Origin of the sequence: Kitasatospora sp. NPDC028055 (assembly GCF_040637885.1) — a bacterium.
Lineage (GTDB): Bacteria > Actinomycetota > Actinomycetes > Streptomycetales > Streptomycetaceae > Kitasatospora.
Map to the genome: position 1 here is coordinate 1 of NZ_JBEZXE010000008.1, position 113417 is coordinate 113417.

Annotated in this window: 97 protein-coding genes and 1 pseudogene (1 of these 98 running past the window's edge); 50 read left to right on the forward strand and 48 right to left on the reverse strand. The window is 74.5% G+C overall.

What is annotated here, in order from left to right; translation table 11 throughout:
- The first annotated feature begins 295 nt into the window (after positions 1-295).
- From AB0F71_RS11875 to AB0F71_RS11905, 7 genes and pseudogenes are all read left to right on the forward strand, one after another.
- The gene (locus tag AB0F71_RS11875; protein WP_360231323.1) at positions 296-1174 is read left to right on the forward strand and encodes a universal stress protein; all 879 of its coding nucleotides are present in this window, start codon (positions 296-298) and stop codon (positions 1172-1174) included.
- A 156-nt stretch (positions 1175-1330) separates the two neighbouring features.
- Complete coding sequence (locus tag AB0F71_RS11880; RefSeq protein WP_360231326.1) at positions 1331-1864, forward strand: flavodoxin domain-containing protein; 534 nt, start codon at positions 1331-1333, stop codon at positions 1862-1864.
- Between the two features lie 6 nt (positions 1865-1870).
- Complete coding sequence (locus tag AB0F71_RS11885; RefSeq protein WP_360231329.1) at positions 1871-4825, forward strand: cation-transporting P-type ATPase; 2955 nt, start codon at positions 1871-1873, stop codon at positions 4823-4825.
- 192 nt (positions 4826-5017) lie between these two features.
- Positions 5018-7381 (forward strand): phosphoenolpyruvate synthase, encoded by a 2364-nt coding sequence (gene ppsA, locus AB0F71_RS11890; protein WP_360231332.1) that lies wholly within the window; start codon positions 5018-5020, stop codon positions 7379-7381.
- A gap of 143 nt (positions 7382-7524) precedes the next feature.
- The gene (locus AB0F71_RS11895) at positions 7525-7986 is read left to right on the forward strand and encodes a universal stress protein (protein WP_360231335.1); all 462 of its coding nucleotides are present in this window, start codon (positions 7525-7527) and stop codon (positions 7984-7986) included.
- Between the two features lie 441 nt (positions 7987-8427).
- Positions 8428-8706: a dsRBD fold-containing protein gene (locus tag AB0F71_RS11900; protein ID WP_360231338.1), complete on the forward strand. Its 279-nt coding sequence runs from the start codon at positions 8428-8430 to the stop codon at positions 8704-8706.
- 333 nt (positions 8707-9039) lie between these two features.
- A pseudogene (locus tag AB0F71_RS11905) lies at positions 9040-9366 on the forward strand (transposase); the annotation flags it as partial.
- A 138-nt stretch (positions 9367-9504) separates the two neighbouring features.
- Here the strand turns inward: AB0F71_RS11905 and AB0F71_RS11910 are convergent.
- Complete coding sequence (locus tag AB0F71_RS11910) at positions 9505-10665, reverse strand: MFS transporter (RefSeq protein WP_360231802.1); 1161 nt, start codon at positions 10663-10665, stop codon at positions 9505-9507.
- A gap of 105 nt (positions 10666-10770) precedes the next feature.
- On the opposite strand from AB0F71_RS11910, the gene AB0F71_RS11915 reads away from it, so the two are divergent.
- From AB0F71_RS11915 to AB0F71_RS11935, 5 genes are all read left to right on the forward strand, one after another.
- The gene (locus tag AB0F71_RS11915; RefSeq protein ID WP_360231341.1) at positions 10771-11526 is read left to right on the forward strand and encodes a helix-turn-helix transcriptional regulator; all 756 of its coding nucleotides are present in this window, start codon (positions 10771-10773) and stop codon (positions 11524-11526) included.
- A 71-nt stretch (positions 11527-11597) separates the two neighbouring features.
- A complete protein-coding gene (locus AB0F71_RS11920; protein ID WP_360231344.1) occupies positions 11598-12341 on the forward strand; it encodes an SOS response-associated peptidase in 744 nt (247 codons plus the stop codon).
- A 155-nt stretch (positions 12342-12496) separates the two neighbouring features.
- Positions 12497-18694 carry an FxSxx-COOH system tetratricopeptide repeat protein gene (gene fxsT / locus AB0F71_RS11925; RefSeq protein WP_360231347.1) on the forward strand — a complete coding sequence of 2066 codons (6198 nt, stop codon included), beginning with the start codon at positions 12497-12499 and terminating at the stop codon, positions 18692-18694.
- 6 nt (positions 18695-18700) lie between these two features.
- The gene (locus AB0F71_RS11930; protein WP_360231350.1) at positions 18701-19960 is read left to right on the forward strand and encodes a CHAT domain-containing protein; all 1260 of its coding nucleotides are present in this window, start codon (positions 18701-18703) and stop codon (positions 19958-19960) included.
- Positions 19957-21009: a hypothetical protein gene (locus AB0F71_RS11935; protein WP_360231353.1), complete on the forward strand. Its 1053-nt coding sequence runs from the start codon at positions 19957-19959 to the stop codon at positions 21007-21009. Before AB0F71_RS11930 ends, AB0F71_RS11935 begins: the two co-directional genes overlap by 4 nt.
- Before the next feature lie 29 nt (positions 21010-21038).
- Here AB0F71_RS11935 and AB0F71_RS11940 read toward each other — a convergent pair whose 3' ends face one another.
- Both AB0F71_RS11940 and AB0F71_RS11945 read right to left on the reverse strand, forming a co-directional pair.
- Positions 21039-21584, reverse strand: a complete 546-nt coding sequence (locus AB0F71_RS11940) for a hypothetical protein (RefSeq protein WP_360231356.1) — start codon at positions 21582-21584, stop codon at positions 21039-21041.
- A gap of 225 nt (positions 21585-21809) precedes the next feature.
- On the reverse strand, positions 21810-23051 hold the full coding sequence (locus tag AB0F71_RS11945; protein ID WP_360231359.1) for a styrene monooxygenase/indole monooxygenase family protein: 1242 nt from the start codon (positions 23049-23051) through the stop codon (positions 21810-21812).
- Between the two features lie 232 nt (positions 23052-23283).
- Between AB0F71_RS11945 and AB0F71_RS11950 the strand changes: the two genes are divergently transcribed.
- The 3 genes from AB0F71_RS11950 to AB0F71_RS11960 all read left to right on the forward strand — a co-directional run bounded on the left by AB0F71_RS11950 (position 23284) and on the right by AB0F71_RS11960 (position 26807).
- A complete protein-coding gene (locus AB0F71_RS11950; protein ID WP_360231362.1) occupies positions 23284-23637 on the forward strand; it encodes a zinc ribbon domain-containing protein YjdM in 354 nt (117 codons plus the stop codon).
- Positions 23638-23810: 173 nt separating this feature from the next.
- A complete protein-coding gene (locus AB0F71_RS11955; protein WP_360231365.1) occupies positions 23811-24875 on the forward strand; it encodes an alcohol dehydrogenase catalytic domain-containing protein in 1065 nt (354 codons plus the stop codon).
- Positions 24876-25058: 183 nt separating this feature from the next.
- Positions 25059-26807 (forward strand): penicillin-binding transpeptidase domain-containing protein, encoded by a 1749-nt coding sequence (locus AB0F71_RS11960; RefSeq protein ID WP_360231368.1) that lies wholly within the window; start codon positions 25059-25061, stop codon positions 26805-26807.
- A 203-nt stretch (positions 26808-27010) separates the two neighbouring features.
- Here AB0F71_RS11960 and AB0F71_RS11965 read toward each other — a convergent pair whose 3' ends face one another.
- Positions 27011-28288 carry an MFS transporter gene (locus tag AB0F71_RS11965; protein ID WP_360231371.1) on the reverse strand — a complete coding sequence of 426 codons (1278 nt, stop codon included), beginning with the start codon at positions 28286-28288 and terminating at the stop codon, positions 27011-27013.
- 138 nt (positions 28289-28426) lie between these two features.
- Here AB0F71_RS11965 and AB0F71_RS11970 point away from each other — a divergent pair, with 138 nt between their 5' ends.
- Both AB0F71_RS11970 and AB0F71_RS11975 read left to right on the forward strand, forming a co-directional pair.
- Positions 28427-29590, forward strand: coding sequence for a hypothetical protein (locus AB0F71_RS11970; protein WP_360231374.1), 1164 nt, complete (start codon positions 28427-28429; stop codon positions 29588-29590).
- 32 nt (positions 29591-29622) lie between these two features.
- Entirely contained in the window at positions 29623-30147 is a 525-nt protein-coding gene (locus AB0F71_RS11975; RefSeq protein ID WP_360231377.1) for a GNAT family N-acetyltransferase, read from the forward strand.
- A gap of 24 nt (positions 30148-30171) precedes the next feature.
- Here AB0F71_RS11975 and AB0F71_RS11980 read toward each other — a convergent pair whose 3' ends face one another.
- A complete protein-coding gene (locus tag AB0F71_RS11980; protein WP_360231380.1) occupies positions 30172-30666 on the reverse strand; it encodes a nitroreductase family deazaflavin-dependent oxidoreductase in 495 nt (164 codons plus the stop codon).
- 148 nt (positions 30667-30814) lie between these two features.
- Between AB0F71_RS11980 and AB0F71_RS11985 the strand changes: the two genes are divergently transcribed.
- Positions 30815-31498 (forward strand): TetR/AcrR family transcriptional regulator, encoded by a 684-nt coding sequence (locus AB0F71_RS11985; protein WP_360231384.1) that lies wholly within the window; start codon positions 30815-30817, stop codon positions 31496-31498.
- A gap of 117 nt (positions 31499-31615) precedes the next feature.
- Here the strand turns inward: AB0F71_RS11985 and AB0F71_RS11990 are convergent, their stop codons facing one another.
- Complete coding sequence (locus AB0F71_RS11990; protein WP_360231387.1) at positions 31616-32659, reverse strand: helix-turn-helix domain-containing protein; 1044 nt, start codon at positions 32657-32659, stop codon at positions 31616-31618.
- Positions 32660-32776: 117 nt separating this feature from the next.
- On the opposite strand from AB0F71_RS11990, the gene AB0F71_RS11995 reads away from it, so the two are divergent.
- Together AB0F71_RS11995 and rox are read left to right on the forward strand one after the other, a co-directional pair.
- Complete coding sequence (locus tag AB0F71_RS11995) at positions 32777-33673, forward strand: alpha/beta hydrolase (protein WP_360231390.1); 897 nt, start codon at positions 32777-32779, stop codon at positions 33671-33673.
- 261 nt (positions 33674-33934) lie between these two features.
- A complete protein-coding gene (gene rox / locus AB0F71_RS12000) occupies positions 33935-35365 on the forward strand; it encodes a rifampin monooxygenase (protein ID WP_360231393.1) in 1431 nt (476 codons plus the stop codon).
- Positions 35366-35478: 113 nt separating this feature from the next.
- On the opposite strand, the gene AB0F71_RS12005 is transcribed toward rox, so the two are convergent.
- Positions 35479-36258, reverse strand: coding sequence for a VOC family protein (locus tag AB0F71_RS12005; protein WP_360231396.1), 780 nt, complete (start codon positions 36256-36258; stop codon positions 35479-35481).
- 240 nt (positions 36259-36498) lie between these two features.
- Between AB0F71_RS12005 and AB0F71_RS12010 the strand changes: the two genes are divergently transcribed.
- Both AB0F71_RS12010 and AB0F71_RS12015 read left to right on the forward strand, forming a co-directional pair.
- On the forward strand, positions 36499-36933 hold the full coding sequence (locus AB0F71_RS12010; RefSeq protein ID WP_360231399.1) for a hypothetical protein: 435 nt from the start codon (positions 36499-36501) through the stop codon (positions 36931-36933).
- A gap of 7 nt (positions 36934-36940) precedes the next feature.
- Positions 36941-41416, forward strand: coding sequence for a caspase family protein (locus AB0F71_RS12015; RefSeq protein ID WP_360231402.1), 4476 nt, complete (start codon positions 36941-36943; stop codon positions 41414-41416).
- Between the two features lie 109 nt (positions 41417-41525).
- Here AB0F71_RS12015 and AB0F71_RS12020 read toward each other — a convergent pair whose 3' ends face one another.
- The 5 genes from AB0F71_RS12020 to AB0F71_RS12040 all read right to left on the reverse strand — a co-directional run bounded on the left by AB0F71_RS12020 (position 41526) and on the right by AB0F71_RS12040 (position 44584).
- Positions 41526-42218: a hypothetical protein gene (locus tag AB0F71_RS12020; protein ID WP_360231405.1), complete on the reverse strand. Its 693-nt coding sequence runs from the start codon at positions 42216-42218 to the stop codon at positions 41526-41528.
- Positions 42219-42460: 242 nt separating this feature from the next.
- Positions 42461-42832 carry a fic family toxin-antitoxin system, toxin component gene (locus tag AB0F71_RS12025; protein ID WP_360231408.1) on the reverse strand — a complete coding sequence of 124 codons (372 nt, stop codon included), beginning with the start codon at positions 42830-42832 and terminating at the stop codon, positions 42461-42463.
- Positions 42829-43071 (reverse strand): hypothetical protein, encoded by a 243-nt coding sequence (locus tag AB0F71_RS12030; RefSeq protein ID WP_350508867.1) that lies wholly within the window; start codon positions 43069-43071, stop codon positions 42829-42831. Before AB0F71_RS12030 ends, AB0F71_RS12025 begins: the two co-directional genes overlap by 4 nt.
- A 30-nt stretch (positions 43072-43101) precedes the next feature.
- On the reverse strand, positions 43102-43812 hold the full coding sequence (locus tag AB0F71_RS12035; protein WP_360231411.1) for an ATP-binding protein: 711 nt from the start codon (positions 43810-43812) through the stop codon (positions 43102-43104).
- A gap of 115 nt (positions 43813-43927) precedes the next feature.
- Entirely contained in the window at positions 43928-44584 is a 657-nt protein-coding gene (locus AB0F71_RS12040) for a pyridoxamine 5'-phosphate oxidase family protein (protein ID WP_360231414.1), read from the reverse strand.
- A gap of 508 nt (positions 44585-45092) precedes the next feature.
- Between AB0F71_RS12040 and AB0F71_RS12045 the strand changes: the two genes are divergently transcribed.
- Complete coding sequence (locus AB0F71_RS12045) at positions 45093-45929, forward strand: slipin family protein (RefSeq protein ID WP_360231417.1); 837 nt, start codon at positions 45093-45095, stop codon at positions 45927-45929.
- Between the two features lie 161 nt (positions 45930-46090).
- Positions 46091-47455 carry an FAD-dependent oxidoreductase gene (locus AB0F71_RS12050; protein ID WP_360231420.1) on the forward strand — a complete coding sequence of 455 codons (1365 nt, stop codon included), beginning with the start codon at positions 46091-46093 and terminating at the stop codon, positions 47453-47455.
- Positions 47456-47501: 46 nt separating this feature from the next.
- On the opposite strand, the gene AB0F71_RS12055 is transcribed toward AB0F71_RS12050, so the two are convergent.
- Positions 47502-48209, reverse strand: a complete 708-nt coding sequence (locus AB0F71_RS12055) for a TetR-like C-terminal domain-containing protein (RefSeq protein ID WP_360231423.1) — start codon at positions 48207-48209, stop codon at positions 47502-47504.
- A 295-nt stretch (positions 48210-48504) separates the two neighbouring features.
- On the opposite strand from AB0F71_RS12055, the gene AB0F71_RS12060 reads away from it, so the two are divergent.
- Positions 48505-49221 (forward strand): YukJ family protein, encoded by a 717-nt coding sequence (locus tag AB0F71_RS12060; RefSeq protein ID WP_360231426.1) that lies wholly within the window; start codon positions 48505-48507, stop codon positions 49219-49221.
- A 63-nt stretch (positions 49222-49284) separates the two neighbouring features.
- Here the strand turns inward: AB0F71_RS12060 and AB0F71_RS12065 are convergent, their stop codons facing one another.
- From AB0F71_RS12065 to AB0F71_RS12080, 4 genes are all read right to left on the reverse strand, one after another.
- Positions 49285-49968: a response regulator transcription factor gene (locus AB0F71_RS12065; RefSeq protein ID WP_360231429.1), complete on the reverse strand. Its 684-nt coding sequence runs from the start codon at positions 49966-49968 to the stop codon at positions 49285-49287.
- Positions 49965-51296: a sensor histidine kinase gene (locus AB0F71_RS12070; protein WP_360231432.1), complete on the reverse strand. Its 1332-nt coding sequence runs from the start codon at positions 51294-51296 to the stop codon at positions 49965-49967. Before AB0F71_RS12070 ends, AB0F71_RS12065 begins: the two co-directional genes overlap by 4 nt.
- Before the next feature lie 112 nt (positions 51297-51408).
- A complete protein-coding gene (locus tag AB0F71_RS12075) occupies positions 51409-52260 on the reverse strand; it encodes an ABC transporter permease (protein ID WP_360231435.1) in 852 nt (283 codons plus the stop codon).
- Entirely contained in the window at positions 52257-53204 is a 948-nt protein-coding gene (locus AB0F71_RS12080; RefSeq protein WP_360231438.1) for an ATP-binding cassette domain-containing protein, read from the reverse strand. The genes AB0F71_RS12075 and AB0F71_RS12080 overlap by 4 nt, the downstream gene beginning before the upstream one ends.
- A gap of 289 nt (positions 53205-53493) precedes the next feature.
- On the opposite strand from AB0F71_RS12080, the gene AB0F71_RS12085 reads away from it, so the two are divergent.
- A complete protein-coding gene (locus AB0F71_RS12085) occupies positions 53494-53745 on the forward strand; it encodes a hypothetical protein (protein WP_360231441.1) in 252 nt (83 codons plus the stop codon).
- Between the two features lie 27 nt (positions 53746-53772).
- Here the strand turns inward: AB0F71_RS12085 and AB0F71_RS12090 are convergent, their stop codons facing one another.
- Positions 53773-55851, reverse strand: a complete 2079-nt coding sequence (locus AB0F71_RS12090; RefSeq protein WP_360231444.1) for a histidine kinase — start codon at positions 55849-55851, stop codon at positions 53773-53775.
- 261 nt (positions 55852-56112) lie between these two features.
- A complete protein-coding gene (locus tag AB0F71_RS12095) occupies positions 56113-57342 on the reverse strand; it encodes a serine hydrolase domain-containing protein (protein ID WP_360231447.1) in 1230 nt (409 codons plus the stop codon).
- Positions 57343-57455: 113 nt separating this feature from the next.
- On the opposite strand from AB0F71_RS12095, the gene AB0F71_RS12100 reads away from it, so the two are divergent.
- The 6 genes from AB0F71_RS12100 to AB0F71_RS12125 all read left to right on the forward strand — a co-directional run bounded on the left by AB0F71_RS12100 (position 57456) and on the right by AB0F71_RS12125 (position 63479).
- The gene (locus AB0F71_RS12100; protein WP_360231450.1) at positions 57456-58610 is read left to right on the forward strand and encodes a sensor histidine kinase; all 1155 of its coding nucleotides are present in this window, start codon (positions 57456-57458) and stop codon (positions 58608-58610) included.
- A complete protein-coding gene (locus AB0F71_RS12105) occupies positions 58598-59257 on the forward strand; it encodes a response regulator transcription factor (protein WP_360231453.1) in 660 nt (219 codons plus the stop codon). Before AB0F71_RS12100 ends, AB0F71_RS12105 begins: the two co-directional genes overlap by 13 nt.
- A 331-nt stretch (positions 59258-59588) precedes the next feature.
- Positions 59589-60725 carry an AI-2E family transporter gene (locus AB0F71_RS12110; RefSeq protein WP_360231456.1) on the forward strand — a complete coding sequence of 379 codons (1137 nt, stop codon included), beginning with the start codon at positions 59589-59591 and terminating at the stop codon, positions 60723-60725.
- 108 nt (positions 60726-60833) lie between these two features.
- Positions 60834-62438: an AMP-binding protein gene (locus tag AB0F71_RS12115; protein WP_360231459.1), complete on the forward strand. Its 1605-nt coding sequence runs from the start codon at positions 60834-60836 to the stop codon at positions 62436-62438.
- A gap of 145 nt (positions 62439-62583) precedes the next feature.
- The gene (locus AB0F71_RS12120) at positions 62584-63069 is read left to right on the forward strand and encodes a nucleoside deaminase (protein WP_360231461.1); all 486 of its coding nucleotides are present in this window, start codon (positions 62584-62586) and stop codon (positions 63067-63069) included.
- 38 nt (positions 63070-63107) lie between these two features.
- Positions 63108-63479, forward strand: coding sequence for a DUF488 family protein (locus tag AB0F71_RS12125; protein ID WP_360231464.1), 372 nt, complete (start codon positions 63108-63110; stop codon positions 63477-63479).
- 88 nt (positions 63480-63567) lie between these two features.
- On the opposite strand, the gene AB0F71_RS12130 is transcribed toward AB0F71_RS12125, so the two are convergent.
- The 3 genes from AB0F71_RS12130 to AB0F71_RS12140 all read right to left on the reverse strand — a co-directional run bounded on the left by AB0F71_RS12130 (position 63568) and on the right by AB0F71_RS12140 (position 66915).
- Positions 63568-64383, reverse strand: a complete 816-nt coding sequence (locus AB0F71_RS12130) for an alpha/beta hydrolase (RefSeq protein WP_360231467.1) — start codon at positions 64381-64383, stop codon at positions 63568-63570.
- Positions 64384-64495: 112 nt separating this feature from the next.
- On the reverse strand, positions 64496-65770 hold the full coding sequence (locus tag AB0F71_RS12135; RefSeq protein ID WP_360231470.1) for an MFS transporter: 1275 nt from the start codon (positions 65768-65770) through the stop codon (positions 64496-64498).
- A gap of 47 nt (positions 65771-65817) precedes the next feature.
- Entirely contained in the window at positions 65818-66915 is a 1098-nt protein-coding gene (locus tag AB0F71_RS12140) for a homoserine dehydrogenase (RefSeq protein ID WP_360231473.1), read from the reverse strand.
- A 223-nt stretch (positions 66916-67138) separates the two neighbouring features.
- Here AB0F71_RS12140 and AB0F71_RS12145 point away from each other — a divergent pair, with 223 nt between their 5' ends.
- From AB0F71_RS12145 to AB0F71_RS12155, 3 genes are all read left to right on the forward strand, one after another.
- Positions 67139-67369: a hypothetical protein gene (locus tag AB0F71_RS12145; protein ID WP_360231476.1), complete on the forward strand. Its 231-nt coding sequence runs from the start codon at positions 67139-67141 to the stop codon at positions 67367-67369.
- Between the two features lie 329 nt (positions 67370-67698).
- Entirely contained in the window at positions 67699-69324 is a 1626-nt protein-coding gene (locus AB0F71_RS12150; RefSeq protein ID WP_360231479.1) for a M48 family metalloprotease, read from the forward strand.
- Positions 69325-69469: 145 nt separating this feature from the next.
- Positions 69470-70606, forward strand: coding sequence for a hypothetical protein (locus AB0F71_RS12155; RefSeq protein ID WP_360231482.1), 1137 nt, complete (start codon positions 69470-69472; stop codon positions 70604-70606).
- 58 nt (positions 70607-70664) lie between these two features.
- On the opposite strand, the gene AB0F71_RS12160 is transcribed toward AB0F71_RS12155, so the two are convergent.
- Positions 70665-71159 carry an FxLYD domain-containing protein gene (locus tag AB0F71_RS12160; RefSeq protein ID WP_360231485.1) on the reverse strand — a complete coding sequence of 165 codons (495 nt, stop codon included), beginning with the start codon at positions 71157-71159 and terminating at the stop codon, positions 70665-70667.
- A gap of 224 nt (positions 71160-71383) precedes the next feature.
- Between AB0F71_RS12160 and AB0F71_RS12165 the strand changes: the two genes are divergently transcribed.
- From AB0F71_RS12165 to AB0F71_RS12180, 4 genes are all read left to right on the forward strand, one after another.
- Positions 71384-71977: a thioredoxin family protein gene (locus tag AB0F71_RS12165; protein ID WP_360231488.1), complete on the forward strand. Its 594-nt coding sequence runs from the start codon at positions 71384-71386 to the stop codon at positions 71975-71977.
- Positions 71974-72486, forward strand: a complete 513-nt coding sequence (locus AB0F71_RS12170; RefSeq protein WP_360231491.1) for a hypothetical protein — start codon at positions 71974-71976, stop codon at positions 72484-72486. Before AB0F71_RS12165 ends, AB0F71_RS12170 begins: the two co-directional genes overlap by 4 nt.
- Positions 72487-72580: 94 nt before the next feature.
- Positions 72581-73174 carry a hypothetical protein gene (locus AB0F71_RS12175; RefSeq protein ID WP_360231494.1) on the forward strand — a complete coding sequence of 198 codons (594 nt, stop codon included), beginning with the start codon at positions 72581-72583 and terminating at the stop codon, positions 73172-73174.
- Between the two features lie 194 nt (positions 73175-73368).
- On the forward strand, positions 73369-74502 hold the full coding sequence (locus AB0F71_RS12180) for an NAD(P)/FAD-dependent oxidoreductase (protein ID WP_360231497.1): 1134 nt from the start codon (positions 73369-73371) through the stop codon (positions 74500-74502).
- Between the two features lie 28 nt (positions 74503-74530).
- On the opposite strand, the gene AB0F71_RS12185 is transcribed toward AB0F71_RS12180, so the two are convergent.
- On the reverse strand, positions 74531-75868 hold the full coding sequence (locus AB0F71_RS12185; protein ID WP_360231500.1) for an MFS transporter: 1338 nt from the start codon (positions 75866-75868) through the stop codon (positions 74531-74533).
- Positions 75865-76530: a helix-turn-helix domain-containing protein gene (locus AB0F71_RS12190; RefSeq protein WP_360231503.1), complete on the reverse strand. Its 666-nt coding sequence runs from the start codon at positions 76528-76530 to the stop codon at positions 75865-75867. The genes AB0F71_RS12185 and AB0F71_RS12190 overlap by 4 nt, the downstream gene beginning before the upstream one ends.
- 253 nt (positions 76531-76783) lie before the next feature.
- On the opposite strand from AB0F71_RS12190, the gene AB0F71_RS12195 reads away from it, so the two are divergent.
- The 3 genes from AB0F71_RS12195 to AB0F71_RS12205 all read left to right on the forward strand — a co-directional run bounded on the left by AB0F71_RS12195 (position 76784) and on the right by AB0F71_RS12205 (position 79136).
- Complete coding sequence (locus AB0F71_RS12195) at positions 76784-77347, forward strand: papain-like cysteine protease family protein (protein WP_360231506.1); 564 nt, start codon at positions 76784-76786, stop codon at positions 77345-77347.
- Positions 77348-77358: 11 nt separating this feature from the next.
- Positions 77359-78228, forward strand: coding sequence for a hypothetical protein (locus AB0F71_RS12200; RefSeq protein WP_360231509.1), 870 nt, complete (start codon positions 77359-77361; stop codon positions 78226-78228).
- Between the two features lie 239 nt (positions 78229-78467).
- A complete protein-coding gene (locus AB0F71_RS12205) occupies positions 78468-79136 on the forward strand; it encodes a biliverdin-producing heme oxygenase (RefSeq protein ID WP_360231512.1) in 669 nt (222 codons plus the stop codon).
- A 107-nt stretch (positions 79137-79243) separates the two neighbouring features.
- Here AB0F71_RS12205 and AB0F71_RS12210 read toward each other — a convergent pair whose 3' ends face one another.
- The 4 genes from AB0F71_RS12210 to AB0F71_RS12225 form a co-directional block, all read right to left on the reverse strand.
- Positions 79244-80545, reverse strand: a complete 1302-nt coding sequence (locus AB0F71_RS12210; protein WP_360231515.1) for a cytochrome P450 — start codon at positions 80543-80545, stop codon at positions 79244-79246.
- An 83-nt stretch (positions 80546-80628) separates the two neighbouring features.
- Complete coding sequence (locus AB0F71_RS12215; protein ID WP_360231518.1) at positions 80629-81885, reverse strand: cytochrome P450; 1257 nt, start codon at positions 81883-81885, stop codon at positions 80629-80631.
- Positions 81882-85046, reverse strand: a complete 3165-nt coding sequence (locus AB0F71_RS12220; protein WP_360231805.1) for an amino acid adenylation domain-containing protein — start codon at positions 85044-85046, stop codon at positions 81882-81884. Before AB0F71_RS12220 ends, AB0F71_RS12215 begins: the two co-directional genes overlap by 4 nt.
- 104 nt (positions 85047-85150) lie before the next feature.
- Positions 85151-85714: a pyridoxamine 5'-phosphate oxidase family protein gene (locus AB0F71_RS12225; protein WP_360231521.1), complete on the reverse strand. Its 564-nt coding sequence runs from the start codon at positions 85712-85714 to the stop codon at positions 85151-85153.
- A 240-nt stretch (positions 85715-85954) separates the two neighbouring features.
- Between AB0F71_RS12225 and AB0F71_RS12230 the strand changes: the two genes are divergently transcribed.
- Positions 85955-86098, forward strand: a complete 144-nt coding sequence (locus tag AB0F71_RS12230; protein ID WP_360231524.1) for a hypothetical protein — start codon at positions 85955-85957, stop codon at positions 86096-86098.
- Positions 86099-86143: 45 nt separating this feature from the next.
- On the opposite strand, the gene AB0F71_RS12235 is transcribed toward AB0F71_RS12230, so the two are convergent.
- A complete protein-coding gene (locus AB0F71_RS12235) occupies positions 86144-87988 on the reverse strand; it encodes a glycoside hydrolase family 15 protein (protein WP_360231527.1) in 1845 nt (614 codons plus the stop codon).
- A 224-nt stretch (positions 87989-88212) separates the two neighbouring features.
- The gene (locus AB0F71_RS12240; protein WP_360231530.1) at positions 88213-88425 is read right to left on the reverse strand and encodes a hypothetical protein; all 213 of its coding nucleotides are present in this window, start codon (positions 88423-88425) and stop codon (positions 88213-88215) included.
- Positions 88426-88674: 249 nt separating this feature from the next.
- Between AB0F71_RS12240 and AB0F71_RS12245 the strand changes: the two genes are divergently transcribed.
- Both AB0F71_RS12245 and AB0F71_RS12250 read left to right on the forward strand, forming a co-directional pair.
- Complete coding sequence (locus AB0F71_RS12245; protein ID WP_360231533.1) at positions 88675-89112, forward strand: PPOX class F420-dependent oxidoreductase; 438 nt, start codon at positions 88675-88677, stop codon at positions 89110-89112.
- Positions 89113-89324: 212 nt separating this feature from the next.
- Complete coding sequence (locus AB0F71_RS12250; protein ID WP_360231536.1) at positions 89325-89891, forward strand: hypothetical protein; 567 nt, start codon at positions 89325-89327, stop codon at positions 89889-89891.
- Between the two features lie 98 nt (positions 89892-89989).
- Here AB0F71_RS12250 and AB0F71_RS12255 read toward each other — a convergent pair whose 3' ends face one another.
- The 7 genes from AB0F71_RS12255 to AB0F71_RS12285 all read right to left on the reverse strand — a co-directional run bounded on the left by AB0F71_RS12255 (position 89990) and on the right by AB0F71_RS12285 (position 97982).
- Entirely contained in the window at positions 89990-90484 is a 495-nt protein-coding gene (locus AB0F71_RS12255) for a ricin-type beta-trefoil lectin domain protein (protein ID WP_360231539.1), read from the reverse strand.
- Positions 90485-90606: 122 nt separating this feature from the next.
- Positions 90607-91737 (reverse strand): hypothetical protein, encoded by a 1131-nt coding sequence (locus tag AB0F71_RS12260; RefSeq protein WP_360231542.1) that lies wholly within the window; start codon positions 91735-91737, stop codon positions 90607-90609.
- Between the two features lie 282 nt (positions 91738-92019).
- Positions 92020-94857 (reverse strand): hypothetical protein, encoded by a 2838-nt coding sequence (locus AB0F71_RS12265; RefSeq protein ID WP_360231545.1) that lies wholly within the window; start codon positions 94855-94857, stop codon positions 92020-92022.
- Positions 94858-94866: 9 nt separating this feature from the next.
- Entirely contained in the window at positions 94867-95088 is a 222-nt protein-coding gene (locus AB0F71_RS12270) for a hypothetical protein (RefSeq protein ID WP_360231548.1), read from the reverse strand.
- Between the two features lie 636 nt (positions 95089-95724).
- Positions 95725-96609 carry a DUF4184 family protein gene (locus tag AB0F71_RS12275; protein ID WP_360231551.1) on the reverse strand — a complete coding sequence of 295 codons (885 nt, stop codon included), beginning with the start codon at positions 96607-96609 and terminating at the stop codon, positions 95725-95727.
- Positions 96610-96765: 156 nt separating this feature from the next.
- Entirely contained in the window at positions 96766-97659 is an 894-nt protein-coding gene (locus AB0F71_RS12280; protein ID WP_360231554.1) for a hypothetical protein, read from the reverse strand.
- Positions 97656-97982, reverse strand: a complete 327-nt coding sequence (locus AB0F71_RS12285; protein WP_360231557.1) for a PadR family transcriptional regulator — start codon at positions 97980-97982, stop codon at positions 97656-97658. The genes AB0F71_RS12280 and AB0F71_RS12285 overlap by 4 nt, the downstream gene beginning before the upstream one ends.
- Positions 97983-98250: 268 nt before the next feature.
- Here AB0F71_RS12285 and AB0F71_RS12290 point away from each other — a divergent pair, with 268 nt between their 5' ends.
- Positions 98251-99450, forward strand: coding sequence for a M20 family metallopeptidase (locus AB0F71_RS12290; RefSeq protein WP_360231807.1), 1200 nt, complete (start codon positions 98251-98253; stop codon positions 99448-99450).
- A gap of 266 nt (positions 99451-99716) precedes the next feature.
- Entirely contained in the window at positions 99717-101453 is a 1737-nt protein-coding gene (locus AB0F71_RS12295) for a putative Ig domain-containing protein (protein ID WP_360231560.1), read from the forward strand.
- 258 nt (positions 101454-101711) lie between these two features.
- Here AB0F71_RS12295 and AB0F71_RS12300 read toward each other — a convergent pair whose 3' ends face one another.
- The 3 genes from AB0F71_RS12300 to AB0F71_RS12310 all read right to left on the reverse strand — a co-directional run bounded on the left by AB0F71_RS12300 (position 101712) and on the right by AB0F71_RS12310 (position 105018).
- Entirely contained in the window at positions 101712-102395 is a 684-nt protein-coding gene (locus tag AB0F71_RS12300) for a hypothetical protein (protein ID WP_360231563.1), read from the reverse strand.
- A 31-nt stretch (positions 102396-102426) separates the two neighbouring features.
- Positions 102427-103227, reverse strand: coding sequence for an NAD(P)-dependent oxidoreductase (locus AB0F71_RS12305; RefSeq protein WP_360231566.1), 801 nt, complete (start codon positions 103225-103227; stop codon positions 102427-102429).
- A gap of 150 nt (positions 103228-103377) precedes the next feature.
- Positions 103378-105018, reverse strand: coding sequence for an alkaline phosphatase family protein (locus AB0F71_RS12310; RefSeq protein ID WP_360231569.1), 1641 nt, complete (start codon positions 105016-105018; stop codon positions 103378-103380).
- A 364-nt stretch (positions 105019-105382) separates the two neighbouring features.
- Here AB0F71_RS12310 and gndA point away from each other — a divergent pair, with 364 nt between their 5' ends.
- Positions 105383-106846: an NADP-dependent phosphogluconate dehydrogenase gene (gndA, locus tag AB0F71_RS12315; RefSeq protein WP_360231572.1), complete on the forward strand. Its 1464-nt coding sequence runs from the start codon at positions 105383-105385 to the stop codon at positions 106844-106846.
- Positions 106847-106934: 88 nt separating this feature from the next.
- On the opposite strand, the gene AB0F71_RS12320 is transcribed toward gndA, so the two are convergent.
- Together AB0F71_RS12320 and AB0F71_RS12325 are read right to left on the reverse strand one after the other, a co-directional pair.
- Positions 106935-107486, reverse strand: a complete 552-nt coding sequence (locus tag AB0F71_RS12320; protein WP_360231575.1) for a YciI family protein — start codon at positions 107484-107486, stop codon at positions 106935-106937.
- Positions 107487-107605: 119 nt separating this feature from the next.
- A complete protein-coding gene (locus AB0F71_RS12325; RefSeq protein ID WP_360231578.1) occupies positions 107606-108571 on the reverse strand; it encodes an alpha/beta hydrolase fold domain-containing protein in 966 nt (321 codons plus the stop codon).
- A 217-nt stretch (positions 108572-108788) separates the two neighbouring features.
- On the opposite strand from AB0F71_RS12325, the gene AB0F71_RS12330 reads away from it, so the two are divergent.
- Positions 108789-109172 carry a hypothetical protein gene (locus AB0F71_RS12330; protein WP_360231581.1) on the forward strand — a complete coding sequence of 128 codons (384 nt, stop codon included), beginning with the start codon at positions 108789-108791 and terminating at the stop codon, positions 109170-109172.
- 35 nt (positions 109173-109207) lie between these two features.
- On the opposite strand, the gene AB0F71_RS12335 is transcribed toward AB0F71_RS12330, so the two are convergent.
- The 4 genes from AB0F71_RS12335 to AB0F71_RS12350 form a co-directional block, all read right to left on the reverse strand.
- Positions 109208-109633 (reverse strand): NUDIX domain-containing protein, encoded by a 426-nt coding sequence (locus tag AB0F71_RS12335; RefSeq protein WP_360231584.1) that lies wholly within the window; start codon positions 109631-109633, stop codon positions 109208-109210.
- A 7-nt stretch (positions 109634-109640) separates the two neighbouring features.
- Positions 109641-110186: a nucleoside deaminase gene (locus tag AB0F71_RS12340; RefSeq protein ID WP_360231587.1), complete on the reverse strand. Its 546-nt coding sequence runs from the start codon at positions 110184-110186 to the stop codon at positions 109641-109643.
- Positions 110187-110261: 75 nt separating this feature from the next.
- Positions 110262-110732, reverse strand: a complete 471-nt coding sequence (cynS, locus tag AB0F71_RS12345; RefSeq protein WP_360231590.1) for a cyanase — start codon at positions 110730-110732, stop codon at positions 110262-110264.
- A gap of 78 nt (positions 110733-110810) precedes the next feature.
- Positions 110811-111401, reverse strand: a complete 591-nt coding sequence (locus tag AB0F71_RS12350; RefSeq protein WP_360231593.1) for a carbonic anhydrase — start codon at positions 111399-111401, stop codon at positions 110811-110813.
- Between the two features lie 126 nt (positions 111402-111527).
- On the opposite strand from AB0F71_RS12350, the gene cynR reads away from it, so the two are divergent.
- Positions 111528-112463: a transcriptional regulator CynR gene (gene cynR, locus AB0F71_RS12355; RefSeq protein ID WP_360231596.1), complete on the forward strand. Its 936-nt coding sequence runs from the start codon at positions 111528-111530 to the stop codon at positions 112461-112463.
- A gap of 56 nt (positions 112464-112519) precedes the next feature.
- On the opposite strand, the gene AB0F71_RS12360 is transcribed toward cynR, so the two are convergent.
- On the reverse strand, positions 112520-113417 hold the 3' portion of the coding sequence (locus AB0F71_RS12360; protein ID WP_360231599.1) for an FAD-dependent monooxygenase. It continues 593 nt past the right edge of the window; 898 of the gene's 1491 nt are visible here — the last part of the coding sequence; the start codon falls outside the window, past its right edge — the gene reads right to left on this strand; it ends in the stop codon at positions 112520-112522.

A 113417-nucleotide genomic window follows, 5' to 3' on the forward strand; every position in this document is an offset into this window, starting at 1 on the left:
GCGCTGCATTGGGCTCCCTCCTCCGCCTTGCGATGCACGCACCCCAACGCCGCCCCGCCCGCCCTCCGGGCGAACGACGGGGGTTTGAAGACGGGCCCTAGGAACCCGGAATCGCCATCGCTTCGACGGTCCGGCGTCTGCCGGGCGCGGGTGCGTGGCCGACCACTCCGACGGCCGACTGGCTGTGCTGGGCCCGACGGTCTGCTGCGGCTGGGCCGGTCGGCCCTCGCGGCGGGCTCGGACCGGTGCCTAGCGTGGAGGCAGGTCCGCGAACGCCGAACCGAGGAGGACCGCCATGACACCCGCGAGCTCCGACAGCCCCGGCCGTTCCGTCGTCCTCGGTGTCGACGCGGACGACACCGGCCGGATGACCGCCGCCTGGGCCGCCGACGAAGCCGATCGCCGAGGCCTGTCGCTGCGACTGGTGCACGCCGTCCCGCCGCTGTACCGGGGGTTCCGGCACGTCGACGAGGACCGCTACCACAAGGCCCTGCTCGAACGGGCCGAGCGAGCCCTCGACCGGGCCGGGTCCGTGGCCTGGGAGCGCCACCCGGGGCTGGAGCTGACGACCGATGTCCCCGAGGACTTCCCAGCCCCGGCGCTGTGCCACGAATCCCGGGATGCCGCGCTCGTCGTGCTCGGCTCCCGTCGGCTGGGCCGGGCCGAAGAGGCACTGAGCGCCTACTCGGTCGCCGTCCCGGTGAGCGCCCAGGCCCACTGCCCGGTGGTCGTGGTCCGCGACCCGGAGCACACCACCCAGGACCCGCCGTACGTCGTCCTGGGCGTGGACGGCAGCCCGTCCTCGGAGCACGCCGTCGACTTCGCCTTCGACTTCGCCGCCGAACGCCGGGCGGCCCTGCGGGTCCTCTGGGTCTGGCGGCGGCCGCCGGTCGGCAACCTCGACGAGGCCGCCACCGAGCAGATCCTGCGCCGGCTGCTCTTCGAGTCCACCGCGGGGCGCCACGAGCGTGCCCCCGATGTCACCGTGACCCACGAGCTGGTCCGCGGCCACCCGGTCGAGGAACTCGCCAAGGCCTCCGAGCACGCCCTCGCCGTGGTCGTCGGCCGCCGGGGAAGCGGCGGGTTCACCGGCATGAGGCTCGGCTCGGTACCCCACGGCCTGCTGCACCGCGCGCACTGCCCGATCATCACCGTGCCCGCTTCCCCGCGCTGAACCAGCCCGCTCGTTGCCAGCTGGACGGGGTCGGCTCGAACTGGTCGAGATCGCCCCGCACGGCTGCGGGACCGTCCGGCTGCCCGATCCGGCCCGAACGGCCCATCTCCGCCCCGGATCAGGGCGCGAGGCTGGAGCCGACGAAAGGTGGAGACCATGCACACCGTGATCGTGTACGAGAGCATGTACGGCAACACCCGGGAGATCGCCGAGGCGATCGCCGAAGGCGTCCACCGAGCCGACCCCGGGGCAGCCGTGGACTGCCTCCCGGTGGCCGAGGCCGATGCCGAGCTCACCCGCTCCGCGGACCTGCTGGTGGTCGGCGGCCCGACGCACATGCACGGCATGTCCTCCGGGATCAGCCGCCGGATGGCCGCCGCAGCCGAGGCACACGAGGAAGGACACGAGGAGGCCGCCGCCGAGGCGCGGGAGGCCGTGGAGGGCCCGGGTCTTCGGACCTGGTTCCACGACTTGCCGAAGACCGGAGACGGCGTCCACGCCGCCGCCTTCGACACCCGGGTCGACATGCCCCGGGCCGGCGGCGCCGCCAACGGTATCGCCCACCGGCTCGCCCACCGCCACTACGACGTCGTCGCCGAACCCGAGGGCTTCATCGTGGAACGCAACGACGGGCCGCTGCGGGCCGGCGAACTCGACCGCGCCCGTGCCTGGGGCGCCAAGCTGGTCTGACCGCAGGTGGAACCGGACCCGCAGGACGGTCTGATCACGGCCGGCGACAGCCGGGCCGCGCTCGGGGCCGCCCCACTTGGAACAGCTGAGGCGACCCCCGAGCCCCGTGAGCCCCTCGCCCTGCTCTTTCGCGACCTGCGCACCTCGCCCGACGGCCTGAGCGAGCGCGAGGCTGCCCGCCGGCTGACCGTCTACGGGCCCAACACGCTCGTACGACGCGAGGGCCGCCGCTGGCCGCGCGAGCTCGCGCACCAGTTCACCCATCCGCTCGCGCTGCTGCTCCTCTGCGCCGCCGCACTGGCGGGCGTCAGTGGTGCCCCGAACCTGACAGGCGCGATCCTCGCGGTGGTCGGGTTGAACGCCCTGCTCGCCTTCGCGCAGGAGCGGCAGGCCGAACGCGCCGTGGAGGCCCTCGCCGGGTTCCTGCCCGACGACGCGACGGTGGTCCGCGAGAGCCGGCGACGGTCCGTGCCGGCCACCGAGCTGGTGCCGGGCGACGTCCTGGTGGTCGAGGAGGGCGACCGGGTCTCGGCGGACTCACGCCTGCTCTCGGGCGGGGTGGAGGTCGACCTCTCGGCGCTGACCGGCGAGTCCGTACCCGTGTTCCGCTCCGCCGAGTTCACGGACGGATCCGGGCCGCTGCTGAACGCCCGTGACCTGCTCTTCTCCGGCGCCGCGTGCACCGGCGGAGCGGCCGTGGCGGTGGTGACGGCAACGGGCATGCACACCGAGCTCGGCCGGATCGCCGCCCTCAGCCAGCGCACCCGGCGCGAGGAGAGCCCGCTGGAACAGCAGGTCAAGCGGGTCGCCCGGCTGATCGCGGTGATCGCGGTCGGAGTCGGACTCGCGTTCCTGCCGATGGGCTTGGCGGCCGGCCTCTCCCTGACGGCGTCCGTGGCGTTCGCCGTCGGACTGCTCGTCGCCAACGTGCCCGAGGGCCTGCTGCCGACGATCACCCTGGCGCTCGCTTCAGGCGTTCGCGACCTCGCCCGGCGCGGTGCGGTGGTCAAGCGGCTGTCCGCCGTGGAGACCCTCGGCTCGACCACGGTGATCTGTACCGACAAGACCGGAACGCTGACCGAGAACCGCATGCGGGTCACGGAGGTGTGGACCCCCGGAGCCGCCACGAACGGCACCCCCGTACCGGACAGCGAAGCCCTGCCACTCGCCGAAGCGGCCGCCACCTGCACCACCGCCGACCCGGCGGCGGGTCACGGAGACCCGACCGAACTCGCCCTCCTCGACCTGTCCGCCCGTCTGGGAAGCGACCGCACACCGTCTCGACGGGACGAGGAACGACGGGCCCTGTTCCGATTCGACCCGCGCATCAAGCTCATGACCACCGCGGACGCCCGTGACGGCTCGGTCGTCCTGCACACGAAGGGCGCCCCGGAGGAGGTGCTCACCCACACCACCCGGCTGCTCGACCACGGCGTCGAGCGCCCGATCAACGCGGCCGACCGTACGGAGGTGGTCCACGAAGTCGGCGAGCTCGCGGCGCGCGGCCTGCGCGTCCTGGCCGTCGCGCGCCGTGCCATCGCTCCCGGGCAGCCGCTACCGAACCGCCGCGAGGACGCCGAGCACGACCTCTGCCTGATCGGCCTGGTCGCCATGTCCGACCCGCCGAGGCCCGAGGTGGCCGACGCCATCCGGAGGGCCCACCGGGCGGGGATCGCCGTCCACGTGGTCACCGGCGACAACGGCCTGACCGCCGCCGCCGTCGCCGAGCAGGTCGGCATCGGCCACCGCGGCATGCGCATCGTCACCGGCACCGAACTCGACGCGATGGCCGACGACCGTCTGGACGCCTTGCTGGCCCGCGGCGAGGAGGTGATCTTCGCCCGGACCTCACCCGAGGCCAAACTGCGCATCGCCGACGCACTGCGGGCCGAAGGCCACACCGTCGCCATGACCGGCGACGGCGTCAACGACGCGCCCGCCCTGCGCCGCGCCGACATCGGCGTCGCCATGGGCCGCTCCGGCACCGAAGTCGCCCGGGAGGCCGCCACCATGGTGCTCACCGACGACGACTTCGCCACCATCATCGCGGCCGTCGAGGAGGGGCGACGCACCTACGACAACATCCGCAAGTTCATCGTCTACATCTTCACCCACGCCGTTCCCGAGGTCGTCCCGTTCCTGGTCTTCGCCCTCGCCGGCGGGGCCGTACCCCTGCCCCTCACGGTGATGCAGATCCTCGCCATCGACCTCGGCACCGACACACTCCCAGCCCTGGCCCTCGGCCGTGAGCGCGCCGAACCGGGTCTGATGGACCGGCCGCCCCGGCCCCGCACGGAGAAGGTGATCCAACCGGCCATGCTCGCCAGGGCGTGGGGCTTCCTCGGTCTGATCTCCGCCGCACTGGTCATGGGTGGCTTCTTCCTCACCCTCGCCCTCGCCGGCTGGCACCCCGGCGACCCGACCGGCCGGGGCACCGCGCTGCACCTGCCGTACCAGCAGGCCACCACCGTGGCCTGGTTGGGTATCGTCGCCTGCCAGATCGGCACCGCCTTCGCCGCCCGGACCGACCGGGCGGCGCTGCGAGCCGTCGGCGTCCTCGGCAACCGCCAACTTCTCGGCGGCATCGGCTTCTCCCTCGCGTTCGCCGCCGCCGTCGTCTACCTCCCCGCGCTGCAGCGCGTGTTCGGCACCGCCGCCCTCTCTCCCGCCCAAGTCCTCGTTGTGGCACCCTTCCCGTTCCTTGTCTGGGGAGCGGACGAACTGCGCCGTGCGATCGTCCGCCGCCGTGCGACCGAGCCCCCACCCGAAACCCCGCCCGCGCCGGTGACACCGCTGCCAGGTCCGCCGAGCCCGCACCACCCGCTTCCGATCCTGCTCGCGCGGCACGGTTGGAGCGCCCACCGGCTCACCCACGCCCTCGGCGTCGGAGAGCACGCGGCCGCCGAGATCGTCGCGCACGCCCACCGGATCTCCACGGAGCACGGTCACCGGACGAGGTGAGCCGCTGTCCTGCGCCGCCCCACTGCCTCTCTCCCGTGGCGGCCCCGCGCCCAGTCCGTGCTGCGTTGGGCCGAACGGCCCTGATTCGGCGGCCGGTCGGGCCGGTAACCGAGGGCGCACGCCTCTCGAAGCTCCCTCCACCGCCGACGGACAGTGGCAGGGACAGAGCCCTCGACTTGCCTGGAGGCTGCCATGCGCCGTGTCATCCGCTTCCGTGAACTCGGCCGCGAGGACGTCGGCCTGGTGGGCGGCAAGAACGCCTCGCTCGGCGAGTTGATCACCGGTCTCGGCCCGACGGGAGTCCGGGTGCCGGACGGCTTCGCCACAACTGCGGACGCCTATCGCGAGCTGCTCGACGCAGGTGGTCTGCGTGAGCGGATCGCCGAGCAGGTCGGCCTGCTCCACAAGGGCGTTCCGCTGCCCGAGGTCGGCGCCGCGATCCGCTCCGCCGTCCTGGCCGCTCCGCTTCCGACCGCCCTCGCGCGCGAGGTCGTCGCGGCGTACGGGGACCTCGCCCGCGAGGCCGGGCGCACCGACCCCGATGTCGCGGTGCGCAGCAGCGCCACCGCGGAGGACCTGCCGGAGGCGAGCTTCGCCGGCCAGCAGGAGACCTTCCTCAACGTCCGCGGTGCCGACGCCCTGCTGGACGCCTGCCGCCGCTGCTACGCCTCGCTGTTCACCGACCGGGCGATCGACTACCGCGAGCGGATGGGCTTCGACCACCTCTCCCTGGCCCTGTCGGTCGGGGTGCAGCTGATGGTGCGCTCCGACCTCGCGGGCGCGGGCGTGGTGTTCACCCTGGACACCGAGACCGGCTTCCCGGGCGTGGTGGTCATCAGCGCCGCGTGGGGGCTGGGCGAGACGGTGGTCAGCGGCCAGGTGGACCCGGACGAGTACACGGTGTTCAAGCCGGTTCTCAAGGACCACCACCTCGACCCCGTGCTCCAGGTGCAGCTGGGCGCGAAGCGCCTCAAGGCGGTGTACGGCGAGGGCGGCTCGACCACGACCGTCGACACCGACGAGGACGAGCGGGCCCGCCCGGTACTCGGCCAGGGCGACGTCCGCACCCTCGCCGAGTGGGCGGTGGCAGTCGAGGAACACTACGGCTGCCCGATGGACCTGGAGTGGGCCAAGGACGGCATCACCGGGCAGCTGTTCCTCGTCCAGGCGCGGCCGGAGACCGTACAGTCCCGCCGACACGGCGAGGTGCTGCGCCGTTTCCGCCTGACCGGAACGGGCGAGCGGCTGGTGGACGGCATCGCGGTGGGCGAGGCGGTCGGTGCCGGACCGGTGTGCGCGCTCGCCGAGCCGGTCGGGCTGGAGCGCTTCCCGCAGGGCGCCGTCCTGGTCACGGAGATCACCGACCCGGACTGGGAGCCGCTGATGAAGCGCGCGGCCGCAATCGTCACCGACCACGGCGGGCGCACTTCGCACGCCGCGATCGTCAGCCGGGAGCTGGGCGTGCCGGCGGTGGTCGGCACCGGGTCGGCAACGGCCGTACTGGCCGACGGGCGGGAGGTCACGGTCTCCTGCGCCGAAGGCGCGGAAGGTCACATCTACGCGGGCCGGGTCGCCTTCGAGGCGACCGAGATCGATCTCGGCTCGCTTCCGGCCACCCGGACCAAGGTGATGCTCAACCTCGCCGACCCGGGTGCCGCCTTCCGCTGGTGGCGGCTGCCGGCGGACGGCGTGGGCCTGGCCCGTACCGAGTTCGTGGTCGCCCACCAGGTGCGCGTCCACCCGATGGCCCTGGTCCATCCCGAGCGGCTGTCCGCCGAGGACCGGCGGCTGGTGGACGAGCTGGCGTACGGCTACCCGGACCGTACCGACTACTTCGTCGACCGGTTCGCCCGAGGCGTCGCCCGGATCGCCGCCTCCCGCTGGCCGGACCCGGTGGTGGTGCGCACCAGTGACTTCAAGACCAACGAGTACGCCAGGCTGATCGGCGGCGCCCCCTTCGAACCGACCGAGGCCAACCCGATGATCGGCTGGCGCGGCGCGAGCCGCTACTACGACCCCGGCTACCGCGAGGGCTTCGCCCTGGAGTGCCGGGCGCTGCGCCGGGCCCGGGACGAACTCGGGCTGACCAACGTCGTGGTGATGATCCCGTTCTGCCGCACCCCTCAGGAGGCCGACCGGGTCCTGTCCGTGATGGCCGACAACGGGCTCACCCGAGGCGCGAACGGCCTGCGGGTGTACGTCATGGCCGAGATCCCGGCCAACGTGCTGCTCGCCGAGCAGTTCGCCGAACGCTTCGACGGCTTCTCCATCGGCAGCAACGACCTCACCCAGCTCACCCTGGGCGTCGACCGCGACTCCGCTCTGCTGGCCCACCTCTTCGACGAGCGCGACCCGGCCGTGACCCGCAGCATCGAGTCCCTGATCGCGACCGCCCACGCGGCCGGTCGCCACGTCGGCCTCTGCGGCCAACGCCCCAGCAACGACCCGGACTTCACCCGGTTCCTGGTCCAGGCCGGGATCGACTCGATCTCCGTCACCCCGGACAGCTTCGCCGCGGTGAAGCGCGCCGTGGCCACGGCCGAAGAGCGCTGCTGACATGGCGCCCACCCGGCGAGCCGGCCGTGCCCGTACCGAGAACCGCCGAGGAGAGCGCCAGGAGCACCGCCACCACCCAGCGGCCGGCCCGGACGACAGAGGCGCCGAACGACCGCCGAACGACACGAACGTGGAGATGTGCGATGAACGAGAAGGACGAACGACCGGCCAGGATCGTCGTGGGAGTGGACGGATCTCCGCCTTCCAGGGCCGCGCTGGCCTGGGCAACCCGCTATGCCGAGGCCACCGGGGCCACCGTGGATGCGGTGATCGCCTGGCAGTATCCCGTCGGATACGGCTGGCCCGCACCTGGTCTCCAGGCGTTCGATTTCGAGGACAACGCCCGTCAGGCTCTGGCCGACGCCGTGAGCGAGACGGGGGCCGGCGCCCCTCGGGTCCAGATCCGACAGCACGTCGTCCAGGGCCACCCCGCCACCGCCCTCCTCGAATCCGCCGACGGCGCGCACCTGCTCGTCGTGGGAAACCGCGGACACGGCGGCTTCACCGGAGCACTACTCGGCTCGGTCAGCCTGCACTGCGTCCACCACGCGCACTGCCCGGTCGTCGTCGTCCGTGGCGAGACCGGATCCCGACCCGAGTCGTGACCGGCCCGGGGAGTCGATGGGGACGCCGAATGCATGTCGGGACACCCCCGTGCCCAGCTCGTCGCTCCTGCATCTTCGTCCGGCCCTCGACCGGCGAGCGGGCCGGGTGAGGCCGGAGAGTCGAAGGGCCGCAGGTCGTCCACCTCGCCGGGCCTCCTCCACCCTCGCGGATCCGGAACGCTGCCCCCAGCGGCTTGGGGCCTCGGTGTGCGGGGCTCCTCCGCCCTCGTCCCGCGGCACGTCCGGCTTTGCCGACGCGCCGGTGACGGCCCCCGACAGGTCCTGGCCGATGGGGTCCACCGGCGGGTCGAACGGCCCTGCCCTCCGGAGCCCGGCGGCGGTCTCCTGGACGCAAGGGCCTGGTTCTCGCACCGCCCCCGCCAGATGAACCCTGTCGAGCCCGGACCGACCATCCCAGCCCGAGAAACCCAGGAGCCGATGATGACCACGACAACCCCGAACTCGATGCGCACCAAACGGTGGTCCCTGCGCCTCGACCTCTTCGAGGAGGGTGACACCACCAAGGTCCACGCCACCCTCGACACGGGCGACAACACCCTGGAGGCCCGCACCGCCGCCCACCGTAACCCCCTCGACCCTCCCGTCCCGGAGATCGGCGACGAGTACGCCGCCGGCCGCGCCCTGATCGACCTCGGCCACCGGCTCCTGCGTGCGGGCCTCGCCGATGCGGCCGCCAACGACCGCTCCGCGGGTGCCTGAGACGACCCGCGCTCTCCGTCACCGCCCTGGCGTACTACTACATCCAGAACCAGTGGCAGCGGATCAAACAGGCCGGGCCGGTTCACATCCCCGATGACATGACGATGTACGGCAATCGCCACTTCTTCGCCTCGAACTGCCTCACCCACAACATCCCGCATCACCGACGTCGCCGATCGGATGGGCCACAAGAGCATCGACGTCACCTTCAAGATCTACCGCCACCTGATGCCCGGCTCCATCGGCCGCGCCGCACAGCTCCTCGAGCTCGGACTCGCTGCCTGACTAGTCGGGGTGGCAGTGGCGTCAAGCGGCCGACATGCGCTGCTGCTCACCCGGCCGAACGCCGTCGCCGCCGACAAGGCGTACTCGTCGAAGGCCAACCGTGCCTACCTGCGCAGACGCGGGATCACCGCGGTGGTCCCGGAGAAGGCGGACCAGGCGGCCAACCGCAGACGCAAGGGCTCCGCGGGCGGCCGGCCGGTCACCTTCGATCCAGACCGCTACAAGCGGCGCAACCACGTCGAACGGTGCTTCCAGAAGATCAAGACATGGCGCGGCCTGGCCACCCGGTACGACAAGAGCCCGGAAAGCTACACGGCAGGCCTGCACCTCCGCGGATCGATCATGTGGCTGAAGTCCCTGACCTCAACCACATGATCCGAACTTCAAACGGCTCCTAGGGCACTGAGCTTCAACCCCGAGCGGCGCAGCGCACGAACACCCGGACGCGACCGCCCGCCCCGCCCGGCCCGGACGGCCCCTGCCCACCCCCCGGGCAGGGGTCGTCCCCTTTCGTCAGACGCCCGGCTCCACCGGCGGCTGCGTCGGCTCCGGCAGGGTGCGGAACAGCGCCCAGCTCAGCAGCGGCATCGCCACCAGCGGCACCAGCGCCGTCCGCAGCGAGGTCGCGTCCGCGAGGCCGCCGATCAGCGGACTGGCCAGGCCGCCGATGCTCACGGTCAGCCCGAGGGTGATCCCGCTCGCCGTGCCGATCCGCGAGGGCAGGTAGTCCTGCCCCAGCGTGACCTGGAGCGAGAACGGCACGTACAGGCCCGCCGAGGTCAGCGCCACGCAGACGTACAGCGCCGGCCCGGGCACCACCAGCACCCCGGCCACCGCCACCGCCGCGACCAGGTACGACCAGCCCGCCACCGCCACCCGACCCCACCGTTCCGCCAGCGCCCCGCCCAGCACCGAGCCCACCGCGCCGCCCGCGTACAGCACCACCAGCGCCGCCGTCCCCGCCCCCGAGCCCCCGCCGAGCCGCTGGGTGACGTACAGCGACAGGAAGGTGCTCAGCCCGGTGAAGACGATCGAGCGGCACACCACGGCCAGCGACAGCCGGACGAAGGCGGCCCGGTCGTCCCGGCCCGGCCGGCTGACCGGGCCCGCCCCGGCGGCCCGTTGCCGGGCCAGCGCGCGCAGCACCGGCAGGCACAGCGCCGCCCCGACGAGGGCCGGCAGCAGGAGCAGCGGGGTCAGCCGCAGCCCGCCGAGCCCGACCACGGCGGCGACCAGCAGCGGGGCCCCCGCGAAGCCCAGGTTGCCGCCCAGGGAGAACCAGGCCATCCCCCGGTGCCCGGACCCCCGGGCCAGGGCCCTCGCCACCCGTGCCGCCTCCGGATGGTAGGCCGCCACGCCGATGCCGGACAGCGCCACCCAGGCGAGCGTCGACCCGTACGAGTCGCCCAGCCCGCAGAGCCCGATGCCCGCGCCGCCCAGCAGCGTGCTGACCGGCAGCAGCCAGGGCAGCGGCCTCCGGTCGGTCACCGCCCCGAACAGCGGCTGGGCCACCGAGGACAGCAGCGAGGCGGCCAGCACCACGCCCGAGACGGCGGCGTAGCCGTAGCCCCGCTCGGCGACCAGGAAGGGCACCAGGGCCGCCACCGCGCCCTGGTAGACGTCCACGCAGGAGTGCCCGAGGGACAGCAGGGTGATCGACGTCCGCCCCGACAGCCCTCGCGTCGGTCCGGCTGCCCGTTTCGTTCGAGTGGTTTGAGAGCTCACCCGGACATGCTGGAACCGGCACCCCCGATCGGACTTCCGATAATCTGCCAGGCAATGTCGCCAATCCGCCACGATCCCGTCGCCCCCACCCGGGCCCAACTGCTCGCCCCCGGCACCGGGATCGACGCCCACCGCCACGACGACCACCAGATCGCCTACGCCGCCCGGGGCGTGGTCGCCATCACCACCGACGCGGGCTCCTGGATCGCCCCCGGCACCCGCGCGCTCTGGATCCCGGCCGGCACCGTGCACGCCCACCAGGCGCACGGCGAACTCGAGCTCCACCTGATCGGCCTGCCCGCCACCGAGAACCCGCTCGGCCTGGACCGGCCCACCGTCCTCGCCGTCGGCCCGCTGCTGCGCGAACTGATCGTCGCCCACACCCGCGCCCCGGCGCAGGACAGCCCCGAGCGCTCCCGGCTGCGCGCCGTCCTGCTCGACCAGCTGCGTGCCTCGCCCCAGCAGCCGCTGCACCTGCCGACCCCCGCCACGCCGCTGCTCCGGGCCGTGTGCGCGCTGCTGTACGCCGACCCCGCCGACCGCCGCACCCTCGCCGAACTCGGCCGGGCGGTCGGCGCCAGCGACCGGACGCTGTCCCGGCTGTTCCGCGCCGAGCTCGGCATGACCTTCCCCCAGTGGCGCACCCAGTTGCGGCTGCACCACGCCCTGGTGCTGCTCGCCGAGGGTCGGCCGGTCACCGCCGTCGCCCACCGGTGCGGCTGGTCCTCCGCCAGCGCCTTCATCGACGTCTTCCGCCGCACCTTCGGCCACACCCCGGGCCACGCGCCCGACGACCGCCCGGCGCGCTGACCGGCCCCCTGGCCGCCTCCGTCGCGTGCCGAGCCCCCGGTCTGTCGGTGCCGGGTGGCAGGCTGGGAGGCATGTGCGGCCGCTTCGTCTCCACCACGACGCCCCAGGACCTCGTCTCACTGCTCGGAGAGCTCCGGTGGGACCCGGCCGAGACCCTCGCGCCGAGCTGGAACGTCGCCCCCACCGACCCCGTCCCGGCCGTCCTGGAACGCGTCGACCGCGAAACCGGCGAGCTGCTGCGCCAGCTCCGCCCGCTGCGCTGGGGCCTCGTGCCGTCCTGGTCCAAGGACCCGTCCGGCGGCGCCCGGATGATCAACGCCCGCTCGGAGACCGTCGACAGCAAGCCCGCGTTCCGCAAGGCCTTCCGGGCCCGCCGCTGCGTCATCCCCGCCGACGGCTACTACGAGTGGCGCGAGGTGCCCGCCACCGCCGACCGCAAGAAGTACAAGCAGCCGTACTTCCTCAGCACCGGCGCCACCATGCTGATGGCCGGCCTGTACGAGTTCTGGCGCGACCCCGCCCGCCCCGAGGACGACCCGCTCGCCTGGCTCGCCACCACCACGGTCATCACCACCGACGCCACCGACTCCGCCGGACGGGTGCACGACCGGATGCCGCTCACCCTCGCCCCCGACGACGTCCCCAGCTGGCTCTCCCCCGCCCACACCGACCCCGCCGAACTCCACCACCTGCTGCGCCGGCCCGGCGACGGCGCCCTGCGGGTACGCGCCGTCCCACCCGTCGTCAACAGCGTCCGCAACAACGGCCCCGAGCTGCTCGCCGCCGCCCCGGACCCGCTGGGTCTCGCCGACTGACGACGGCCCGGCCACCGCCCGACCACCGCCCGCCCCCACCCGGGCCCCCGCCCAACCCCGGGAGGCCGCCGATCCGCTGACAGCACGTCCGACCTGCACTACGGTAGGCGGGCAGAGCAGGACACGGGGGCGGGGGCGAGGGCGGCGCAGTGTTGATGTCCATCACGGCACACGGGCGTCCCGAGAACGGCATGCAGGGCCCGGAGCCCGACGAGCAGCGCCGCCGCCCCGGCTCGCCGTTCGCCGGCGGCCGCGACCCGCACGTCGCCGTCCTCCCGCCCGAGGCCGCCCGGGCCGCGCTGACCGTCCGGGCCACCACCCCGACCCCCAACCTCCCGCCCCGGGCCGCCGGCCGACTCATCGGCCGGGAGGGCGAGTTGCGCGCCGTCGGCGAAGCCCTCGGACACGCGGACGGCGGCGGGCTGGTCACCCAGGCCACCACCCTGCACGGGCTCGGCGGCGTCGGAAAGACCAGCCTGGCCCTGCACCACGCCTACGCCCGGGCCGGGGACTACCGGCTGATCTGGTGGATCACCGCCGAGTCCGAGGGCCAGCTCGCCGAGGCCTTCGCCGGGCTCGCCGTCCACCTCCACCCCTCCTGGGCGCTCACCGCCCCACCCGGCCAGCAGGTCGAGTGGGCCATCGCCTGGCTGCGCGCCCACGACCGCTGGCTGCTCGTCTACGACAACGCCGAGGACCCGGCCCACCTGACCCCCTACGTCGGCCGACTCCTCGGCTGCGGCCACCAGTTGGTCACCAGCCGGCGCGCGAGCGGCTGGCACCCCGGGATCCGGCCGGTGCGCGTCGACGTCCTCGACGCCCCCGAGGCCGCCCGGCTGCTCTGCGCCACGGCGTACACCGGCGACATCCTGGACGCCGCGGAGCAGGCCGAGGCCCGGGCGCTGGCCGACGAACTCGGCCACCTGCCGATCGCCCTCGCCCAGGCCGGCGCCTACGTCCAGCAGACCGGCACCACCTTCGCCGCCTACCGCGAACTGCTGCGCGCCACCGGCCCGGTGGGTCCGGGCGCCGAGTCCACCGTGTCCCGGCTCTGGCGAACCACGCTGCGGACCGTCCAGCACACCGCGCCGTTCGCCGTCGAGCTGCTGCGCACCCTGGCCTGGTACGCCCCCGAGGCGCTGCCACGCGAGGTGCTCACCCCGTACGGCTCCCGCCGGCCCGAGGAGGTCGACCGGGCGCTGCGGCTGCTCGCCGACTACCACCTGATCACCCTCGGCGAGACGGTCGCCGTCCACCGACTGCTCCAGGCCGTACTGCGCAAGGCCGACGGCGATCGCACCTTCCGGCAGCGGGCCGAGCACCACCTGGCGGCGGCCGCCACCCGGCTCTGGCCCTCGGGCGGCCCCGGTCTGCGGCGCGCCCTGCTGCCGCACGTCCGGGAGCTGGCCGACAGCGGCCCGTCCGACCGGCCGACGGCCGGCACCGTCGCGCTGTACGAGCTGGCGGCTGCCGAACTCACCGACCGGGCTCAGCGGGTGTACGCCGTACGGCTGGTCGAGGCGGTGGCGGACGCCCAGCGCCGGCTGCTCGGCGAGGACCACCCGGACACCCTCACCACGCTCGGACGGCTCGGCCGGCTCCAGGCCAAGACCGGAGACCCGGCCCGGGCCCTCGAACTCTGCCTGGACGTGGTCGCCCGGCGCACCCGCCTTCAGGGCGCGGACCACCCGGACACCCTCACCGACCGGCACACCCTCGCCCAGGCCCACCGCAAGGCCGGTCAGCACGAGCTCGCCGTCGCCGAGTACCGCGCCGTCGTCGCCGACCGGGCCCGGGTGCTGGGGCCGGACCACCCCGACACCATGCACAGCCGGGCGAGCCTGGCGTACGCCCTCCAGGTGGCCGGGCAGCACCGGGAGTCGGTGGCCGAGTACGAGCAGCTGGTGGCGGACGCGGAACGGGTGCTCGGCACCGACCACCCGGACGCGGTGACCCGGCGCAGCGGCCTGGCCTTCGCCCAACTCGCCGCCGGCCACTACAGTTCGGCGATCGCCCGGTACGAGCAGGTGGTCGCCGACCGGACCCGGCTGCTCGGCCCCGACCACCCCGACACCCTGAACGGCCGCCGCTGGCTCGCGGCCGCCCACGCCGACACCGGCGACCACCTGGCGGCGCTCGCCGCCTACCGGGCCCTCGTCGCGGACTGCACCCGGGTGCAGGGCCCGGACCACCCGCAGACCCTCTACGCCCGCAAGCGCCTGGCCTCCGTCCTCCGCAAGTCCGGCCGGCCCGCCCTCGCCGTGGCCCGGTTCGAGGAGGTCGTGCCCGACTACACCCGGGTGCTGGGCCCCGACCACCCGCACACCCTGAACGCGCGCAGCGGACTGGCCCGCGCCCACCGGGAGGCCGGCACGCCCGAGCTCGCGGTCGAGCAGCACCGCGCCCTGGTCCGCGACCGCACCCGCATCCAGGGCGAGGGGCACCCCGACACCCTGGAGGAGCGCAGCTTCCTGGGCTTCGCCCTGCGCGTCGCCGGACGGCCCGCCGAGGAGGTCGAGGAGCTGGAGCGGCTGGTCGCCGACCGGGCCCGGTTCCAGGGCCCCGACCACCCCGACACCCTGCACGAACGCTCCGGCCTCGCCCGGGCCCTGCACGCCGCCGGCCGCCCGCGCGACGCACTCACCGTGCGGCGCCGGCTCCTCGCCGACCGGCGACGGGTCCACGGCGACGACCACGTCGAGACCTTCGACGCCCGGCTGCGGCTGGCCCGCTCCCTCGACGAGGCCGGACAGCACCGGAAGGCGGCCGAGGTGTGCGACCGGCTGGTCGCCGACCGTCAACGGGCCGTCGGCCCCGACCACCCGGACGTGCTCACCACCCGCTGGTGGCAGGCCTCGATCCGCTCCAACGCCTGCGACTACCGCAAGGCGCTGACCCTGTTCCGGCTGCTGCTCGCCGACCGGACCAGGCTCCAGGGCCCAGACCACCCCGCCGTGCTGAACACCCGCTTCTGGCTGGCCACCACCCACCGCAACCTCGGCCGGCACCGCGAGGCCCTGGCCCAGTACCAGGCGCTGCTTGCCGACCGTGTCCGTATCCAGGGCCCCGACCACTCCGACGTCCTGAACACCCGCTTCTGGCTCGGCCACAGCCACCAGTCCCTGGGCGACCACCGCCGCGCCCTGGAGCTCTACGAGGCCCTGGTGGCCGACCACGTGCGGATCCACGGGCCGGACCACCCGGACAGCATCGACGCCCGGGTCAGCTGCTTCGCGCTCCATCTGAACACCAGGAACCACCGCCGGGCGGTCGAGCTGGCCGAATCCCTGGTACGGGACCGGACCAGGCTCCAGGGCGCCGACCACCCAGAGGCTCTGACCGCCCGCCACTGGCTGGCGACCGCGCACCAGAACGCGGGCGCCCACCACCGGGCGGACCAGCTGTTCGCCGCCCTGGTCGAGCACCGCGCTCGCGTCCAGGGCCCCGACCACCCCGACACGCTGCTGGCCCGCTACGCCCACGCGTCCGCCCGCCAAAGCGCCAACGACCCGCAACGCGCGGTTCCGCTGTTCGAGGCGCTGGTCGCCGCCTGCGACCGGGTCCTCGGCCACGAGCACCCGGACACCCTCGACATCCGCATCGGGCATGCCCTCAGCTGCCACGAGGCCGGCGAGCACGAGCGGGCGGCCGAGCTGTTCGAGGCGCTCGCTGCCGACCTCGTCCGGGTCCTCGGCCCGGACCACCCCACCACCGTCCGGTGCCGGCGCAAGCGCGCCTCGGCCTGGCAGGGATCCGACGAACACCCCAGAGCCATCGCCGAGTTCACCTCGCTGGTGGCCGACCTCACCCGGGTCCACGGACCGGAACACCCGCACACGCTGGAGATGCGCGGGGAGCTCGCCCGCTCGTACTCCCGGGCCGGCGACCACCGCCGCGCCGCGGAGTCGTTCGAGGCCCTGGTCGCCGACCGCACCCGAATCCTGGGCCCGGACTACCGGGACACCCTCGACGCCCGGTGGTGGCAGGCCCTCGCCCAGAGCGATGCCGGCCACCACCGCAGGGCGGGCGAACTGTTCACCGCCCTGGTCGCCGACCGCACCCGGGTGCTCGGCGCCGACCACCCGGACACCCTGAACACCCGCTGGTGGGAGGCGGCCTCGTGCCGCTCGAACGGTGACCTCGACCGGGCCCGGCAGCTGTGCGAGCACCTGCTCGCCGACCGCCTGCGGCTCGACGGCCCGGACCACCCGGAGACCCTCGAGACCCGGTACCTCCTCGCCTGGGCCCACCGGACCGCCGGCGACCACCTGCTCAGCATCCGGCTCAGCGAGGCCCTGCTGCTCGACCGGATCCGGATCCACGGCCCCGACCACCCGGCCGTCCTGACCGCCCGGAGCGTCCTCGCCGCCGACCTCGCGTACGCCGGACTGCGCCGACAGGCCGTCACCGACCGGGAGCAGCTGGCCACCGACCACGACCGCGTCCTCGGCCCTGACCACCCCGACACCTTCGCCGTCCGCTCCCTGCTCGCCCAGGAGCTCGCCAAGACCGGCGAACCGGACCGGGCGACCGCGCTCCTCACCGACCTGGTCACCGCCCGGTGCCGGACCCAGGGGCCGGACCACCCGGACACCCTGGAGGAGCGGCACGAGCTCGCCCACACCCACCGCCTCGCCGGACGCCACCGGCAGGAGATCGCCGAGGTCCGGGCGCTCCTCGCCGACCACGAACGCGTCGACGGCCCGGACCACCCCGCCACCCTGACCGCCCGCCACCACCTGGGCCACGCCCTCCGCCACGGCTGGCAGCACGACCGCGCCGACGCGCTCTACCGGGCCCTGCTCGCCGACCGCAGCCGGATCCTGGGAGCCGACCACCCCGAGGTGCTCGACGTCCGGGACAGCCTCGCGCGCAACCTCGCCGCGGCCGGCCGCCACGCCGAGGCCACCGCCGCCTACCGCGACGCGATGACCCACGCCCTCGCCGTGTACCGGCCCGGGCACTCCTTCGTCCGCGAGCTCCGCCGCGACCTCGCCAGGACCCTGCTGCTGGCCGGTGAGACCACCGCGGCCGTCGCCGAACTGGCCCCGCTGGCGCAGGAGTGGGCCCGGCTCACCGGTCCGGGCCTGCCCGAGCTGGTGCACGCCGGCTGCGTCCTCGCCTTCGCCCGGCACCTGGACGGGCAACCCGAACCCGCGCTCCGGCTGGCCGGCGACCTGGTCGCCACCGCGACCGCCGCCCTCGGCGACCAGGACGACGCCACCGTCCCGGCCCGCCTGACCGAGGCACTCCTGCTCGCCGACGGCCCCCGCCCGCTGCGGGCCGTCGTCCGGCTGGAGGAGCTGGTGGAGTCCTGCACCGCGAGCCGGGGACCGCGCAGCCCGCTCACCCTGGAGGTCCGCCAGGGCCTGGCCCACGCCCGGCTGCGCGCCGGGGACGCCGACGGGGCGATCCGGGTGTACGAGCGGATCATCGCCGACCGGCTCACCGTCGGGGACGCCTCGCCGACCACCGCGCTGCTGGCCGGTCACCGGGAGGCCGAGGACGTCGCCGTCAGCGTCGGCGCCCTGCGCACCGGGCCGGTCCCCGTCGCTCCCAGCCTCGCCGTCGGACTGGCCCGGGCGCTCGCCGCGGACGGGCGCCACGACACCGCCCGGGCGTTGCTGGCGGCGGTCCGCGTCGGGCGCGAGGCCCTGATGGGCCCCGGGCACCCGCTGACGGCCGAGGCCCGTACCGCGCTGACCCGGCTCGGCCGCGCGGAGCCCGCGCCCGCGCCCCCGCCCGTCGCCGGCGCACCCTTCCCCGTCCAGGGCACACCGCACCCCCAGGCCGGGCCGGCCCACCCCCAGGCCGGGCCCGCCCACCCCCAGGCCGGGCCCGCCCACCCCCAGGCCGGGCCGGCCCACGCCCAGGCCGCGCGGGGCCACGCCGGGCTCGGCCGGGGTGCGCCGGAGCTGCTCCCCCGCCGTACCCGCGGCTCGGTGCACCGCGCCGTCGAACCACCGGCACCCCGGCCCGCCTGGCGGCCCCGCCTCACCCTGGTCGAGGACCCCGCCGTAGGCGTCACCACCCACGTGGAGTTCCACCTCGAACCCGCGGACGGCTCCGTACCCGCCGTCCTCCCCGAGCTGCGCCTGGTCGCCGCCGTGTCCCCCGAGGCCCTGCTCGACCCGCCCGTCGCCGACCACGTCCCCGCCGGTGCGCCCGCCCGGTTCGCGCTCACCCCGGCCGTGGCCGGCCCGCACACCGTCCGGATCACCGTCTTCGACCGGGGTCACGGCGCCGTCCTCCAGGACCTCTCCGCCGTCCTGGACGTCCCCGACGTCCCCGACATCCCCACCAACGTCCCCACCGACGTCCCCGCAGAAGCCGAAGACCAGGAGCAGGAGTAGATCGACGTGCCCCGGGACCTCCAAGTCGCCGTCCGCCAGAACCCCTCGGCCGACTACACCCGGCTGCCCCGGCAGCTCGGCCCCACCGACGGCGTCCCGCCCAAGGGCCCGGCCCCGCTGGACCTGATCGTCTCGCTCCGCCGCCACGGCGACGAGCTCCACGTCAGCGCCTTCCGACCGGGCGAGCGCACCCCCGGGAACCGCAGCCACCGGGCCCGGCTCACCGTCTCCGCGCCCGAACTCCTCGCCAAGGCCGCCCGGTTACGCTCCATCTGGCGCGACCGGCTGATCGGCTACGACCCCGACCCGTACCATCCCTACCCTTTCGCCACCGCCGTCGACTTCACCCCGCTCGCCGAGGTCGCCGAGCGCAAGGTCGCCGAACTCGCCGAGGAGGGGCGGTACTTCCTGGAGACGATGTTCGAGGGGGGCGACCGCAGCCTGGTCCTGTTCCGCGACTACCTGAACCGCACCCTCACCGAGCACGGCTCGCTGCGGATCAGCTTCGACTCGGACCTCCACCTCCCCTGGCCGATGCTCGCCGTCGAGGGCCACCAGCCGGACGACTGGGCCGACTTCCTCGGCCACCGCCACCAGGTCGAGCAGACCGGCGCCGCCTACCCGCCGATCCAGTCGCCCTCCTCCCCCCGCGCCAAGCCCGTCACCAGCCTCAACACCGACGACCAGCTCACCGGCATCGGCCGGGCGCCCGAGGTCCGCAAACTGCTGGAGGACCGCTCCCAGCTGACCGTGCGCACCGAGTCGGACCGGCTGCTGGAGGCGCTGTCCGCGGCCGTGCTGGACGAGGACGTCATGTACTTCTGGTGCCACGGCCAGTTCGTCGCCAACGACTCACCGTACGAGCAGCTCGCCGTGCGGCTCTCCGACGACCGGCACATCGACGCCGAGCTGGTGCGCCGCCACCGCCGCCGCCACCTCGACCGGCCGGATGCCGTGTTCCGGCCGTTCGTGCTGCTGAACGCCTGCCACACCGGGCAGTCGGCGGCCGCCGAACTCGACCACCTGGGGCGGGCGTTGGTCGACCTGGGCGCAGACGGCGTGCTCGGGCCGCAGCTCCAGATCCCGCAGGAGTTCGCCGCCGAGTACGCCTTCGCCTTCCTCGACCACTACCTGACCGGCGAGTTCACGGCCGGCGAGATCACCCAGCAGCTGGTGCGGTGGTTCGCCCGCGAGTACCGCAACCCGCTGGCGCTCGCCTACTCCCTGCACTGCGGCATCGACAGCATCCTGGAGCTCAACCCGTGACCGCACGCCCGCACCCGGCCTCGACAGCCACCGTACGGCCCGCGACCGTCGACCTGGACGAGCACGGCCGGCTGCTCGTCCCCGGCACGAGCACTCCCGTCCCCGAGGCCAGGGTCGCCGACCACCTGGCCCGGCACCTGCGGATCCCCGAGTGGGCGACCGACCTGTACGTGTACGTGCACGGCTGGCAGACCAGCCCGGCCGCCGCCGACCGCTCGGCCGCCGCCCTGGTCGAGCGGGCGGTCGCCCTGCACCGCGCCGCACCCGCCGGCTACCCGGGGCTGGCCGCCGGGTTCCGCCCCTGGTGCGTGGTGGTGCGCTGGCCGTCCTCCAGCCTGCCGTCCCTGCACGGCTACCGGCGGATCCGCGAGCGGGCGCACGCGATGAGCGCCCGGGGCCAGGCCGGGCGCATCCTCGGCCACCTGCTCGGCTACCTCGACACCGGCCGGGGCCGACCGGACGCCCCGCGGGTGCTGGCCAACCGGCACGGCCAGTACCTCCACCTGCTCGGGCACTCCTTCGGCGGCCGCTTCCTCTGCGAGGCCGTCCAGTACGCGGCCGACCGCCCGGCCGGGCCCCCGGTGCTCAGCTGGACCGCCCGGCCCGGCGACCCGAGCCGCCCGTTCACCGTCGACAGCGCCCTGGTCTTCCAGATGGCCGCGCCCCGGGACGCCTTCACCCGGCTCTTCCCCCGGCTGTTCCTCGGCCCCGGCCGGGCCGGCGCCCCGCTGCGCGGCCCGCTGGTGCTCACCCACTCCCGCTGGGACCGCGCCACCGGCTTCTGGCACCTGCGCGCCGAGGGCCACTCCGGCATCGGCCACTCCGGCACCGGCGCCGCCCCCGTCCCACAGTTCACCACCCGGCTGCGGCCGACCGACTCCCCGTACCCGCACGCCGACCTCGACCACCCGATCGTCAACGTCGACGCCGGCCACCGCTACCGCGGCAGCCTCGCCGCCCGTCACCTCCACCCCTCCGGCGCCCACTCCGACTTCCACCACCCGGAGTCCGCCCACCTGCTGCTCAGCCTGGCCTCGCACTCCCGCTGAGCCGCGGTCCAACGCTGGTCAGCCGCCGGTCAGCGCTGGCGGACGGCGGTGAACCCGCAGACCGGTGTGCAGAGCGTGACGATTCCGCTGTAGCGGTAGTTGGTGCGCCCCCGCGAGATGGTGTGCACCGTCAGCTTCTCGCGCAGGGTCAGCTGGTGGCAGCGCGGGCAGGCCGCGTCGACCTGCTTGCCCCAGGGGCGGTTGGGGTTGAGCTTGCTGATCGCCACCCCCATCAGGACCACGGACAGGCCGGTGCCGATGAAGCCGACCGCCTGCCACACGCCCTTCCCGGACTCGCGGCGGTCGATCATCTCGTCGTAGCTGAACGTGCCCCCGCCGCCGCGGTTGGAGATGATCTGGCAGGTGTTCTGCCTGGTCATGGTCTGGCCGTCGCAGTCCGGGGCGCTGCTCGGATCGGGCTTGCCGACGACCAGCGCCAGGAAGAGACCGAGACCGGCCAGCAGGACCAGCACCACCAGCGCCGTGGCCCGGCTGCGACCGGTCTGCAGGCGCGTGCGCTCCTTCACGGCCGTCTCTATCACCGCGTGCGCCATGTTGCTGCCGTCGACCGCCACCACGTGTCTCCTGTTGTTCGCGTTCTGTGCTCCGTTGTTCCCCGGCGGACCGAGGCCGACACGAACCCACCATCATCAGGTCGTTCCCGTGCGGTACTTGGTGAGAGCTTGACCCTGTCGTGACCCCTTCGAGGCCGATGCCCGACGAATGCCCCCGGCGGCTGCCCGACGGATTCCCGCGACGGATGCCCGACGGATTCCCGTACCGGATGCCCCCGGCGGTGCTCAGCCCCGCGCCTCCAGGGACGCCAGGTAGGCTGCGGCCTTCTCCGGGTCGAGCAGCCACTCCTCGACGTCCTCCGGGTGGTCGAAGCAGTTGGCGAACCGGTCGGCCACGGCCGGGAACCGACCGGCGGCGCCGAACAGTTCGATCGCGTGCGGGGGTGCCGGGCGGAGCATCGCGTTCGACCAGTCGGTGACGGCCCGGCCGGTCTCCGCCCAGAAGCGGTCGAAGGCGGCCTGCTGGAAGTCCCGGTCGAAGGGCTTGTCGCCGTGCGCGAGGATCGCCTCCAGGTACCGGGCGGCGCACTTGGCGGCGGCGTTGGCGCCCTGCCCGGTGATCGGGTCGTTGGTGACAACCACGTCGGCGACGCCCAGCACCGCGCCGCCGCCCGGCAGTTCGCCGACCGGCCGGCGGACCACCGGGGCGAAGCGGCCGGCCAGGGTGCCGCCGGCGTCGGTGAGTTCGACGCCGGCGGGGGCGCGGTCGTACTCCCAAGGAGTGAAGGTCTTCATCAACTCCAGTGTCATCCGCAGGTGTTCGCCAGGGTCGCGGAGCCCGTCGAAGGCGTCCGCCGGACCGCCCGGCTGGGCCTCCCAGAGCAGGATGTCGCAGGGTCCGGCGGCCGTCAGGGCCGGTACGACGAAGAACTCGCCGACGCCGGGCACCAGGTTGCAGCGCACCGCCGGGAACTCCTCGTCGGGGCGCGGCGCCAGCCCGTGCACATAGCTCGCGGCGAGCGCGCGCTGTGGACGCCGGAACGGGGAGCGCTCCTCGTCGCGCTCGAACAGCGAGGCCAGTCCACCCTTTCCCGAGGCGACCAGCACCAGGTCGTAGGAGCCGGCGAGGTGTTCGACGTCGGCGGCGCTCACCTGCCGCACCTCCAGCCGGCCGCCGCGCTCGGCGTAGAGCTCCAGCCAGGTGGACATCTTCAACCGCTGGTCGACGGACTGGGCGTACGCGGCGAGCCGTCCGGTCCAGTCGATCACCCTGGCCGCGCCCGGGCCGCTGACCGACAGGCCGATGCCCTCGATCCGGGGCGCCGCACCGGCCCACAGGTCCAGGCCGAGGGCGCGTTCGTGGCGCAGTGCGGAGTCGAACATGCACTGGCTGGACAGCACCTGGCCGTCCCGCACCTCCTGGGCGTCACGGTTGGTCAGCAGCGTGACGTCGTAGCCGTGGGACTGCAACCCGAGGGCCAGTTGGAGGCCGGCCTGTCCGGCGCCGACGATCAGAATCCTGCGCATCGCCCCTGCTCTCCTGGTGGTCCGTCCGGCCCCGACCGCCCGCGGGCCCGGCTGCCAGGGTCTGGATATCAGTCCGGAGCGTCCGCGTCCACGGCGCGAACGGAGCGGGCACGCGCCGGGACAACGGAGCGGACGCGCGCCGGGATGTTGATTTGAAAAATTCTTCAAGTTCATACAGGCTGGCGTGCCGCCGACCCCGTGCCGACCGGACAGAACAGGACAGCCCGCACCCATGAGCGACACCCTCCCGCCGTGCCCCTCGTGCTCCAGCGAGTACACCTATGAGATGAACGCCCTGCTGGTCTGCCCGGAGTGCGGCCACGAGTGGGCACCCGGCGACTCCGACGCCGAGGCCGGCGCGGGCGAGCGGGTGGTCCGGGACTCGGTCGGCAACGTGCTGAGCGACGGCGACACCGTCACCGTCGTCAAGGCCCTCAAGGTCAAGGGCAGCGCCTCGGGCATCAAGGCGGGTACCAAGGTCCGCAACATCCGCCTGGTCGACGGTGTCGACGGCCACGACATCGACTGCCGGATCGAGGGCTTCGGCGCGATGCAGCTCAAGTCCAGCGTGGTGAAGAAGGCCTGAGGCCGGCGGGGCCCGGTTCCGGGCCGTCGACGCAGCACCGACAGCACGGGCCGCAGTACGGGACCGGCAGCACGGGACCGGCAGCGCGTGGCCGACCTCGGGGGAACGCAGCAAGCTGGTGTGGTCAGCGTTCGCGGGCCCGTCCCGCGCCGACCTCCGTGAGAAGGATCGCCATGGCTGCCACCACCCCCACTCCCACGTCCACCCCCGCTTCCGCCGACGGCGTCGTGCGCGCCGTCCACGTCGCCGCCCCGGGCGGGACGCCCGAGCTGGTCGAGGTCCCGTTGCGCACCCCCGGCCCCGGTTCCGTCCGGATCACCGTCGAGGCGTGCGGCGTCTGCCACTCCGACCTGCTGATCGCCGGTGGCCTGCTGCCCGGCACCACCTTCCCGGTCACCCCCGGTCACGAGATCGCGGGCCGGATCGACACCCTCGGTGACGGCGTCGAGGGCTGGCGGGTCGGCGACCGGGTCGCGGTGGGCTGGTTCGGCGGCAGCTGCGGGCGCTGCGAGGCCTGCCGCGACGGCGACGCCATCCTCTGCCCCCACCTGAAAGTCCCCGGCGCCGCCTACCCGGGCGGCTACGCCGACTCCGTCATCGTGCCCGCCGACGCGCTCGCGGCCGTGCCCGACGGCCTGACCGCCGCCGAGGCCGCGCCGCTGGCCTGCGCCGGGGTGACGGTGTTCAACGCCCTGCGCCGCTCCGCCGCCCGCCCGGGCGACACCGTGGCGGTGCTCGGCCTCGGCGGCCTCGGCCACCTGGGCGTCCAGTTCGCCCACGCCATGGGCCTGCGCACGGTCGCCATCGCGCGCGGCGCGGAGAAAGAACCGCTGGCGTACCAGCTCGGCGCGGACCACTACGTGGACAGCACCGCCGGGAACGTCGCCGAGGCCCTCCAGTCGCTCGGCGGGGCCAAGGTCGTACTGGCCACCGTCACCGACGCCGACGCCATGTCCGCCACCGTCGACGGCCTGGGCCGCCGCGGCGAACTCGTCGTCGTCGGCGTCTCCCCCGACCCGCTCGCCATCAGCCCGCTGCAGCTGATCGCCGCGGACCGCAAGGTCTACGCCCACTCCTCCGGTTCCGCCCTCGACACTCAGGACACCCTGCGCTTCGCCGAGCGCACCGGCGTCCGGGCCTGGATCGAGGAGCTCCCGCTGGCGGAGACCGCCGCCGCTGTGGCGAAGATGAGCAGCGGGAAGGCCCGGTTCCGCATGGTCGTCACCACCGGCCGCTGACCGGCCGGCTCCCCGCGCCATCCCCAGGTCAAGCGTTGGCAAACACCCTGCCGTCGAACGAGCGATCGACGACGCTTAGGCTGGTCCGCGCCCGAACGACCGGACAGGCGGCCGCACGGACGGATCCGCCGGTACCGGGACGGGCCCGCGAGCACCGGAAGCGCCCAGGGGGGACACAGAACCATGCACCACGAGCACGAAGCGTACGAACCGTACGAGGGCCACGGCCACGAGGACCACGGCCACGACGACCACCTCGTCTCCGCCGACGGCCACCAGGAGGCCCCGGGCCGCTCGCGCTCACGCCGGATCTGGCTGGTGGCGGTCGGCGGGGTGTTCACCGCGCTGCTGGTCGTCGGCGGGTACGGCGCCTACAACGTGATGAGCGCCGTGACCGGCGGCTCCACCCGCACCGGGGACGAGGCCGCCCCGACGGCCGCCAAGGAGCCGCAGGCTCCGCCCACCGCCGAACAGGCCGACGCCGTGGCCAGGGACTTCCTGGCGGCCTGGGGCCGCGGCGACCTCACGGTCGCGGCCGGGCTCACCGACCGCCCGGAGGCCGCCCGGATGGCGCTCGCCTCGTTCCACGACAACGTGTCCGCCCGCGCCCTCACCCTGACCGGGACGGGCCCCGCGCCCGTCGGCACGCCGCGCGAGCCCGCCGTCGGCTACCGGGTGCGGGCGGAGTTCGACGGCACCACGCAGGCCTGGGAGTACGAGAGCACCCTCGGCGTGATGCGGGCCTCCGACGGGCGGCTGCTGGTGCGCTGGGCGCCGACCGTGGTCCACCCCAAGCTGGCCGCCGGCCGGACCATCGCCGTGAAGGCCCTGCCCGACCCGGTGTCCAAGCCCACCGACCGCAAGGGGCGGCCGCTGGACGCGTTCCCGTCGCTGCAGTCCGTGCTGCCCCAGATCGCCCCGCCCGACGGCGCCAAGGTCGTCACCGGGCAGGCCGTGGTGCTCTCCGGCGGCGGACAGCAGACGGAGCAGCTGTTCGTGCTGACCCCGCCGAGCGCCCCGCAGGTCAAGCTCACCCTGGACGCCGACCTCCAGCAGGTCGCCGAGGAGGCGGTGAAGCAGCAGTCCGCGAACGGCAAGCCCGCCTCGCTGGTGGCCGTCCAGCCGAGCACCGGCAACATCCTGGCGATGGCCTACGCCCCGCTGGGCGGTTTCAACCGCGCGGTCGGCGGCGGGCAGGCGCCCGGTTCGACGATGAAGGTGATCACCGCGGCCGCGCTGCTGGAGGCCGGGGTCACCCCGGACACCGCCGCGCCCTGCAAGGAGACCACCAACTCCCCCAGGAGCTGGCACAACGACGAGCCCGGCAGCCACCTCGACTACACCCTCAGCGACGACTTCATCCAGTCCTGCAACACCGGCTTCATCGACAAGGGCCTGGAGAAGCTCCAGCTCGGCACGCTCAGCTCGGTCGCCCGCGACCAGTTCGGCCTCGGGCTGCAGTGGCGGATCGGCATCCCGAGCCGCGACGCCACCATCCCCGTGCCGGGGAACAAGGACGAGGCGGCGGCCGCGTACATCGGCCAGGGGCAGATCCAGGTGAACTCGCTGCTGATGGCCTCGGTCGCGGCCACCGTGCAGAGCGGAACGTTCCGTCAGCCGGTGCTCCGCGAGGACGCCAAGCGTGTGACGGCCCCCGGGAAGCTGCCCGGCGACGTCGCCCAGGGGCTGCGCTCCATGATGGCCAGAACGGCGACCCAGGGCACCGCGCGCGCCCCGATGTCCGGGCTCGGCGGCCAGATCGGGGCCAAGACCGGCACCGTCGAGGCGGGTTCGGGCCAGGCCACCAACAGCTGGTTCATCGCCTACCGCAACGACCTCGCGGTCGCGGCCGAGGTCGAGGGCGGCGGCCACGGCAACAGCGCCGCCGGCGTCGCGGCCGCCCAGGTGCTCAAGGCGGGCGGCAAGGGCTGACGGGGGCCGCGCTCGGAGCCGGTCGGCCTGGTCCGGGGGCGCGGGCGGGGGGTGCGTTCGCCGATCTCGGCGGTGCGCCCAGCATGGTCCGGTGGCCTCCCCGACCACGGTGCCTCCCCGACCGCGGTGCCTCCCCGACCGCGGTGGCCTCCCCGACCACGGTGGCCGGCTCCCCCGCAGCACGGCGGCATCTGCACGAGACGCTATCGGTCGGCCTCCACCGGCGCGGACCCGCCCTGCCGCTCGGCCGGCTCGGGCGCCACGGGGCGGCTCCGCTCGGCCCAGGCGGCCACCGGCGGTCCGGCCGCGCCCACAGCGGCGAAGAACACCCCGAGGAGCAACCAGCCCGGCTGTCCGAGCGCCAGGACCGCACCGGCCAGGACCGCCGGGGCGAGCGCCTGCCCCGCGTCGAAGCCGATCCCGAACAGGCCCTGGTACTGCCCCTGGGCGTGGTCGGGCGCCAGGCCGAAGGCCAGCGCGTAGCCGCCCGAGGACTCCCACACCTCGCCCACGCTGTGGACGCCCACCGCGAGGACGGCGAGCACCGGCGCGACCCACACCGGGACGTCTGCGGTCAGCGCCATCAGCGGACAACTGACCAGGAACAGCAGCCCGGCGAGCCGGAGGGCGCGGCCGCCCTGCCGCGGGGTCTCCACCGTGGATCCGATCCTGCTCTGGAGCAGTGCGCAGACAGCGCTGTTGACGGCGTACACCGCCGCCACCGTCCAGCGCGGTGCGTCGGTGTGGGCGCTCAGCCAGAGGGGCAGCAGCACCGAGACGGTCTGGTACTGGAGGCCCATGGCGCTGTAGAGCGCGACGAAGGACACGTACGGCCGGTCCGCCAGGACGGACCACCGGCGGTGCTCCGCCGGCCGGGGCAGCGGCCGGTAGTCCGGGACACCCAGGAAGGCGATCAGCCCGGCGGCGGCGAAACTGGCGGCGTTGGCGAGGATCAGCACGGTGTAGGCGGCACGGGTGTCGATCTGGATGGCGACGGCCGCGCCCAGGGTACCCACGACCACGCCGAGGTTGACGAAGGTGCGCAGCCTGGCCCGGAACGCGGCCGGACGGTCACCGCCCGCCCGTGCGACGATCGCCCCGCCCGCCGCGCCGCTCGCCGTGGCGGCCAGCCGGTCCAGCGTGGCGACGAGCGTGAACGCCGCCCAGCCGTCGATCAGCACGAAGGACGCCATGGTCACGGCCTGCAGGGCCAGGCCCACCAGCCAGACGGTGCGCGGCCCGTGCCGGTCGGCCAGGTTGCCCGCCGGTATGCCCGCGGCCAGCCCGCACAGGCCCGCGATCGTCAGTCCCGCGCCGACCTGGGCGGCGGGCAGGTGCACCACGAGCGTGAAGTACAGGATCGACGCGGTGTTGAACAGGCCGTTGCCCACCCTGCTGACGAAACTGGCCGTGATCAGGGCCCGTTGCGGCCTTGAGGTCGCACCGTCGCCCGTCCGTTTTCCGGATCTCCGCATGATCATGCCGATCAGGCTAACAGCGGCTCTCCTCGGGCCGATCGGCGCGTCGAACGGGCGTCGCCGGAAAAGCACTTGCCCGAACGAACCGCCCGGTGCCACCATCTGAGCCATGATCACGAGAATCGAGCCCGCCACCCGCTGGTGAGCGCCACGCACGGGCGCCCGTCGCCCGACCACCGCCCCGGACTGTACGACCACGCGCTCCGACTCCACCGGCTGACGCCGGACGACCCGCTCCCGCGCGACGGGGAGCCGTTCCCGGACGCGGAGTTGCACGAGGGTCCCGGCCCTGAACGCCCCCTCGGGCGGGGCACCCAAGGCGTCGGCGTCGTCCGCGTCCTGGACGCGCACTTCGCCCGGCCCTCCGCGCCGCCCGAGGCCTTGGCCCCGGCCTTCCACGACGTCCACGTCCCGATCCATCCCGATGACGGCATCACCGCCGCGGCCCTGCGCCACGACCCGGACCAGGTACGGGCGGCAGGCCGGTGGCTGGTGCGCCACGGCGACGACCAGTGCGCCGTCACCGTCGGCCTCGCGCTGCTCGCGGCCACGGGCACGGCCGAGGACATCCCCCTGGTCCGCACGATCGGGCTGCTGTCCAACCACTTCGGCCCGCTCGCGGCCCACGCGCTGGAACGCCTCGACCCGAGCGCGCGGTCCCTGCTCTGGCTCGCCGACCGGACGGCGAGCTGGGGCCGGGTCTACGTGGTCGAGGCGCTCTGCCGCCTCGACCACCCCGATGCCCGTCCCTGGTTGCTGCGCAGGGCCATCGACGGCGACTTCCTGAACGGCTACTTCGCGGGCACCGTCGCCACGACCGCCCGCCTCCACGAGCAGGTCGAGCACTTCGCCGCCGATCACGAACTGCTGGACCACACCGGCCGGTTGCTCGCCATGCTGGCGTACGCCTCGGGCATGGGCACGACCCTGCGCCACTACCCCCACTCCGCCACCGTGCTCAGGGCCCACCTCCGTGCCGTGTCCGCCCTGCGCCCGACCGTCGGCCGCCTCACCACCCTCGCCGCCCTCACCCGGCAGCTCACCACCGCCCCGGCCCAGGACTCCGGGTGCACCGAGGCCCAACGCGCTTCCCTCCTCGCCGCCCACCTCGCCCTCCTCGACCGCGAGGACTGGTACCGCGCCACCTGCGCGCTGCTGGAGAAGGGCAACGACTGGGTGCACTGGTTCGCCGGGGCGAACGCGACGGAGGTGCCGCTCCGCGCCTTCGCCGGCTGGGTGCCCGACGACGACGAGCATCCGCGACCACCGGGCCGACGCCGACAGAGGTTGCGGCGCGAACCGTGACGGTGGTCCGACCGGTCGGGCATCATGGCGCGATGCCCGAACTGATCACCCCGACCGTACGGCTGCGGACCTCGTTCCTGGCAGCGGTGGCCGAGTTCCACGCCGAACCCGGCCAGGCCGTCCCGTGGTTCGTCAGGGACGTGGACCCGGCCGCCCTGACCGACCCCGAGGCCTTCGCCGCGTACGTCGCGCGCGTTGTCGCCGAGCGGACCGAGGCGGGTATGCGCGCGGACGCGGGGGTACCGATGACCACCCTGTGGTGGGCCGAGGGCGACCAACTGCTCGGGCGGCTGGCGATCCGCCACCACCTCACCCCGAACCTGGAACGCATCGGCGGCCACATCGGCTACGACGTCCGCCCCGGCGCCCGCCGCCGGGGCCACGCGACCGCGATGCTCGCCGCAGCACTGCCGGTGGCCGCCGAACTCGGCGTCACCGACGCGCTGTTGACCTGCGACGAGACCAACACGGCCTCCCGCCGCGTGATCGAGGCCAACGGCGGCCGCCTGACCGCCACCGAGGGGAGCAAGCTCCGCTACCTCGTACCGACCACCTGACGCACGCGCGCGCGACGGCCCCGCTCAGCCGATTGCGACGCGGAAGACAGGGAAGCCGGGGGCGATCCGGAGCAGGTCGGCGGTCGAGGAGTCGGCGTCGATGCCCTCGAAGAAGTAGCCGACCTCCCACTTCCAGCGGCGCAGGTAGGCGCGGAGCACCTCGGGCTTGTCGGCGTCGGGGAGTTCGGTGGCGTGGAAGGTCTCGGTGCGGCGGCCGACCCGCAGTTCGCCGGTGCCGGCGGCCCGGAGGTTGCGCACCCACTGGGTGTGGCCGCGCGGCGCGACCAGGTACTGCACGCCGTCGTGGGTGAGCAGGTTGACGGGGGTGGTGCGCCATTCGCCGCTCTTGCGGCCGCGGACGGCGAGGACCCGGGAGCCCCAGAGGCTGATGCCCGCCTTGGTGAGGGTGGCGACGGCGGAGTTGAGGAGCTTGCCGGTGGCGATGCCGAGGCGGGTGGTGGGCGCCACCAGGCGGGTGGCGGGGTCGGGCGACTGGGCGGAGTGGCTGGGCTGGGACATCGGATTCCTCGTTTCCGTTCCATGACTGCCGCTTCGATTCGAGAGCACTGCTCTCGGCGACGACTCCAGCATGGCACCGGCCACCCCGCAAAGCAAGAGCACTGCTCTCGAATGCGTGCACCGATCCGATCTGTGGCAGACTGCCCCCATGCCAGCGATCCGCACCGCCCGCGAACGGGCCCGCGAGGAACTCACCCGCGAGATCAAGCAGGAAGCCCGCCGACAGCTCGCCTCGGCGGGCGCCCAGCAGCTGTCCCTGCGCGCCGTCGCCCGCGAGCTGGGCATGGCCTCCTCGGCGCTCTACCGCTACTTCGCCAGCCGCGACGAGCTGCTCACCGCGCTGATCATCGACGCCTACACCGAGCTCGGCGAGGCCGCCGAGCACGCCGTCACGGCCGAGCCCGGCGCGTCCGCACGCGAGCGCTGGCGGGCCGGCTGGCAGGCGACCCGCGACTGGGCCCGGGCCAACCCCCACGAGTTCGCGCTGATCTACGGCACCCCCGTCCCCGGCTACGCCGCCCCCGAGACCACCGTCGAGGCGGCCGCCCGCCTCCCCCTCGCCCTGCTCGGCGTGGTCCGCGCCGCCCCCCTGCGCCCCACCCCCGCCGGCCCCACCCTCCCGGGCGCCCTGCCCGAGCAGCTGGCCAACCTCGCCGCCTTCGCGGCCCCCGAGCTCCCCGCACCCACCCTGGCCCGCGCCGTCTCCGCCTGGATCCAGCTCATCGGCCTGATCGGCTTCGAACTCCACGGCCACCTGGTCGGCTCGCTCGACCCGGCCACCGACTTCTTCGCCTGGACTGCCGAGGAGACGGCCGACTCCCTCGGCCTCTGACCGACGGCCCACCCAGCGACGGCCCACCCAGCGACGGCTCATCCAGCCACGGCCCGCCCAGCGACGGCCCACCCGGCGGCGGGGCCGCCTTGACGAACCGCCCGCACCGCCCCCGCATCAGTCCCGCGACAGCCGCCAGGCGGCGAGGGCGAGCCTCGCCCGGGTCACCCCCTGGGGCTCGGCGAGGTCGAAGCCCAGCACCCTGGCGAGCTGTTCCAGCCGCCGGGCCACGCTGCTGTGGTGCAGGTGGAGCAGTTCGGCGGCCCGGCGCAGCGAGCCGGTGGCACAGTAGGCGTCCAGCGTCGCCAGGTCCTCCGGCCCGTCGGCGATCCGGCCGACCGCGGCCACATCGCCGTTCGCCCGCACGGCCTCCGGCGGCACCTCGGCCAGCAGCGCCAGCGCGCCCAACTCCGCGTACCGGACGACGGGTTCGCGCGCGGTGGTGAAGCGCAGCGCGGTACGGGCCTCGCGCCAGGACCGCTCCGGGCTCCCCGCCCCGCCGACGCCGACCCGGAACCCGGCGGGGAGCCCCGTCAGGTCCGGCAGCGGCTCCCGGGCGGCCGCCAGTACGGCGCCCACGTCCGCCAGCGGCGCCGCCTTCACCGGAACGCCCGGGAAGCACAGCGCGGCGGCCCGGTCGAGCGGGAGCGGTGAGCGCACCGCGGCCACCACCAACGCCCCGGGGGCGAAGCCCAGCAGCCGCAAGGCCCGGGCCCGGGCCGCCTCGTCGCCGTCCGGGCTGATCGCCAGCTCCACCAGGGCGGGATCGGCCATGGTGGTCCGGGCCGGGCCGTAGCGTTCGACGGCGGCCGCCACGGCGATGGCCAGCCGGTCGAGCACCACCTCGTCCAACGGGCCCGCCGGGCCCGGGCGTTCCAGCCACACCGTGCCGATCTCCTCGTCGTCGAGGGTGACCGGCGCCTCGCTGGAGGCCGGTGCGGGCGCGGCGGCAAGCTCGGTCCCGTGCGGTGAGACCCTGGTGACCCGCCCGGTGCCGTGCAACCGGATCCCGGTCACGCACTCGGCGAGCCCCGCCGAGGCCCGCGCCAGGGCCGGCAGGTCCACCCGACGGCGCATCAGCGTGTCGTAGAACGTGACGATCCGGAGCGCGCCGTCGACGTACGGATCGAACCCCGACAGCCGTACGGCCAGTGCTTCCATCCCAGCAGGATAGGGGGGCCGGCCCGGCGTCTCCCGCGCCGATCGGCGCGCGATCGGCGCGGGAGACGCGACGGACGGCGGATGACCGGCCCCCGGGCGGCCGCCAGGATGATCGGCATGGATCCCGAACTCGAAGCCTTCGTCCCGCTGTTCCCGAAGTCCGACCTCTCCTCCCCGGCCGACTCCCGCAGGCAACTCGCCGAACTCGCCGCCTCCGTACCGGTCCCCGACCTCGGGGACATGGTTGTCGAGGACCGTACGGTGCCGGCCGATCCCCCGGTCCCGGTCCGGATCTACCGGCCCGCCGGGGCTCGGGGAGCGGTCGTCTGGCTGCACGGCGGCGGATTCGTCATGGGCACCGTGGAGACCGAGCACCCGTGGGCGGCCCGGCTCGCGGTCGGCTCCGGCGCGGTGGTGGTCTCGGTGGGCTACCGGCTGGCGCCCGAGCACCCGTACCCGGCCGCTCTGGACGACGCCCATGCCGTCCTGCGCTGGACGGTCGACCACGCGGCGGAGCTCGGCGTCGCCCCGGACCGGATCGCGGTCGGCGGCCACAGCGCCGGCGCCGGGATCGCGGCAGGGCTCGCCCTGCGGGCGCGCGACGAGCAGGGGCCGGCGATCCGCTTCCAACTGCTCAACCAGCCCGGCCTGGACGACCGGCACGACACCTGGTCGGCGCGGAACTTCACCGACACGCCCTGGTTCGACCGCGCCAAGGCCATCGACGCCTGGCGGCACTACCTCGGAGGCCGGCCCGCCACCCCGTACGCGGCCCCGGCCCGCGCCGCCGACCTCACCGGCCTGCCACCGGCCTACATCGCCACCGCCGAGTACTGCCCCAACCGCGACGAGGACCTCGGCTACGCGCTGCGCCTGCTCCAGGCGGGCGTCTCCGTCGAGGTGCACCAGTGGCCGGGCACCTTCCACGGCTCGCACGCGATCGTGTCCGCCGACATCTCCCAGCGCCAGCACGCCGAACTCGGCGCCGTCCTGCGCCGTGCCCTGGCCGACTGACCCGGATGCAGTCGACCGCCCCGCGGCGCCCGGCAACGTCCGGCGGGTGCCGTGGGCTCCCGTGGACAGCGAAGGCAGGGAGGTCAGAGCCTCCCCGCCACTGTCAAGGTACCGCGCACGGGGGGCCTTGCGGCAAGGCCCCCCTCGGGGCGCACAATCGTCGACCGAGGCCGGAACCTGGCGATTCGTACGGTTCGCACCGTACGCGGGCCATTGTCCGAACGTCCGGCCTCGTTCGACACTCACTGGGGGATTGTTCCGATGATCGACGTGATCGTGGTCGGCGGCGGGCCGACCGGCCTCATGCTGGCGATCGAACTGCGGCTGCAAGGCGTCCGGGTGGTCGTCCTGGAGCGGCTGACCGAGCCGACCCCGGAGTCCCGGGGCCAGGGCCTGCACGTGCGCAGCGTGGAGATGATGGACCAGCGCGGGCTGCTGGACCGGTTCCTCGCGGAGGGCCGCAAGTTCCGGGTCGGCGGCTTCTTCGGCCACATCCACAAGCCGTGGCCGGAGACCATGGACACCGCCCACGATTACGGCCTGTCCGTCGAGCAGCCGGTCACCGAGCGGCTGCTCGGCGCGTACGCCGCCGAGCTCGGCGCGGAGGTCCGGCGCGGCCAGGAGGTGGCCGGGCTCGACCAGGACGAGGACGGGGTCACGGTCGAACTGGCGGACGGCACCCGGCTGCGCTCGCGCTACCTGGTCGGCTGCGACGGCGGCCGCAGCACGGTGCGCCGCCGGCTCGGTGTCGCCTTCCCCGGTGAGCCGTCCCGGGTGGACACCCTGCTCGCCGAGCTGTCGCTGGCGGAGGATCCGGCGACCGTCGAGGAGGTGGTCGCCCGGGTCCGCCGAACCGAGCTGCGCTTCGGCGCCGTCCCTCGCGGCGAGGGGCTCTACCGGGTGATCGTGCCCGCCCCGGACGTCGCCGAGGACCGCGCCGACGGCCCCACCCTGGAGGAGTTCCGGCAGCAGCTGCGCGCCATCGCCGGCACCGACCTCGGTGCGCACTCGCCCCGCTGGCTCTCCCGCTTCGGCGACGCGACCCGGCAGGCCGAGCGCTACCGGGTCGGCCGGGCCTTCCTGGCCGGCGACGCGGCGCACATCCACCCGCCCACCGGCGGGCAGGGCCTCAACCTCGGCATCCAGGACGCCTACAACCTCGGCTGGAAGCTCGCCGCAGCCGTCCACGGCCGGGCCCCCGAGGGCCTCCTGGACAGCTACCACGCCGAGCGCCACCCGGTGGGCGCGCGGGTGCTGGCCAACACCCGGGCCCAGATGACGCTGCTGGGCTCCGAGCCCGGTGCGGTCGCGCTGCGGGAGCTGCTCTCCACGCTGATGGACTTCGAGGAGGTGAACCGCTACATGACCGAGCTGGTCTTCGGCGTCGGTGTCCGCTACGACTTCGGCGAGGGTCCCGAGCTGCTCGGACGGCGGCTGCGGGACCTCCGGTTGAAGAGCGGTCGCCTGTACGAGCGGATGCACGGCGGACGGGCCCTGCTGCTCGACACCACCGGGGGCGTCCTCTCGGCGGCCGGCTGGGCCGACCGCGTCGACCACGTCACCGACCCCGCCGAGGACTTCGACGCCCCCGCCGTCCTGCTCCGCCCGGACGGATACGTGGCCTGGCTCGGCCAGGACCAGCCGACTCTGGACGCGGCGCTCACCCGCTGGTTCGGCCCCGCCACCGCCTGACCGGCCCCCGGTCGCCGCGCTGGTCTTCCGTCCCGGTCACCCCCGGACGGTGACGCGCCCCGCCCGCCCGGGATGCCGGGCGGGCGGGGCAGGCTGCGGACACACCGGGGTGGCTACCTCGGGGCGAGCCTGATCATCGAGAAGATCGCGCCCTGCGGGTCGGAGACCACCGTCATCCGGCCGGCCACCATGTCGAAGGGCGGGACGAGGACGGTGCCGGCGCGCTTGACCACGGCGTCGGCGCAGGAGTCCACGTCGTCGACCGCGAAGTAGGTCAGCCAGTGCGCGGGGGTGCCGGGCGGGTCGTTGGCGAGCAGCGAGACCCCGCCGACGGAGCGGCCGCCGACCTTCTGCTCCCAGTACTGGTCGTTGCCCTCCGCCGGCTCGATCTCGATGCCGAAGGCCTCGCCGTAGAAGGCGGTGGCGCCGGGCACGTCGCTGGTGTGCAGCTCGTTCCAGGTCAGCGCGCCGGGCTCGTTGACCACCTTGGCGCCGGGGAACTCGCCCGGCTGCCAGACGCCGAACACCGCGCCCTGCGGGTCGGCGGCGATCAGCATCCGGCCCAGCGGGCCGACGTCCATCACCGGGGCCACCAGGGTGCCGCCGGCCCCGACGATGGCGTCCTGGGTGGCCTGGGCGTCGGTGGTGGCCAGGTAGCTGGTCCACACGGTGGGCGGCTCCGGCATGCCCTCGGGGGCCATCGCCGGGCCGATGCCGGCCGCCGCCTTGCCGTTGAGCTCGCAGACGGCGTAGCCGCCGAACTCGGCCGGGCCGGGCTGCCCCTGCCAGCCGAAGAGGTCGCGGTAGAAGTCCAGCGCGGCCTGCTGGTCCTTCGCCATCAGATCGACCCAGCACGGGGTGCCGGTCACGTACGGGGTGGTGACTTCGGGCATGCTCGCTCTTTCCTCTTCCTCGTGAGGTCCCCCGCCAGTCACCCTCGCGTCCCGTCCGGGGATCCGCCACCCGACACTCCACCCGTCCCCCGCACGCTTCTCACCCGCCTCTCACCCGTTCGGGCCAATGGAGTCCCACGAACAAGCGCGGCGGGCCCCCGACCACGGGGTTTGACCGGGACCGCTCAGTGTTGTGACGCTAGGTCAACACAGCGTGCACCGTTGACCCCTGGGGGGACCGTGGCCGAACCGCTCCGACTCCGTGTCACCGACGCCGACCGAGGCGCCACCACCTCCCTGCTCGCCTGGCTGCGGGCGGAGGAGGAGTTGCGCGGCCGGGTCGAGCTGGAGGCCGCGCCGCCGCAGCCCGGCTCGCTGGGCACCCTCGCCGACGTGCTCACCGTCGCCGTCGGCGCCGGTGGGGCGGTGTCCGGCCTGACCAGCGCGCTGATCGCGTGGATCCGGCGCCGGGCCGGCGAGACGGTGGTCCAGGTGACCCGCGCGGACGGCAGCTCGGTCGAACTGCGGGCGACGGCGGTGCACGGCCTCGACGCGGACGGCGTCGCCGCCCTCGTCCGCGAGGTGGGCGCGTCGCTGGCCGAGCGCCCCGGGCCGGCCGCCCTGCCCCCGGACGGCGACAAGCCTCCCGCCGTCGAACGACGAGGCGACGAGTGACCCACCGATGAGTGACCCAGCGGTGAGCGGCACCGGGCTGCCCCTGGGCCTCCCCGGCGCCCGGGCCCTGGTCATCGGCACCGGCACCCACCTCCCCGGCTCCGTCCTTCCCGACGTCCCGGCCGCGGCCGCCACCGTGCGCGCCGTCGCCCGGGCGCTGGTCGACCACTGCGGCCTCGCCCCCGAGCACGTCCGGACCGTGCTCGACCCGGAGGACCCGGTCGTACTCGGCGAGGCGCTCACCGCCGCAGCGGAATCGGCGGACTCCGTGCTGCTCGTGTACTACGTCGGCCACGGCCTGGTCGACGACGACAACGAGCTGTACCTGGCGACCCGCGTCACCGACCACCTCACCCGCGGCCTCGCCTACAAGGGGCTGCGGTACGCCACCCTGCGCCGGACGCTGGCCGGCTCCCGGGCCCGCTCGGTCGTGCTGGTCCTGGACTGCTGCTTCTCCGGCCGGGCCGCGCCCGTCGGCCGGGCGGGCCGCGCCTTCGAGGCCACCCACCCCGGCGGCGGCTTCGTCCTGGCCTCGGCCGCCCCGGAGGAGCTCGCCCTCGCCCCGCCCGGCGCGGCGTACACCGCGTTCAGCGGCGAGCTGCTGCGCCTGCTGCGCGAGGGCGACCCGACCGGCCCGCCGCAGCTGACCCTGGACGACGTCCACCGGGCGCTGTCCCGCACGCTCCGCGACCGGGGCTTCCCGGCGCCGCGCCGCCAGGCCGAGGGGCGGGCCGGCGAACTCGTCCTGGCCCCCAATCCGGCCTACGAACCGCCGGCCGGTCCCGGCTCGCCCGATCCCCTCCCCGGCGCCTGCCCGTACCGGGGCCTGGCCGCGTACGGCGCGGAGGACGCCCCGTACTTCTTCGGCCGCGAGGAGCTGACCGCGAAGCTGGTCTCCCGCGTGGCCGCGCGGCTCGTCGGGGGTGGACCGCTCGTGGTGGTCGGCCCGTCCGGCGCCGGGAAGTCCTCGCTGCTGCGGGCCGGGCTGCTGCCCGCGCTCGACCTCGGGCTGCCCGGGGAGCTCCAGGCCTGGCGCTGGCCGCGCCTGGTGCTGACCCCGGGCGAGCACCCGGTGACACGGCTCGCCCACGCCCTGGCCGGGCTGACCGAACCGGGCGGGCCCCGGCACGCCGATCCCGAGACGATCCGGGCCGAGCTGATGGCCGCGCCAAAAACGGTCCTCGCCCGGCTGCCCGCCGACGGGACCCGGCCCGTCCTGCTGGTGGACCAGTTCGAGGAGCTGTTCACCGCCTGCACCGACGAGCGGGAACGGGAGGTCTTCGTCGCCGCCCTGGCCGCCGCCTGCGCCCGGGGCGCGGAGCCCGAAGCGCTCCCCCGGGCGGTGGTGCTGCTGGGGCTGCGCGCCGACTTCTACGGCCACTGCGCGGCCCACCCGGCGCTGGCGGAGGCACTGCAGGACGGCCAGGTCCTGGTCGGCCCGATGCGGACCGGCGAACTGCGCGACGCCGTCGAGAAGCCCGCGCTGCTCGCCGGACTGAGCCTGGAGCCCGGCCTGGTCGACCTGCTGCTGCGCGACCTGCGCACCGGCGGCGACCGCCCGCGCGGGCCCGGGGCCGCGCTGCCCCTGCTCTCCTACGCTCTGCTGGCCACCTGGCAGAAGCGCGCGGGCCGGGTGCTGACCATGGCGGGCTACCAGGCCTCGGGCGGCATCTGGGGCGCGGTCGCCCAGACCGCGCAGGCCACCCACGACGCGCTGGACGCCGACGGGCGGCGGGCCGCCCGGCAGCTCCTGCTGCGCATGGTGCACGTGGTCGACGGCGCCGAGGACACCCGCCGCCGGGTCCCGCTCGCCGAGCTCGGCCTCGACACGGACCCGGCCGCCCAGGCCGCGCTCCAGGCGCTCGTCGGCGCCCGGCTGGTCGTCGCCGACGACGGCCACGCCGAACTCGCCCACGAGGCGGTGCTGCGCGCCTGGCAGCAGCTACGGGACTGGATCGAGCACGACCGGGCCGGTCTGCTGCTGCGCCAGCGGCTGCACGACGCGGCGGACGCCTGGGAGCGGGACGGGCGCGACGAAGGGGCCCTGTACCGGGGCGTCCGGCTGGCCGCCGCCGTCCAGTGGATCGAGGAGTCGGCGCAGCGGCACGGCACCACCCCGGTGGCGCGCGAGTTCGTCGCCGCCGGCCAGGCCCGGCAGGCCGCCGAACGCCGCGCCGAACGCCGCCGCACCACCCGGCTGCGCGCCCTGGCCGGAGTCCTGGCCGTGCTGCTGCTGGTGGCGGTCGCCGGGGTGGGCGCGGCGGCCTGGCAGAACCGGGTCGCCAACGAGCAGCGGGACCTCCTCGCCTCCAAGGTGGGTGCCCAGGCCGCCGGGAAGATCCGGACCACCGATCCGACCATGGCGCTCCAACTCGCCCTGTCCGCACGGCACATCGCGGACACCCCGGAAGCGCGCGGCAGCCTGTTGGACTCGGCGCTGGCGCCGTACTACACCCCGGTCGCGGAGCACACCGGCGCCGCCCGGAACCTCGCCCACAGTGCCGAACGGCACCTGCTGGCCGGCGCCGGCAGCGACCGGAGCGTCCGGCTCTGGGACCTCTCGGACCCCCGGGAGACGAAAGCCCTCTCGACCATCCGGACCGGCAGCGACCGTCCGGGCCTCGCGCTCAGCCCGGACGGCCGACTGCTCGCGGCCCAGGACACGGACACGTCAGTACGCCTGTGGAACGTGACGGACCCCACCCGCCCGGAGGCCCTCGCGCTCCTGCCCGACACCTCCGGCGCGCTCGCCCTCAGCCCGGACGGGCACCGGCTGGCCGTCCTCGGCAAGGCCGGCTCCTCACTCTGGGACCTCACCGACCCCCGTCGTCCCCTCCGGGCCGGCGACCTGCCCACCGCCACCGCCACCCAGCAGTCCGGCGCGTTCAGCTCGGACGGGCGGCTGCTCGCCCTCCTGCACGCCGAGTCCGAGGACTCGACCACGGTCCAACTGTGGAACGTCGCCGACCCGTCCAAACCCGTACTCACCGGCAGCATCGCCGACAGCCACGGGCTCGGCCTGGCGTTCAGCCCCCGGGCACCGCTGCTGGCCCTCGGCGCGAACGGCCGCGGCGTTCGCCTGTGGGACACCACCGACCCGGCCAAACCCGCCCCCGTCAACCAGGCCTCCTACGACACCTCGGCCCCGGTGGCGATCGACTCCATCCAGACCGTGGCCGCCCTGGCCTTCTCCCCGGACGGCCGGACCCTGGCGTTCGGGGCCTCCCGTTCGGACGAGTACTTCACCGGCCACGCCGAGACCGTGGACGTCCGCGACCCGCACTCCCCGGTCCGCGTCGTCGACTACCCCACCTCGGAAGCCGTCTACGCGGTCGCGCTCGACGACAGTGGTGCGTCGCTGCTGAGCGCCGGCACGACACTCCGGCGCTGGCACCCGGCACCGGCCACCGTGCTGTCGGACACGGGCGCCTACGGGAACTTCACCCGGGACAGCCGCACCCTCGCCTGGGCCTTCGACCCACCGGCCGGCCGTAGGGCCGACGGCGCCCGGGAGTACCGCCTGTGGCGGACCGACGGCCCTTACGACGCCCGGCCGGCCGGGACGTTGACGGGCCTGAACGGGGGAACGGTCCGCGCCGTCGACGACCACACCCTCCTCACGTACAGCGACACCGAGATCCCCCGGCTCTGGGACGTCTCCGATCCGGACCACCCTCGTCGGGGCGGCACCCTCAACGCGCTCTCCGAGCCCCTGGACCACACCGGTGAGTACCTCGACTTCATGACGGACCTGGACACCCGGAACGGACTGGTCGTGGCCAACGGCCGCGACGGCCGGATCCACGTGTGGGACGCCTCCGACGCGAGCGCCCCGAAGGAGCTCTCCAGCATCCCGTCCCCCCAGCCTCCCGGCGGGCTCCACCTCGTCAACCGGAAGCTGGTCTCCCTGGACCGGAGGGACAGCCACCGGATCAGCGTCTGGGACCTCGGCGACCCCCAGCACCCCGACCACGGGGCACTCCCCGAAGGTCCCGTCACCGACTTCGCCCTCAGCCACGACGGGCGCACCCTCGCGGTGTCGAACGACAGCACCGTCGACCTGTGGGACGTCACCGACATCCACCACCCGCAGCCGGCCGGCTCCCTCGTCGCCCAGAAGCAGTTCAATCTCCAGTTCAGCCCGGACAACCGGCTGCTCATCAGCAGAGCCCTGGCCGAGCGCTCGACCCTCGAGAACGGCGGGCAGATCCACCTCTGGCAGGTCAGCGACCCGCACGCCCCGACCGAGATCGCCGTGCTGAGTCCCAAGCACTACGTCCCCGCCCTCGGGTTCAGCCCCGACGGGAGGAGCCTGGTGATCGCCGAAGCCTCAGAAGGCGACGACCGGGGGCGGGTCACCCTCCTCGACCCCGACATCGACCGCCTCGCCCGCCACCTCTGCGACCTCGCGGGCGCCACCATCACCCCGGACCAGTGGAAGCAGTACTTCCCCGGCACCCCCTACGACCGCCCCTGCGGCTAGGTCGTGTCTTGTGGATCAGGCCAGGCCCGCGACGCCAGGGCACGCACCTCGCCTCCCACGGGCCGGGGCCGGTGGGAGAGCGGCGGTGCGGAGTGAACCAGGGCGTGGGCTACGGGGCGAAGGTCAGCTTCGGCCTCGGCTTGAGGCTCTGGAGGCACAGCAGGTACTTGTCGCTGCCCCGCTTGTAGGTGAAGTAGCTGTCGGCGTCGGGGTACTTCCGGCACTCCGTCTCACCGTCGGTGGAGTTGTCCGCCCGACCGACGACGCGGGCGTCGGCCTGCGGGTCGGAGCAGGGGACCACCTTGAGGTCCGGGTTGTCGTCGTTCAGGCCGGACATGGCGAGCACGCTGCTGTTGTGGACGCAGTCGCCGGCCTTGGCGAACTCGGGGTCGTCCTTCAACAGCACGAAGAGCAGCGCGATCAGGACGGCGGGGATGAGCACGCCGACGATCGCGGGCCGCAGGTAGACCGGCTTGCCCGGGTCCATCGGCGTGCCGGGGGCACCGGGCAGCGGCTCCGCGAGCTTGTTGATCTTCGAGCGCTGCGGAATGTTGAACAGCATGACGATCGGGTTGATGATCATCGACGGGATACCCCACCAGCCCTGCCAGAGGCTGTCCGAGGTCATCTCCCGGTGCGTGGCGATGCCGCAGTCGCGGCAGTACGGGCCCCGGCGCTTGAGGTAGCGCAGGACGACGATGAAGCCCTGGTGCCCGCGGATCGTGGCGTCCACGGCCGGGACGGAGCCGCAGACGGTGCAGGTGAGCTGCCCTTCGCCGTAACCCGCGCTCTCGGCGGGCACGGCGCTCTCGGCGGGCGCAGCAGGCGCAACGGGCGCAGCGGCGTCGGGCAGCTCGGCAGACTGAGCGGAAATGGTGGATCCCCCGTGGTGATCAAGAAAGTGGGCTGGCGAAACCTACCGCCCCTCGAACACCAGGAACGGGCCATGGAGGCGCCAACGGACGGAAGGTCACCGAACCGTGATCCCAAATCGGTCATTCGCCGTCGAAATCCGGCGGCAGCGCCCGCCCCACTCCCCCGGGCTCAGTGGAACCAGGTGCGGATCGCGGCCGCGGTCTCCCGGACGTCGGCGTTCCCGGCGCGGATCCGGGCGGCCAGCTCGACGGCCTGCTTGGAGTCGGCCGTCACGATGACGCCGGAGGCGCTCAGGTAGGAGGCGGCGACCACGGCGGCGAAGTGCTCGTTGGCGGACTCCAGGGCCGGGACCCGGATCAGCTGGTGCATCAGGGCGGCCGCCCGCTGGTGCACGGCGCCGTAGACCGGCACCTCCATCACCTCGTCGGCGTGCCGGGCCACGGCCGCGGCCAGGGTGCCGTAGTCGGTGACGTCCGGGTCGCTCGGCAGGAACTGGTGCGCGATGTCGAGCAGCCAGACCCGGTCGATCCGCAGGATCACGCGGCGTCCGCCGTGGCGTCGCGGGTGCTGCGCGGGTACGGCCCGAACTCCTCCTCGAACGCGGGCCCCCAGGCCTGCGCGAAGTGGGCGGCGGCGGTCAGGAAGCGCTCGCGCCGCTCGTCCGCCTCCTCCGCCAGCACCTTGCGCGCGTAGTCGGGCAGGCTCATCCCGGCGGCCTCCGCGCGCTGCTCCAGGGCCTCGTGCACGGCGTCGTCCAGTCGGACGTTCAGCTGCTTCATGGCGGTGAGCGTAGCCGCAGCTACGGCTCGCTACAAGGCGGCCTCGGGACCCCACCCGCCGCCCCGAAGCGAAGCCGCAGCCCCGCCGTCCGGGCCGTACTCCGGCCCGCCGGCCACCGCCGGGCCGTACTCGACCGTGACCACCAGGGCCGGCCAGTGCGCCGCCCACCGGGCCAGCCGCTCCGCGTCGAGGGTGTCCGGCGGGAGCAACGCGGCGTCCGGGTGGAAGGTCACGCAGGTGCCGGTGGTGCCGTCGGGCTCGATCGGGTCGAGGCCGGTGACCGGGAGGCCGTGCTCGTAGCGCTGCGTCCAGGCGCCGTTGAGCCGGCGGTTGGTGTGCAGCAGCCGGGTGCTGAGCGCCGCGACCACGGACATGCCCCGGCGCGGGTGCCCGTCCGGGAGCAGCTCCGCCCCGGGGTCGTCGAAGAAGCGCAGGTCCTTGGTCGCCATGACCGGCTTCTTGACCACCTCGCCGTGCTCGTCGACCCGGGTGTCGGTGCCCCGCCCGTCGTCGCGGACGGAGACCGCGCCGTCGGCGTGCAGGGTGACCACGCACCGGCCGCCGCCGCGCGCGGCCGCCTCGTCGCCCGGGTAGGCGAGCACCTCCAGCACGAGGTGCGCCACCCCGCCCGGCGCCAGGCCGGCCGCACCCGCGCGGATCCCGGCGAGGTGGTCGGCGTCCACGGCGGCCGCCCAGTCGTGGGTGGTGTTGGTCCAGGTGTCCCTCGCGGTCGCGTCCATCCGAGGAGTATGCCCCAGCGCTCAGCGGCCGCCCACCACGGCCTCCCACCGCGGGCCGGCCGCCAACTCGCCTCGCCGGTACGGAACTTGCCGAACAGCCGGGCGGGCGCGGCGCTCAACCGGTGACGAGCCGTCGGCCGCTGATCTCGGCCGGGCGGATCCGGACCCAGCGGGGCCGGTCGCCGCCGGCCCAGGGGGCCGCCCCCGGCAGGCCGTCCAGGCGGTGCAGCTCCGCCGGGTCGTCGACGTACTCTGCCGTGCCGAGGGCGAGCACGCTCCAGCCGCGCCCCAGGTACTCGTCGATGCGGTCGACCTGGAAGGACACCTGTGCCCCCGGGTCCGGGGCGGTGGCGGTGCGTTCGCCGGTGCGGTAGGCGAAGGAGGCCTGGTCGACCACGTAGTTGACGGGGTAGACGGCCGGGCCCGGGCGCACCGGCAGGGCGATCCGGCCGATCCCGTGGGTGCCGACCAGCTCCCAGCACTCGGCGTCGGTGAGGTCGAGCAGGCGGGGCCGCGGGCCGGGCCCTTCGTGGCCGGGCGGGGCGTCCGCGCGGCCGGCCACGAGTTCCTCCCGGCTGGTGCCGAGGACGGCGGCGATCCGGACGAAGCCGCCGGGGTCGAAGGTGGGGCCGGCTTCGAGCAGGTGGCGCAGGTACTGCGGGGCCATCGCGGCCCGCTGGGCCAGGGCGTCCTCGGTGAGGCCGAGTTGCCCGAGGCGCTCGGCGATCCGGCGGGCCACTGCGGTGGGGTCGGGATCGGGGGTGTCGTTCACGGTGGTGGCTCCTCGGCTCGCCAAGGGGAGTGCCCGGACCGGTGTCCGGGCGGTGACCAGGCCGGATCCATCCAAGCGTCCGGCCCAGCCCGAGTCGAGGAACGGCAGGGCCCCGTGCGTGTCGGGGTGCCCCGCCGGCGGGCGTCGGGGGCCCGACCTTGATCGCCCACCCGCCGCCTGCGACCGTCCCCCTGACGCTGGCTCAAGTCCGTTTCGCACAACGGGGAACAACGGGAACAACGGGCGAGCACGCGGACGCCTTCCGCGCCTGAGCCACCCGCGCCGGCCGACCGGGCGCCGCCGCAGGTGCCGCGGCCACCGCAGAGACCACCGCAGATGCCGCCGCAGATACTTCCGCGGATCGTCAACTCACCGTCAAGATCCCTGCACGGCCCTTACCGTGCCGCCCGGTCGGGCGCATACTGTGCTGCGCGCGGCGAGCGCCCGGCGACAGGGCCACACCGGACCCGGCCCGGCCGCACCGCGACGGGGAGCAGGTGGAACTGGCGTGGCAGCACTCGTGATCGTCGCCGTGGTCGTCCTCTTCTTGCTGACGACCGGTGTGCGGGTCGTCCAGCAGTACGAGCGCGGTGTGGTGTTCCGGCTCGGCCGGGTGCGCGGGACGGTCCGCGAGCCGGGCCTGACGCTGCTGGTCCCGGTGCTCGACAAGATGCGCAAGGTGAACGTCCAGGTGATCACCATGCCGGTGCCCACCCAGGAGGGCATCACCAAGGACAACGTGTCGGTGAGCGTGGACGCGGTGCTGTACTTCCGCGTGATCGAGCCGATCAGAGCCACCGTGGACGTGCAGAACTACAACTTCGCCATGCTGCAGGTCGCCCAGACCTCGCTGCGCTCGATCATCGGCAAGAGCGAGCTGGACGACCTGCTGTCCGGCCGGGAGCACCTGCACCACGACCTGGAGGTCATGCTGGAGAGCCCGGCCTCGGGCTGGGGCGTGCACATCGACCGGGTGGAGATCAAGGACGTCAGCCTGCCCGACTCGATGAAGCGCTCGATGGCCCGCCAGGCCGAGGCGGACCGGGAGCGCCGGGCCCGTATCATCACCGCGGACGGCGAGTTCCAGGCCGCCGCCAAGCTCGCCGAGGCGGCGGCCAGGATGTCCGAGACGCCGGCGGCCCTCCAACTGCGCATGCTGCAGACGGTGGTCGAGGTGGCGGCGGAGAAGAACTCGACGCTGGTGCTGCCGTTCCCGGTGGAGATGCTGCGGTTCTTCGAGGCCTCCGCGAACGGGCTCACCGGCGGAGCCCCGACGGCCCCCGCACCGGCCGTCCCGCCGCAGGCGCGCGAGGCCGAGCCCGCCGCCCCGGCCGACGGCAGCTGACGTCCGGCCGGCCCGGAAAGTTCCCGGGCCGGCCATAGCTCGGCTCTATGAGGTCATAGATCGACACCGCCTACACCTCCGCGCGACCAGCGGGTTGGCTGCAAGGGTCCAGACCATTAGGCCTGGGCCGCCCGCTCCGTCCGCCCGGAGGTTTCACCCGCATGACCCGCTCGATCCGAGTCGCCATCGTCGGAGCCGGCCCCGCCGGGATCTACGCCGCCGACGCCCTGCTCAAGTCCGACGCCGCGAAGGCGCCCGGCGTCTCGATCGACCTGTTCGAGCGGATGCCGGCCCCGTTCGGCCTGATCCGCTACGGCGTGGCCCCCGACCACCCGCGGATCAAGGGCATCGTCACCGCCCTGCACCAGGTCCTCGACAAGCCCCAGGTCCGCCTGTTCGGCAACGTCGACTACCCGACCGACCTCACCCTGGACGACCTGCACCGCCACTACGACGCCGTGGTCTTCTCCACCGGGGCGATGGCCGACCGCTCGCTCGACCTGCCGGGCATCGACCTGGACGGCTCCTACGGCGCCGCGGACTTCGTCTCCTGGTACGACGGCCACCCGGACGTGCCGCGCACCTGGCCGCTGGAGGCCGAGAAGGTCGCCGTCCTCGGCGTCGGCAACGTCGCCCTGGACGTCGCCCGGATCCTCGCCAAGACCGCGGACGAGCTGCTGCCCACCGAGATCCCCCCGAACGTGTACGAGGGCCTCAAGGGCAACCGCGCCGTCGAGGTCCACGTCTTCGGCCGCCGCGGCCCGGCCCAGGCCAAGTTCAGCCCGATGGAGCTGCGCGAGCTGGACCACTCGCCCACCATCGAGGTCATCGTCAACCCCGAGGACATCGAGTACGACGAGGGCTCGATCGCCGAGCGCCGCGCCGTCAAGCACGTCGACCTGGTCGCCGCCACCGTCGAGAACTGGGCGATCCGCGACGTCGGCGACCGCCCCCACCGGGTCTACCTGCACTTCTTCGAGTCCCCGGTCGAGGTCCTCGGCGAGGACGGCAAGGTCGTCGGCCTGCGGACCGAGCGCACCGAGCTCGACGGCACCGGCAACGTGCGCGGCACCGGCCGGCACACCGACTGGGACGTCCAGTCGGTCTACCGCGCCGTCGGCTACTACTCCGACGAGCTGCCCAAGCTGCCCTTCGACCCGGTCTCCGGCACCGTCCCGCACCAGGCCGGCCGCGTGCTGGACGGCGACGGCTCGCACGTCACCGCCGTCTACGTCACCGGCTGGATCAAGCGCGGCCCGGTCGGCCTGATCGGCCACACCAAGGGCGACGCCAACGAGACCGTCGCCTGCCTGCTGGAGGACCACGCCACCGGCCGGCTGCCCGGCGCCACCGAGCCCGACCCGGCGGCGATCGAGGAGCACCTGCGCGCCCGCGGGGTCCGCTACACCACCTGGGACGGCTGGAAGCAGCTCGACGCCCACGAGCGGGAGCTCGGGCAGGCCGAGGACCGCGAGCGCGTCAAGGTCGTCGAGCGCGAGGACATGCTGCGCCACAGCGGGGCCTGAGACCCGCGCCCCGGTGGCTCCGGACGCCCGGAGGGCCTGCCCGGAGTCACTGGCGGACGATCGGCAGCAGCACCTCGTCGACGATCTCCGCCGGGTCCAGCTCCACGGCGCCCCCGCCGCACAGCTTGATCCGGTACAGCATCAGGGCCGGCACCACGTCGGTGACCAGCGGGGTGACCGCCCCGGGGCGGACCTCGCCCCGGGCGGTGCCGCGGTCGAGCACCTCGGCGATCAGCGCGGTGGTCGGGTCGAGCACCCGCTCCTGCACCAGCTCCAGGAAGACCCGGGCGCGCTGGTGGTCGATCTCGCTCATGATGGCGCGGACGGCGGCGCCCAGCTCGCTGAACATCGCGGCGCGCAGCCCGGCCACCACCTCCAGGAGGTCCCCGCGCAGGCTCCCGGTGTCCGGCGCCGGCCGGGCCGGCGGCAAGGCGGCCCGCAGCGCGTCCATCACCAGTTCCTCCTTGGAGGACCACCGGCGGTAGAGGGCGGCCTTGCCGGTCTGCGCGGCGGCGGCCACGCCCTCCATGGTCAACCGGGCGTAGCCGTCGGTGGTGAGCTGCTGGAGGGCCGCCCCGTAGATGGCGCTCTCCAGCGCCTCGCCGCGCCGACGGACCGCGGCGGCCGGCGCGACCGTGCGCGCGCTGCCGGCGCCGGCCCCGGTCGCCCCGGCCCCGGTCGCCCCGGCTCCAGTTCCGGCTCCGGCTCCGGCTCCGGGGGTGCCGCCCTCGGCGGTTCGGACTTCAGCGGACATCGCTGCACACCTTCCGGGGACCCCCTGTTCACCATGTCTACGGCCAATGTTAGTGAACGAATCCGTTCCCTCCCAGGACCGCTGCGCGGCCGGGCCGGGCCCGCCCGGAAGGCAGCGGCCCCGGCACCGGTCGCCCCGGCCTGACGCCTCTGTTCGGAGCCCTCCTCGGCGTTCGGGGCCGCGGGTACCCGTCCGGGGGACGGAAGGTGAACAATCGCCGATTCCCCGGTGCCGCGCCCGGCCGGTGGGCGATAACGGAGGAGCTCCTGGCCGACCCCACCCGAGGAACCGCCCCATGCCCATCGCCAACTACGGCGTGCTCGCCGCCACCGCCGTCGACCGGCGCCGCGAGGGTGCCACCGGCACCCCGCACTACCAGATCCACCTGCGCGACGCCGCCGGCACCGACTACCGCGCGGCCGTCAACGTGCTCTCCCAGCAAGCCCCTTCGAACCTGCTCTACCTCGCCGACGAGGACTTCCGGCACCCGGTCACCGAGCTGCTCCCGGCCGCCGGCAGCGGCTGGACGGCGCTGGACTCCCGGCCGGGCACGGCGAGCCTGGACTTCGTCCGCGGCAAGCTCCTCGACCACTCGGCGATGCACGCGCTGCCGCCGGACCTCCCCGGCCCGCACAACGACCTCGCCGATCTACTCGACGACCACGTGCAGCGCGCGATCGCCGACCGGACCGCCGCCGTCTACGTGTTCGGCCAGCGCTTCGGGCCCGAACCCGGCGTCCCGGACAAGGTGTTCGGCTTCCTGCCCGGCAACGGCGTGCACGACGTCCACATGAACCAGGGAAACGGCCGGCAGTTCCGCCAGGACGACGGGGTGTACCAGGACGGCGCGCTGCTGATCCACCTGCCGGCCGAGAACCGCTGGACGGCGCTGTTCCTCGCCTTCCAGTCGCAGTCCTGGCACACCGACGACCGCACCGGCCACGGCCTGCCGGGCTCCGTGCCACGCCCCGCCCGGTCGGCGCAGGACTCCCCCAGCAGCAGCCAGGCGTAGCACGGCAGCCGGTGGCGGGGCTCCCGGGCCGGTGGCGGGGCTCCCGGGCCCGCCGCCACCGGATCAGTTCGCGATCGGCGGATTGGGCCGGGTCAGCCCGCGGTCGTAGGCGAAGATCACCGCCTGCACCCGGTCCCGGGCGCCGATCTTCGCCAGCACCCGGCTGACGTGCGTCTTGACGGTCGATTCGGCCAGCACCAGCCGCTGGGCGATCTCGCTGTTGGTCCAGCCCTGGGCGATGGCCACCAGGATCTCCCGCTCGCGCTCGGTCAGCGCCTCCAGCCGGGGGTCGTCCACGGGCGCGGCGCCGACCGGGCGGACCGGCAGGTGGTGGGCGTAGGCGTCGAGCAGCCGCCGGGTGATCGCCGGGGCCACCACGGCGTCGCCCTCGGCGACGGCGCGGATCCCGGCGAGCAGTTCCTCCGGCCGCGCGTCCTTGAGCAGGAAGCCGCTGGCCCCGGCGCGCAGCGCGGCGTGCGCGTACTCGTCCAGGTCGAAGGTGGTGAGGACCAGGATGCGCGAGCGCCCGCCGCCGGCGACGATCCGGCGGGTGGCCTCGATGCCGTCCATGCCGGGCATCCGGATGTCCATCAGGACGACGTCGGGCCGCAGGCCGGCGGTGAGCCGGACGGCCTCGGTGCCGTGCGCGGCCTCGCCGACCACCTCGGTGTCGGGCTGGCTCTCCAGCAGCATCCGGAAGCCGTAGCGCTGGAGTGGCTGGTCGTCCACGATGAGGACGGTGGTCACGGGTGGCCGCCTGTCGGGTCGGGGGTGAGGTCCAGTACGGCCTCCACGGTCCATCCTGCCCCAGGGCCGGGGCCCGCCGTGACGCTCCCGCCGTACAGCGCCGCGCGTTCGCGCATGCCGGCCAGGCCGTGCCCCTCGCCGTCCGGGCGCACCGGCGGGCGGGTGCCGCCGGGCGGGCCGGCGTCCTGGACGCGCACCCGCAGCCGGGTGGCGTCGACGGTCAGGGTGACGTGCGCCCGGGTGTCCGGTCCGGCGTGCTTGAGGGTGTTGGTGAGGGCCTCCTGGACGATCCGGTAGGCCATCAACTGGACGCCGCGGTCCAGCCGGTCCGGGTCGCCGGAGACGGTGTACACCACCTGCGGTCCGGCGGCGCGGATCCGGGCGCACAGGCCGTCCACGTCGGCGATGCCGGGCTGGGGGTTGAACTCGGCGGCCTGGTCGGCCTGGTCGCGCAGCACGCCGAGCATCCGGCGCAGCTCGCCGAGCGCCTGGCGGCTGGTCTCGCCGATCAGTTGCAGCGCCTCCCGGCCGCGCTCGGGGGAAGTCTGGGCGGCGTAGGCGCCGCCGTCGGCCAGGGTGACGATCACGGACAGGTTGTGGCCGATGATGTCGTGCATCTCGCGGGCCACCCGGGTGCGTTCGGTGGCGGTGGCCAGCCGGCTGCGCTGGTCGCGCTCGATCTCCAGCCGGGCCGCCCGCTCGCGCAGTCCGGCCAGCTGGGCGCGGCGGATCCGCACCGCGATGCCCAGGGCGACGCCCGCGGTGGCGGCGCTGACCAGGAAGAACAGGGCGTCCCCGACCGGCAGGCCGCCGCCCGAGACCTCGACCGCGGCCAGCGCCATCGCCCCGACCATCAGCAGGCAGGACCAGGCCAGGTTCCGCAGCCGGCCGTGCAGGGCCAGGCTGTAGAGCGCCACCAGCAGGGCCGCGTCGGCGCGCAGGCCCACGCCCAGCGACCACTGCAGGACGAACACCGCCATGATCACCGCGAAGGCCGCCGTGGGCCGCCGGCGGCGCCACAGCAGCGGCAGCACCAGGCCGGCCTGGAGGAGCAGCGTCCACGGCAGCGGCAGCCGGACCAGGTTGAGCCGGTGCTCGTGCGGCCCGGTGTCCCCGTGTCCGACGTCCCCGTGGCCGGGGAACAGGTCGGGCAGGCCGAACATCAGGAACACCACCGCGACCACGGCGGCGTCCAGCACCCATGGGTGGGCGCGGTCCGCCTCGCGCAGCCGCTGGCCGATCCGGGCCAGCCGGACGAACAGCGGGTGGCCGGACAGCGCGTCGGTGGCCGCGAACGGGCCGGCGGAGGCGGAGTGGTCCTCGCTCACCGGGGTTCTCCCTGCTGGTCGGGGGCGGACGGACGGAGACGGACGGAACGGTGCGGCGCCGGTGAAGGACCGGCGCCGCACCGCGAGTCTCCCAGGGCGTGAGCGCCCGGGTTCAGGCGTCGCTGCGCACCAGCCGGACGGCGGCACCGGCGAGCGCCAGCACCGTCCAGCCGAGGAAGACCAGCAGGCCGGCCGTCGGCGAGAGGGTGGTCGAGTCGTGGTGCAGGGCGAACATCGCCTCACCGGCGTGGCTGGGCAGGTACGGGCTGATGTGGCTCTGCCAGGACGTGGGGAGCAGCGAGGTCAGGCCGGGGATCAGCATCAGCGAGGCGACCAGCACGGCGATGCCGCCGGCCACCGAGCGCAGCAGGGCGCCGAGGGCGACCCCGATCACGCCGACCAGGCCCAGGTAGAGCCCGGCGCCGAACAGGCCGCGCACCACGCCGGGGTCGGAGAGGGTCATCGCCGCCCGGGTGCCGGACAGGATGCCGCTGTCGGCGGTGAAGGCGGCGAAGACGCCGACGGTGCCCAGCACCAGCGCGATCACGCCGTACACCGCCGCCTTGGACCACAGCACCGGCAGGCGGCGCGGCACGGCGGCCAGGGTGGAGCGGATCATGCCGGTCGAGTACTCGCCGGCCGCGACCAGCACGCCGAGGACGCCGAGCGCCAGCTGGGCGAAGTTGGTGCCGAACAGGGAGAGGCTGAGCGCACTGGAGTTGGCGAAGTCCCGGTCCATCGGGCGGCCGGAGGTGATCCGCGACTTGAACTGGAAGGCCGCGATCAGGCCGAAGGCGACCAGGAACAGCAGCGCCAGCCCGAGGGTGATCCAGGTGGAGCGCAGCGACCACAGCTTGGCCCACTCCGAGCGCAGCACGCGCGCGGCCGTCACCTTGTGGGCGGGGCGGGCGGGGCGCTGGCCGGAGGCCGTGGACGGCGTCTGGCTGGGGGCGATCGTGGTCATGCCGCGCTCCTCTGGGTGTCGACGGTGCTCTCGACGGTGGTGGTGCCGTGGTACTCGACGGCGTCCCGGGTCAGCTCCATGAACGCCTCCTCCAGGGAGACCGTCCGCGGGGTGAGTTCGAACACCGCGATGCCGTGCTCGGCGGCGGTGAGGCCGATCTCGCGGGCCGTCCGCCCGGTGACCAGCAGTTCCTCGGAGCCGGAGCGGCCGGTGACCTCGACGCCCGGTCCGGCGAGCGCCGAACGCAGCCGGGCCGGGTCGGCGCTGGCGACCTTGACGACGTCGCCGCCGGCCTGCTGGACCAGCTCCTGCACGGTGGTGTCGGCGAGCAGCCGGCCCCGTCCGACGATGATCAGGTGGTCGGCGACCAGCGAGACCTCGCTCATCAGGTGCGAGGAGACGAAGACGGTGCGGCCCTCGGCGGCGAGCGAGGTGAGCAGGTTGCGGATCCAGAGCACGCCCTCGGGGTCGAGCCCGTTGACCGGTTCGTCCAGCATCACCGTGGCCGGGTCGCCCAGCAGGGCAGCCGCGATGCCGAGCCGCTGGCCCATGCCGAGCGAGAACGCCCCGGCGCGCTTGCGGGCCACCGACTGGAGGCCGGTCAGCTCGATGACCTCCTCGACCCGGCGGCGCGGGATGCCGTGGGTGTGGGCCTGGGCCATCAGGTGGTTGAACGCCGAGCGGCCGGGGTGGATCGACTTGGCCTCCAGCAGCGCGCCCACCTCCTGCAGCGGAGCGGCGTGCTCGGCGTACCGGCGGCCGTTGACCCGGACCGACCCGCCGGTGGGCGCGTCCAGTCCGACGATCATCCGCATCGTGGTCGACTTCCCCGCCCCGTTGGGGCCGAGGAACCCGGTCACCGCGCCCGGCCGGACCGTGAAGTCCAGCCCGTCCACGGCGGTCTTCTCCCCGTACCGCTTCGTCAGCTGGTGCGCCTCGATCATCGCTAGCCCTTACGTTCAGGGGCCGGGCCCTCCCGGCCGCCCACGGTTCCACGCTAGGGCCCGGCGGGGCCCGAAGCGCGGCACTGCGGACTGATCATCGGACGCCGCGTAGTACCGCGGTACCACACCGTCGCCCTACCCACGGAAATGCGGTTCGGCCTGGGGGCGGGACGGAGCGTAGCCGTGCCGGGACCGGGACGGGACCGTGGCCCCATGCGCATGGGTCAGTCCCGGCGGTGCCATGGAGGGGCGGGCCGACCGGCCCGCGCAACCCCTCCCGGAGGACACCATGAGCGCCAGATCGGTCAACCCGGTGGCCGTCGCCGCCGGAGCCGCCGGAGTCGTCGTCCTCGCGGCCGTGGTCGCCTGCGCCGCCCGGTGCTGCAAGGCCCGGGCCGAGGACGAGGCGGCCGGCGCGGAGCAGCGCGGAAGCCGCGCTCACGCTCACGGTCACGGCAGGGGCCGCAGTCCCCGCAAGGGGCACGGTCACGGCAAGGGCCACGGTCACGCCCCGTGCCCGAACCCGCCGAACTGCAACTGACCCGCGTCCGGGTCGCGACGGCTCCCGTCAGCCCGCCGCCGGGTGGCGCGGCAGCACCGCGTGCACCCGGGTCCCCCGGCCGAGGCCCGCGGCGGGGTGGACGGTGCAGCAGCCGCCGATCTCCGCCGCCCGCTCGCTCATCGAGCGCAGCCCCACCCCCGGGTGGCCCGGGTCGCCGCGACCGGGGCCCTGCCCGTCGTCCTCGACGGTGAGTTCCAGCCGCCCCGGGTCGACCAGCACGGTCACCGTGGCGCTGGTCGCCCGGGCGTGCCGCAGCACGTTGTTGAGCGCCTCGGCGGTGATCCGGTAGACGGCGACCTCGACCGCGGCGGGCAGCTCGGGCAGCGGGTCGGGGGCGAGCAGGGCGGTGACGGTGAGCTCGTCGCCGCTGAAGGTGTCGGCGAGGCGCCGCAGCGCGCGGCTCAGCCCGTAGTCGCCGAGCGCGGTGGGCCCGAGCCGGTCGGTGATCCGGCGGACCTCACGGACGGCCGTGGCGAGGTCGTCGGCGACGTCCTCCAGGGCGGCCGCGAAGCGGGCCGGGTCGTCCACGGCGGCCGCGCCCTGGAGGCGCAGCCGCAGTCCGGCCAGCAGCGGGCCGAGCCCGTCGTGGATGTCGCGGCGCAGCTGACGGCGTTCCTCCTCCCGGGCGGCGACGATCTGCTCGCGGCTGGCCCGCAGGTCCGCCATCAGCTGGAGCGAGGCCACGGCGGGCGCGGCCTGGTCGGCGAGGGAGCGCAGGATGTCGCGGTCGCTGTCGTCGAGGGTGCGCTGGCCCGGGCGCGGGGCGACGGTGAGCCGGCCGATCTCGCTGCCGCGGTGGACCAGGGCGAAGCGTTCGCCCTCGCCGGGGTGCTCCCCCACGGCGGCGAGCCGGCGTTCGCCGCCGCGGGTGGAGACGGTCAGGTCCACGCCGGGCAGCCGCAGTTCGTCGCCGACGGTGGCGCACAGCACGGCGGGCACGTCCTGCGGGTCGACGGTCTGGCTGACCCGCCCGGCGAGGCTGCGCAGCACCTGGTACGGCTGGGCACGGGCACCGTAGTACCAGCGGTCGACGATGCCGGAGGCCCAGCGCACGCCCCTGGGCAGGCCGCCCGCGAGCAGGAAGACCAGGGCGACCACGCACAGGGCGCCGAAGCCCCGGCCGGGCAGCAGCATGGTGGACAGCAGTCCGGCCAGCAGCACGAAGACGACCGCCAGCCCGGCGGCGACCAGCAGTCCGACCAGGATCCGGCGGGCCGAGCGGTCCAGCCGCCAGGAGCCGTCCCGCACCACCACGGCGGCGAGGGTCAGCGTCCACAGCGCGGAGGCGGCCGCGTAGGCGGCGTAGGAGGCGGTGCTCTGGCCGTTGAAGTAGTAGCCGGCCTCGGCGCCGGCCCAGAGCAGGTAGACGGCGATCGCGAGCAGCACGTACTGCCGGCGGCGCCGGGGCACCCGCCGGGTGCGGGCCAGCGGGACGAGCACCACCAGGGCGGTCAGGGCGACCCATACGACCAGTTGGGTGATGTGCAGGGTGCCGTTGAACTGCCGCAGCCAGTCGGCGACGGTGCTGTCGGCGAGCGGGTTGGGGCGGCCGAACACGGTCGGCTGGTAGACGTAGTAGCTCGCCTGGGGCGCCATCCACAGGCCCACCGCGCCGATCGCGAGCCACCAGCGGCGGTCGGTCAGCCGGCCGTACGGGAGCCAGAGCGGCAGCGCCTGCCAGATCGTGCCGCTGACGGTGTAGCCGACGGACTTGAGCACGACCACGGCCCCGACGTAGCGCGGGTCGCTCACCTCCGTCCAGACCGGGGTCTCGGCGGCGAGCGGCAGGATCAGCGCGCCCCCGTACGCCAGCAGCACCCAGCCGAGCTCCAGACCGGGCCGGTGGGCGTGCAGCAGCACCCCGCCGGCGACGGCGGCGAGGCCGTAGCCGAGCACCGCCAGGTGCCGGGTCGGTTCGGCGATGCCCGGCGTGCCCAGGTGGCCCAGCACGTACCCGGCCCACAGGCCGCCCGCGGCGAGGCAGACCAGCGCGCACAGCCCCGCGGTCGTCAACTGCCGCTCCGCCCGGCCGGGGCGGGGCCGCCACCGGACGCTCCCCGCGCTCTCCGCGCTCTCCGCACCCATGACCGACCTCTCTTCGCCCACGACCGGCCGCATGGGAGCAGTCTCGTCCACCCGGTGTCCCGGGCGCATGGGGCAGCGGCCCCGCGAGTGACGGACTGCGGGCGACCGGCGTCCCAGCGTCACCGAGCCGTCCGGGCGTCGGTGCGGCCGCGTCGGCGGGCCCGTATCGGGGGTGGGGCGTCGGGGTGTGAGCGTCGGGGCCGTCGGCCTCGGTTCGGCCGACGGCCCCGACCCCCTGGAAACCGCCGACGGGCGGAGGCCTCAGTGCCGCCGGTGGGCGCCGGTCGGGGCGCCGCAGAGGGCGTCGTCGACCAGCGTGGTCTCCGCCTGCTCGATCCGGCGGACGTCGTCCGGGGTGTCGGCGCGGACGCCCGAGAGCGAGAGCGTGACGCTGCGCCGACCGTCGGAGGTGACGCCGGTCGCGGTGATCCAGCCCGCGTCGCCGCCCTCGTGGCCCCAGTACACCCCGCCGCAGGTCAGCGGGCGGGAGAAGAGCCCCAGCCCGTCCTCGGCGCCCGGCATGAGCGCCCGGAACTCCTCGCCGACCGGAACGGTCTGCTTCATCAGGGCGAGTTGGGCGGGCCGCAGCAGCCGGCCGCCCAGCAGGGCCCGGAAGAAGCGGTCGAGGTCGGCGGTGGTGGAGACCAGCCCGGCCTCCCCGTTGATGCCCACGCCGACCTGCTCGGTGACGTCGACGGCCGGCTCGCCGGGCTTGAAGCTCTGGTAGGTCCGGGCGTGCGGCCGGGGCAGCGTGGGGGACGTCCCGGGCCAGGAGGTGTGGGCGAGGCCGAGCGGGCGGACGATCCGGTCCCGCACCTCCTGGTGCCAGGCCTGTCCGGTGGCCCGCTCGATGATCATGCCGAGCAGGACGTAACCGGTGTTGCTGTAGCTCCAGTCGGCGCCGGGCCGGAAGTCCGGCGGGTGGCGCAGCGCCCGGTCGACGCTCTGTTCGGGCGTGGAGCTGTCGTAGCGGTGCCGGCGGAAGTCCTCCGCCGAGCTGTAGTCCGGGTAGTCGTCGTGCAGTCCGCTGGTGTGCTGGAGCAGTTGGCGGACGGTGATCGCGCCGCCGTCGTTCCCGTTCCCGGACACCACGCCGGGCAGCCACCGCTCGACCGTGTCGTCCAGCGAGAGCCGGTGCTCGCCGACGAGTTGGAGGACGACGGTGGCCACGAACGCCTTGGTGACGCTGGCGATCCGGAAGTGGCCGTACGTCGGCACCGGCTGTCCGGTCGTCAGGTCGGCGACGCCGCTGGTGGCGGTCACCGTCCGGCCGTCGGCGGTGACCAGCCGGGCCTGCACCCCCGTCACGCCGAGTGCGGTGAGCGCGGCCGCGTCGCGCCGGAGCAGGCCGCGGTCGTCGTACGGCCGGGCCGCCGCGGCGACGGCGGGCACGGTCGTGGCGAGGGTGCCGGCCAGCACGGCGGCCGACACCAGGGTCCGTCGTACGGAACGGCCGCGCCGCCGTACGGCATCAATCGGTGGTCTCTTCATGGGAGTTGACGCTAGGCCCGGCCGCCGCGCCCGGTCGGTACCCCGAGCCGGTCGGAAAACAGGGTAGTGGGCTGTAGTGCCGGGCCGGTTCGCCATGATCCAGACTTGGGCGGATGAACCTCCATCGGGCCGAAAGGCTTCGGGCGACCTGGCGCGCCCTGGGCTACCTGCTGGGCGGCCTGCTCGCCGCCGCGCTCGCCCTGCTCGTGCTGCCCGCCCTCCTCGTCCCGCCTGTGGCGCGCGCCTGGGCCGGCCGGCAGCGCCGCCGCGCCGACGGGCTGCTGGGCGCACCCGCCTCCGGCCCCGTCCGGGTCGGCACCGCGCGCCTGCTCGGGTGGCTCGGCGCCTGGCTGCTGACCGGCTTGGCGTTCGGGCTCGTCGCGGTGGTGTGCGCGGGCAACACCCTGACCACGGCCGTCACGGTGCCCCTGTGGTGGGCCCTGCCCGCCGGCACCCGGGCGGGCGGCTTCGCCGCCGGTGCCCCGCTGACCGGCTGGGGCCCGGCGCTGACCCTGGGGACGGCGCAACTGCTCGCCTTCGCCGCCCTGACCCACTGGCTGCTCCCCCGGCTGGCCCGGCTGCACGCCCGGACCTGCGTGGCCCTGCTGTCGCCGTCGGCCTCCACGGAGCTGGCGCAGCGGGTGGAGACGCTGACCGAGACCCGGGCCGGGGCGCTCACCGCGCACGGCGCGGAGCTCCGCCGGATCGAACGCGACCTGCACGACGGCACCCAGGCCCGGCTGGTGGCCATCGCGATGCGGCTGGGCGTGGCCCGGGAACTCCTGGACGAGGACCCGAGGACGGTCGCCACGCTGCTGGCGCAGGCCCACCGGACCACCGAGGAGGCCATGGTGGAGCTCCGCGCGGTGATCCGGACGATCTACCCGCCGATCCTGGCCGACCGCGGGCTCGCCGGGGCGCTGTCCGCCCTCGGGGCCGACGCGGCGCTCGACACCACCCTCGACGTCGGCAGCCTCGGCACGCTCCCCGCCGCCGTCGAGGCCGTCGCGTACTTCACGGTCGCCGAGGCGCTCACCAACGCCGCCAAGCACAGCGGCGCCACCCGGACGGCGGTACGGGTGGCCCGCACCGGTGACCGGCTGTCGATCGAGGTCACCGACGACGGAGCCGGCGGCGCCGACGAGACGCGGGGCACCGGCCTCGCCGGGATCCGCCAGCGCGTCCTGGCGCTCGACGGCACCCTCGACCTCCGCAGCCCGGTCGGCGGCCCGACCACGATCACGGTGGGTGTGCCGTGCGGGTCGTGATCGCCGAGGACAACGTCCTGCTCTCCAGCGGGCTGGAACTGCTGCTCACCGCCAAGGGCTTCCAGGTCGCCGCGATCGTCCAGGACGCCCCGGGCTTCCTCGCCGCCGTCGCCGAGCACCGGCCCGACGTCGCCGTCGTCGACGTCCGGCTGCCGCCCGCCTTCCGCGACGAGGGCATCCGGGCCGCCATCCGCGCCCGCCGGGAGCAGCCCGGCCTGCCCGTGCTCGTCCTCTCCCAGTACGTCGAGCAGCAGTACGCCGGGGAACTGCTCTCGGACGGGCGCGGCGGCATCGGCTACCTGCTCAAGGACCGGGTGAGCCGGGTGAGCGAGTTCACCGACGCGCTGCGCCGGGTCGCCGCCGGGGGCACCGTGATGGACCCGGACGTGATCGGCCAGCTCCTCACCCGGCACGCCCAGGATCCGACGGCCGCCCTGACACCGCGCGAACGCGAGGTGCTCGCGCTGATGGCCGAGGGGCACGACAACACCACGATCGCGACCCGGCTCGTCATCACCGACAACGCCGTCCACAAGCACATCGGCAACATCTTCGCCAAGCTCGGCCTCTCACCCGCCGACAGCGGCCACCGCCGGGTCCTCGCCGTCCTCACCTACCTCAGCGGGCGGAGGGCCGTCGGGCGGTGAAGGCGGTGGGGCGGTGAAGGCCGTTGGACGGCGGGACCGGCGCAGCCCGCCCCGGCTCCGGCTCCGGTACGCCGCCGAGGTGTGCGAGTCCGGGGGCCGGGGAGACGCTGGGAACAGGCCGAGGACGGAGGAGGCGGGCCCCATGAGCGACTCGCGCACGACCCACGGGCCGGAACCGCACGAGACCCCCGGCTGAGCCCGCCGTGAGCAGCCCCGGACACCGTCCCGCGCGGCACCCCGGCCGGCCGCCGGGCGCCGGCCCGTGGGCATGACCGGCCCCGGGCCGGGCCGGCGTCCCCGGCCGCTCGGCAGCCGCCCGCCCCGGGTGGCCGTGCGGCGGGCACGGCCCGCGGCGCCCGCCGAGCACGTGCCGACCGGGCTGCGCACCGCCGCCGGGTACGTCTGGCGGCTGGGGCTGCTCGGGGTGGCCGCCTACCTGGCCGTCGGGGTGCTCGGCGAGCTGGAGATGCCGGTGATCGCACTGTTCGTGGCGCTGGTGATCACCTCGGTGCTGCGCCCGCTGGTCGACCTGCTGGCCCGGACCCTGCCCCGCTCACTGGCCGTGCTGGTGGCGTTCCTGTGCGCGCTCGCGGTCGTCGGCGGGGTGCTGGCGCTGGTCGGGACGAACGTCGCCGACGAGTGGAACCGGATCGGCGACGAATTGCGCGGCGGCCTCGGCCGGATCGACCGCTGGCTCACCGGCGCCCCCTTCCACCTGCGCGCGGGTACGGTCACCGACCTGCGGGCGAAGGTCGGCGCGTTCGTCTCGGCGCACCGCTCGGCGCTGCTGACCACCGCCCTCAGCGGCGCGAGCCGGGCCGTCGAGCTGGTCACCGGGCTGGCCCTCGCGGTGTTCTGCTCGGTGTTCTTCCTGTACTCCGGCGACCGGATGTGGAGCTGGGCGCAGCGCCAGCTGCCGGCCCGGGCCCGTCCCGTCTGGAGCCGGGCCGGGCAGGCCGCCTGGCGCACCTTCGCCGGGTACACCCGCGGGGTGCTGATCGTGTCGGCGACCAACGCGGCGCTGGTCGGCATCGCGCTGGCGCTCCTGCGGGTGCCGCTGGTGCTGCCGCTGATGGTGGTGGAGTTCGTCGCGGCGCTGGTCCCGCTGATCGGCTCCCCGATCGCGCTGGCGATCGCCGCGCTGGTCGCCCTGGCCGCGCGGGGGCCGGTGGTCGCGCTGCTGGTACTGGCGCTGATCGTGGTGATCGGCCAGATCGAGGGCCACCTGCTGCACCCGCTGGTGATGGGCTGGTCGGTGCGGATCCACCCGGTGGCGATCGCCCTGTCGGTGATCGGCGGCGCGGTGCTGGCCGGGGTGCTGGGCGCGGTGGTCGCCGTACCGGTGGTGTCGGTGGCCTGGGCGGTGCTCACCGAGCTGCGCGACCACGGCCCGCCGTCGGCGCGGGGGCGGACCGGGTCGGGCAGCGGTGCCCCGGCGGAGGGCGATCGCCCGCGCCGCCGCCGGTAGAGCTGCCCGGGGCTGGGTAGTTGAAGGTGGACAGTCAGACCTCCGTGCACGAGGCGCTCCGGTTCCGGGCGCCTGCGTGCGTCCGAACGCACGAGGAGACCAGCAGCGATGAGCACGTCCCAGGCGCGCCCCACCGACCCCTCCGATGACGGCGGCGACCGCGAGTTCCGCAACTACGTGGAGATCGTCCTCGATGGACTGTCGGACGAACCGGGGCAGGAGGTGCTGGTCAGCGGCGAACGCCGGCTCGGGGCCGCGGAGTTCCGCTCCCTCGTGTACCGGCTCGCCCGCGCCCTGCGCGAACGGGGCGTGGAGCGCGGCCGCACGGTGACCCTGCTGTGCGGGAACATCCCGGAGACCGTCGCGGTCCGCTACGCGGTCAACCTCCTGGGCGCGCACTTCAACCACCTGTACATCCGGCTGGGCACCGACGTGCAGGCGCGGATCATGGCCGACGTCGAGACCTACGCCTTCATCGTCGACCCCCGCCTCGCGGAGCGCGGCGCGGCCCTCGCCGCGGCGGTGCCCGTCAAGCACGTCCTCGTCCTCGGCGAGGGCGCGGGCGGGGGCGGGGGCGCGGCACCGGCGCTGGCGCTGGGCGAGGACCTCCTGGCACTGGCCGCGGCCCGGTCCGACGCGCCGCTGCCCAGTGCCGCCCGGCCGGAGGACCTGTGCTTCATCCGCCACTCCGGCGGCACCACCGGCCACCCCAAGGGCATCCGCAGCACCTTCGCCCGGATGCAGGGCAACTGGCTCGCCGCCCTGATCACCGGAGAGCGGCGACGGGACCTGGTGTGCACGCCGCTGTCGCACGCGGCCGGCTTTGTCGCCGACGGCACTTTGGCCAGCGGCGGCACGGTCGTCCTCCACTACGCCTTCGACCCCGGCGAGGTCCTGGCCACCGTCGCCCGCGAACGCATCACCGACGTCTTCCTGCTGCCCCCGCTGCTCTACCAGGTGCTCGACCACCCCGACGCGGCGTCCACCGACATCTCCAGCCTCCGGCGGATCACCTACGGGGGCACGCCCTCCTCGCCGGTGCGGATAGCCGAGGCGGTGCGGCGCTTCGGCCGGGTCTTCCAGCAGGCCTACGGCCAGTTCGAGGCCGGAATCGTCAGCGTGCTGCGCCCCGACGAGCACGACCCCGACCGCCTCGACCTGCTGCGCACCGCCGGCCGGCCGGTCGACGGCGTCGAGGTGGAGATCCGCGACCAGGCCGGCAACGCGCTCCCGGTCGGCGAGGTCGGGGAGATCTGCGTCCGGTCCGAGAACGCGATGGAGGGCTACTGGAAGAACCCCGAGCTCACCGCCGAGGTGCTGCGGGACGGCTGGGTGCACACCGGCGACCTCGGCCGGCTCGACGACCACGGCTACCTCGCCGTCGTCGACCGGATCAAGGACATGATCGCCGTGGTCGGCGGCCATGTGTACACCACCGAGCTGGAGGACTTCCTCCACACCCACCCGGGCGTCCGACAGTGCGCCGTCTACGGGGTGCGCGGCGAGGGCGGCCACGAACGCGTCCACGCCACCGTGGTGCCCGTCCCCGGGACGGGCGTGACGGCGCAGGAGCTGCGGGCCACGGTCCTCGCCGGCCGCGGCGAGATGTACGTGCCCGACGTCATCGACTTCACCGACGCGCTGCCCCTCACCGACACCGGCAAGCCGGACAAGAAGGAGCTCCGGCTCCGCGCCGCCGCAGCGGCCTCGTAGGCGCTCCGGACCGCCGGTGCCGGGGCGGCCCGGCACCGGCGGGGTGAGACTGGTCGGGGGGACGGAGGCGAGCGGCCACGGCGTCGCCCGCCCTGCGGCACAGGTCTGTCCTCCGTCCCCGTTCGCACCGCCCGAGGAGACCCACATGGCCGACCACTCCCCCGACCACTCCCCCGACCACCTGCTCGCCGCCATCGAGCTCGGCGCCTCCGCCCGGGCGCACGGCAACCATCCCTTCGGCGCGCTGCTCACCGACCCCGATGGGAAGGTCCTGCTGACCGCCGAGAACACCGTCCTGACCGACCACGACGTGACCGCCCACGCGGAGATCAACCTGGTCCGGCAGGCCTCCCGCACCCTGGCCCCGCACCAGCTCGCCGACGCCGTGCTCTACTCCAGCACCGAGCCGTGCGCGATGTGCGCCGGGGCGATCCACTGGAGCGGCATCCGCCGGGTCGTCTACGCGCTCGCCGCGACCGAACTGAACGCGATCGCGGGCGTGGACCCGGACGAGCCGGTGCTGGACCTGCCGTGCCGCACGGTCTTCGCAGCCGGTGGCAGCACGGTGGAGGTGTCGGGGCCGTTCCTCTTCGAGGAGGCCTCCGCGGTGCACGTCGGCTACTGGGGGTAGCGGCGGCACCGCTTCCCACGCACCCGGGAGGACCGGACATGACCGCACGGGTCGCCTACCGGCGGATCTACCAGGAACCCTCTCCGCAGGACGGCCGGCGGGTCCTGGTGGACCGGGTCTGGCCACGCGGTGTGACCAAGGCGGACGCGCACCTGGACGAGTGGCTGCGTGACGTCGCCCCGTCGACCGGGCTGCGCACCTGGTACGGCCACGAGCCGGAGCGCTTCGCCGAGTTCCGCCGCCGCTACCTCGTCGAACTGCGCGACGCCCAGCACCGGGAGGCCGCCGACCACCTGCGGGAACTCGCCGCCCAGGACGCGCTCACCCTGCTGACCGCCACCAGGGACGTCGACCACAGCCAGGCCGCCGTACTGGCCGAATGGCTGGCGGAGGCGGACGCCGCGCGCTGACCCGCGCCCCCGGTCAGCGGTGCGTCTCTCAGCGGTGCGCCTCTCCGCGGTGCACCTCTCAGCGGTGCACCTCTCAGCGGTGCGCCCCTCAGCGGTGCGTCTCGATGAAGCCGCTCACCGTCCGCACGTACTCGGCCGGGTGGGTGACGTGCGGGGTGTGGCCGGCCCCGGCGAAGGTCCGCACCTGCGCCCGGGGCAGCGCCCGCGCCAGCCGGGCGATGATCGCGGGGAACCAGGGCGGGCTCTCGGTGCCCACCGTCAGCAGGGCCGGGCCCGGGTGGGCGGACAGCCCGGCGAGGTCGAGCAGCGGCCAGCCCGGGTCCTGCTGTTCGTCGAGGAAGGTGAGGGCGTTGGTGAGGAGGGTGTCCCGGACCTCCGGCGGCAGCCGCTCCCACGTCCCCGGCCCGAAGGCGACCTCGTCCACGAACTGCTGCGCGCCCGCGCGGGTCTCGCCCGCACGCAGGTGCGCCAGCACCGAGTCGATCCGCCGCTCCACCGCCCGCATCACCGGCAGCAGGTCCGGCTCCGGGGGCACGATCGCCATCAGCGGGGGCTCGTGGGCGATGACCGTGCGGAACAGCTCGGGGCGGCGGACGGCCAGGCCCAGGACCGTCGAGGCGCCGAAGGAGTTGCCCGCGATGTGTGCCGGCGCCAGGTCGAGGGCCTGGACGAGGGCGGCGAGGTCGTCCTCGTCCTCCGTCCGGGAGCCGGGCCCGGGCGGGCGTTCGCTCCGGCTGTGGCCGCGCCGGTCGTAGACCAGGACGCGGTACCGCTCGGCGAGGGCCGGCTGGACCAGGTCCCAGTGGGCGTGGTCGGCCCAGGAGCCGTGCACCAGCACGAGCGGCTCGCCCGCACCCGTCAGCTCGTAGTGGAGGTCGACGCCGTTCACCCGGACCTTCGGCATGGTCCCGCTCCTCACCCGCTGGGATCCGCCCCCGCTCCATTCAGTCATCGCGCCGCGGCGACGGCAACCAGGTGCCCCGAGCCGGACCGCCACTTCGCTCTCCCCCAGACCCTCACCCCGGCGTGACCGGGCGGCGCCCGGGGCGGACCGTGGCGAGCAGCGCCAGGGCAGCGGCCTGGACGGTGGCCACGGTGACGACCAGCGCCGGGACGGACACCGCGTAGAGCGCGCCGGTGAGCGCCCCGCCGGCCAGCATCGCGAGGCCGACCACGGCGGCGAACACCCCGTAGGCGGTCGCCCGGCGCGGCGCGGGGACGAGGTCGGCGACGACCGCCCGCAGGGTCGACTCCTGGACACCCAGCGCGGCGCCCCACAGCAGTGCGCCGATCGCGGCGGGCGCCACCGCGTCGGCGAAGCCCAGCGGGGGCACGGCTGCGGCCAGCACGGGGAGCGCCACCAGGGTGCGCGGGCCGATCCGGTCGTACAGCCAGCCGGTGACCAGGCTCGCCAGCGCGCCGCCGAGCATCGTCCCGGCGTACAGCACCGGTACGGCGGAGGCGGTGAGCAGGTGGTGCCGGACGAGGTGGAAGGAGAGCACGCCGTAGGTGGTGAAGCCGGTCATGGTCGCCGCGGTGAACGCCGCGTACGCCCAGAAGGCGCGGGGCAGCGGGCGGCGGACGAGCGCCGGGGCCTGGGGCTGGGCCGGGGCCTGGGGCTGGGCTGGGGTCACCGGCGGCCGGGCGGGCGGCGCCGACTCGTAGCGCGACGGGTCGGGCACCCGGGAGCGCAGCCACCGGAGCAGCAGGAGGGCCGCCACGCCCGGGGCGGCCAGCACGCCGAGCGCGGGCCCGTAACCGCCAGTGGCCGCGAGCACGGCGGCCACGGTGAGCGGGCCGATCACCGCGCCGACCTGGTCGAGGGCCTCGTGCACGGCGAAGCCCCGGCCCCGGCCGGTGGCGGCGGTGGCGTGCGAGAGCAGGGTGTCCTTGGCCGGTGAGCGGACCGCCTTGCCGACCCGCTCGGCGATCACCAGGGTGCAGGCCGCCCCCAGCGAGCCCGCCACGCCGAGCAGCGGCACGGCGGCGACGGTGAGCGCGTAGCCGCCGATCGCCAGCGCCCAGAACCGCCCGGTGCGGTCGGCGAGCGGCCCGAACAGCAGGCGCGGGAGCAGCGCCGCCGCCTCCCCCGCGCCCGTCACCACGCCGACCAACGTGGCCGAGGCGCCGAGCGAGGCCAGCAACGGGCCGGTGACGGAGCGGGCGCCCTCGTAGACGAAGTCCGCGAGCAGGCTGACGATGCCGAACCACACCACGAACCGCCACGGCCGCATGCCCGTGCCGTCACCGGCCTGCTCGGCCGGCCGCCGAGCCGCTGGATCGGTGCCCACCACGCCTCCACGATCGCCACAGGGCCCGGCGCGGGGCTTCGCGCGGCTCAGCCGAAGCCGTGGCCGCGGGGCGCCGTGACGTCAAGAGTGTCCCGCAGCATCGCGAGCGCCGCGCCGAGCGGGCTGGACCGGCCGCCGCTCACCGTGATGTCCCCGGCCTCGGGGCAGCCGTAGACGACCGCCTTCTCCGGGCCGGTCAGCGCGTGCAGCGGGTCGCCCGGCGCGGTCCGCTCCAGGCGGACCTCGACCACGAGCGGGCGGTCCGCGCTCGCGCTCGCCACCGCCCGCAGCCGGCGCCCCTCGGCGGCCGCGGCCAGCGCCGCCGCGCCCGTCCCGGCGTCCACCGCCTCGGTGTCGACCCGCACGGCCGCCGGGTCCCAGCCCCACAGCAGGGCCGCGAGCAGCCGCACCTTGGTGGCGGCGTCGGCGCCCGAGAGGTCGGCCGAGGGGTCGGCCTCGGCGATGCCGAGCCGCTGGGCCTCGCCGACCGCCCGGTCGAGGGGGTCGCCCGCCGCCAGGCGGTCGAGCACGAAGGTGGCCGTCCCGTTGGGGCAGGCCCGGACCGTCCGGCAGCCCAGGCCCCGCACCCCCGTGCGCGCCAGGTCCGCCGCCGGGAGAGCAGCTCCGGTGGCCCCGGAGATCCTGATCAGGCTGCCGCCGGCCCGGGCGGCCCGGGCGAGTTCACGCCAGTGGCCGAGCAGGTGGCTCTTGGTGGCTGTGACGACGTGGACGCCGCGTTCCAGCGCCAGCACGGCCTCCTCGGCGGCCTGTTGCCGGAGCTGCGGGGAGGAGGGCAGCGCCTGGACCAGCACCCGCGCACCGGTCCGGTCGAGGGTCCGCCCCAGCGGGCCCGGCGGGGCCCACTCGGCCCGGGGCGGGACCGGCCCGCCGTCGCGCAGCTCCACCTCGGCCGACCCGACCCGGACGGCCGCCAGCCTCGGCCGGACGCCGTGGTCGCGGGCGAGCCCGTCCGCGTGGGTGAGCAGCCGCTCGGCGAAGGCGCGGCCGACCGGACCGTAGCCGGACAGCACGACCCCCGGGCCATCGGCCAACGCCACGACTCCCGGGTCGTCGCCCGACAGCACAGCGGCGGGGTCGTCGCCCGGCGCGGCCGGGGGCACGGGCCCGGCGACTGGTGAGGACATCCAGGCAGGATACCCCCGGGGCTGTTGGGCGCTCGAAGCCCTTCCCGGCCGGGCCGACGCGGCACGCGCCCGCCGTCCGGGTGGCGCCGACTCTCGGCTTCGGTAACGGCGGTGAGCATCCGTCCGCCGCCCGGCCCGGTGCGCTGGAACCATCCCACCGGGTCCGGCCCGGTGGCCGAGCGGGGTGACCCGGGTTTGCATGGGGTGACCGAGCCCCGAGACCGTGGAGGTCACCGTGTACGAGATGTGGGCCGAGCACGACCCGGCGGTGTCGCCGCCCGCCGTGGTGTGGCACGTGGTCGCGAAGGACGACGCGTCGTCGTCGCTGTGCGGGCGGTTCCTCGAGCCGTCCCAGCGTGTGCTGCCGCCCGGCGACGGCTCGCCGGTGCCGGACCGGTACTGCGACCCCTGCCTGGTGACCGTCCGTGAGGCGATCGCGGCCGGCGGGCGCTGACGGTCGGAGGGGCGCGCCGGCGGGGGCACGGGAGGGTGGTCGGCGGCCGGGCGGAGGGCTGAGCAGGGGCCGGGGCGAACGGTCGTCGACGGCCGGGCGGAGGGTCGTCGGCGGCCGAATGCCGTCAAGCCCGCACGAATCGGACCCGCGACGAACCCGCAGGTCGGAGCGGTGATCCGGAGGCGAGAACCCCGGTGCGCGGGCCCCCCGGGACCGCTACCATCTCCACTCGTCGCACACCCGTTCACCATGCAACAACCGCGCGCCGCTCCTGTCGTCGCGCCCAGGGGGAGGACCATCGCATGGGCGCGCCCCAGCGTTCCGCTGCCATGAGCACGTCAACGAGAGCCGTCACGGCCGTGACCCTGCTCATCGGCTTCTACCTGCTCGCGCTCGGCATCGTCGTGGGCCTGATCGCCCTCGACGTCGCCCTGTACCAGGCCTCCGGCACGTTCCGCCCGGGGCTGATCAAGATCTGGGCGCTGACCGCCGCCGTCGGCTACCCCGTCGTCCGGGTGGTGTTCCTGACCCGGCGTCGCAAGGAGGACGGCGAACTGCCCGGCGTGCTCCTCACCCGCGAGCGGCAGCCCGAGATCTGGGCGATGGTCGACCGGATCTCCGAGCGCACCGGCGTCCGCGGCCCGGCCGAGATCCGCCTCGTGCCCGAGGTCAACGCGGGCGTCATGGAGGAGAGCAGGCTGCTCGGCCTCGTCCCCGGCAAGCGCCACCTGGTGATCGGCGCCCCGCTGCTGATCGGCCTCACCGAGGGCGAGCTGGAGTCCGTGCTGGCGCACGAGTTCGGCCACTACAGCAACCGGGACGTCCGGCTCGCCGCCGTCACCGTCGCCGGCCGCCGCGCCATCCTGCACACCATCGGCGGACTGCACCACCGCGCGAACCAGCACCAGGCCCAGGAGGCCGCCAAGCTCGCCGCCAAGGCCGAGAAGCGGCTGGCCAAGGGCCGCAAGCCCACCACGGAGCAGGCCGGCGGCGGCGTGGACCGGGTCCTCGCCAAGCTGTTCACCGGCTACGCCAAGCTCTACTTCCGGGTCTCCGAGGCGGTCGGCCGCCGCCAGGAGTACGCGGCCGACCAGGTCGCCGCCCAGCTCGCGGGCCGGGACGCCACCGCCGCCGCCCTGCGCCGGATCCCGGCCCTGGAGGCCGCCCAGAACTTCTACCTCAACCGCTACGCGACCATCGGCTGGGACGCCGGGCTGCTCCCGCCGCCCGGCCAGGTCTACGGCGGCCTCCAGCACCTGCTGAGCGACCCGAAGCGCCGCGCCGAACTCGCCGAGCACGCGCTCGAACTGCCCGAGGAGCAGCCCGACCCGTACGACTCGCACCCGCCGATCCACCTGCGGGTCGCCGCGATCGAGGCGCTGCCCGACGACGGCCGCGGCCCCGGCGCCGCCGGCCCCGCCCTGGCGCTGCTGCACGACTCGGAGCGGGTGCTCGCCGAGCTGGAGGTCGTCTCGCTGGTCCCGGAGGCCTCCGGCAAGCACCGGGCCGACTGGCCCGAGCTGGTCCGCACGGCGATGCTGGCGCGCGCCCGCGAGGCCGGCGAGGACGCCCGCCGGGCGCTCACCGGGCTGGGCCTGCCGCCCACCGCCCACGGGCTGCTCGACGCCCTCGACGCCGGCCGCGCCTGGGAGTTCACCGACCAGCTGCCCAAGAGCGAACAGGCCGCCGCGGCCACCGGCCGGGCCGCCCGGGAGTTCGCCCGACCGGCGCTGCGCGAGGAACTGGCGCACGCCACCGTCGTCGCGCTGGCCGAGGCCGGGCTGGCCGGCTGGGAACTCTCCTGGGGCGGACCGGCCGAACTCCGGCTGCCGGACGGCTTCGCGGACGGTTTCGACGCGGCCCTGGACGCCGCCTGCGCGGACGATCCGGACACCGCCCCGCTGCGGGCGCTGCTCGCGGCGGCCGGGCTGCCGGCCTCCGCCGCCGCCGTGTGACCGATCCGATCGCTCCGACCGGTCCGATCGCTCCGATCGCTCCGATCGATCCGCACGATCTGCCCGATCTGCTCGATCGCCGCCGCACCTGTCCACGCCCGTCACGCCAGTCCACGCCCACACCGCACCATCGGAGGAACACCCTTTGCTCGGCATCATCGTGCTGTCCGTCGTCGGCCTCGTCCTGCTGTTCCCGGTCGTCATGACCCGGCTGGCCAAGCGCAAGCTGGCCCAGCTGGAGCGGGCCAAGGCCACCATCGCCGGGCACGAGGCACGGCTGGCGGAGGAGGCCCGGGCGAAGAACACCATCATCCCGGCCGACCACGGGCTGCTGCTCGGCAGCGAACTGCTCCTGGACGACCGGCCCGAGGACGAGGAGGCCGCCGTCCTCGCCGCCGCCAAGGCCGGCGACTGGCGGACCGCCGCCGACTACCTCGCCACCGACGCCACCGCCGACGTCCGCTGGCGGCGGCAGCGCCAACTGGCCGAACTGGCCGCCGAGGACGACGCCTGGCTGCGCGCCTGGCGCACCGAGCGGCCGCAGGACCCGGCCGCCGCACTGCTGCACGCGGACGCCCTGGTCTACCTGGCCTGGAACATCCGCAGCAGCGCCCGCGCGACCGAGGTCAGCCGCGAGCAGTTCGCGGGCTTCCACCGCGTCCTGGCCGAGGCCGAGGAGGCCGCCGTCGCGGCCGCCGCGCTCGCCCCCGAGGACGACCCCAACCCGTGGGTCGCGCAGATCCCGATCGCCATGGGGCTCGGCTGGTCCAACGACCGCTTCCGGGAGCTGTGGGCCGAGTTGGTCGCGCGCGACCCGCAGCACTGGGCGGCGCACAACCGGGCGCTGCAGTACTGGTGCGCCAAGTGGCGCGGCAGCCACGAGCTGATGCACGGGTTCATCGACGGCGCGATCGCCGCCGCCCCGGCCGGCAGCCTGCTCGCCCCGATCAAGCTGGAGGCCTACTTCGAGCAGTTCGCCAAGGACGGCGAGAAGCTCACCGCCTGGCAGCGCCCCGAGGTCGGCGCCGCCCTGGACGCCGCCCTCGCCGACCTCGCGGCGGCCGACCCCGGCCACCCCCGCATCCGGTACGCCCACGGCTGGCTCGCGTACGCGCTGACCCGGGCCGGGCGGCCGACCGAGGCGCTGGCGCAGTTCCAGGCACTGGGCCGGTACATCCCGCAGCCGTTCACCAACTTCAACGACCCGCGGCAGGCCTTCATCGACCTGCGGGTCGCCGCCGTCCAGGGCGCGGTCGCGGCGGCGGAACGGCAGCAGGCCTGACCGGGCGCTCCCGCCGGGCTGCGGCCGCAGCCGGGCGGGAGCGTCCTTCGCGTACCGCTCAGGGAGCCGGGAACCGGGTGACGCTGGTGACCCGGCAGCTGACCTTGTCCTTCACCGCGGTCGCTCCGAGCGCCTTGAGCGAGGCGGTCTGGCCCGCGGCCAGGTCGTTGGTCGCGGCGGGGGCCTCCGCCACCCGGGTGCCGGAGCCGTCGACGAACTCCACCTGGATCAGGTAGTTCGATGCCTTGGCGGTGTGGTTGGTGACCTTGAGGGCCGCCGACGGCCAGTGGGTCGCGCCGTCCACCTGGCACGCCGAGATCTCGACGTCCTTGGTCGCGTCGCCCCCGCCGCCGACCGGGGCGGCGGTCGGAGCGGCGGTCGGAGCGGCGGTCGGGGGCGCGGCCTGGGTGCCGCCCGGTGCCGGGCCGGCCACCGTTGTGGCCGGGACGGGTGAACCCGAGCTCGTGGTCGTGGTGACCGGAGTCGGGTCGCAGGCGGCGAGGCCGAGTACGGCGGTGGCGGCGGCGAGCAGGACGAGGGCGGTGCGGCGCATGGTCCCCCCTGGGACGTGGTGCGGACACTGCGGACAGTGCCGGAACCGTATCGACGCGTGCCGGTCGGTGGGGGCGGTGTGGCGGATCCGTGACCGCTCCGGAACGTACCCGCCGCTCTCCACCCAGGCCGTTCAGCACATCAACCCCTGTTGCACACCCGGCAGTTCACTTTCCGTCAGCACGACCGACCACCGCCGCCCACCACCCACCCGAAGGGGAACCCATGCGGCACCACCGCGCCCTCCTCGCCGGCACCGTCCTGTCGACCGTGCTGATCTCCGGCTGCGGCTCGGGCGGCAGCTCTGCCACCCGTGCCGCCGAGGGCCCCACGATCGCTCCGGCAACCGCCGCCCCGGCCGTCTCCACTCCGGCCGCGCCGACGGGCACCGCGACCGCGAGTGCCGGGACGGGAGCCGCTGACCTGCCCGACGGATACGACGCGACCCGGGACGCCGAGGCCGATGTGAAGGCCGCCCTGGCCCGGTCCGCCGGGGACCAGCGCCCGGTCCTGCTCGACTTCGGGGCCAACTGGTGCCCCGACTGCAAGGTGCTGGACAAGCTGTTCCGCTCCCCGCAGGTCACCCCGCTGCTGCGGGACGACTACCGGGTCGTCGCGGTGGACGTTGGCCGCTTCAACCACAACCTCGACCTCGCCGCCCGGTACGTCGACCTCCGGAGCAGCGGCATCCCCGCCCTGGTGGTGCTCTCCCCCGACGGCACCGTGCGCACCGCCAGCAACGACGGCGCCTTCTCCAACGCCCGTGCCATCAGCGCCGGCACGGTCGCCACCTTCCTCAAGCGCTGGGCGCAGGCATGACCGTGACCCGACGGATGCCCGCTGCGGCCGCCGCGCTGCTGGTCCTCGGGGCGGCCGGCTGCGCCGCCGACCCGGCCCCGGCCGACGCCCCCGCCGCCACCTACCGGGGCGGCGGGGTCACCGTCGCCCTCCGGCTCGCCCCCGGGGAGGACGGCCGCCTGCTCCTCGCCGCCACCTTCACCCCCGATGAGGCCGGCTTCCACCTCTACAGCGTCGACCTGCCCGCCGACGGCATCGACGGCCTCGGCCTGCCCACCCGGCTGTCCGTGCGCGGCGGCCTGGCGGCGGACGGCGCCGTCCGGGCCGACCGCCCGCTGCGTACCGTCAGCCCCCTGGGGCTCGGAGTGCAGCTGCCCGTCTACCCGGACGGCGCGGTCACCGTCGCCCTCCCGGTCCGCCGGACCGCGACCGGGCCGAGCGAAGCCGTCGTCAGCTTCGGCGCGTGCAGCGAACAGCGCTGCCTGATCCCCGTCACCGAGCAGGTCGTCCCACTCGGCACGGTCGGCTGACGAACCGATCACGGACCCGTCACACCGCCCGCACCCGACCGTGCGTACCGCTACGGTCGCTCCGACCACCCGCACCACGACCCAGGGGAACCCCATGCGCCGCACCGCCCTCGTCCTGCTCGCCGTCGCCCTGAGCGCCACGGCGGCCGCCTGCGACAGTTCCGGCTCCGGGTCCGGTGCCTCCGGGTCCGGTGCCTCCGGTGCCGGACCGGCGGCCGCCGCCCCCACGGCCACGGGGAGTGCCGCCTTCACCATGGACACTCCCTCCGCCACCCCGACCCGGGTTGACCCGGGCGCGATCGCCCGCACCGCCGCGGGCAGCTTCGCCACCGTCGCCATGACCGTCCCCAGCGCACAGTTCGGCCGCTCCGTGACCGCCGAGGACGACCCGAACCACCTCCTCGGCCGACCCGGCCAGTACACCTCGAAGGTCACCTTCACCGACACCCGCGTCAAGGCGGCCGACCTCGACGGCCAGGACGCCGACTCGGTGGCCCGCGGCGGCGCCATCGAGGTCTTCGCCACCCCGGCCGACGCCGAACAGCGCGCCAAGTACATCCAGGACACCGTGAAGTCGCTGCCCACGCTGACGGAATACGACTTCGTCAAGGGCGCCGTCCTGATCCGCGTCTCCAAGCTCCTCACTCCCACCCAGGCCGAGAACTACAAGGGCGCCATCGGAGCCTGACCTGCCGTTCCCCTCCGGTCCGTCGCGTTCCGCCCGGCTCGGTGGAGGGAGCGCCGGATCGGTCGCCCGGGCGGTGAGGTGACAGCTGTCATACCGGATCGGTGACGGAGCGACCTGCCGCGCGGGGGCCGTGGTCGGCCAGGCTGACGGTGCAAGGAACGGACGAGCAGGCGGGCGGGACGAGGATGCGCAGCATGAAGGTGTTGGTGGCCGGGGCCGGGATCGGGGGGCTCTGTCTGGCCCAAGGGCTGCTCCGGGCCGGGATCGACGTGCGGGTGTTCGAGCGGGAGGGCGGGGCGGACAGCCGGTACCAGGGCTTCCGGATCGGGCTGGACGAGCCCGGGCTGGCCGCTTTGCGGGAGTGCCTGCCACCTCGGCTGCACGGACTGCTGACCGCGGTGACCGGGCCGCTCGCGGGCGAACGGCGCGTGGTGGACGAGCAGTTGACGGAGCTGCGGCAGCTCGGCCCGACCAGCGGGGGCACCGCCGCCGACCGGCACGTGCTGCGGCAGCTGCTGCTCGCGGGGCTCGGGGACCGGGTGGAGTTCGGGCGGGCCGTGGTCGGGTACCGGGAGCGGCCGGACGGCCGGGTGGAGGCGCGGTTCGCGGACGGCACCAGCGTGGTGGGCGACCTGCTGGTCGGGGCGGACGGCGTGGGCTCGGCCGTACGGCGGCAACTGCTGCCCGGGGCCGAGGTCACCGCCGTACCGGGTGGCGCGCTGCTGGGGCGCACCCCGATGACCGAGCGGCTCGCCGCGCTGGTGCCGGGCGCCGGCACCCTGGTCCAGGGGCCCGGGGCGAGCCTGTTGATCGGCCGGATGGAGTTCCGCCGCCCGCCCCGGCTCGCGGCGGCCGAACTGGCACCGGAGGTGGAACTCCCGGACACCGCAAGCTACCTGCGCTGGGTGGTGATGCTCCCCGAGCCGCTCGGCGGCCCCGCGCCGACGGACTGGGCGCAGGTGCGCGACCGGCTGCTCACCCTGGTCCGCGGCTGGCACCCCGACCTGGTCGAGCTGGTCCGGCGGTCCGACGTCGGCAACAGCTCACCGCTGACGCTCCGCTACTCCGAGCCGGTGCCGCACTGGGGCACCGGCGCGGTCACCCTGCTCGGCGACGCGATCCACCCCATGCCGCCCAGCGCCGGCCAGGGCGCCAACCTGGCGTTCCGCGACGCCGCACTGCTCTGCCGCTCGCTCACCGCCGCCCACCGCGGCGAGGCCGAACTGCCCGCTGCCGTCCAGGAGTACGAGCTGCGGATGCTCGACCGGGGCTTCGCGGCGGTCGCCGCCGGGCTGGCCCGCCTCCCGGACTTCACCCCGGCGCGTTAGGTAAATCGACCCATGAGCGTTGTGAACGTCAGGCCGCTGCATTCGCACTGTCCTGTGAGGCCTCCTCCTCGGAATGCGGTGTCAGGACGCCCCGCCCCCGCGTACGGTCCATCTCGCGCCATTCCGGCCGCAGGCCGGCCAGATTCGTGGTGAGGAAGTACGCGGCGCCGCAGGCGAGCAGCACCGGCACGAGTCCGACAGCGGTCACCGCCGCCCCGGCGATCAGCCCGCCGAGCGGGATACCGGCCCAGGCCAGCGAGTCACCGAGCGCGTTGACCCGGCCCAGCATCCGGCGCGGCACCCGCTCGACGAGGAGGGCCCCCAGCACTGGGTTGACGAAGCCGGCACCGAACCCACTGACAGCGAAGACGGCCAGTACCACTCCCAGCGGGGCATCGAGGGCGAGGATCAGGAACCTCGGTGCCCCGGCCAGCAGGAACCCGGCAAGCACCACCATCCGCCGCCGCAGCCGGTGCGCGACCACCGCGGCGATCAGGCTCCCGCCGACCGCCGCGGCCCCCATCACACTGCCCATCAGGCCGATCGCGGTCGGCCCATTGCCGGACTCCCTGGCCCAGACGGGTACCAGCACCGAGGCGAACGCCGCATCCAGCAGGTTGGTGATGCCGACCATGACGATGACGGTGAGCAGCAGCGGCTCGCCGCGCAGGAAGGTGAAGCCCTCGCCGAACCGCCGCCAGTAACCCGGTCCCGTTTCCCCCGCCGGCGAGGGGGCGTCCTCGGCCGCGTGCCCCAGGCCACGAGGCAGCGCGAGTCTGATGATCACCGATCCGAGGGCGAAGCAGCCCGCGTTGACGGCGAGCCCGGTCAGGGGACCGAGCAGCGCCACCAGGGATCCGCCGACCGCCAGGCCGACGGTGGAGGCGAGCCGCTCGATCACACCGGCCAGACCGGTGGCCCGCTCCAACGGCACCCGGCCACGCTCGGCCGCCTCCGGGACCATCACCTCCTTGGCGAGGTCGCCGGGGCCCCGGGCGGCGCCGATCAGCGCGACCAGAACCAGGAGGAGGGGGAAGGAGAGCAGGTCCAGGGTGTGGAGCAGGGGAACCGCGGCGGCGGCGGTCGCGCTGGCCAGATCGGTGGTCCAGGAAACGGCCCGCGGGCCGATCCGGTCCACCAGCGGTCCGGTGAACGCCTTGACCACCACGTAGGGAGTCATCTCGCAGAAGGCGACCAGTCCGGTCTGGGTGGCGCTGCCGGTGGTGACGAGGACGAACCAGGGCAGCGCCACCACGGAGATCCGAGTGCCGGTCAGCGACACGGCCATGGCTGCCAGGACCGCGACCAGCGGCCGTAAGGACCTCCTGCCGGGTATGCCGCCGGTCTCCACGGCGTCGTCGGTCATGACGTCGGGCTTCCTTCCGCTTCCTGCGGGCCGGAGGGGAGCGACGACGCGGCAGGCGCATCCAGTTCGGGCAGGATCTTCGTGATCACGGCGACCCGTTCGGCTCCCTCGGGGGCAGTCGCCGCCGCCTCCGGAGTGTCTCGCCGGTAGCGCGCGATGACTTCCGCCAACTCCCGGTACAGGGTCGTGGCTTCCTCAGGCGTGAGCCGCAGGGACCAGTCGCTCATGTCGAAGGTGTTCCGCCATGCGCGGGGCATCGTCTGGAGCCCGTTCAGGGTCTGCTGGGTGCGCAGGGTGTAGATGGCGGCGAGTGACTGCTGGTAGGCCAGTGCGGCCTCGGGCTCCTGCTCGGCCAGCTCCGGATCGTTGAACCACGTCGTCCGGTGCACCGAACGCCACCAGCGCTCCCGCGCGTTGCCGCGTTCGGTGTCCTCTTCGACGAAACCGGCCGCGCCGAGCTGCCGGAGGTGGTAGCTGGCCGTGCCGGAGTTCACGCCCAGCCGCTCCGCGAGGCGGGTGGCCGTCGACGGGCCGTACTTCCGCAGCAGCCCGACCAGCTGCACGCGCACCGGATGCGCCAGGGCACGCAGCCCCTTGGCATCCAGGACAACCGAGTCCTCGTCAACTTTCGGGCCGTCCGGCCTCTCCACTGCATCAGCCATGCGACACACGGTAGACCGCAAAGGGTTCTTCGCAAAGGGTTATTCGCAAAGAACCCTTTGCGGTTCGGTGCGCGAGCGATGCCGCCGCTGCGTCAACGGGCGGGCGGGCGGGCGCCGCACCGACTTCCGGCGTCGCGATGCGAACCCGTTCGCAACACTCCTTCGCATACGTTCCGTAATCGCACCGTTCCGTGCTGTCATGGCTCTGCAAAATCCCCGCCACACATCGCGCTCCGCGCGGGAAGGCAGACCCATGGGCAGACCCAGATTCGCGACCGCGGCGACGGCCGTCCTCCTGACGGCTCCGGCATTGCTCGCCACCGCGGGCGGCCAGGCCCACGCCGAGGCCGGCCAGGACACCATCACCATGCTCAAGCAGGAGAAGTCCCAGTGGTGCTGGGTCGCCTCCGGCCTGACCATCGCCAAGTTCCAGGGCTACGGCACCACCCAGACGGACTTCTGCAACCGGGCCCAGCCCTACTACGGCTGCAACAACCAGCCGGCCACGCTCGACGACATGGCCAGGGGCTGGCAGAGCCTCGGCATGGCCCACCTCGGCACGGGCCTGACCAGCGCGGCCACCTTCAACCAGGTCTACACCGACGTCAAGGCGGCCCGGCCGGTCGCGGCCCGGATCGGCTGGACGTCCGGCGGCGGCCACATGAACGTGGTCTACGGCTTCGACACCTCGAACAACACCATCGGGGTCGCCGACCCGTGGCCGGACACCGCCACCTACACGTGGTGGAACTACAACGACTACGTCAGCAACAGCTCGTTCAAGTGGACCCATTCCCGGATCGGCATCTCCAGGTGAGGCGGACGGCCATGCACAGGACCACGACACCCGCCGGGCCGGCGGCCACCCGCCGCCTCCGCCCGGCCGCCCTGCTGGCGGCCGCCGCCTGCGCGCTGCTGCCGCTCGCCGGCCCCGTCCACGCGGCCCCGGTCAAGGACCCGCTCCCGGCGGACATCCCGGACTACGGGGCCGCCCTCGACCTGGTGAAGTCCGCCGACGTCCGCAACGCCGTCTGCCGCTTCCTCAGCGTTCCGCTGCCCCAGGGGGACGCGACCGGGATGGCACAGCCGATCCCCGACCGGGCCGACCCGTGCGCGGACCTCCCGGCCTTCACCGTCAACGACCCGCTGGCCCTGAACGAGCTCACTCCCGGGTTCGTCGCCGGGACGGCCCTGCCGATCGCCTCCCAGGCGATCCGGCTGAGCTATCTGGTCTCCGCCCTGAACACCACGGTCAACGGGCGCAACGCCACCGTCATGCTCGCCCCCACCCAGGGCGGCGGCTGGCACCTGGCCGGCGTGCGCGACGGCGCCAGCGACGCCGGGTACGCCGCAAAGGCCACGCCCGGGACGCTGGTGTTCAGCGAGCCGCAGATCCGCGGCTGGTACCAGCTGCGGCTCACCACGGTCGAGCCGCTCAACGACCAGGCGCGGCAGGGGCTGAACGGGCGGCCCTCGGCCTCGCTGAGCGAGTACCAGAAGCTGGTCAAGGCCCGCTACGCCGACAAGCTGCCGGGCTCGGAGTACGCCGCCGCCGGGATGTCCAGCGGCTACGGCACCGCGTCGCGGACGGCGGCAGCCCCGTCCTCGGCACCCGTCGTGATCGGCGGCGCGGCCGCGGCGCTGGCGCTGGCGGGCGGCGTCCTCGTGTTCCGCCGCCGTCGCGGCAGCGCCCGCTGACCTGCGGGCCCCTCGCCCCGCCGGTCCGACTCCCTCCGGGGCCGGACCGGCGGGGCGTCGGCGTGTCGGCGCCGGTGCGTGGCCGGGGTCGTAGGGCCGCATCCGTCCTGCCCCTGCCGTTTCCGGGGCGGCTCCGCTACCTTTACCGACAGAGTGTCGGGAAGTCGTGAACTAAGGTTAGGCTAACCGAAATTTGCGGGGTCCTTCCGCCCCGGCCGCATCCGATCCCTGGAGGCCGTATGCCCACGCCCGAGCCCGTCCCCTTCTCCACCGTGCTCCGCACCGCCAGCAGCGAGGAGCACGAGGCCGCGGAGCACTCCTCCTTCATGAGCCACCTGCTGGGCGGGCAGCTCGGGATCGACGCCTACGCCGACCTCACCGGCCAGCTCTGGTTCGTCTACCGGGCACTGGAGGAGCGGGCCGAGCAACTCGCGGAGCACCCGCTGGCGGGCCCGTTCATCGATCCGGCGCTGCTGCGCACCGCCGCCATCGAACGCGACCTGGCACACCTGCGCGGGCCCGACTGGCGCGCCGGACTCGCACCGCTGCCCGCCACCGCCGCGTACGCGGCGCGGATCGAGGAGCTGGCCACCGAGTGGCCGGCCGGCTACCTCGCCCACCACTACACCCGCTACCTGGGCGACCTGTCGGGCGGCCAGATCATCCGGGGCCTGGCCGAGAAGGCCTGGGGCTTCGAGCGCAAGGGTGACGGCGTCCGGTTCTACGTCTTCGAGGACGTCACCAACCCGGCCGCCTTCAAGCGCGACTACCGGGCCAAGCTGGACGCGGCGGGCGCGGCGATGGACGAGGTGGAGCGGCGCCGGGTGGTCGAGGAGTGCAAGCGGGCCTTCGTACTCAACGGCGCTGTCTTCCACGACCTGGACGGCCGTTACCCGTTGAGCGCCTGATCGACCGGACCCGACCCGAGCCGCCCGGGCACGGGTGCACCCCCTGCCGACGGCGGGCAGGGGGTGCAGGTCCGGTCAGGACAGGGTCAGGGTCAGGTCACGTCAGGTCACCAGGTGACCGGAACGGCGGCGGCCATGATGGCCATCCGGTTCGGGTGCCACGGCACCTCGTCCACCGGCACCGCCAGGCGCAGCCCGGGGAACCACTGGAGCAGGACCCGGAAGGCCGTGTCGGACTGCCGCCGCACCAGGTGGGCGCCGGGGCAGTGGTGACGGCCGTGGCCGAACCGCAGGTGGGGGTTGGGCGAGCGGGCGGGCTCGAACCGCTCGGGGTCGGCGAAGGTGCCGGGGTCGTAGTTGGCCGCGTCCAGCGAGAGCAGCACCAGATCGCCGGCCTTGACCCGCTCGCCGCCCAGGGAGGTGTCCTCGGTGACGAAGCGCGGGATGGCGTTGCCGAGGACGACGCTGCACCGCAGCAGTTCCTCCACGTGCCGGGGTGTCTCCTCCGGGCTCTCCCGCAACTCCGCCATCGCCTCGGGGTGTTGGAGGAGGTTGACGGCGGCGACACCCAGGAAGCTGGCGAAGTCCTCGTAGCCGCTGACGAACAGCACGGAGACGATGTTGGACAGCTGCTCGTCGCTCAGCCCCTTCCGCTCCGAGAACCCCTCGGAGGGCCGCTCGGCGTTCAGGTCGGCGAGCCGGTCGGCGAGGCCGCGCGGCTGCCCGGGGGTGCGGGCGGCCAGGAAGGCCGCCATGTAGGCGCGGAGCTCCTCCCAGTTGACGGCGAGTTCCTCATCGGAGTAGGTCGCCATGGTGAGGTCCTTGTCAGCGCGCTCGGCGAGCCACTCCCGGTCCTCGAACGGCAGGCCGAGCAGGCGGCACAGGCACTGCGCGGCGACCCACTCGGCGAAGTGGCGCTGGAGGTCGCCCGGCGCACCCTCGGCGACCATCCGTTCCAGGCCCTCCCGGGTCACCTCGGCGACCCAGTCGGCGGGCAGTTCGGGCTGGTTGCGGCCGAGCGCGGCGAGCACCTCGTCGCGCAGTCCGGCCTGCTGGAGGTGGTTCATGGCGTCCAGCAGTTCGGGCGCCAGGATCGGGGCGTCCTGGGTCGGGCTGTCGGCCTCGCCGAGGACGGAGCGGGCGAAGGAGCGGTCCCGCAGGACGTCACGGGCCAACTCGTAGCCGGTGACCAGCCAGGCCTCGCCGCCGGCGTTGGTCCTGACCCGGGCGACGGGGCAACGGCTGCGCAGCTCGTCCAGTTCGGGGGCGAGGCGGTCGCCGTCGGTGCTGAACGGGTAGCGGGGCAGGGCCTCCCCGCCCGGGGCGTGGGCCGGCGCGTGGGCCGGGGCCTGACCCGGGCCGGGAGCCGGGGCCTGGTCGGTGGTGGCGGGCGCCTGGGGTGCGCTCATGCGGCGCGGTCCTCTCTGTTCGGTACGGGATCGGGGTTCGGGGCGGTGCCGTGGAGCGGGGGTGCGCGGCGGGGGTGCCGCCGTCACCAGCGCACCGGCAGCCGGGCGGGCGCGCGCAGCGGGGTGGTCTCGTCCCAGGGCAGCGACTCGGCGGGCTCGGCGAGCTCGATGCCGGGCAGCTTCTCCAGCAACACCTGGATCACCACGGCCAGTTGCATCCGGCTCAGGTGCGCGCCGGTGCAGGCGTGCGGGCCATGGCCGAAGGCGAGGTGCGGGTTGGGCGTACGGGAGAGGTCGAGGCGGTCGGGGTCGGTGAACGCCCCGGGGTCGCGGTTGGCGGAGGCGGGCACCGGCACGACCGCGTCCCCGGCCCGGATCAGCTGCCCGTGGAGGGTGAGGTCCTCCTCCGCGACGAGGATGTTGATCGCGTTCATCAGCGGTACGTGGCGCAGCAGTTCGTCCACGGCGGTGGCGATCCCGGCGGGTTCCTCGCGCAGCCGGCGGAGCTGGTCGGGGTGGGTGAGGAGGGTGAGCAGGGCGTTCCCGGTGTGCTGCATGTTGGTCTTGTAGCCGGCCATCAGCATGGTTACGACGAAGCTCACCACGTCGTCCCTGACCAGCTCGCTGCCGGAGCGGCGGGTCTCGGCGAGCAGCAGCCGGATGTAGTCCCCGTCCTGGGGCGCTCCTCCCCCCTCTTCTTCCTCCTCTTCTTCCTCCTTGCGAGTGATCAGCTCCGAGGCGTAGTCCTGGAGGGCGTACAGCGCGGTGAGGATCTCGTCCATCGTCAGCCCGGCGGCACTGAGCAGGGTGAGGGTGTGCGGGAGGTAGCGGTCGCGGTCCTCGTGCGGGAGGCCGATGGTCTCGCACAGCACGCGCAGCGGCAGCGGTTCGACGTAGCCGGCCACCAGGTCGGCCGTGCGGTCGGGCGAGCCGGCCGTCATGGCGTCGATCAGCTCCTCCGCGATGGCGCGGATCCGGGGTCGCATGAACTCCAGGCGCCCACGGCCGAACAGCGGCAGGACGGCGCGCCGCACCCGCTCGTGGTGCTCACCCCGCATCTCCAGGAAGGTCGGCAGGCACGGCGGCGGGGCGTCGTCGCCCTCGACGGGCGGCCAGGCGGACAGCAGGGGCCGCACCAGCCTCGGGTCGGCGAAGGCGGCGCGGGCGTCCGCGTAGCGGCTGAGCAGCCACGCCGTCTCGCCGTTGGGCAACTGCGCCTGGACGACGGGCTGTTCGGCGCGCAGCCGGGCGTACTCGCAGGGCGGTCCGGCGGTGCCGGGTGTCACCTCGGGGACGGGCATCGGGGTGGGGATCTGGGCGGGGACGGCGGTGTCGGTCATCGGGTGCCCTCCCGGACGGCGGCGGTGACGGCGGCGGCGGGGCCGGTGGCGGAGCCGGTGGCGGTGGCGGAGCCGGTGGCGGTGGCGGAGCCGGCGGTGGGCCGCTGGAGGTAGCCGGAGGCGAAGAAGTACTCCAGGTACCGGTCCAGCAGGGCGGAGTCGACCGGCGGGCAGTGCAGTCCGCTGTCCGCCAGGGCGGCTTCGGCGTTGTGCCGGCCGAGCACCGGGAAGGTGCCCTCGAAGTAGAGCTCCTTGACGGACATGTCGGCGGTGCGGCTGCGGTCCACGCACAGCGACACGAAGGGCGCGGTGGCGCTCGTGGGGTTCTCGGCGACGTGACGGACCAGCTCGTCGACCCAGTGCGGGTAGGGCAGCGTGCGCACCGCGCAGCCGGCCGCGCGCATCCGGTCGATGACGTCCGACAGCATCGCGGGGCGGGGGTTGGTGAGGTGGTAGGTACGGCCGTCGGCGTCCCGACGGGTGGCGATGTGGACGACGGCCTCGGCGAGGTGGTCGACCGGGACGAAGTCCATCGGCAGGGCGATGTCCGGGGCCAGCCCGGTCTCGGCGATCGTCCGGAACAGCGAGCAGATCGCGGTCTCGGTGTTGCTCACGCCGCTCACCTGGTCCCCCGTCACCTCGTACGGGCGGTGGACGGCCACCGGCAGTCCCTGCTCGGCGGCCCGGCGCAGCACCCCTTCGGCGACCCACTTGCTCTCGGCGTAGCCCATCGTCAGCCCGTCGGCGTGGGCCAGGGGGGCGTCCTCGGCGACCTCGCGCACCCCGGCCGCCCCGGCGCCGGCCACGACGGCGACGGTCGACAGGAAGTGGACCGGGACGCGGCGGGGCGCGGCAAGGCGAACGATCTCGCGGGTGCCGTCCACATTGGGGGCGCGCAGCTGCTCGTACGGGTAGAGGAAGTTGACCTGGGCCCCGTTGTGGACGATCAGGTCCAGGCGGGCGGCCAGCTCGGCGCGCCGCTCGGCCGACAGCCCGAGTCCGGGCTCGGCGAGGTCGGCGGGGAAGCACTCCAGCCGCTGCCGGTCGGCCTCGTCGAGGTGCAGGCCGTAGCGGGCGAGGGCGGTGCGCACGCGCTGTTCGGCGTGGGCGGGGCTCGCGGCGCGGACGGGGCAGTGGATCCGGGCGGTGGTGCGGCGCAGCAGGGTGGTCAGCAGGAAGGCGCCGACGAAGCCGGAGGCGCCGGTGAGCAGGACGTGCGCCGGGTCCCGGGGGCGGGGCGCGGGGCCCTGGGCGGGCGGGAGGCGGAAGCCGAGTTCGGCCTCCCGGACGAAGTCGACGGTGCTCTGCCCGGCGTCGCTCGGGGAACCGTCGCGGGCGGCCCGGACGGCCTCGGTGAAGCGCGCGAGGGTGGGGGCGGTGAGCAGCGCCCGGATGAGGGTGGAGCTGAGTGCGGCGTCGAGGCCGAGGGCGGCGAGGGTGCGGGTGACGGCCTCCGAGGCGAGCAGGGAGTCGCCGCCGAGGTGGAAGAAGTCGTCCTCGGGGGCGGGCCGGGTGCGCAGCACCTGCTGCCAGATCCCGGCGAGGAGGCCGGCGAGCCCTTCGGCCGGCTGCTGGTGCGGTATCCGGTCCGCGGTGGCGGCGCTGGCAGCGGTGGTGGCGGTAGCGGCGGCGGCGGTGGCGCGCAGGCGTTTGCGGTCCACCTTGCCGCCGCTGGTCACCGGGAAGCGGTCGAGGGCGACCAGCACGGGCACGGCCTGCGGCGGCAGCCAGCGGGCGCAGTAGCCGCGCAGTTCGGGCAGCGGCAGGGGCTCCGCCGGGGCAGTGGGGGTGATGTAGGCGGTCAGCGCCTCGCCGTCGGTCTCGACGACGGCCTCGGCCACGGCGGGGTGGGCCCGCAGCCGGGCCTCCACCTCGTCCAGTTCGATCCGCGCGCCGCGCAGCTTGACCTGGCGGTCCGCGCGCCCGCGGTACTCCAGCAGGCCGTCGGCGGTGCGGACGACCCGGTCGCCGGTGCGGTAGAGGCGGCCGCCGGGTTCGACCTGGGGCAGCCGGACGAACCGCTGCGCGGTCAGCTGCTCGTCGCCCGGATAGCCGAGGGCCAGGCCCTCCCCGCCGACGTACAGCTCGCCCTCCTCGCCCGGCGCCGCGGGCGTGCCGTCGGCGCGCAGCACATGGCAGGTGGTGCCGGCGTACGGGCGGCCGATCGGGACACCGGCGGCGTCCTCGGGCAGCGGGCGGACGACGTGGGCGGTGGAGACCACCGAGTTCTCGGTCGGGCCGTAGAAGTTGACCACGGTGGTGCCGGGGCAGGCGGCCAGGACGGCGTTCGCCAGGCGCGGGTCCATCGCCTCGCCGCCGGCCGAGACGAACCGCAGGCCCGCCATCGCCTGCGGGCGGGTCCGGGCGAGCAGGTGGAAGACGCTCGTGGTCAGGTAGGCGACGGTGACGCCCCGGCTGCGCAGCAGGTGTTCCAGCGCGGTCGGCGAGAGGAGTTCCTCGCGGTCGGCGATCACCAGGCAGGCGCCGGTCAGGAGGGCGCCCCAGATCTCGATGGTCGAGGCGTCCGAGGAGAGGCCGTAGCCGTGCAGGATCCGGTCGCCCGGCCCGGGCGGGGGCAGTTCGCGGTCGGCCAGGACGAGTCGGGCGACTCCCCGGTGCGGGATCGCCACCGGCTTGGGGCGGCCGGTCGTACCGGAGGTGAAGGCGACGTAGGCGCAGTCACCGGGCGCCGACAGGACGCCGGTGGTCCGGACGGGCGCCGGCGCAGAGTCCCCGTCGTCGACGGCCGGGATGCTCACCCGCAGGCCGCGGACCCGGCGTTCGGTGCCGGGCAGGGTGACGGCGGCGCGCAGCCCGGCGTCCTCGGCCATGGCGCGCAGGCGGGCCGGGGGCAGGTCGTCGTCCAGCGGGACGTAGGCGCAGCCGGCCTTGAGGATGCCCAGCAGGGCGATCAGTGCTTCCGGGGAGCGGCTGCCGCACACGCCGACGGGCTCACCGGGGGTGATGCCCGCGGCCAGCAGCCGGGCGGCCAGCGCGGTCGATCCGGCGTCCAACTGGCCGTAGCTGAGGGTGCGGTCGCGGTGGCGGACCGCCGGTGCGCCCGGGCGGGCGGCCGCCTGCCGGGCGAAGAGCTCCGGGAGGGTGAGGTCCTGCGGCCGGTCGGCGCGGGAGGCGCGGGCCGCCGCGGGGCGGGGGGGCAGGGAGGTGGAGCGGGCGCGACGAAACGTCGATGTCGGTCATGGATCCTTCTCAGGAGGTGGCTCCGTCGGCCGCGGCTGCGGGCCGGTGCCGACGGCACGCCAGGTCAGTCCGCGCTGTCGGCGGCGGGTTCGGCGGGCCGGACGGGTTCGGCGGGCCGGGTGGGTTCGGTGGGCCGGGGCGGTTCGGCGGAGTCGGCCGCCGGGTGGGCGGGCTCGGTGAAGTCGGCGGCGAAGGCCGAGAAGTCGGCGGTCCGCCAGCGCTGCGGGCGCAGCCGGAACAGGATGTCGTCCTTGAGCTGGTCGGCGGTGGCATCGAGGTAGCCGCGGGCCTCGTCCGGGTCCAGGTAGCGGTGGGCCAGGGCGTCCCGGACGGCCGGCGGCACCGGGTCCTCGACGGTGACGACCGGCCCTTCGACGCTCACGTACCGGTAGGGCCGCCGCTCGTCCTGCACGCAGAGGCTGAACCGGCCCGCGGCGCACAGCAGTCGGCCCTTTACCGTCTCGCGCCCCGTCTGGACGAGGATCTCGCCCCCGGGCTCATAGCCGTACCAGACCGGCACGCACAGGGGCGCCCGGTCGCCTTCTCTGGGGTCCGCGACGCTCAGCACCCCGACTCGGCGGTCGGCGAGGAAGGTCTCCCGGGCGTTCTGCGACATGGTGGGCAGCATGAGTCAATCCCCTTTGTTCATAAGGACGTTGAGACCTGCAGCAGCTGCTCGTCAGCCGTGGTCATGGCGGACGGCGCGTCACTTGCCCGCAGGATGGGACGACGACCACTCGATCATGTGGACGCGTCACGGGAGGCGACGGCGGGCCATCAATGCTCCGGCAGCCCGTTCGTCTCCGTAGGAACAGCATGGCGCTACTGGCACGTACAGTGACGGAGAGATCACGCTACTGTCGTGAACATGCCACTCAGTGGCCGGAACTGCACCACCACCCCCGTCCGCACCCCCGTCGACCCACCGCGACCCGGCCGCCTCCTGGCGCACGGCCCCCGCGAGGGCGAGGGCTCCCTGACCATGGTCGCCGACCTTCGGAGCCGTCCCTGACGCGCTGACCGGGCGGCCTCCCTCCCCCGATCCTCGACCGCGCCCTCAGCCGAGGGCGCGGTCGAGGTTGAAGGCCGCGCTGATCAGTGAGAGGTGGGTGAACGCCTGCGGGAAGTTGCCGAGTTGCTCGCCGGTGCGGCCGATCTCCTCGGCGTAGAGGCCGAGGTGGTTGCCGTAGGTGAGCATCTTCTCGAAGGCCAGCCGGGCCTCCTCCAGGCGGCCGGCCCGGGTGAGCGCCTCGACGTACCAGAAGGAGCAGATCGAGAAGGTGCCCTCGGTGCCGTGCAGGCCGTCCGGGCTGGCCGCCGGGTCGTAGCGGTAGACCAGCGAGTCGGAGACCAGGTCCCGGGTGAGGGCGTCCAGGGTCGCCAGCCACTTGGGGTCGGTGGGCGAGACGAACTTGGCCATCGGCATCATCAGCACCGAGGCGTCCAGCACGTCGGCGCCCAGGGACTGGACGAACGCCCCGCGTTCGGCGGACCAGCCCTCCCGCATGATCTGCCGGTAGATCGCGTCCCGGTTCCGCAGCCAGCGGCCGAGGTCCGCGGGCAGGCCGCGCCGGTTGGCCATCCGGATCGCCCGCTCGATCGCCACCCAGCACATCAGCCGCGAGTAGACGAAGTCCCGTCGGCCGCCCCTGGTCTCCCAGATGCCCTCGTCGGGCTGGTCCCAGTGGTCGCAGAGCCAGTCCACGACGGCCCCGACCTCGTCCCAGTGGGCGCTGCTGATCGGCTGCCCCCACTTGTCGTGCAGGTAGACGGAGTCGATCAGCGCCCCGTAGATGTCCAGTTGGAGCTGGTGGGTGGCGTCGTTCCCGACCCGCACCGGCGCCGAGCCCAGGTGCCCTTCGAGGTGGTCCAGTTCGGACTCGGGCAGGTCCTTGCGCCCGTCGATGCCGTACATGATCTGCAGCGGGCCGGACGGGCCGGCGCCCCGCATGATCCCCTGCTCCGACAGGAAGCCCATGAACGCCTCGGCCTCCGAGGTGAAGCCCAGGCGGAGCATGGCGTAGACGCAGAAGGCCGCGTCGCGCACCCACACGTACCGGTAGTCCCAGTTGCGTTCGCCGCCGACCCGCTCGGGCAGGCTGGTCGTCGGCGCGGCCACGATCGCGCCGGTCGGCGCGTAGGTGAGCAGCTTCAACACCAGCGCGGAGCGGTGCACCATCTCCCGCCACCGGCCGCGGTAGCGCGAGCGGCTCAGCCAGTTGCTCCAGAACCGGACGGTCGCCTCGAACTGCGCCTGCGCCTCGGCGTGCGGGCAGGCCCGCGGGCGCACGTCCTCGCCGATCCGGTCCAGCGCGAACACCACGGACTCGCCCTCCAGGAGCTTGAAGTGCGAGCGGACGTCCCGGCCGTCGCCCTCCAGCGGCGCGGTCGACGTCAGTGCCAGGGTCATCGACGGGGCCTCGAAGACCGCCTCGCCGGACCGCACCCGCACCGTGTGCGGCTCCGCTCCGTAACCGAAGCGGGGTGCGATCCGCGCCGCGAACGGCAGCGTCCCGCGCACGCACACCACCCGACGGATCAGCCGGTGCCGGGAGGCCTCGCGGGACTCGTCGACGACCGGCATGAAGTCCTGGATCTCCGCCACGCCGTCGGCCGCGTAGAACCGCGTGATCAGCACATTGGTGTCGGGGAAGTAGAACTGCCGCGTCCGGGCCGGCACGTCGGCGGCCAGCTCGAACGACCCGCCCCGCTCGGCGTCCAGGATGGACCCGAACACACTGGGCGCGTCGAACCGCGGGCAGCAGTACCAGTCGATGGTGCCGTCCGTCCCCACCAGGGCGGCGGTGCGGAGGTCCCCGATCAACCCGTGCTCGGCGATCGGCAGATAGCGCGCTCCGCCCCCTCCCCCTCCCCCTCCTACGGATCCGGTCCCGAACTCCATGCCGGCCTCCCTACCGTTTCAGCGAGGGAAGGTACGGGCCTCAGCAGACCTCGCCTCTCATGGTAGATCGCTCGGGCGTTCGACGCGGCGGGCCGGGGGGCCGCCCGGCAGCCGGGCCGGGCAGCGGCGGCGGCGCCCCCGTCGTGCCGCCGATCAGGTCCGGCGCCGCGCGGTCACCGGCTGCGACGCACCGGTCGCCGCTCCCCCGGCACGGCCACCGTCCGTCACGGGCCGGTGTGCCAGGACGGGCAGGCGGGCTCGTGCCAGGTGGTGCGGACGGCCCGGCCGCTCCGGGTCAGGTGTTCGCTGGACCAGGTACGGCAGCACCGGCCGCCCGGTGGAGCCGGAACCGGCTGCCGCACGGGCCGGGCCTGGACGGCGGACGCGGGCGCGGTGGAACGGCGGCGGTGGCGGCGGCTGGTTCCGGGTGTCGTCATGTCGCAGGCTCTGCCCACCGGGCCGCCCCACCGAACCCCGCGCTCACCCGAACGGCGTAATCCGTGCGCTCTCGGCGAAGCTCCCGGGCTCGGGGTCAGGTTCCCAGCTGATGCCAGGCGTGCCCGCTCCCGTCCCCGCCGGTCGCCCGGGCCTGGCCACTCATTTACGGGCGGCTCGCTACGCTGAGGCGGCATCAGGTGGGCGGTGTCCGTCGGGGACCGCCGCGGAACGACGTAAGAGGACGGCCGGTGGGCATCTGGACCGAGGACCTCCGGGCGCGGCTGGCGCAGCCGTGGATCTGGTTCGTGGCGACGACCGGGGTGGACGGCGCCCCGCACGTCACGCCGATGTGGGTCGGCCTGGAGGGTGAACGGGTGTACTTCAACACCTCCATCGGCCGGATCAAGGAGCGCAACCTGCGGCACGACCCCCGGGTGTGCCTCTCCGGCTCCGACCCGGCCGATCCCTACGACCGCGTCCAGATCCACGGCCGGGCCGTCGAGTTCGTGACCGGGGAGCAGGCCGACCGGCAGATGGACCGACTCGCCCACAAGTACCTCGGCGTCGAGGAGTACGGCTGGCGCATCCCCGGCGAGCGGCGGGTCACCGTGTTCATCGAGCCCACCCGGATCCGCCGGGTCGTCGGGGTCGAACCGCTGCCGGCCGCCGCCCGGGCCGCCGACTGACCTCGCCCGCGTCAGCGGCAGCACTGGCGCCGGAACAGGTGCCGGGACAGGTGGTGGCCGCCGCCCGGCCGTCCCGGCCACTGCCCGAGAGGGCGAGCCTCGGGGCATCGAGTTGACGTGATCGTTCGTACTCGGGAGCATGTGTGGCCGCGTACGTGCGCGGGTGTGCGCAGGTGTGCGCGGGCCGGTTCTCTGGGATGTGATGTGGGGTCATGACGTTGGTGATGTCCGGGCGGGGCGTGGCGAGGACGGGGCTGGTCCTCGGAGCAGCGCTGGTGCTGGCGGTCGGCGCGACCGGCGGGGGTGACCGGGCGTCAGCGGTCCCGCTCGGGTCGGGCACGGTGGTCCGGCCCGCCGCCGAGCCGGCCGATGTCCGGATCACGGAGGGCGAGGTCGGCGAGGTGGGGCCGCGCGGGACGATCACCTACCCGTCGGTGACCAGCTGCCTGGTCGTCACCGTCCTGCTGCGGGACGGCGGCAAGGTCGGCGGCCATGCGAGCCTGTTCCAGGTCCCGGGGAAGTACAGCTCGGACGAGATCCTCCCCGCCATCAGGCGGGCCGTCGGCCACCGGCCGGTGCAGGCCGTCGATGTCAGCGGGGCCGTCGGGGCCTGGAACCCGTCGTACTTCCGGAAGGCCATCGAGCGGTACACCGACACGGCCCCGCCCGGACCGACCGGCGACGCGCAGGGGATCGGCGACGCGGTGGCCCGCCTGCTGGGCCAGCCGCGCGGGAAGGTCACCGTCCAGGACCTGCCGGACGGCGACATCACGAGGTGAAACGCGGCCGACCGCCCGGCCCCGAGGGCCGAGCGGTCGGAACCGGCACCGGTCCCGTCAGTACGAGGCGTGGTTGCTTTCCGGTCCCGGCCCGCGCTCTACTGCGTCAGGTACCAGCTCTGGTACGGGTTGTTGGTGTTGCAGCCCTCCTCGTGGAAGAGGTAGGGGCTGTTGTTGCCGTTGTCCAGGCAGGAGCGCACGGCGAAGTTGAAGAACTGGGTGCCGTACGCACCGTTGGTCATCGCCCAGATCTGGTACGGGTCCTTGTCGTCGCACGACTTCATCTGCACCGTGCCGGCGCTCATGGCCCGTATGCAGCGGCCGCTGCTGTCGTTGCGGAGCTGGACGTTCGGGTAGCCCGTGTCGGGCGCGGCTGACGCGACCTTCCAGCGGAGGTTGGCCGCGCCGGTGCTGTAGGTGGTCGAGGACAGCTCGTAGCTGCCGTACACGCTCCCGAGGTGGTGGTCGATGAACTGGACACTGCCGATGACCAGGTTGTCCTGGTTGTAGTAGGCGTTCGCCGTTCCCGACGTGCCGATCACCGTGACGAGCGCGGCCGCCAGGCCGAGCACAGCCGTGTACCGGTACCTCATTCGTTGCCCCCAGTCGGTGGGAATCGCCGTCGTCGGCGCGGGGTCCATCCTCACCGCGGCCCGTCCCGCCCGACCACGACGTTCACCCGACGTTGACCCGACACTTCCGCTGGGGGAGGCCGTCAGCGCGGTCCGTGCGGCGACCAGGGGCCGGCCAGCAGCCGTTCGGCCTCTGCCACGATCGCGGCGCCGAGCTCTTCGAACGTGCGGATCCGCTCGCCCGTCGGGCCGTCACACCCCACGTCCAGGGTCACCAGAGGCCACAGTGCGCGGGGCCGGCCGAGCGCGCCCCAGCCGCCGTGGGCGATGACCTCGGCGCCGACCGTGGGTGCCGTACCGCCGTTCACGATCAGCCGGAGCCACCAGTGGACGAGCTCCCGACGAGCCGCCTCCCACGGGTGGCCGGTGTCCTTGCCGGGGAGTCCGGCGGTGAGGCCCAGTTCGGCGAGCACCCGGTCGAAGAGCTCGGGAGCCCGCCCTCGGTCGCCGTACGGCAGGCCGGCGAGCAGCGGCAGGGACGGCGCCTCGACGCCAAGCGCCTCCGCCGTCAGCCCGGTCCGGACGAGCTGGTCCTCGTCCACCCTGCGGCCGATCAGGCGTTCCAGGGCGAGCATCCGCAGGTGCTCGACCGCTTCCCGCGCGGTGACGGCGTAGGGATCGTGCGGGGTGGTGAAGGTCGTCTCCCCGTCGACGAAGTACGACCAGAAGGCGACGGTCGTACGCACTCGGGACAGCGTGCCGGGCCGACCGGTGAACTCGTTCCGGACGTAGTGGGCGAGGTCGTTCCCGTAGTACATGAGGTCGGTCTGGTGGACCGACAGCACCGGGTGGCCCGACTCGCCCGCCGTTCCCGGCAGGTAGCGGTGGCCGTAGACCGGGACCAGCTGCGGGACAGTCGCCAGCTCGGCCCGCGCGATCCGCAGCGCCTCCCGGGTCCCGTCCGGCTTCGGCCCCCACAACGGGTGCCAAAAGCCGTTGTGCTCGACATCGAACAGCACGCCCTCGACCGGCGCGGTCAGCCGGGCCCGCAGGTCGTCGGGGTCGCCGTGCCGCCAGTCCGGCCAGCACCGGGACCCATGCGGGAGGCCGGCGGCCAGGAAGGTCCGGTGGTCGGCGGCGAACCGGAAGCCGAACCGGGCCTCCACGTCATCGAGTTCCCGCTCGCCGAGGCCCGGCCCGATCTCGGCGTGGAGGCGCCGCTGGAGCTCCCCGGCGGCTTCGAGGGTCAGTGTCGGGGGCGGCGCGGGAACCATTCGCACAGCCTAGCGGCCCGGTACGGCCCTCGCTTAAGTAGTCGCCTAGTGAAGGTCAGGAGTTGATAGTGCCAAGGCAATTCCTCTGCTGTCTATGCGCCTCACCACCGGCGACTTTTACCAGCAAAAGCTGACATACCAGGGCACGCAGCTTGCTCACATTCCTGAGACATGTCATTTCTCTGATTACCCCGGTAATCAACCCCCGGAACGGCCCGGAATCACTGGGGTGAAGTAACTCGTGAGGTTCGCAGGGGAGTCCGGCCGTGGCGTGGCCGAGAATCACCGGACCGGCGGGATGCCCAGCCGGGCCTCCAGTCGGGCCACGTGCCGGAGGGAGTACCTGCTGCCGAGCTCCGCGGACCGCCGGTACCAGGCCAGCGCCTCCGGGAGCCGGCCGGCCTCGCGGAGCAGGTCGCCCAGCTCGCGCAGCGCCCGGCGATCGCCGTTGTCGACCCGGCCCGCCAGCCACGCGTAGGCGTCGTCGAGCCGCCCCGCGTCCCAGAGCATCCAGACGGCCTCCCGGTAGGCGTCCCGGATCCGGCTGTCGGCCGCCCTCGCGTACCAGGTCAGCGCCGTGTCGATCCGTCCGGCCTCCTGGTGGAGGGCGGCGATGTGCAGCAGCGCGGAGTCGTCCCCGTGCCGGGAGGCCTCCCGGTACCAGTGCAGCGCCCGGGCCGGCTGCTTCCCCAACCGGTAGAGCGCGGCCGCCTGGTGCATGGCCAGCACGTCGGACAGCTCCGCCGCCCGCAGGTAGTACGGCAGGGCGCCGTCGAGGTCGCCCTCGGCCTTCAACAGGTCGGCCAGCGGCCGCAGGGCCACCTTGTCCCCGCCGCGCACGGCGCGCCGGTACCAGTCGATCGCCTCCTCGACCCGGTCCGCGGCCTGCAGGTGCTCCGCCGCCTCGCGCAGCGCGGTGGTGTCGCCGGCGGCCACCGCCTCCTCGTAGGAGCGCAGTCCGCCCTCCCGGTCACCGGTGGTCCAGCGCAGGTGCGCGGCCTCGCGGTACGCCTTCTCGTCGCCGTCCCGCGCCCGGCCCTGCAACCACGCCAGGGCCTCGGGCGCCCGGCCGTGGCGGCGCAGCACCGCCGCCGCCGAGCGCAGCGCCTGGCTCTTGCCACCCGTCTGGGCGGCGCGCTGGTAGAGGGTGATCGCCTCCTCGTCCTGCCCGTCGTGCTCCAGCTGGCGGGCCGCCTCCAGGGCGGCGTGGGTGTCGCCGGCGTCGGCGCGTTCGCGCAGCCAGGAGATCGCCTCGGCCAGGTCGCCGCTCTCGCTGAGCAGGCTCGCCGCCGACCGGACGGCCTGGCTGTCACCGGCCTCCGCCGCGGCCTGGTACCAGGCCACCGCCTCCCGCGGCCGACCGGTCTCGTGCAGGAGCCGCGCCCCCACCACGAGCGTGTCGGTGTCCCTCGTGGTCACGGCCGTGTGGAAGGAGTACGCGTTGACCACGGGGTGGGCGCCGTGGTTGCTGGCCAGGAACTGCACGGCCGTCTCCTTGGCGGTGGCCTGGGCCAGCGACAGCCGGGGGTCCCGGTGCGCCAGCGCGGCCAGCCCGAGCAGCTCACTGCCCGTCAGGGAGTTGGGGACGTTGACGCCCGCCTCCTCGATCAGCATCAGGGCGGCGGCGTTCGGGGGGTCCTCGCTCCCCTCCCCGGTCAGCATCCGGGCGGAGTCGGAGACCGTCCCGATCACCAGGACCGGGGCCCGGCGGGTGTCGGACAGCGCCTGCCTGATCTCGTCGTGGATCCGCTGGGCCGTCACCCCCTGGGCGGCGTCCAGGTAGCGGTCGATCCGGTCCAGCCACACCACCGTCCTGGGCCCGGCCCCCGCCAGCGCCTGGAGCACCTGCCCGGTGTCGGAGGGGTTGGCCGGGTACCACAGCCGCCAGTCGGCGGGCAGCGACCGCACGGCCTCCCAGCAGCTGCGCGTCTTGCCGGTCGACGGTTCACCGCGCGCGATGACGATGCCGCTGTGCCCGCCGACCCCCATCCGCACCACGTCCAGCAGCGCCCGGTCGTGCAGCCGGTCCACGTACGGGGTCAGGGTCGGCAGGGTGTCGGGCATGTCCGGGAACGCGAAGGTCGGACGGACCCCGAGGGCGATCGGATCGAGCAGGTCCGCGACGGCGTGCCCGTACGGGGGCTCCGCCGCCGCCGCGATCCACAGGTTCCGGGCGCGCACGGCGGCCTCCCCCGCCCCGACCCCCGCCATCCGGGCCAGCACCGACGCCACCGCCACCGCGTCGTGCGGGTTGGGCGGCAGCTGGGGCGAGCGCAGCAGCCGGCGGATGCTGTCCCGCTCCGGTGCGGCGGCGAGCGAGTCGTCCAGCCGGACGGCGCCCGCGATGTCGGCCAGGGACGGCGCGCCGGCCGAGAGGTACAGGTCGTGCAGGGCGTCCTTGAGGTCGCGCAGCGGCCCCGGCGGCGCCCACGGACGGGTCAGTAACCGCGGGCGCCGCCGCCCCTCCCCGGCCGACGGCGCGCGCCCGCGCGCCGCCGTCGGATGCCCCGGCCCGACGGCGGGCACCGCCCTGCCGCTCCCCTCCTGCACGCGGTGCCATGCCTCGGCCCACACCCGGACCGGGTAGCCGGCGGCCGGTGACCCCGGATAGTCCGCGATCACCCGCATGAAGGCGCAGAACGTCCGCAACTGCGGTCCGCCGGGCGAGCGCAGCGCGTCGCTGACCGTACTGCGGGAGAGCTGTTCGCCGAGCCGCGCCGCCCGCGCCTCCAGCTCGCGCAGCGACGGGCGGCCGCACGCCTTCCGCGCGATCCGCATGGCCTCACCGAGCTGGTGGGGCTCCACCAGGGCGTCCGGTTCGGGCCAGGCGTCGGCACCGTCGGCCAGGGCGTCCGCCGCCGACTGGTTCGCGGGCGTCTCCTGCCACAGCCTGGCGGCCTTGCGCAGCTCCGACGGCCGTCCGCCGCAGGCCCGTACGTAGGCCTCCACGACGGGCCAACTCGGCTTGGAAGAACCGGAGTCCGCGCGGGAGAAGGTCGCGACGGAGTAGGGTTCCATGGCCTCGTAGGTCTTGCCGCTGCGCTCCCGCAGGCCGCGCAGGTAGACGGCGAGCCGTTTCGCGAACGCACCGTCCGGCACCGCCTTCTTGTGCCGTCCCATGCCGCACGCTCACCTGCGCCGGCGTCCGCGGGCGACGGCGGCGACCAGCCTTCTGGTCAGCTCGGCCGCGGCGAAGACCGCTGCGCTCGACAGGGCGATGATCGTCTCGGTGGACACCCCGGCCAGGGCGAGCACGACGACCGCGGTCAGAACACCCAACGCCAGGACGACGACCGGAACGGGCAGCACACTGCTGCCCGCCGCCGTCCGCCGCGGACGCGGCACACTCATACGAAGTCCCTAAAATCGAAATGACGTTCAATCGAGTCTTGAAGACCCGGGCCGGAGATTGCAGCTCCCGCCCAGCACCCGGCGTTCATTCTCGGGTACGACGAGCCTCGTGATTTCCCCGAACGGCCCAAGCGGCATTCCTCTCTGAAAGAACATCGCATGATCAACGGAGGTATCCGCAGCTCGCGGCCACTGGGAGCGCCCCCGCACACGCCGGATCGCGCCCCTGTCCGGGTTTTCCTCCCCGACGAACGCCACTCCCGGTATTTCTTGCGCAGCAGTCCGGAACCCGCCGCAACAATCTCGCCCGGCGGAACGGGAAAAGGCCCAGGTCATCCGCCGCCGACCCGGGCGGCTCCACCGCAGCCGCCACCGCTCCGTCCGGCTCCGCAGCACGCAACTGGGCGTTCCGGTCGCGCTCCCCGCCAGCCTTGAACCCGAAGTCCCGGTCGCGAGCAATCGACACCCAGGGACCACGGCCGCCCTCCGATGCAGCGGAGCCGGCCACCGTCCGGACCCAGCGTCCGGCCCTTCGGGGGCGCCCGGTGGGCGCCCCCGAAACGTCGAACGGCAGCGAAGTCCTGCCTGGCAGACGGGAGTTGCCGACCCGTCGGGCGGCAGGACGGCCCGTCGCGCTCAGGCCGTGGTACCGGCCTGTGCGGCGCCCGTGCGGCCGCGCAGCGCGACGGCCGCGTGGCGGGCCCACCAGGCGGCGGTGTACAGCGCCAGGGCGGCGATCAGGCCCGCGCCCGCGCCCTTCGCCGCGTCGGAGAGCACACCTTCGAGCAGGGCGTCCAGCGGCCGCCCGCCGGCCACCGCCTGCGGGCCGGCCAGCCACCACCAGGCGTGCGCAACGGCCCCGGTGGCCGTGCACAGGGCCAGCGCGAGCAGGACGTGGCGGCGCCGGCCCGCGATGGCGGCCAGGCCGCCGGTGATACGCAGCCGGGCCCGTCGGCGCCAGCCGAAGACGGCGATGGCGGCCAGGCCGCCGATGGTGCTGGCGTGCTGCAGGGCCCGCGCCCAGCTGAGGCTGCCGGCCAGGGTGGTGTTCAGCCAGGGCGCGCGGGTGACCACGAAGCCGTCGAAGTGGGTGAAGGAGTCCCAGACCAGGTGGGTGGCGAGGCCGATCAGCGCGGACAGCAGGACCCACCCGGCCCGCCGCACCACCGCCCCGGCCATACCGGGTGCACCAGGCGTTCCGGCCGTACCGGGCGCTCCGACCGTCGGCGCGGCGGGCGACGGAAGCGGCAGCAGCGCGGCGAGCGGCCGCCGCCCGGCCAGCAGGAGCGCCCACAGCGCGAGGGTGTACGGCAGGCCGACGGTGAGGGCGCCGGGCAGGGTGTGGGTGGTGGTGGCGTTGGCGAAGGGCTCGTACCAGGACTGGGCGCTGACCGGCAGTCCGGTGGCGACCAGGAAGTACGGCAGGTCCGGCGCGACGGCCCCGGCCACCAGCGCGGCCCGGCTGAACGGCGTGCGCAGCAGGGGCAGGACGGCTGCCGGGTGGGACAGGGTGAACGGCATGGGCATCCTCTCGCGCGGGCCTGCCGGATCCGGTGGAGCCGACGGTCCGATAGTCCGTTGAACGGAATGCTACGTCAAACGGAGTAACACGAGCGCGACGAACCCCGCCGCTCGGCCGGTACGGGCCCTACCGGCCGCTCGGCGGGGTCGGATCGTTCAGCGCGGGGCCCGGCCCAGGCGCCCGGCGAGCGGGACGGCCGCCAGGGCTGCCGTCAGGACGGTCGCCAGGGCGGCGAGCGCGGTCGGATCGCCCCACGCCACCGTGCCGGCCTGGGCGAGCAGCGGCGGGCAGGCCAGGGCCAGCGCGGCCAGTTCGCGGGTGCCCCGGGAGCCGTTGCGCCAGGCCGTCACCGCCGCGGCCGCGGCGAGCACCAGCAGCGGCCAGCACCCGTAGTCGGTGCTGACCCAGGGCACGGCGTGCGCGGCCACGGCCGCCAGGGGTACCAGCACCAGCGCGACCGCCACCCCGGCGGTGCCCGCCCGGCCGGCCGCCAGGGCCTCCGTACGCCGGTCCGGCGGGCAGCCGAGCAGCGCGGCCGCCGCCAGCACGGCGGCGGCCGGGCCGGCGACCGGGTCGCCGAACGCCGGACCGCTGGCCACGGCGGACGCGGCGAAGGCGAGCAGCCCGGCCACGGTGCAGGGCACGCCCGCCCGCCACCGTCCGGCCAGGGCGGCCGCCGCCCCCGCGAACACCAGCAGCGAGGAGACCAGCAACGCGCCCCACACCCCGGACAGGTCGGACCGGAGCTGCAGCCCCCAGGGGGTCGGCGAGGCGGCCACGCCGGCGTACCAGCGCAGCAGGTGCAGTCCGCAGGCGGCGGCCGAGGCGGCCAGGACGAGCGGGTACGCCGTCCCGAGCACCCGCGCGGCGGCGGAGCCCGGCCCCAGCCCCGCACGCAGCCGCAGCGCGTGCCCCGCCAGTTCCGCCGTGTCCCGCAGGCGCGTGCCCAGCGGCTCGCCGGCGGTCATCTCACGGTAGGTCGCGGCGATCTCCGCGCCGTGGGCGCGCCGGTAGGCGGCGGGGTAGAGGCGCAGCAGGTGGTCGATCATGTGCCGGTCGCCGCCGGGCGGGCGGCGGACAGCCGGCGGGTGGCCTCCCGGGCCGTCGCGGCCAGCCGTTCGGCCTCCGCGGCCAGCCGCTCGCGGCCGGACGGGGAGAGGGTGAAGATCCGTCGGGCCCGGCCGTCGACGACCTCCTCGCGTTCGACCTCGATCAGGCCGTCCGCCAGCAGGCGGTCCAGGGCCCCGTACAGGGCCCCGGTGCGCAGGGCGACCCGACCGTCGGTCATCGCCTTGATCTCCTGGGCGATGGCGTAGCCGTGCCGGGGGGCGTCCGCGAGGGCGGTCAGGACCATCACAGTGGGTTCTTGCATCACACGCTCACTCACCCCATGAAGATAGTCACTCCGTCGGACCATCTCAACGCACCCGGAGGTCGGCCACACCCCGGACCACCTCCCGTGGTATCCGGAGCGGATTCCCGGCTGTCCCGTGTGCCGGGCCGGACCGGGGTGGGCAACCTCCGATCATGGCACCAGCCGCCCCGGGCTCCCCCGGGCCGTCCACCCCTGGAGGTCCCCCGTGTCCGACCTGCCCAGCGCCACCCCCGGCGCGCCCGCCGCACCGTGGGAGCGGCTCGACCTGTCCGAACTACTTCGCTCGGCCGCCCGCCTGCAACCCGAACTCGCGGAGCTCCGCCGGGATTTGCACCGCCATCCGGAGCTCGAACTGGACCTCCCCCGGACCCAGGCCCGGCTGCTCGCCGCGCTCGACGGCCTCCCCCTGGAAATCTCCCTCGGCAAGGGACTGAGCTCGATCACCGCCGTCCTGCGCGGCGGCCGACCGGGCCCGAACGTGCTGCTGCGGGCCGACATGGACGCGCTGCCGGTGCAGGAGGGCACCGAGCTGCCGTACGCCTCCGAGGCCCCCGGAGTGATGCACGCCTGCGGGCACGACCTGCACATGGCCGCGCTGGTCGGCGCGGCCCGGCTGCTGTGCGAGCGGCGCGCGGAGCTGGCCGGGAACGTGGTCCTGATGTTCCAGCCGGGCGAGGAGGGGGCGGACGGCGCCCGGCTGATGGTCGAGGCGGGCGTGCTGGACGCGGCCGGGGAACGGGTGGTGGCCGCCTACGCCCTGCACGTGGCCGCCGCCATCCTGCCCAACGGGGTGGTCGCCACCCGTCCCGGGCCGGTGCTCGCCGCCTCCGACACCCTGCGGGCCACCCTGCACGGGCGCGGTGGGCACGGCTCCAGCCCGCACTCGGCGCTCGACCCCGTCCCGGCGCTCTGCGAAACGGTCCTGGCGCTCCAGTCGATGGTGACCCGCCGGATCGACGCCTTCGACCCGGTGGTGCTCACCGTGGGCACGCTCGGCGCCGGTACGGCGGCCAACGTGATCCCCGACGAGGCGCGCTTCGAGGCCACCATCCGCTCCGTCTCGCCGCGTTCGCGCGAGCTGGTGCGCACCGAGGCCCTGCGGGTGGTGCACGGGATCGCGGCAGCCCACGGGCTGGAGGTGGCGGCCGAGGTGGAACCCGGCTACCCGGTGACCGTCAACGACCCGGTGGAGACGGAGTTCGCGTCCGGCCTGGCGGCCCGGCTGTTCGGGTCGGGGCGGTACCTGGAGATGCCCCAACCGATCGCCGGCTCGGAGGACTTCGGCGTCCTGGGCGAACTGGTCCCGTCGGCGTACCTGCTGCTCGGTGCCGTCCCGGCCGACGGGCGGGACCCGTTCACCGCGCCCTACAACCACTCCCCGGAGGCCGAGTTCGACGACGGCGTGCTCGGCGACGGCGCCGCACTGCTGGCGGGCCTGGCCCTGGGGCGGCTGGCCCGGGGGTAGCGAGTCCGCTCACCGGAGCCCCGTCCCCGCGGCCCTTGCCTGAGCCCTCGTTAAAGGCTTCGGCAAGGGCCGCGCCCCGGGCGCGGAGGTCCGGTGGCCCAGCCGTGTCGCAGCTGTGCAGACTTCCGCCGAAAGGCCCGACGGCGCACTGATGAGCCGTTTCGTCGCGTTCCGTTCAAGCTCCGATTACCCCATCATGGGACGGTGCCACTGCGCCTACGCGCGTAGCTCTCCCCTGCATCCCCACAAGCCAAGGGACTTGACCCATGCTCAGACGCGTCAACGCGACACGCCCGCTCGCCCTGGGCGCCGCCGTCCTGACCGTGCTCGCCGTCGCGAGCACCGCCCCCCACCCCGCCGCCGCAGCCACCACCGCGGCCACGAGGACGGCCACCGCCTCCGCGACCACCACCACCCAGCACCGCGTCCTGTTCGACAACAGCAAGGCGGAGACCGCCGGCAACGCGGACTGGATCATCAGCACCAGCCAGCCGGACCCGCTCGCCGAGAACGCCGCCCCGCAGTCCGAGACCGACTGGACCGGCGCCATCTCCAGCTGGGGCGTCGCCCTCCAGAAGACCGGCCAGTACAGCCTCAAGACCCTGCCGAGCGGCTCCGCCATCACCTACGGCACCGGTGGCGCGCTGGACCTCGCCAACTTCGACGAGTTCGTCCTGCCCGAGCCCAACGTCCGGCTCAGCGACGCCGAGAAGACCGCGGTCATGACGTTCGTCCAGAACGGCGGCGGCCTGTTCCTGATCTCCGACCACACCGGCAGCGACCGCAACAACGACGGCTGGGACTCCCCCGCCGTCATCAACGACCTGATGACCGCCAACTCGGTCAACAGCAAGGACCCGTTCGGGCTCTCCGTCGACCTGCTCAACATCCAGACCGACAACCCGACCGCCGTCAACGACGCCACCGACCCCGTCCTGCACGGCCCCTTCGGCACCGTCACCGGCAGTATCATCCGCAACGGCACCACCTTCACCCTCAAGCCCGCCGACAACCCCGCCGTCAAGGGCATCGTCTACCGCACCGGCTACTCCGGCACCACCGGCGCCTTCTTCGCCACCAGCGGCTTCGGCAAGGGCCGGGTCGCCATCTGGGGCGACAGCTCCGCCATCGACGACGGCACCGGCGAGCCCGGCAAGACCGTCTACAACGGCTGGAACGACCCGGCCGGCACCGACGCCGCCCTCGGCCTCAACGCCACCGCCTGGCTCGCCGCCGGCGGCAGCGGCAGCACCACGGGCAGCGTCACCCTCACCAACCCCGGCGCCCGCACCGCCACCGCCGGCACCGCCACCAGCCTCCAGCTCTCCGCCACCGACACCGCCGGGGGCACCCTGGGCTACAGCGCCTCCGGCCTGCCCGCCGGCCTGAGCGTCAACGCCACGACCGGCCTGATCAGCGGCACGCCGACCACCGCCGGGACGTACTCCGTGACGGCCACCGCGACCGACTCCACCGGCCCGTCCTCCTCCGTCACCTTCACCTGGACCGTCCAGCCCACCGGCGGCGGCACCGGCTGCACCGCCGCCCAGCTGCTCACCAACCCCGGCTTCGAGGCCGGTTCGACGACCGGCTGGACGGAGACCAACACCAGCGGCACCAGCACCGTCAACAGCAGCTCCAGCGAGCCGCCGCACTCCGGCAGCTACGACGCCTGGCTCGACGGGTACGGCAGCACCAACACCGACACCCTCGCCCAGACCGTGACCCTCCCGGCCGGCTGCAACACCTACACGTTCAGCTTCTGGCTGCACATCGACACCGCCGCCAGCAGCACCACCGCCTTCGACAAGCTGACCGTGACCGCCAACGGGACCACCCTGGCGACCTACTCCAACGTCAACGCGGCCACCGGCTACCAGCAGCACAGCTTCAACCTGTCCGGCTACGCCGGCCAGAGCGTGACCCTCAAGTTCTCCGGCGCCGAGGACTACACCAAGCAGACCTCCTTCGTCCTCGACGACACCGCCGTCAACGTCTCCTGAGCCACGGCCGGTCGCCCTCCCCGCCGGATGAGGAGGGCGACCGGCGCGCCCCGCCACCACCCTCGGCTGGGCGGCGATCAGGACATCGTCACTCCGTACGAACTGCTTTACGAACAGGGCGAGTTGGCACACGGCCCGGAGATCGTGATCGTCCCCGGGGCGGCGCACTCGGTGCAGAACCGGGCGGCCGACCCGGTCGGACGGCAGGCGGTCTACGACTTCCTGCTCAGGTCGCCGGAGCGGCGCGGAGCCGCCGGCCTACCCCTCCGACGGCAGGTCCGGCACGGTCGGCACGCCCGGCGCGCTCTGCACGGGCAGGTCGAGGGCCCGGGCGAGGGCGGCGATGACGGGGGCCCGATGAACGGGCGGCAGGTACTGCCGGGCCCAGTCGGCGGCCAGCCCGAGGAAGTCGGCCAGATCCCGTTCGACCCCGGCGAGCAGCCCACCCAGGTCCGCGACGGGCAGCACGATCACCGGACTGTCGGGCTCGTCGGCGTTGACCGTGAGCCGGACGGTGCGGCCGAACCGCTCCGCGACCGGGGAGACCGGCTCGTGCCCGTAGCCGACCAGCCCGCCGTGCTCCGCCAGCCCGTGCCAGTCCCGCCAGTCCTCCAGGCCGTCGCAGCAGCCGGGCTGGAACACGATGCCGGTGGCCCGGTCGGTGACCCGCAGCCCGCCCGCCGCGTACACGTCCTCGACGGTCAGCAGTCCGTACAGGAAGGAGCCCAGCGGGTCGGCCGGCCGGGGCGGCCGCTCGCCCTCGGGATCGAGGTCGGGACCGCTGCCGTTGCAGCGGGCGACCAGCAGCACCGCCGTCCCGACCTCGGCGGGCGACAGCCCTCCGTCGAGGGCGAGGAACTCGGCGGACCCGGTGTCGGCGACGGGCCAGAGGTCGAAGTCGTCCAGGGGGCGCGCCTCCAGGACGGGCTGCATCACGATCATCCGGCCGAGTCTTCCATGCCCGGGGCGGCGGTCATCGCCCGGCCTGGGTGAAGCGGCCACCGAGGTAGCGGTGTTCCGGGTCCTCGGGGGACAACTCGCCCAGTTCGGCGATCAGTTCGGCGGCGAAGGGCTCGGCGTCGTCCTGCGGCTCGTAGCCGAGCGCCCGGGCCGTCGAGAGGTCCCACCAGGCGCGGGTGTTGGCGGATATCCCGTAGGCCACGGTGTGGCCGGTGACCGGACCGGTGAGTGCGGCGTGAGCGAGGCGGGCCCAGTCACCGGGGCTGAGCCAGGTGGCGAGCATCCGGATGCTGCGGGGCCGGTCGGTGAAGGAGCCGATGCGCAGCGAGACGGTCTCGATGCCGTGCCGGTCGGCGTACAGCGAGGCGAGGCTCTCGCCGAAGCACTTGGAGACCCCGTAGTACGTGTCGGGCCGCTGCGGCGCGTCCACCGGCACGGTGCCGCCGTCGGCGGGCCGCTCGGTGAAGCCCGTCGCGTGGTTGCTGCTGGCGTACACGATCCGGCGGACGCCGGCCGCCCGGGCCGCGTCGTACAGCCGGTAGGTGCCCTCGATGTTGGCGGCCAGGATGTCGGCGAACGGCGCCTCCCCCGGGATCCCGGCCAGGTGGACCACGGCGTCGACCCCGTCCATCGCCGCCGCCAGCGCCTCGACGTCCAGCAGGTCCGCGGTGACGGCCCCGGGCTCGCCGGGCACGGGCAGCCGGTCGAAGCTGCGCAGCCGGTGGCCGTACCCGGGCAGCAACTCCCGCAGGCAGCTGCCCATCCGGCCGGCGGCTCCGGTGATCAGGACCTGACCGGGCTGGTTGACCGTCATTCGTTCCCCCTGGGTTCCTCGTCGCGCGTCGTCGGACCGAAGGGCCTGGTCCGACGACGCGCGACGATACCTGACGGAACGCCAGGGATCAGGTGATTATCCGCAGTTCCCCGGGGCGGCCGGGGCAGACCGCCAGGCGGTTCACCGAGGTCAGCGGACGGGCAGCACCCGGGTGTGCTCCACGCGCACGGCCTGGAGGGCGTGCGGCCGGAGGCCGAGCAGGTCGAGGATGGTCGGGGCGATCTGCTTGGTCTCGACCTTCTCGTCCCGGCGGACGCCGCCCGGGGTGGCGGCGCCGGAGACGACGAGCGGGACGTCCAGGTCGTCGGCGTGGTCGCCGCCGTGCTCGGCGATCTTGCTGCCGCCGGTGTAGACGACGCCGTACTGCGCGACGCCGAAGACGTCCGGCACCCGCGGGTCGCCCGGGGCGACGCCGAAGTGGTCGGCGGCCTCCGCCCCGGCGTAGACCTGCTGGACGCCGCCGCCGGTGAACGGGCGGGCCTTGCCGTCGATGTCGACGCCGTTGCCGTGCTGCGCCAGCAGGTAGGCCTTGGCGAAGGAGGTGGCGGCCGCGGAGCGGTCGTTGAGCCAGAGCAGCACGCCGTCGTCGTCGACCGCGTGGGCGACCAGGGCGCCCGCGCCCGGGTGGGCGGCCTTCCAGGCGGCGTCGAGGCCTGCGAGCAGCGGGCCGTCGTCGATCCGGTTGAGCGCGGCCGGGTCGGTCGGGGACTGGCCGTGCTTGGCGGAGAGGATGACGGTGGTGGAGCGGTCGAGGTGCTGCTTGCGCAGTTCGGCGGTCAGCGCGCCGATCTGCTGGTCGACGTACGCCAGGTTCTTCTCCACCAGCGGGCCGGGCACGCCCTTGCCGACGTAGCCGCCCCGGAGGCCGTCGGAGCTGGCCAGCTTCTGCGCGGTGGAGACGGACTGGAAGTTCAGGCCGAAGACGGCCGGGGTGCCGACCCGCTGCGCACGGCTGTGGTCGTAGCCGTCGATCTCGTTGAGGACGGCCTGCACCTTGTACGAGTCGTACTGCTCGGTGGCCTGGTTGTCCTTGGTCCAGTCGCCCTTGTAGCCGGTGGCGTTGCTGTTGACCTCGGGGGTGAAGAGGTCCTGGATGCCTTCGCCGGAGGGGCCGTTGAGGATGTCGTAGGCGGCGTGCTTGTCCGACCAGGCGGTGCGCAGGCCGGCCTGGCGGGCCACCTCGAAGACGGTGTTCACCTGGAGGTAGGAGTGCGGCTGGACGGGCCGGCAGGTCCGCGGGTCGACCGGCAGCTTGGCCGGGTCGATCAGGGTCCGCGGGTCGCCGGTCATCCGCAGGATGGAGCCGGGCAGGCCCGGCAGGCCCTGGCCGGCGTCGAGCGCGTCCTTGTTCCGGTCCAGGTCCTCGGTGAGGTCGACCTCGGCGCCCGGCTTGGCGTGCGCGCAGTCGGTGGTGCCGGCCGGGAGCAGCGCGGCGTTGTAGCTGTCGTCGTAGTAGACGCCGGTGGTGCCGGGGCCGCCGCCGGTCAGCTGGGCGACCATGCCGGGGAAGGAGTCGGACGGGTCGGTGGTGGCGGCGTGGGTGTACTCGACACCGCCGCGGACCAGCCGGGCCAGCGCCGACTGCGGGTGCGCGGCCACGAAGCGGGCGAGGTCCGACTGGTGCAGACCGTCCACCGACACCAGCAGGACGTGCTGGGCCCGGTGGGCGTCGCGGCCCTCCTCGGCGGCGGCAGCCTGGGCGACGGTGGATCCGGCCAGCACACCGGCGGCGCCGAGGGTGGCGGCCAGTCGGACGTAACGACGGGTCACGGAGTTCTCCTGTGGAGGGGGGAGGGGAGGTGACTGCGGCGGTGCGGCCCCCAGGGTGGGAGGCCCCGGTGTACCGGTGGCGGCCGGAACGTGAACAGCACCGGTCCGCCGCGCCGGGCGGCCCGGGATTTTACCCGCCGCCCACCAAGGCCTTGCCCTGCCATGGGACTTGATCCGGGGGTAGGGTCGGTTCGGCGGGGTCAGTGGGCGCCTCCGGGCACCTGAACGGCCCAACCCCCCGGGCGGGCGGCACCGTCCGGCGGTGATCCTGGACTCCGACCGCCCCCGGCGGTCCTTCGCGTGCGCGGCACGCGGTCGGCGCGCACTCCTCCGTCGGCCGGCCCCGAGGAAGGAAGCACAGCTCATGGACGCATCCGCGATCGGTTCGGCACAGATCGGCGTGACGGGCCTGGCGGTCATGGGCCGCAACCTGGCGCGGAACTTCGCCCGCAACGGCTACACGGTCGCGGTGCACAACCGCACCCCGGCCCGGACCAGGGCCCTGGTCGAGGAGTTCGGCCACGAGGGCACCTTCGTCCCCGCCGAGTCGCCGCGGGACTTCGTGGCCGCGCTGGAACGTCCGCGCCGCCTGCTGATCATGGTGAAGGCCGGCGGGCCCACCGACGAGGTCATCGAGGAGTTCGCGCCGCTGCTGGAGCCCGGCGACATGATCGTCGACGGCGGCAACGCCCACTTCGCGGACACCCGCCGCCGGGAGCGGGCGCTGCGCGAGCAGGGCATCCACTTCGTCGGCAGCGGCGTCTCCGGCGGGGAGGAGGGCGCCCTGCTCGGCCCCTCGGTCATGCCCGGCGGCTCCGCCGAGTCGTACACCGTGCTCGGCCCCATGCTGGAGCGGATCAGCGCCCAGGTGGACGGCGAGCCGTGCTGCACCCACATCGGCACCGACGGGGCCGGCCACTTCGTGAAGATGGTCCACAACGGCATCGAGTACGCCGACATGCAGCTCATCGCCGAGGCCTACCACCTGCTGCGGGACGTCGGCGGGTACTCCCCCGCCGAGATCGCCGGCATCTTCGAGCGCTGGAACCAGGGCCGGCTCGACTCCTACCTGATCGAGATCACCGCCGAGGTCCTCGCCCACACCGACGCCGACACCGGCAAGCCCTTCGTCGACGTCGTCCAGGACGCCGCCGAGCAGAAGGGCACCGGGCGCTGGACCGTGCAGACCGCCCTCGACCTCGGCTCCCCGGTCACCGCCATCGCCCAGGCCACCTTCGCCCGGGTCGCCTCCTCCCGGACGGCGCTGCGCGAGGCCTACCGGCCGCTGCCCGGCGGCACCGTGCACCCGATGCACCCGCACGAGGCCGAGCGCTTCACCCGGGACGTCGAGCAGGCCCTCTACGCCTCCAAGGTCATCGCCTACGACCAGGGCTGGACGATGATCCGCGACGCGGCGGCCGAGTACGGCTGGGACATCGACCTCGGCGCGGTGGCGAAGATCTGGCGCGGCGGCTGCATCATCCGGGCCGCCTTCCTCGACCGGATCCGCGCCGCCCACGCCGCCAACCCCGACCTGGTCAGCCTGCTCGCGGAACCGCAGTTCGCCACCGAGGTCGCCGACGCCCAGGCCGCCTGGCGCACGGTCGTCGCCGGGGCCGCCCAGCACGGCATCCCGGTGCCGGCGTTCTCCGCCGCGCTCGCCTACTACGACACCCTGCGCAGCGAGCGGCTGCCCGCCGCGCTGATCCAGGGCCAGCGCGACTTCTTCGGCGCCCACACCTACCGCCGCACCGACCGGCCGGGCAGCTACCACACCCGCTGGGCCGAGCCCGGCCGGCCGGAGGAACGCACGGACACCGGGAGTTAGCCCGCGCGGCGGCGGTCAGCCCGGCGCGGCGGCGGTCGGCCCGCTCCCGGTCAGGACGGGAGCGGGCCGGCCGTACGGGAACGGGCCGTCAGGACGGGCGGCCGCCGAACTGCCAGCGGTGCACCTCGACGTCGGCGTAGCCATCAGCGGTCAGCACCGCCCGTGCCGCGGCCGGATCCGGCGCCCCGAGCAGGGCCGCCGTGCCCAGCCAGGCCGTCCCGTCGTCGGAGAGCAGCGGCCCGTAGGCGATGAGCTCCTCCCGGTCGGCCGGGACCGCGAGGTCGACGGGGCGCCCGCCACCGAGGCCGAGCACGAGGTAGCGGGTGCCCTCGGTCCCACCGCCGGGGAAGTCCCACATGGTGCGCCCCAGCAGGTTGCGCCACCGCCGGAGCAGGACGTCCCGGTAGACCCCGGCCTGGTAGCCCGGCTCCTCGAAGGCGAACGCCCGGGCGGCGGCGGGACCGGGCAGGTCGAGGATGTGCACGCTGCCGGTGGGCAGGGCCCCGTCGTCGGTGAGCGTCGGCCCCCGGGCGATCATCTCCTGCGCGAACCCGTCCATGTAGGACCAGTGCGCTTCGAGCAGTTCGTCGCGCAGCGGCAGGGATCCGGGCCGGTCGCGGTGGTAGCAGAGGAACTCCATCCCGGTAGCATCCCGCCGGGCGGCCGCCCCGGTCGAGCCGATTTCGGCCCCGGCCGCCTGGCCCCGGGGGTTAGCCCGGCGCGGCGGTTCCGCAGCACCGTCGCCACGGCACCGTCACGTCATCGCTGGAGCACGCGCCGCAGCCACCGGGTGCGGGCCTCCTGGGCGTCCCGGGCGAGGGCCGCGTGCGGGGCGAAGGTGTCGAAGCCGTGGCAGGCGCCGGGCCAGACGTGGAGTTCGGCCTCGCCGCCCGCCCGCCAGATCGCGTCGGCGTAGGCGACGGCCTCGTCCCGGAAGGTCTCGGCCGAGCCCACGTCCAGGTAGGCGGCGGGCAGCCCGGTGAGGTCGGTGGCGCGGGCCGGGGCGGCGTACGGGGAGAGGTCGGCGGCGCCGTGGCGGTCGCCGAGCACGGCCTGCCAGGCGGTGGCGTTGGAGGCGCGGTCCCAGGTGTCGTGACCGACCATCTGGTGGCTGGAGAAGGTGTCGCCGCGGTCGTCGAGCATCGGGCTGAGCAGCAGTTGGCCGATCGGCGTCGGTCCGCCGCGGTCGCGGACCAGGTGGGCGAGGGCGGCGGCGAGCCCGCCACCGGCGCTCTTGCCGCCGATGACCAGGCGCCCGGCGTCCACGGCCAGTTCGTCCGCGTGCTCGGCCACCCAGCCGAGCCCGGCGTAGCAGTCCTCGACGGCCCCGGGAAAGCGGGTGCGCGGCGCCAGCGGGTACTCGACGGAGACCACGGCCAGCCGCAGGGGCAGCGCCCAGGAGCGCAGCACCCGGGGCAGGACGGACCACGCGTTGCCCGTCACCATCCCGCCGCCGTGCAGGTAGTAGAGCAGCGGCAGCGGCTCGCGGACCCCGGCGGGCCGCGCGCTGACCAGGGTGAGCACGCCGTCGCTGTCAGCCCGTGGCACGTGCAGCTCCGTCACCTCGAACCGGCCGCCGTCGCTCAGCCGGTCGAGCGTCGGCCGGGGCCGAACCCGCGCGTCCCGTTCCTGCCAGGCCGCCAGGCCCTCCGGGGTGAGCACCTCCCGCGCCCGCGCCCCGGCGGCCTCCACCGCCGCCCGTACCTCCGGATCCAGCGGAGGCACCCGTCGGCCCACCGAACCACCCACCACCAGTACCCCCTCCCCGACGGACACCCGGTCGGCGCCCCGTCCGCGCCCAGCTTGCCAGGCCCGCCCCGACGACGGCGTGGAGGGGCTCGACTCCCGGATCGACGCGGACGGAAACCCGCTGGCGCGGTGGCCGGGCGGGGAGTTGACTGACCTGCCGAGGGCGTGAACACCGCTCGGCGAAGGGGGAGTTGTGGAGGACCCGCAGTTCACCGTACGGCTCGCCGGCCCCTCGCCCCGGGGCGTGGTGCGGCTCAGGGCGGTCCGTACGGTGACGGGGCTGAGCCTGTTCCACAGCGGTCTGGCCCTGGACGCCGGGACGGCCGTCCTCCTGGCGGAGGTCCCCTTCGAGGTCGCCGCCCCCGCCGCGCGGGACCTGCGCCGGGCGGGCGTGGCGGTCGCGGTCAGCTGCGGCGCCTGCCGCCGCACCCTGCCCGAGGACGGCGCCCCGGTCGCCCCCGCTCCGTGTGCCGGGCGCTACTTCGCCACCGCCCACTGCCGGGCCAACTCCCTGACCACCTGCGACTGCGAGCACTGCACCGAGTTCGGCCCGCTGCCCGGGCTCACCGCACCCTGAGCCGCACCGCGGCGAACCGCGGCGGACCGCAGCGGTCACCAGCGCAGGAGCCGGCCGCTGGCGGCGAGGTGGTCGAGGACCGTGCGGGTGGTGGCGCTGGCGCGGGGGTGGTCACCGTGGGTGAGGTGGGCGAGCTCGGCGATCTCGCCGCAGGGGGTGGGGGTGCCCGTGTGGTCGGCGGTGTAGCAGCTGGTGCGGACCAGGGTGCCGGCGGGTTTGCCGTGGGCGGGGGCTTCGACCGTCAGCAGCGGCCGGACGGTCGCCCGGTCCAGGGTGACGCCGAGTTCCTCGGCGATCTCGCGGGCGAGGGCCTCGGGGTGGGTCTCACCGGGCTCGGGCTTGCCGCCCGGCAGGTAGAACAGCTCACGGCCGTGGGTCCGGGCGGCGAGGAGGCCGCCGTCCTGGAGTTGGATCCAGGCCACCTTCTCGATCACCCCGATCACCCCGATCTCTTCGGTCATCCCGGCCTCAACCCGCCGTCGGAGCAGTCGACGCGGTCGGAGCGGTCGGAGCGGTCGGGCCCGTGGGGGCACCCGCGACCCGGCGCTCGCCGCCGTTGCGCTGCTGCCAGAGGCGGTACACCTCGACCGCGTCCGCGCTCGGCGCGTGCCGCATCGGCAGTCGGCGCTGGTCCCAGGGCTTGGCGAACTCACCGTAGAAGGTGTCGAGTTCGAAGTACCTGCGGTCGTCGACGTAGTGCGGCTCGTAGGCTTCGCGGGTGGTGAGGAAGACCACCTCGTCCGGCGAGCAGTAGTACAGCGAGCCCAGGCACATCGGGCAGGGGTGGGCCAGGACGTAGATGGTGGTGCCGGTCAGGTGCTCGGTGCCGAGCCTGGTGCAGGCCTCGCGGATGGCGAGGATCTCCGCGTGCGCGGTGGGGTCGTCGGTCTGGGCGACCTGGTTGGCGCTCTCCGCCAGGATCCGGCCGTCCTTGACGATGACGGTCGCGAACGGGCGGCCGCCCTCCTCGACGTTGCGGCGGGCGAGGTCGATGGTGCGCTGGACGAAGTCCACGGTGTCCTCCTGAGTGGGGCCGGGGCGGCGGGGCGGGTGGTGGCGCCCCCCGCCGCACGGGAAGAAGGGGGTGGGTCAGAACGGCTTGGTCGGCAGGTACTTGCCGTCCATGGTGATGACGGCGCGCTCGCCGCCCTCGGGGTCGGCGACCTTCCGCACGTCGAGCTTGAAGTTGATCGCGGAGATGATGCCGTCGCCGAACTGCTCGTGGACGAGGGCCTTGAGGGTGGTGCCGTAGACCTGGAGCATCTCGTAGAAGCGGTAGATGGTCGGGTCGGTGGGGATACCGCCGGGGATCGAGCCGCGGGTGGGGATGGTCCGGAGCAGCAGTGCCGCGTCCGCGTCCAGGCCCAGCAGTTCGGCGACGGCCTCGGCGGACTCCTTGGGCAGGGCGTGCTGGCCGAGGACGGCGGCGGTGGTGAAGGCGACCGACAGGCCGGAGACGTCGGCGATCTGCTGCCAGGTGAGGTCCTTGCGGGTCTTGGCCTCGACGGCGGCGGCGGCCAGCAGCTGGCGGGCGGTGGGGTCGAACTGGGCGTGCACCATGGGGGGTTCCTTCTCGTGGTTGACGGGATTCCCGGTCGCGCGGCAAGCAGCGATCCGGGGAGGGGGCTGGGGTGGCGGTCAGGCCGCTACGGCGGCGTGGCCGGCGGCGGTGAGGTCTTCGACCTGCCCGGTGGCGATGTCGAAGACCCAGCCGCGCAGGGTGAGCGCCCGCGCGGCCAGGGCGCGGGCGACGGACGGGTGGGTGGCCAGGTTCGCCAGCTGGGCGAGCACGTTCTGCCGCACCAGGGCCGGGACGTCCCCGGTGGTGGCCGTGCGCGCCACCGAGGCGTCGGCGAGCCGCAGCCAGTCGGCGACGGCCGGGGCCGCGCTGAGGTCGTGGCCGTGGGCGAGGGCGGTCATCGCCCCGCACCCGGAGTGCCCGCAGACCACGACGTCCCGCACTCCCAGGGCGGCGACGGCGTACTCGATGCTCGCGGTGACGCCGTCTGCCCCGGGGGTGTAGGCGGGCACCAGGTTGCCCGCGGTGCGGATCACGAACAGCTCACCCGGGTCCGAGCCGGTGATCAGCTCCGGCACGACGCGGGCGTCGGAGCAGCCGATGAACAGCGTGTGCGGGCTGTGGTCGGCGGCGAGCCGGGCGAAGAGCTCCTCCTTGGCGGGGAACACGTCCCGCTGGAAGTACGCGATGCCCTCGGCGAAGTCACGCATGTGGTCACTCCCTCTCGTGGCGCCGGGCCGGTGCGGCCTGGCGAGATCCACAGTGCACGACCTGGGGCTATAGCGTCCAAGACCTGCTACCGATGCTTTCCATCGATGGGGTCTATAGTTCGGTTCATGGCCCTGGAACTGCGCCATCTGCGCTATCTGCTCGCCGTGGCCGACCACGGCAACTTCACCCGCGCCGCCGAGGAGCTGCACATCTCCCAGCCGACGCTGTCCCAGCAGGTCAAGCAGCTCGAACGGACCCTGGGCGCCCAGCTGCTCGACCGCACCGGCCGCACCGTGCGCCTCACCGACGCCGGACGGGCGTACGCCCACCACGCCCGCGGCGCGCTGCGGGACCTCGCCGCCGCCGAACGCGCCGTCCACGACGTCCAGGACCTCTCACGCGGGCGGCTGCGCCTGGCCGTCACCCCGACCTTCACCGCCTACCTCGTCGGCCCGCTCGCCGCCGAGCTCCACACCCGGCACCCCGGCATCGCGCTGACCGTCCGGGAGACCAGCCAGGACCGCATCGAAACCGGTCTGCTCACCGACGAGTTCGACCTCGGCATCGCCTTCCACGGGCCCCACCTGCACGGCGTCACCGCCACCGCGCTGTTCACCGAGCACCTCACCCTGGTCACCGGGTCCGGCACCGGCACCGGCACCGGAGCCGCCGGCGCCGACACCGGCCTCGACGGCCCGCTCCCGGTCCGGGAGCTCGCCGATCGCCGACTGGCCCTGCTCAGCGGCGACTTCGCCACCCGCGGCCACATCGACGACTACCTCGCCCGGCACGGCGTCAGCCCGCGGATCGCCGTCGAGGCCAACTCCGTCCAGGCCCTGACCGAGGTCGTCCAGCGCACCCCGCTCGCCACCGTGCTCCCGGACGCCGTCACGCACGACCACCCGCGGCTCGCCCGTATCCCGCTCGAACCGCCCCTCCCCACCCGCACCGTCGCCCTGCTGCGCCGCGCCGAGGCCTACCGGAGCGCCGCCGCCGGGGCCTTCACCGAGCTCGTGCACGACCTGGTCCGCGCCCGCGGCTACCCGCCGCCGCCCGGGTGAGCCGGATCGCCCCCGCACCAGGAGCGGTACGGGGGCGCAACGCAATTGACGGGACGTCAGACAAGCGAGCGCGGGGTGCCGAACCAGCGGGTGAGGGACGGCCGGAGGGTCTCCGGGGTGCCCACCCAGCAGACATGGCCGTCCGGGCGGATCAGCATCGGTTCGACAGGCGCTCCCCCGTCGAACCGGTCCACCCGGTCGGACCAGGGGGCGACGGCCTCGGCGAGGACGCCCTGCGGGTCCAGCAGCACTCCCCGGCCGGAGCGCAGGAGTTGGTGCAGCCGCGCCGGGCCGAGGTCCGCGTCCGGCACCGGCCCGCCGAGCAGCGGGTGGGGGCCGGTGTCCGGCATCGGGTAGCGGGTGGCCGTCCCGGACATCACCTCGCTCAGCCGGCGGCGGACCTCCGGCAGGGCGATCAGCTCGGTGAAGAGGTCCCGGGTGGCCAGCACGTCCGGATCGCGGCTGCCCGCCCAGTCCATCAGCAGGCCCTGGGCCTGGACGTTGCGCAGCACGGTGGTCCCGGTCAGGTGGCGTTCGGTGTGGTAGCTGTCGAGCAGGCCCTCCGGCGCCCAGCCCCGGACAGCGGCGCCGAGCTTCCAGCCGAGGTTGAAGGCGTCCTGCATGCCCCCGTTCATGCCCTGGGCGCCGAGCGGGAGGTGGACGTGGGCCGCGTCACCGGCCAGGAACACCCGCCCGTGCCGGTACCGGGCGACCTGCCGGGCCGCGTTGGTGATGCGGCGGGCGTGGCACAGTTCGAGCAGCTGCACCCGCTCGCCGAACACGGCCCGCAGCCCCTCGCGGATCTCCTCCTCGGTGATCGGGACGTCCCTGGGCAGCGAGCGGCCCGGCCCGCCCATGGCGAGTCGGCGCAGCGGGCGCCCCCGGCCGTCGGTGCCGAGCGGGAAGATCCCCGTCCAGTGGCCGTCCGGGCTGCGGTGGTGGGTGGGCAGGTCG

Excerpts from the sequence above, each read along its gene's own strand:
- AB0F71_RS12295 (WP_360231560.1), top strand. The coding sequence starts at position 99,717 with ATGCTCAGACGCGTCAACGCGACACGCCCGCTCGCCCTGGGCGCCGCC.
- AB0F71_RS11875 (WP_360231323.1), top strand. The coding sequence starts at position 296 with ATGACACCCGCGAGCTCCGACAGCCCCGGCCGTTCCGTCGTCCTCGGT.
- cynR (WP_360231596.1), top strand. The coding sequence starts at position 111,528 with ATGGCCCTGGAACTGCGCCATCTGCGCTATCTGCTCGCCGTGGCCGAC.
- AB0F71_RS12215 (WP_360231518.1), bottom strand. The coding sequence starts at position 81,885 with ATGACCGACACCGCCGTCCCCGCCCAGATCCCCACCCCGATGCCCGTC.
- AB0F71_RS12275 (WP_360231551.1), bottom strand. The coding sequence starts at position 96,609 with ATGCCGTTCACCCTGTCCCACCCGGCAGCCGTCCTGCCCCTGCTGCGC.
- AB0F71_RS12060 (WP_360231426.1), top strand. The coding sequence starts at position 48,505 with ATGCCCATCGCCAACTACGGCGTGCTCGCCGCCACCGCCGTCGACCGG.
- AB0F71_RS12095 (WP_360231447.1), bottom strand. The coding sequence starts at position 57,342 with ATGAAGAGACCACCGATTGATGCCGTACGGCGGCGCGGCCGTTCCGTA.
- AB0F71_RS12125 (WP_360231464.1), top strand. The coding sequence starts at position 63,108 with ATGACCGCACGGGTCGCCTACCGGCGGATCTACCAGGAACCCTCTCCG.
- AB0F71_RS12285 (WP_360231557.1), bottom strand. The coding sequence starts at position 97,982 with ATGCAAGAACCCACTGTGATGGTCCTGACCGCCCTCGCGGACGCCCCC.
- AB0F71_RS12100 (WP_360231450.1), top strand. The coding sequence starts at position 57,456 with ATGAACCTCCATCGGGCCGAAAGGCTTCGGGCGACCTGGCGCGCCCTG.
- AB0F71_RS12055 (WP_360231423.1), bottom strand. The coding sequence starts at position 48,209 with ATGTCCGCTGAAGTCCGAACCGCCGAGGGCGGCACCCCCGGAGCCGGA.
- AB0F71_RS12270 (WP_360231548.1), bottom strand. The coding sequence starts at position 95,088 with ATGAGTGTGCCGCGTCCGCGGCGGACGGCGGCGGGCAGCAGTGTGCTG.
- AB0F71_RS12185 (WP_360231500.1), bottom strand. The coding sequence starts at position 75,868 with ATGACCGACGACGCCGTGGAGACCGGCGGCATACCCGGCAGGAGGTCC.
- AB0F71_RS12205 (WP_360231512.1), top strand. The coding sequence starts at position 78,468 with ATGCCCACGCCCGAGCCCGTCCCCTTCTCCACCGTGCTCCGCACCGCC.
- AB0F71_RS11975 (WP_360231377.1), top strand. The coding sequence starts at position 29,623 with ATGCCCGAACTGATCACCCCGACCGTACGGCTGCGGACCTCGTTCCTG.
- AB0F71_RS11880 (WP_360231326.1), top strand. The coding sequence starts at position 1,331 with ATGCACACCGTGATCGTGTACGAGAGCATGTACGGCAACACCCGGGAG.
- AB0F71_RS12260 (WP_360231542.1), bottom strand. The coding sequence starts at position 91,737 with ATGGTTCCCGCGCCGCCCCCGACACTGACCCTCGAAGCCGCCGGGGAG.
- AB0F71_RS12140 (WP_360231473.1), bottom strand. The coding sequence starts at position 66,915 with ATGTCCTCACCAGTCGCCGGGCCCGTGCCCCCGGCCGCGCCGGGCGAC.
- AB0F71_RS11960 (WP_360231368.1), top strand. The coding sequence starts at position 25,059 with ATGCACCACGAGCACGAAGCGTACGAACCGTACGAGGGCCACGGCCAC.
- cynS (WP_360231590.1), bottom strand. The coding sequence starts at position 110,732 with ATGGTGCACGCCCAGTTCGACCCCACCGCCCGCCAGCTGCTGGCCGCC.
- ppsA (WP_360231332.1), top strand. The coding sequence starts at position 5,018 with ATGCGCCGTGTCATCCGCTTCCGTGAACTCGGCCGCGAGGACGTCGGC.
- AB0F71_RS12255 (WP_360231539.1), bottom strand. The coding sequence starts at position 90,484 with ATGAGGTACCGGTACACGGCTGTGCTCGGCCTGGCGGCCGCGCTCGTC.
- AB0F71_RS12150 (WP_360231479.1), top strand. The coding sequence starts at position 67,699 with ATGAGCACGTCAACGAGAGCCGTCACGGCCGTGACCCTGCTCATCGGC.
- AB0F71_RS12335 (WP_360231584.1), bottom strand. The coding sequence starts at position 109,633 with ATGACCGAAGAGATCGGGGTGATCGGGGTGATCGAGAAGGTGGCCTGG.
- AB0F71_RS12250 (WP_360231536.1), top strand. The coding sequence starts at position 89,325 with ATGACGTTGGTGATGTCCGGGCGGGGCGTGGCGAGGACGGGGCTGGTC.
- AB0F71_RS12085 (WP_360231441.1), top strand. The coding sequence starts at position 53,494 with ATGAGCGCCAGATCGGTCAACCCGGTGGCCGTCGCCGCCGGAGCCGCC.
- AB0F71_RS12190 (WP_360231503.1), bottom strand. The coding sequence starts at position 76,530 with ATGGCTGATGCAGTGGAGAGGCCGGACGGCCCGAAAGTTGACGAGGAC.
- AB0F71_RS12225 (WP_360231521.1), bottom strand. The coding sequence starts at position 85,714 with ATGCTGCCCACCATGTCGCAGAACGCCCGGGAGACCTTCCTCGCCGAC.
- AB0F71_RS11895 (WP_360231335.1), top strand. The coding sequence starts at position 7,525 with ATGAACGAGAAGGACGAACGACCGGCCAGGATCGTCGTGGGAGTGGAC.
- AB0F71_RS12320 (WP_360231575.1), bottom strand. The coding sequence starts at position 107,486 with ATGGAGTTCCTCTGCTACCACCGCGACCGGCCCGGATCCCTGCCGCTG.
- AB0F71_RS11985 (WP_360231384.1), top strand. The coding sequence starts at position 30,815 with ATGCCAGCGATCCGCACCGCCCGCGAACGGGCCCGCGAGGAACTCACC.
- AB0F71_RS12165 (WP_360231488.1), top strand. The coding sequence starts at position 71,384 with ATGCGGCACCACCGCGCCCTCCTCGCCGGCACCGTCCTGTCGACCGTG.
- AB0F71_RS12305 (WP_360231566.1), bottom strand. The coding sequence starts at position 103,227 with ATGACGGTCAACCAGCCCGGTCAGGTCCTGATCACCGGAGCCGCCGGC.
- AB0F71_RS12075 (WP_360231435.1), bottom strand. The coding sequence starts at position 52,260 with ATGACCACGATCGCCCCCAGCCAGACGCCGTCCACGGCCTCCGGCCAG.
- AB0F71_RS12265 (WP_360231545.1), bottom strand. The coding sequence starts at position 94,857 with ATGGGACGGCACAAGAAGGCGGTGCCGGACGGTGCGTTCGCGAAACGG.
- AB0F71_RS12115 (WP_360231459.1), top strand. The coding sequence starts at position 60,834 with ATGAGCACGTCCCAGGCGCGCCCCACCGACCCCTCCGATGACGGCGGC.
- gndA (WP_360231572.1), top strand. The coding sequence starts at position 105,383 with ATGGACGCATCCGCGATCGGTTCGGCACAGATCGGCGTGACGGGCCTG.
- AB0F71_RS11945 (WP_360231359.1), bottom strand. The coding sequence starts at position 23,051 with ATGCGCAGGATTCTGATCGTCGGCGCCGGACAGGCCGGCCTCCAACTG.
- AB0F71_RS12180 (WP_360231497.1), top strand. The coding sequence starts at position 73,369 with ATGAAGGTGTTGGTGGCCGGGGCCGGGATCGGGGGGCTCTGTCTGGCC.
- AB0F71_RS12200 (WP_360231509.1), top strand. The coding sequence starts at position 77,359 with ATGCACAGGACCACGACACCCGCCGGGCCGGCGGCCACCCGCCGCCTC.
- AB0F71_RS12195 (WP_360231506.1), top strand. The coding sequence starts at position 76,784 with ATGGGCAGACCCAGATTCGCGACCGCGGCGACGGCCGTCCTCCTGACG.
- AB0F71_RS12300 (WP_360231563.1), bottom strand. The coding sequence starts at position 102,395 with ATGATCGTGATGCAGCCCGTCCTGGAGGCGCGCCCCCTGGACGACTTC.
- AB0F71_RS12350 (WP_360231593.1), bottom strand. The coding sequence starts at position 111,401 with ATGCGTGACTTCGCCGAGGGCATCGCGTACTTCCAGCGGGACGTGTTC.
- AB0F71_RS12280 (WP_360231554.1), bottom strand. The coding sequence starts at position 97,659 with ATGATCGACCACCTGCTGCGCCTCTACCCCGCCGCCTACCGGCGCGCC.
- AB0F71_RS11955 (WP_360231365.1), top strand. The coding sequence starts at position 23,811 with ATGGCTGCCACCACCCCCACTCCCACGTCCACCCCCGCTTCCGCCGAC.
- AB0F71_RS12015 (WP_360231402.1), top strand. The coding sequence starts at position 36,941 with ATGAGTGACCCAGCGGTGAGCGGCACCGGGCTGCCCCTGGGCCTCCCC.
- AB0F71_RS12160 (WP_360231485.1), bottom strand. The coding sequence starts at position 71,159 with ATGCGCCGCACCGCCCTCGTCCTGCTCGCCGCCGCCACCGCCGTACTC.
- AB0F71_RS11990 (WP_360231387.1), bottom strand. The coding sequence starts at position 32,659 with ATGGAAGCACTGGCCGTACGGCTGTCGGGGTTCGATCCGTACGTCGAC.
- AB0F71_RS11920 (WP_360231344.1), top strand. The coding sequence starts at position 11,598 with ATGTGCGGCCGCTTCGTCTCCACCACGACGCCCCAGGACCTCGTCTCA.
- rox (WP_360231393.1), top strand. The coding sequence starts at position 33,935 with ATGATCGACGTGATCGTGGTCGGCGGCGGGCCGACCGGCCTCATGCTG.
- AB0F71_RS12120 (WP_360231461.1), top strand. The coding sequence starts at position 62,584 with ATGGCCGACCACTCCCCCGACCACTCCCCCGACCACCTGCTCGCCGCC.
- AB0F71_RS12170 (WP_360231491.1), top strand. The coding sequence starts at position 71,974 with ATGACCGTGACCCGACGGATGCCCGCTGCGGCCGCCGCGCTGCTGGTC.
- fxsT (WP_360231347.1), top strand. The coding sequence starts at position 12,497 with ATGTCCATCACGGCACACGGGCGTCCCGAGAACGGCATGCAGGGCCCG.
- AB0F71_RS12130 (WP_360231467.1), bottom strand. The coding sequence starts at position 64,383 with ATGCCGAAGGTCCGGGTGAACGGCGTCGACCTCCACTACGAGCTGACG.
- AB0F71_RS12090 (WP_360231444.1), bottom strand. The coding sequence starts at position 55,851 with ATGGGTGCGGAGAGCGCGGAGAGCGCGGGGAGCGTCCGGTGGCGGCCC.
- AB0F71_RS12005 (WP_360231396.1), bottom strand. The coding sequence starts at position 36,258 with ATGCCCGAAGTCACCACCCCGTACGTGACCGGCACCCCGTGCTGGGTC.
- AB0F71_RS11900 (WP_360231338.1), top strand. The coding sequence starts at position 8,428 with ATGACCACGACAACCCCGAACTCGATGCGCACCAAACGGTGGTCCCTG.
- AB0F71_RS12080 (WP_360231438.1), bottom strand. The coding sequence starts at position 53,204 with ATGATCGAGGCGCACCAGCTGACGAAGCGGTACGGGGAGAAGACCGCC.
- AB0F71_RS12035 (WP_360231411.1), bottom strand. The coding sequence starts at position 43,812 with ATGGACGCGACCGCGAGGGACACCTGGACCAACACCACCCACGACTGG.
- AB0F71_RS11995 (WP_360231390.1), top strand. The coding sequence starts at position 32,777 with ATGGATCCCGAACTCGAAGCCTTCGTCCCGCTGTTCCCGAAGTCCGAC.
- AB0F71_RS12030 (WP_350508867.1), bottom strand. The coding sequence starts at position 43,071 with ATGAAGCAGCTGAACGTCCGACTGGACGACGCCGTGCACGAGGCCCTG.
- AB0F71_RS12240 (WP_360231530.1), bottom strand. The coding sequence starts at position 88,425 with ATGACGACACCCGGAACCAGCCGCCGCCACCGCCGCCGTTCCACCGCG.
- AB0F71_RS12175 (WP_360231494.1), top strand. The coding sequence starts at position 72,581 with ATGCGCCGCACCGCCCTCGTCCTGCTCGCCGTCGCCCTGAGCGCCACG.
- AB0F71_RS12235 (WP_360231527.1), bottom strand. The coding sequence starts at position 87,988 with ATGGAGTTCGGGACCGGATCCGTAGGAGGGGGAGGGGGAGGGGGCGGA.
- AB0F71_RS11980 (WP_360231380.1), bottom strand. The coding sequence starts at position 30,666 with ATGTCCCAGCCCAGCCACTCCGCCCAGTCGCCCGACCCCGCCACCCGC.
- AB0F71_RS12230 (WP_360231524.1), top strand. The coding sequence starts at position 85,955 with ATGCCACTCAGTGGCCGGAACTGCACCACCACCCCCGTCCGCACCCCC.
- AB0F71_RS11965 (WP_360231371.1), bottom strand. The coding sequence starts at position 28,288 with ATGATCATGCGGAGATCCGGAAAACGGACGGGCGACGGTGCGACCTCA.
- AB0F71_RS11915 (WP_360231341.1), top strand. The coding sequence starts at position 10,771 with ATGTCGCCAATCCGCCACGATCCCGTCGCCCCCACCCGGGCCCAACTG.
- AB0F71_RS12050 (WP_360231420.1), top strand. The coding sequence starts at position 46,091 with ATGACCCGCTCGATCCGAGTCGCCATCGTCGGAGCCGGCCCCGCCGGG.
- AB0F71_RS11950 (WP_360231362.1), top strand. The coding sequence starts at position 23,284 with ATGAGCGACACCCTCCCGCCGTGCCCCTCGTGCTCCAGCGAGTACACC.
- AB0F71_RS12210 (WP_360231515.1), bottom strand. The coding sequence starts at position 80,545 with ATGAGCGCACCCCAGGCGCCCGCCACCACCGACCAGGCCCCGGCTCCC.